The 113941-nt window shown below is 70.2% G+C and carries 101 protein-coding genes and 1 tRNA gene (1 of these 102 cut by a window edge); 43 read left to right on the forward strand and 59 right to left on the reverse strand.

From position 1 onward, the window contains the following. Positions 1-112: 112 nt before the first annotated feature. Positions 113-1306 carry an MFS transporter gene (locus ACZ4N5_RS16105; protein WP_467757711.1) on the forward strand — a complete coding sequence of 398 codons (1194 nt, stop codon included), beginning with the start codon at positions 113-115 and terminating at the stop codon, positions 1304-1306. Positions 1307-1465: 159 nt separating this feature from the next. Here ACZ4N5_RS16105 and ACZ4N5_RS16110 read toward each other — a convergent pair whose 3' ends face one another. Continuing rightward, complete coding sequence (locus tag ACZ4N5_RS16110; protein WP_467757712.1) at positions 1466-2641, reverse strand: hypothetical protein; 1176 nt, start codon at positions 2639-2641, stop codon at positions 1466-1468. After that, complete coding sequence (locus tag ACZ4N5_RS16115; protein WP_467757713.1) at positions 2638-3579, reverse strand: 5-dehydro-4-deoxyglucarate dehydratase; 942 nt, start codon at positions 3577-3579, stop codon at positions 2638-2640. Before ACZ4N5_RS16115 ends, ACZ4N5_RS16110 begins: the two co-directional genes overlap by 4 nt. Before the next feature lie 290 nt (positions 3580-3869). On the opposite strand from ACZ4N5_RS16115, the gene ACZ4N5_RS16120 reads away from it, so the two are divergent. The 8 genes from ACZ4N5_RS16120 (at position 3870) to ACZ4N5_RS16155 (ending at position 14325) form a co-directional block, all read left to right on the forward strand. Further along, positions 3870-4679 (forward strand): NAD-dependent epimerase/dehydratase family protein, encoded by an 810-nt coding sequence (locus tag ACZ4N5_RS16120; RefSeq protein ID WP_467757714.1) that lies wholly within the window; start codon positions 3870-3872, stop codon positions 4677-4679. Between the two features lie 271 nt (positions 4680-4950). Further along, positions 4951-5721 carry a DeoR/GlpR family DNA-binding transcription regulator gene (locus ACZ4N5_RS16125; RefSeq protein WP_467757715.1) on the forward strand — a complete coding sequence of 257 codons (771 nt, stop codon included), beginning with the start codon at positions 4951-4953 and terminating at the stop codon, positions 5719-5721. Positions 5722-5852: 131 nt separating this feature from the next. Then, positions 5853-7223 carry an ABC transporter substrate-binding protein gene (locus tag ACZ4N5_RS16130; RefSeq protein WP_467757716.1) on the forward strand — a complete coding sequence of 457 codons (1371 nt, stop codon included), beginning with the start codon at positions 5853-5855 and terminating at the stop codon, positions 7221-7223. Then, on the forward strand, positions 7220-8155 hold the full coding sequence (locus ACZ4N5_RS16135) for a carbohydrate ABC transporter permease (RefSeq protein WP_467757717.1): 936 nt from the start codon (positions 7220-7222) through the stop codon (positions 8153-8155). Before ACZ4N5_RS16130 ends, ACZ4N5_RS16135 begins: the two co-directional genes overlap by 4 nt. Further along, on the forward strand, positions 8155-9006 hold the full coding sequence (locus tag ACZ4N5_RS16140; RefSeq protein WP_467757718.1) for a carbohydrate ABC transporter permease: 852 nt from the start codon (positions 8155-8157) through the stop codon (positions 9004-9006). The genes ACZ4N5_RS16135 and ACZ4N5_RS16140 overlap by 1 nt, the downstream gene beginning before the upstream one ends. Then, positions 9003-9992, forward strand: a complete 990-nt coding sequence (locus ACZ4N5_RS16145; RefSeq protein WP_467757719.1) for a zinc-dependent alcohol dehydrogenase family protein — start codon at positions 9003-9005, stop codon at positions 9990-9992. Before ACZ4N5_RS16140 ends, ACZ4N5_RS16145 begins: the two co-directional genes overlap by 4 nt. Positions 9993-10291: 299 nt before the next feature. After that, the gene (locus ACZ4N5_RS16150) at positions 10292-11488 is read left to right on the forward strand and encodes a TerD family protein (RefSeq protein WP_467757975.1); all 1197 of its coding nucleotides are present in this window, start codon (positions 10292-10294) and stop codon (positions 11486-11488) included. A gap of 221 nt (positions 11489-11709) precedes the next feature. Continuing rightward, positions 11710-14325 (forward strand): NACHT domain-containing protein, encoded by a 2616-nt coding sequence (locus ACZ4N5_RS16155; RefSeq protein ID WP_467757720.1) that lies wholly within the window; start codon positions 11710-11712, stop codon positions 14323-14325. 21 nt (positions 14326-14346) lie between these two features. Here the strand turns inward: ACZ4N5_RS16155 and ACZ4N5_RS16160 are convergent, their stop codons facing one another. Then, positions 14347-14913 (reverse strand): TetR/AcrR family transcriptional regulator, encoded by a 567-nt coding sequence (locus tag ACZ4N5_RS16160; RefSeq protein ID WP_467757721.1) that lies wholly within the window; start codon positions 14911-14913, stop codon positions 14347-14349. A gap of 136 nt (positions 14914-15049) precedes the next feature. Between ACZ4N5_RS16160 and ACZ4N5_RS16165 the strand changes: the two genes are divergently transcribed. Beyond that, a complete protein-coding gene (locus tag ACZ4N5_RS16165; RefSeq protein WP_467757722.1) occupies positions 15050-16516 on the forward strand; it encodes an MFS transporter in 1467 nt (488 codons plus the stop codon). A gap of 214 nt (positions 16517-16730) precedes the next feature. Here ACZ4N5_RS16165 and ACZ4N5_RS16170 read toward each other — a convergent pair whose 3' ends face one another. The 4 genes from ACZ4N5_RS16170 to ACZ4N5_RS16185 form a co-directional block, all read right to left on the reverse strand. Further along, positions 16731-18311, reverse strand: coding sequence for a TROVE domain-containing protein (locus tag ACZ4N5_RS16170; protein ID WP_467757723.1), 1581 nt, complete (start codon positions 18309-18311; stop codon positions 16731-16733). Positions 18312-18691: 380 nt separating this feature from the next. After that, positions 18692-18761 (reverse strand) — tRNA-Ile (locus tag ACZ4N5_RS16175). Positions 18762-18828: 67 nt separating this feature from the next. Further along, on the reverse strand, positions 18829-20286 hold the full coding sequence (locus tag ACZ4N5_RS16180) for an alkaline phosphatase PhoX (protein WP_467757724.1): 1458 nt from the start codon (positions 20284-20286) through the stop codon (positions 18829-18831). A 219-nt stretch (positions 20287-20505) separates the two neighbouring features. Beyond that, positions 20506-21930 carry a hypothetical protein gene (locus ACZ4N5_RS16185; RefSeq protein ID WP_467757725.1) on the reverse strand — a complete coding sequence of 475 codons (1425 nt, stop codon included), beginning with the start codon at positions 21928-21930 and terminating at the stop codon, positions 20506-20508. 419 nt (positions 21931-22349) lie between these two features. On the opposite strand from ACZ4N5_RS16185, the gene ACZ4N5_RS16190 reads away from it, so the two are divergent. After that, a complete protein-coding gene (locus ACZ4N5_RS16190; protein WP_467757726.1) occupies positions 22350-24176 on the forward strand; it encodes an endonuclease/exonuclease/phosphatase family protein in 1827 nt (608 codons plus the stop codon). Positions 24177-24312: 136 nt separating this feature from the next. Here ACZ4N5_RS16190 and ACZ4N5_RS16195 read toward each other — a convergent pair whose 3' ends face one another. Both ACZ4N5_RS16195 and ACZ4N5_RS16200 read right to left on the reverse strand, forming a co-directional pair. After that, positions 24313-25044, reverse strand: a complete 732-nt coding sequence (locus ACZ4N5_RS16195; RefSeq protein ID WP_467757727.1) for an SRPBCC family protein — start codon at positions 25042-25044, stop codon at positions 24313-24315. A gap of 19 nt (positions 25045-25063) precedes the next feature. Next, positions 25064-25888 (reverse strand): ArsR/SmtB family transcription factor, encoded by an 825-nt coding sequence (locus ACZ4N5_RS16200; RefSeq protein WP_467757728.1) that lies wholly within the window; start codon positions 25886-25888, stop codon positions 25064-25066. A gap of 258 nt (positions 25889-26146) precedes the next feature. Between ACZ4N5_RS16200 and ACZ4N5_RS16205 the strand changes: the two genes are divergently transcribed. Beyond that, on the forward strand, positions 26147-27301 hold the full coding sequence (locus ACZ4N5_RS16205; protein ID WP_467757729.1) for a YihY/virulence factor BrkB family protein: 1155 nt from the start codon (positions 26147-26149) through the stop codon (positions 27299-27301). Positions 27302-27808: 507 nt separating this feature from the next. Here ACZ4N5_RS16205 and ACZ4N5_RS16210 read toward each other — a convergent pair. Then, entirely contained in the window at positions 27809-28465 is a 657-nt protein-coding gene (locus tag ACZ4N5_RS16210) for a hypothetical protein (protein WP_467757730.1), read from the reverse strand. Next, complete coding sequence (locus ACZ4N5_RS16215; protein ID WP_467757731.1) at positions 28462-28596, reverse strand: hypothetical protein; 135 nt, start codon at positions 28594-28596, stop codon at positions 28462-28464. The genes ACZ4N5_RS16210 and ACZ4N5_RS16215 overlap by 4 nt, the downstream gene beginning before the upstream one ends. A 174-nt stretch (positions 28597-28770) precedes the next feature. Between ACZ4N5_RS16215 and dapA the strand changes: the two genes are divergently transcribed. Next, a complete protein-coding gene (gene dapA, locus ACZ4N5_RS16220) occupies positions 28771-29685 on the forward strand; it encodes a 4-hydroxy-tetrahydrodipicolinate synthase (protein ID WP_467757732.1) in 915 nt (304 codons plus the stop codon). Positions 29686-29706: 21 nt separating this feature from the next. Here the strand turns inward: dapA and ACZ4N5_RS16225 are convergent, their stop codons facing one another. Together ACZ4N5_RS16225 and ACZ4N5_RS16230 are read right to left on the reverse strand one after the other, a co-directional pair. Then, positions 29707-30912 carry a WD40 repeat domain-containing protein gene (locus ACZ4N5_RS16225; RefSeq protein ID WP_467757733.1) on the reverse strand — a complete coding sequence of 402 codons (1206 nt, stop codon included), beginning with the start codon at positions 30910-30912 and terminating at the stop codon, positions 29707-29709. Then, complete coding sequence (locus ACZ4N5_RS16230; RefSeq protein ID WP_467757734.1) at positions 30909-31469, reverse strand: SigE family RNA polymerase sigma factor; 561 nt, start codon at positions 31467-31469, stop codon at positions 30909-30911. Before ACZ4N5_RS16230 ends, ACZ4N5_RS16225 begins: the two co-directional genes overlap by 4 nt. A gap of 232 nt (positions 31470-31701) precedes the next feature. Between ACZ4N5_RS16230 and ACZ4N5_RS16235 the strand changes: the two genes are divergently transcribed. The 4 genes from ACZ4N5_RS16235 (at position 31702) to ACZ4N5_RS16250 (ending at position 34902) form a co-directional block, all read left to right on the forward strand. Continuing rightward, the gene (locus ACZ4N5_RS16235) at positions 31702-32310 is read left to right on the forward strand and encodes an ArsR/SmtB family transcription factor (protein ID WP_467757735.1); all 609 of its coding nucleotides are present in this window, start codon (positions 31702-31704) and stop codon (positions 32308-32310) included. Then, positions 32307-33605 (forward strand): MFS transporter, encoded by a 1299-nt coding sequence (locus tag ACZ4N5_RS16240; RefSeq protein ID WP_467757736.1) that lies wholly within the window; start codon positions 32307-32309, stop codon positions 33603-33605. Before ACZ4N5_RS16235 ends, ACZ4N5_RS16240 begins: the two co-directional genes overlap by 4 nt. Positions 33606-33701: 96 nt before the next feature. Continuing rightward, positions 33702-34205: an HAD domain-containing protein gene (locus ACZ4N5_RS16245; protein WP_467757737.1), complete on the forward strand. Its 504-nt coding sequence runs from the start codon at positions 33702-33704 to the stop codon at positions 34203-34205. 199 nt (positions 34206-34404) lie between these two features. Next, entirely contained in the window at positions 34405-34902 is a 498-nt protein-coding gene (locus ACZ4N5_RS16250) for a GNAT family N-acetyltransferase (protein ID WP_467757738.1), read from the forward strand. A gap of 189 nt (positions 34903-35091) precedes the next feature. Here ACZ4N5_RS16250 and dapD read toward each other — a convergent pair whose 3' ends face one another. From dapD to ACZ4N5_RS16265, 3 genes are all read right to left on the reverse strand, one after another. Continuing rightward, entirely contained in the window at positions 35092-36081 is a 990-nt protein-coding gene (gene dapD, locus ACZ4N5_RS16255; protein WP_261703350.1) for a 2,3,4,5-tetrahydropyridine-2,6-dicarboxylate N-succinyltransferase, read from the reverse strand. 331 nt (positions 36082-36412) lie between these two features. Then, entirely contained in the window at positions 36413-36982 is a 570-nt protein-coding gene (locus tag ACZ4N5_RS16260; protein WP_467757739.1) for a TetR/AcrR family transcriptional regulator, read from the reverse strand. Positions 36983-37016: 34 nt separating this feature from the next. Then, positions 37017-37337 carry a DMT family transporter gene (locus ACZ4N5_RS16265; protein ID WP_266757393.1) on the reverse strand — a complete coding sequence of 107 codons (321 nt, stop codon included), beginning with the start codon at positions 37335-37337 and terminating at the stop codon, positions 37017-37019. 152 nt (positions 37338-37489) lie between these two features. On the opposite strand from ACZ4N5_RS16265, the gene ACZ4N5_RS16270 reads away from it, so the two are divergent. Continuing rightward, a complete protein-coding gene (locus tag ACZ4N5_RS16270) occupies positions 37490-37633 on the forward strand; it encodes a hypothetical protein (RefSeq protein ID WP_467757740.1) in 144 nt (47 codons plus the stop codon). Positions 37634-37700: 67 nt separating this feature from the next. Here ACZ4N5_RS16270 and ACZ4N5_RS16275 read toward each other — a convergent pair whose 3' ends face one another. After that, the gene (locus tag ACZ4N5_RS16275) at positions 37701-38066 is read right to left on the reverse strand and encodes a VOC family protein (protein ID WP_467757741.1); all 366 of its coding nucleotides are present in this window, start codon (positions 38064-38066) and stop codon (positions 37701-37703) included. Here ACZ4N5_RS16275 and ACZ4N5_RS16280 point away from each other — a divergent pair. Next, a complete protein-coding gene (locus ACZ4N5_RS16280; RefSeq protein WP_467757742.1) occupies positions 38065-38379 on the forward strand; it encodes a hypothetical protein in 315 nt (104 codons plus the stop codon). The two genes, ACZ4N5_RS16275 and ACZ4N5_RS16280, sit on opposite strands and share 2 nt — an antisense overlap. A gap of 185 nt (positions 38380-38564) precedes the next feature. Continuing rightward, positions 38565-39530 (forward strand): AbfB domain-containing protein, encoded by a 966-nt coding sequence (locus ACZ4N5_RS16285; protein ID WP_467757743.1) that lies wholly within the window; start codon positions 38565-38567, stop codon positions 39528-39530. 193 nt (positions 39531-39723) lie between these two features. Here ACZ4N5_RS16285 and ACZ4N5_RS16290 read toward each other — a convergent pair whose 3' ends face one another. The 8 genes from ACZ4N5_RS16290 to ACZ4N5_RS16325 all read right to left on the reverse strand — a co-directional run bounded on the left by ACZ4N5_RS16290 (position 39724) and on the right by ACZ4N5_RS16325 (position 46386). Beyond that, a complete protein-coding gene (locus ACZ4N5_RS16290; protein ID WP_467757976.1) occupies positions 39724-40107 on the reverse strand; it encodes a metal-sulfur cluster assembly factor in 384 nt (127 codons plus the stop codon). A gap of 35 nt (positions 40108-40142) precedes the next feature. After that, the gene (gene sufU, locus ACZ4N5_RS16295; protein WP_151470345.1) at positions 40143-40607 is read right to left on the reverse strand and encodes a Fe-S cluster assembly sulfur transfer protein SufU; all 465 of its coding nucleotides are present in this window, start codon (positions 40605-40607) and stop codon (positions 40143-40145) included. A gap of 16 nt (positions 40608-40623) precedes the next feature. Further along, entirely contained in the window at positions 40624-41880 is a 1257-nt protein-coding gene (locus ACZ4N5_RS16300; RefSeq protein ID WP_362407226.1) for a cysteine desulfurase, read from the reverse strand. Beyond that, the gene (gene sufC, locus ACZ4N5_RS16305; protein ID WP_467757744.1) at positions 41877-42650 is read right to left on the reverse strand and encodes a Fe-S cluster assembly ATPase SufC; all 774 of its coding nucleotides are present in this window, start codon (positions 42648-42650) and stop codon (positions 41877-41879) included. The genes ACZ4N5_RS16300 and sufC overlap by 4 nt, the downstream gene beginning before the upstream one ends. A gap of 7 nt (positions 42651-42657) precedes the next feature. Next, on the reverse strand, positions 42658-42981 hold the full coding sequence (locus tag ACZ4N5_RS16310) for a bifunctional 3-phenylpropionate/cinnamic acid dioxygenase ferredoxin subunit (protein WP_261703358.1): 324 nt from the start codon (positions 42979-42981) through the stop codon (positions 42658-42660). Then, entirely contained in the window at positions 42981-44162 is a 1182-nt protein-coding gene (gene sufD / locus ACZ4N5_RS16315; RefSeq protein WP_467757745.1) for a Fe-S cluster assembly protein SufD, read from the reverse strand. Before sufD ends, ACZ4N5_RS16310 begins: the two co-directional genes overlap by 1 nt. Positions 44163-44224: 62 nt before the next feature. Then, positions 44225-45646: a Fe-S cluster assembly protein SufB gene (gene sufB / locus ACZ4N5_RS16320; RefSeq protein WP_467757746.1), complete on the reverse strand. Its 1422-nt coding sequence runs from the start codon at positions 45644-45646 to the stop codon at positions 44225-44227. Further along, positions 45643-46386 (reverse strand): helix-turn-helix transcriptional regulator, encoded by a 744-nt coding sequence (locus tag ACZ4N5_RS16325; protein ID WP_467757747.1) that lies wholly within the window; start codon positions 46384-46386, stop codon positions 45643-45645. The genes sufB and ACZ4N5_RS16325 overlap by 4 nt, the downstream gene beginning before the upstream one ends. A gap of 161 nt (positions 46387-46547) precedes the next feature. Here ACZ4N5_RS16325 and ACZ4N5_RS16330 point away from each other — a divergent pair, with 161 nt between their 5' ends. Genes ACZ4N5_RS16330 through ACZ4N5_RS16345 form a run of 4 tightly spaced genes read left to right on the forward strand, consistent with a single transcriptional unit; the run spans position 46548 to position 50198 of the window. Next, positions 46548-47384: an AAC(3) family N-acetyltransferase gene (locus ACZ4N5_RS16330; protein WP_467757748.1), complete on the forward strand. Its 837-nt coding sequence runs from the start codon at positions 46548-46550 to the stop codon at positions 47382-47384. Positions 47385-47395: 11 nt separating this feature from the next. Continuing rightward, positions 47396-48319 carry an ABC transporter ATP-binding protein gene (locus tag ACZ4N5_RS16335; protein ID WP_467757749.1) on the forward strand — a complete coding sequence of 308 codons (924 nt, stop codon included), beginning with the start codon at positions 47396-47398 and terminating at the stop codon, positions 48317-48319. After that, positions 48316-49131, forward strand: coding sequence for an ABC transporter permease (locus ACZ4N5_RS16340; RefSeq protein ID WP_467757750.1), 816 nt, complete (start codon positions 48316-48318; stop codon positions 49129-49131). Before ACZ4N5_RS16335 ends, ACZ4N5_RS16340 begins: the two co-directional genes overlap by 4 nt. A 59-nt stretch (positions 49132-49190) precedes the next feature. After that, positions 49191-50198, forward strand: a complete 1008-nt coding sequence (locus ACZ4N5_RS16345) for a COX15/CtaA family protein (RefSeq protein ID WP_467757751.1) — start codon at positions 49191-49193, stop codon at positions 50196-50198. A gap of 75 nt (positions 50199-50273) precedes the next feature. Here ACZ4N5_RS16345 and ACZ4N5_RS16350 read toward each other — a convergent pair whose 3' ends face one another. The 4 genes from ACZ4N5_RS16350 to ACZ4N5_RS16365 all read right to left on the reverse strand — a co-directional run bounded on the left by ACZ4N5_RS16350 (position 50274) and on the right by ACZ4N5_RS16365 (position 53784). Beyond that, complete coding sequence (locus tag ACZ4N5_RS16350) at positions 50274-51047, reverse strand: nucleotidyltransferase domain-containing protein (protein WP_467757752.1); 774 nt, start codon at positions 51045-51047, stop codon at positions 50274-50276. A gap of 72 nt (positions 51048-51119) precedes the next feature. Further along, positions 51120-52226, reverse strand: a complete 1107-nt coding sequence (locus tag ACZ4N5_RS16355; RefSeq protein WP_467757753.1) for an amidohydrolase family protein — start codon at positions 52224-52226, stop codon at positions 51120-51122. 127 nt (positions 52227-52353) lie between these two features. Then, complete coding sequence (locus ACZ4N5_RS16360; protein ID WP_467757754.1) at positions 52354-52710, reverse strand: hypothetical protein; 357 nt, start codon at positions 52708-52710, stop codon at positions 52354-52356. A 120-nt stretch (positions 52711-52830) separates the two neighbouring features. Continuing rightward, the gene (locus ACZ4N5_RS16365) at positions 52831-53784 is read right to left on the reverse strand and encodes a heme o synthase (protein ID WP_467757977.1); all 954 of its coding nucleotides are present in this window, start codon (positions 53782-53784) and stop codon (positions 52831-52833) included. A gap of 354 nt (positions 53785-54138) precedes the next feature. Here ACZ4N5_RS16365 and tkt point away from each other — a divergent pair, with 354 nt between their 5' ends. Genes tkt through pgl form a run of 5 tightly spaced genes read left to right on the forward strand, consistent with a single transcriptional unit; the run spans position 54139 to position 60750 of the window. Continuing rightward, positions 54139-56226: a transketolase gene (tkt, locus tag ACZ4N5_RS16370; RefSeq protein WP_467757755.1), complete on the forward strand. Its 2088-nt coding sequence runs from the start codon at positions 54139-54141 to the stop codon at positions 56224-56226. Between the two features lie 34 nt (positions 56227-56260). Next, positions 56261-57379, forward strand: a complete 1119-nt coding sequence (gene tal, locus ACZ4N5_RS16375; RefSeq protein ID WP_467757756.1) for a transaldolase — start codon at positions 56261-56263, stop codon at positions 57377-57379. Position 57380: 1 nt separating this feature from the next. Beyond that, on the forward strand, positions 57381-58907 hold the full coding sequence (zwf, locus tag ACZ4N5_RS16380) for a glucose-6-phosphate dehydrogenase (protein ID WP_467757978.1): 1527 nt from the start codon (positions 57381-57383) through the stop codon (positions 58905-58907). Continuing rightward, positions 58904-59971, forward strand: coding sequence for a glucose-6-phosphate dehydrogenase assembly protein OpcA (opcA, locus tag ACZ4N5_RS16385; RefSeq protein WP_467757757.1), 1068 nt, complete (start codon positions 58904-58906; stop codon positions 59969-59971). Before zwf ends, opcA begins: the two co-directional genes overlap by 4 nt. Further along, positions 59968-60750: a 6-phosphogluconolactonase gene (pgl, locus tag ACZ4N5_RS16390; RefSeq protein WP_467757758.1), complete on the forward strand. Its 783-nt coding sequence runs from the start codon at positions 59968-59970 to the stop codon at positions 60748-60750. Before opcA ends, pgl begins: the two co-directional genes overlap by 4 nt. Positions 60751-60867: 117 nt before the next feature. Here the strand turns inward: pgl and ACZ4N5_RS16395 are convergent, their stop codons facing one another. The 5 genes from ACZ4N5_RS16395 to ACZ4N5_RS16415 form a co-directional block, all read right to left on the reverse strand. Continuing rightward, positions 60868-61707 carry a carbohydrate ABC transporter permease gene (locus ACZ4N5_RS16395; protein ID WP_467757759.1) on the reverse strand — a complete coding sequence of 280 codons (840 nt, stop codon included), beginning with the start codon at positions 61705-61707 and terminating at the stop codon, positions 60868-60870. Beyond that, complete coding sequence (locus tag ACZ4N5_RS16400; protein ID WP_467757760.1) at positions 61704-63062, reverse strand: ABC transporter permease subunit; 1359 nt, start codon at positions 63060-63062, stop codon at positions 61704-61706. Before ACZ4N5_RS16400 ends, ACZ4N5_RS16395 begins: the two co-directional genes overlap by 4 nt. 6 nt (positions 63063-63068) lie before the next feature. After that, positions 63069-64394: an ABC transporter substrate-binding protein gene (locus ACZ4N5_RS16405; RefSeq protein ID WP_467757761.1), complete on the reverse strand. Its 1326-nt coding sequence runs from the start codon at positions 64392-64394 to the stop codon at positions 63069-63071. A gap of 106 nt (positions 64395-64500) precedes the next feature. Further along, positions 64501-66174, reverse strand: coding sequence for a glycoside hydrolase family 13 protein (locus tag ACZ4N5_RS16410; protein ID WP_467757762.1), 1674 nt, complete (start codon positions 66172-66174; stop codon positions 64501-64503). Positions 66175-66339: 165 nt separating this feature from the next. Beyond that, positions 66340-67614: an ABC transporter substrate-binding protein gene (locus tag ACZ4N5_RS16415; RefSeq protein ID WP_467757763.1), complete on the reverse strand. Its 1275-nt coding sequence runs from the start codon at positions 67612-67614 to the stop codon at positions 66340-66342. Positions 67615-67835: 221 nt separating this feature from the next. On the opposite strand from ACZ4N5_RS16415, the gene ACZ4N5_RS16420 reads away from it, so the two are divergent. The 3 genes from ACZ4N5_RS16420 to ACZ4N5_RS16430 all read left to right on the forward strand — a co-directional run bounded on the left by ACZ4N5_RS16420 (position 67836) and on the right by ACZ4N5_RS16430 (position 71808). Further along, positions 67836-68351, forward strand: a complete 516-nt coding sequence (locus ACZ4N5_RS16420) for a PadR family transcriptional regulator (RefSeq protein WP_467757764.1) — start codon at positions 67836-67838, stop codon at positions 68349-68351. Then, positions 68348-69163, forward strand: a complete 816-nt coding sequence (locus tag ACZ4N5_RS16425) for an ABC transporter ATP-binding protein (RefSeq protein WP_467757765.1) — start codon at positions 68348-68350, stop codon at positions 69161-69163. Before ACZ4N5_RS16420 ends, ACZ4N5_RS16425 begins: the two co-directional genes overlap by 4 nt. Before the next feature lie 353 nt (positions 69164-69516). Then, positions 69517-71808 carry an ABC transporter permease gene (locus ACZ4N5_RS16430; protein ID WP_467757766.1) on the forward strand — a complete coding sequence of 764 codons (2292 nt, stop codon included), beginning with the start codon at positions 69517-69519 and terminating at the stop codon, positions 71806-71808. 6 nt (positions 71809-71814) lie between these two features. Here the strand turns inward: ACZ4N5_RS16430 and ACZ4N5_RS16435 are convergent, their stop codons facing one another. The 13 genes from ACZ4N5_RS16435 to ACZ4N5_RS16495 form a co-directional block, all read right to left on the reverse strand. Further along, positions 71815-72126, reverse strand: coding sequence for a hypothetical protein (locus ACZ4N5_RS16435; RefSeq protein ID WP_467757767.1), 312 nt, complete (start codon positions 72124-72126; stop codon positions 71815-71817). A gap of 208 nt (positions 72127-72334) precedes the next feature. Beyond that, positions 72335-73987, reverse strand: coding sequence for a glucose-6-phosphate isomerase (pgi, locus tag ACZ4N5_RS16440; RefSeq protein ID WP_467757768.1), 1653 nt, complete (start codon positions 73985-73987; stop codon positions 72335-72337). Between the two features lie 661 nt (positions 73988-74648). After that, positions 74649-74984 carry an RNA polymerase-binding protein RbpA gene (locus ACZ4N5_RS16445; RefSeq protein ID WP_078615979.1) on the reverse strand — a complete coding sequence of 112 codons (336 nt, stop codon included), beginning with the start codon at positions 74982-74984 and terminating at the stop codon, positions 74649-74651. 236 nt (positions 74985-75220) lie between these two features. After that, a complete protein-coding gene (gene secG, locus ACZ4N5_RS16450; protein WP_261703385.1) occupies positions 75221-75457 on the reverse strand; it encodes a preprotein translocase subunit SecG in 237 nt (78 codons plus the stop codon). A gap of 98 nt (positions 75458-75555) precedes the next feature. Further along, the gene (tpiA, locus tag ACZ4N5_RS16455; protein WP_467757769.1) at positions 75556-76332 is read right to left on the reverse strand and encodes a triose-phosphate isomerase; all 777 of its coding nucleotides are present in this window, start codon (positions 76330-76332) and stop codon (positions 75556-75558) included. A 5-nt stretch (positions 76333-76337) separates the two neighbouring features. After that, positions 76338-77549: a phosphoglycerate kinase gene (locus ACZ4N5_RS16460; RefSeq protein WP_467757770.1), complete on the reverse strand. Its 1212-nt coding sequence runs from the start codon at positions 77547-77549 to the stop codon at positions 76338-76340. Between the two features lie 128 nt (positions 77550-77677). Then, positions 77678-78688, reverse strand: coding sequence for a type I glyceraldehyde-3-phosphate dehydrogenase (gap, locus tag ACZ4N5_RS16465; RefSeq protein WP_467757771.1), 1011 nt, complete (start codon positions 78686-78688; stop codon positions 77678-77680). A 191-nt stretch (positions 78689-78879) separates the two neighbouring features. Continuing rightward, positions 78880-81837, reverse strand: coding sequence for a M14 family metallopeptidase (locus tag ACZ4N5_RS16470; protein WP_467757772.1), 2958 nt, complete (start codon positions 81835-81837; stop codon positions 78880-78882). Between the two features lie 190 nt (positions 81838-82027). Beyond that, a complete protein-coding gene (gene whiA, locus ACZ4N5_RS16475) occupies positions 82028-83017 on the reverse strand; it encodes a DNA-binding protein WhiA (protein ID WP_037624822.1) in 990 nt (329 codons plus the stop codon). Beyond that, positions 83008-84078 (reverse strand): gluconeogenesis factor YvcK family protein, encoded by a 1071-nt coding sequence (locus tag ACZ4N5_RS16480; RefSeq protein ID WP_467757773.1) that lies wholly within the window; start codon positions 84076-84078, stop codon positions 83008-83010. Before ACZ4N5_RS16480 ends, whiA begins: the two co-directional genes overlap by 10 nt. Next, positions 84075-85094: an RNase adapter RapZ gene (rapZ, locus tag ACZ4N5_RS16485; protein ID WP_467757774.1), complete on the reverse strand. Its 1020-nt coding sequence runs from the start codon at positions 85092-85094 to the stop codon at positions 84075-84077. Before rapZ ends, ACZ4N5_RS16480 begins: the two co-directional genes overlap by 4 nt. Continuing rightward, positions 85091-87376 carry an excinuclease ABC subunit UvrC gene (gene uvrC, locus ACZ4N5_RS16490; RefSeq protein WP_467757775.1) on the reverse strand — a complete coding sequence of 762 codons (2286 nt, stop codon included), beginning with the start codon at positions 87374-87376 and terminating at the stop codon, positions 85091-85093. Before uvrC ends, rapZ begins: the two co-directional genes overlap by 4 nt. Positions 87377-87593: 217 nt before the next feature. Beyond that, positions 87594-87989, reverse strand: coding sequence for a hypothetical protein (locus ACZ4N5_RS16495; protein WP_467757776.1), 396 nt, complete (start codon positions 87987-87989; stop codon positions 87594-87596). A gap of 238 nt (positions 87990-88227) precedes the next feature. Between ACZ4N5_RS16495 and ACZ4N5_RS16500 the strand changes: the two genes are divergently transcribed. Further along, complete coding sequence (locus ACZ4N5_RS16500) at positions 88228-89175, forward strand: hypothetical protein (protein ID WP_356781951.1); 948 nt, start codon at positions 88228-88230, stop codon at positions 89173-89175. 97 nt (positions 89176-89272) lie between these two features. Here ACZ4N5_RS16500 and ACZ4N5_RS16505 read toward each other — a convergent pair whose 3' ends face one another. Then, entirely contained in the window at positions 89273-89698 is a 426-nt protein-coding gene (locus tag ACZ4N5_RS16505; RefSeq protein WP_467757777.1) for a Rieske (2Fe-2S) protein, read from the reverse strand. A 336-nt stretch (positions 89699-90034) separates the two neighbouring features. Here ACZ4N5_RS16505 and ACZ4N5_RS16510 point away from each other — a divergent pair, with 336 nt between their 5' ends. Next, positions 90035-91102, forward strand: coding sequence for a LacI family DNA-binding transcriptional regulator (locus tag ACZ4N5_RS16510; RefSeq protein WP_467757778.1), 1068 nt, complete (start codon positions 90035-90037; stop codon positions 91100-91102). After that, positions 91099-92010, forward strand: a complete 912-nt coding sequence (locus ACZ4N5_RS16515; RefSeq protein WP_467757779.1) for a carbohydrate kinase family protein — start codon at positions 91099-91101, stop codon at positions 92008-92010. The genes ACZ4N5_RS16510 and ACZ4N5_RS16515 overlap by 4 nt, the downstream gene beginning before the upstream one ends. Positions 92011-92151: 141 nt before the next feature. On the opposite strand, the gene uvrA is transcribed toward ACZ4N5_RS16515, so the two are convergent. Further along, entirely contained in the window at positions 92152-95205 is a 3054-nt protein-coding gene (gene uvrA / locus ACZ4N5_RS16520; protein ID WP_467757780.1) for an excinuclease ABC subunit UvrA, read from the reverse strand. Between the two features lie 223 nt (positions 95206-95428). Here uvrA and ACZ4N5_RS16525 point away from each other — a divergent pair, with 223 nt between their 5' ends. Next, entirely contained in the window at positions 95429-96118 is a 690-nt protein-coding gene (locus tag ACZ4N5_RS16525) for a maleylpyruvate isomerase family mycothiol-dependent enzyme (protein WP_467757781.1), read from the forward strand. 9 nt (positions 96119-96127) lie between these two features. Beyond that, on the forward strand, positions 96128-96784 hold the full coding sequence (locus ACZ4N5_RS16530) for an MBL fold metallo-hydrolase (RefSeq protein ID WP_467757782.1): 657 nt from the start codon (positions 96128-96130) through the stop codon (positions 96782-96784). 199 nt (positions 96785-96983) lie between these two features. On the opposite strand, the gene aroQ is transcribed toward ACZ4N5_RS16530, so the two are convergent. Continuing rightward, complete coding sequence (gene aroQ, locus ACZ4N5_RS16535) at positions 96984-97457, reverse strand: type II 3-dehydroquinate dehydratase (protein WP_351131801.1); 474 nt, start codon at positions 97455-97457, stop codon at positions 96984-96986. A 101-nt stretch (positions 97458-97558) separates the two neighbouring features. Between aroQ and ACZ4N5_RS16540 the strand changes: the two genes are divergently transcribed. Next, a complete protein-coding gene (locus ACZ4N5_RS16540) occupies positions 97559-98605 on the forward strand; it encodes a S66 family peptidase (RefSeq protein ID WP_467757783.1) in 1047 nt (348 codons plus the stop codon). A 60-nt stretch (positions 98606-98665) separates the two neighbouring features. Next, positions 98666-99967, forward strand: coding sequence for an MFS transporter (locus ACZ4N5_RS16545; protein WP_467757784.1), 1302 nt, complete (start codon positions 98666-98668; stop codon positions 99965-99967). Between the two features lie 7 nt (positions 99968-99974). Here ACZ4N5_RS16545 and ACZ4N5_RS16550 read toward each other — a convergent pair whose 3' ends face one another. From ACZ4N5_RS16550 to ACZ4N5_RS16580, 7 genes are all read right to left on the reverse strand, one after another. Next, the gene (locus ACZ4N5_RS16550) at positions 99975-101075 is read right to left on the reverse strand and encodes a calcium:cation antiporter (protein WP_467757785.1); all 1101 of its coding nucleotides are present in this window, start codon (positions 101073-101075) and stop codon (positions 99975-99977) included. A 107-nt stretch (positions 101076-101182) separates the two neighbouring features. Further along, the gene (locus ACZ4N5_RS16555) at positions 101183-101485 is read right to left on the reverse strand and encodes a DUF1330 domain-containing protein (protein ID WP_467757786.1); all 303 of its coding nucleotides are present in this window, start codon (positions 101483-101485) and stop codon (positions 101183-101185) included. A 129-nt stretch (positions 101486-101614) separates the two neighbouring features. Then, positions 101615-102604 (reverse strand): TerC family protein, encoded by a 990-nt coding sequence (locus ACZ4N5_RS16560; protein ID WP_467757787.1) that lies wholly within the window; start codon positions 102602-102604, stop codon positions 101615-101617. A gap of 320 nt (positions 102605-102924) precedes the next feature. After that, positions 102925-104955, reverse strand: coding sequence for a TerD family protein (locus ACZ4N5_RS16565; protein WP_467757788.1), 2031 nt, complete (start codon positions 104953-104955; stop codon positions 102925-102927). A 43-nt stretch (positions 104956-104998) separates the two neighbouring features. Then, positions 104999-105577 carry a TerD family protein gene (locus tag ACZ4N5_RS16570; RefSeq protein WP_351131810.1) on the reverse strand — a complete coding sequence of 193 codons (579 nt, stop codon included), beginning with the start codon at positions 105575-105577 and terminating at the stop codon, positions 104999-105001. Positions 105578-105737: 160 nt separating this feature from the next. Continuing rightward, complete coding sequence (gene uvrB / locus ACZ4N5_RS16575) at positions 105738-107870, reverse strand: excinuclease ABC subunit UvrB (RefSeq protein ID WP_467757789.1); 2133 nt, start codon at positions 107868-107870, stop codon at positions 105738-105740. A gap of 40 nt (positions 107871-107910) precedes the next feature. Beyond that, positions 107911-108783: an MHYT domain-containing protein gene (locus tag ACZ4N5_RS16580; RefSeq protein WP_467757790.1), complete on the reverse strand. Its 873-nt coding sequence runs from the start codon at positions 108781-108783 to the stop codon at positions 107911-107913. A gap of 278 nt (positions 108784-109061) precedes the next feature. On the opposite strand from ACZ4N5_RS16580, the gene ACZ4N5_RS16585 reads away from it, so the two are divergent. Together ACZ4N5_RS16585 and ACZ4N5_RS16590 are read left to right on the forward strand one after the other, a co-directional pair. Continuing rightward, the gene (locus ACZ4N5_RS16585) at positions 109062-109928 is read left to right on the forward strand and encodes a glycerophosphodiester phosphodiesterase (protein WP_467757791.1); all 867 of its coding nucleotides are present in this window, start codon (positions 109062-109064) and stop codon (positions 109926-109928) included. Positions 109929-110006: 78 nt separating this feature from the next. Further along, a complete protein-coding gene (locus ACZ4N5_RS16590) occupies positions 110007-110561 on the forward strand; it encodes a methylated-DNA--[protein]-cysteine S-methyltransferase (RefSeq protein ID WP_467757792.1) in 555 nt (184 codons plus the stop codon). A gap of 311 nt (positions 110562-110872) precedes the next feature. Here the strand turns inward: ACZ4N5_RS16590 and ACZ4N5_RS16595 are convergent, their stop codons facing one another. Beyond that, positions 110873-111235 carry a cupin domain-containing protein gene (locus tag ACZ4N5_RS16595; RefSeq protein WP_266757515.1) on the reverse strand — a complete coding sequence of 121 codons (363 nt, stop codon included), beginning with the start codon at positions 111233-111235 and terminating at the stop codon, positions 110873-110875. A gap of 189 nt (positions 111236-111424) precedes the next feature. Here ACZ4N5_RS16595 and fdhA point away from each other — a divergent pair, with 189 nt between their 5' ends. Then, the gene (fdhA, locus tag ACZ4N5_RS16600; protein ID WP_467757793.1) at positions 111425-112657 is read left to right on the forward strand and encodes a formaldehyde dehydrogenase, glutathione-independent; all 1233 of its coding nucleotides are present in this window, start codon (positions 111425-111427) and stop codon (positions 112655-112657) included. Positions 112658-112739: 82 nt separating this feature from the next. Here the strand turns inward: fdhA and ACZ4N5_RS16605 are convergent, their stop codons facing one another. Beyond that, positions 112740-113168 (reverse strand): VOC family protein, encoded by a 429-nt coding sequence (locus ACZ4N5_RS16605; RefSeq protein ID WP_467757794.1) that lies wholly within the window; start codon positions 113166-113168, stop codon positions 112740-112742. A 108-nt stretch (positions 113169-113276) separates the two neighbouring features. On the opposite strand from ACZ4N5_RS16605, the gene ACZ4N5_RS16610 reads away from it, so the two are divergent. Continuing rightward, positions 113277-113941 carry the 5' portion of a pseudouridine-5'-phosphate glycosidase gene (locus ACZ4N5_RS16610; protein WP_467757795.1) on the forward strand. It continues 241 nt past the right edge of the window, so only the first 665 of its 906 coding nucleotides appear in the window; the start codon lies at positions 113277-113279; the stop codon falls past the right edge of the window.

Consider the following 113941-nt stretch of genomic DNA (forward strand, 5'->3'; position numbering starts at 1 on the left):
TACAGAGTCATCCCCCCCCAGAGCCCGTGACTGAAGGGATTGTTCCATGGGCCGCCAGCGTCTCCGCAGGACGGCATTCTGAAACGATCAGTTAGAACCACGATCACCTGCCATGACATGGACGGTGGCGAGGGTTCTGGGCGATCGCGACGCCGGTCTGTATCTGACCGGAGTGGTCGTCTCCGGCTTCGGGTCGTCGGCGATGTGGCTGGCGTCGGGCATCTGGGTCAAGGATCTGACGGGTTCGGACGGTCTGGCGGCGCTCTGCGTCTTCGCCCTCTGGGCCCCCACTCTGATCGGCCCCGCCCTGGGCACCCTCGCAGACCGGACCCGCCGCCCCCTGCTCATCGGGACGAATCTGGTCCTGGCCGCGCTCCTGCCCGTCCTGTTCACCGTGGACGGGCAGGGCCGCCTGTGGATCCTGTTCGCGGTGCTCCTGGTCTACGGCGCAGTGGGCGTCGTCCAGGACGCCGCCGAGTCGGCCCTGCTGGCCACCGCGATCGGCAAGGACCTCCTCGGTGACCTCAACGGTCTGCGCATGACGGCCAACGAGGGCATGAAGCTGCTGGCGCCGCTCGCCGGGGCGGGGCTCTACGCGGCGTACGGCGGCGCGCGGGTGGCACTCCTGGACGCGGTGACCTTCACGCTGGCGGCGGGGGTGTACACGCTGCTGAGAGTCCGCGAGACCCCGCCGGTCCGGACATCCGCCGGGAGCCTGCGCACCCGCACCGCGGAAGGCGTACGCCACCTCCGGCGGAACCCCCGGCTCCGGGTCCTGGTCCTCGCCGGCGGTACGACCATGCTCTTCGGGGGGATCAACGGCGCGACGGTCTACGCCGTGGCCGAGGGGCTGGGCCGGTCCCCCACGTACGTGGGCGTCCTGTACGTCGCCCAGGGCGCCGGTTCGGTCGCCGTCGGGCTGGTGGCCGGGACGCTGCTGCGGTGGCTCGGCGAACAGCGCTTCGCCGCCTGCGGGATCGCGCTGACCGCCGTCGCGGTCGCCCTCCGGGCGGTTCCCCTCGCTCCCGTGGCCCTGGTCTCCAGTGCGGCCGTGGGGGCCGGGCTGCCCTGTGTGCTCATCGCCACGTACACCGCGGTCCAGCGCGAGACCCCGGCCGACCTGCTGGGCCGCGCCTCCGCCACCGTGAACACGCTGCTGTACGCCCCGAACGCCGTCGGGCTGGCCCTCGGGGCGGGGCTCGTCGAACTGGTCGACTACCGGGTCCTGTTGCCCGCGCTGGGCCTGATCCGGCTGGTGACCCTGAGCCCGCTGTTCCGGAGCGCCCCCGCGCCGGTGGCGGACTGAGGGCTCACCGGTTCTCGCCCCCTCCGCGCGTACCCGTCCCGTACCCGGGGCTCCGCCCCGGACCCCGCTCCCCGAACGCCGGAGGGGCTGGACTCCTCGCGTCCCGGGACTGGGCTTTCACGCCGGCGGGACTGGGCATTTCACGTCGGCGGGCCTGGACTACAGCCCCGCCAACACCCCCCGTACAGCCTCCAGATCGGCGTCCGAGGCCAACCCCGCGTGATACAGCCGGAGTTCCGTCGCGCCCAGCTCGACCGCGCGGGCCGCGTCCGCCGCCAGGGTGTCCGGCCGGCCTCCCATCCCGGACACCACGGTGAAGTTGGCGGCCAGGACCCGCCCTCTCGCGCCCGCCCGCACCGCCTCCGCGAACGGCGTCAGCAGGTCCGCGCCTCCGGTGCACGGCACGACCACGCCGTCCGCGACGGACAGGATGTGCCGGGGGTCGACCCCGGCGTTGGCGCCGCAGTGGAAGGAGACGGGGTCGGCGTGCAGCAGTACCCGGAACCCCGCCGGCGCGGCGGAGCGCACGGCCGAGACGGTCTCCTCCTGGAGCGAGCAGGCCACCCCGTCGCGCCATCGCCGGGTGGCCGCCGCGGTCTCCGCCCCGAGCAGCTTCTCCACCCCGGGCCAGCCCCCGTCGGACGGCGCCCCCCTCCACACCGGCTCCAGCGCACCGCGCACGAAGGACGCCAACTCCTCGGCGTCGAGGCCCTGTCCGTCGTATCCGTCCGCGCACGCGGCGCAGAAGCAGAGCGACATCAGGTACTGCCCGGCGTCCCCGAGCGCCACCCCGCCGATCTTGTCGTGGGCGTGCAGATGGGCGAGCCCGTACCAGCCGAGCGACTCCAGTTCCGTACCGGCCGCGCCGGGCCGGACCGCGGCCTCCACCGCGAGATCAGCCAGGTAGGCGCGGGTACCCGGCTGGGCGACACAGGGCGCCCAGGGGTACCGGTCCCCGTAGGCGTTGACGACGGAGGTCGTCGGATGTTCTTCCCCCATGCGGGAGTTGTGCGCGAGCACGACCCAGGTGTGGACCTCGAGCCCGGCCCCGGCGAGCGCGGCGGCGGCCTCGCCGTACGCGTCACCGGGCGCCCAGTCGCCCGCCGGGTACGGGCGAAGGGCGCGCCCCCGCCATCGCGCCTCGTCCACCGGATAGAGCACGGCGGCGTGCGAGGCCGTGACGATCCGGTGGCGGGGGTGGCGGGGCGTCGACGCGCGCGTGGAGTGGTAGGCGGACGCGAGCGTCACCTGGCGGACGCCGAGACCGGCGGTCCTGGCCGCGGCCTCCGGGTCCCCGTTGACGTCCCAGGGGTAAAGGAACGCGGACGTCGTCACATGTCCTCCTCAAGGAGCGCGTACCCGCGGTCGATCAGCTGCGCGAGCTGTTTGACATGGTCCTCGGCCGGCTCGTTCAGCGGAGGGCGCACCTCACCGACGTCCAGTCCGCGCAGCCGGACGCCCGCCTTGACGAGGGCGACCGCGTAACCGCGTCCCTGCTCGCGCAGGTCGACGAAGGGCCGGTAGAAGCCGTCCAGCAGCCGGTTCACCGTCGTGTCGTCCCCGGTGTTCAGGGCCCGGTGGAAGGCCAGCGCGATCTCGGGGGCGAAGCAGAAGACCGCCGAGGAGTAGAGCGTGATCCCCAGTCCCCGGTAGGCGAGTCCGGTCAGTTCGGCGGTCGGCAGTCCGTTGAAGTAGAGGAAGTCGCCGGGTGCCTCGCTGCGTACGGCGCTGACGATCCGCTGCATCAGGTCCAGGTCGCCGAGCCCGTCCTTGAAGCCGATGATCCCCTCGGTGCGGGCGAGTTCGACCACGCTCCCGGGGGTGAAGACGGCGTTGTCGCGCTGGTAGACGATCACGTCCAGGGAGGTGGCAGCGGCGATCTCCCGGTAGTGCCGCAGCAGCCCCTCCTGCCCGGCCGTCACGAGATACGGCGGCATGGCGAGCAGCCCGTCGGCGCCGGCGGCCTCCGCGAGGCGTGCGTAGCGCACGGCGAGGGCGGTCCCGTATCCGGCGCCCGCGACCACCGGCACGCGTCCGGCGGTGGCCTCCACGGCCGCCCGTACGCAGGCCTCGAACTCCTCGGGCACGAGCGCGTGGAACTCGCCGGTGCCGCAGCACGCGAAGACCGCCGCGGCTCCGGCCTCGACGCCGCGCCGCACATGCTCCCGGTAGACGTCGAGATCGACGGAGCCATCGGGTCCGTACGCGGTGACAGGGAAGAACAGCGGCCCGCTGGGGATGCTCAGCCGAGCGGCAAGAGGGGCTGACGTCACGGACTCTCCCTTAAAAGGTGCCCACCGAGTGCACGTTTCTGATCCATGTCCATATCTCTGAACGCGCCCACGCTAAGCCGCCACCTCGGGGCCGGTCAAGCACGCAAACCCGCAACACGGAGGCGGATTTCCCCCCTCCGCGCGACACTTGACGCAGCACGTCAGCGCTCCATAGCGTGTCCATGGATGTGAATGTCATACACGAATACGGCCGCTTGGCAGAGCCCCCGCCGACCGTCCGGCGGAGCCTCCGCCCTGACACACCGGCCCGCACCGAGGAGATCCACCGCATGCCCGCTCCCCGCACCGTTCTGCTCACCGGCGCCGCCGGCGGACTCGGCACCCTGCTGCGCGGGCTGCTGCCGGAGTACGGCTACGAGCTGCGCCTGCTCGACGTGCTCCCGATCGAGGGCGAGCCGGACGCGATCACCGCGGACCTCGCCGACCGGGCGGCGCTGCGCGAGGCCGTCCGGGGCGTCGACGCGATCATCCACCTCGCGGGCATCTCCCTGGAAGCCTCCTTCGACAAGATCCTCAAGGCGAACATCGAGGGGACGTACAACCTGTACGAGGCGGCGCGCGAGGAGGGCGTACGCCGTGTCGTCTTCGCCTCCTCCAACCACACGGTGGGCTTCACCCCGCGCCCGCGGGGCGACGACCCCCTGATCCCGATCGACACCCCGCGCCGCCCGGACACCTTCTACGGTCTCTCCAAGTCGTTCGGCGAGGACCTGGCGCAGTTCTACTGGGACAAGCACGGCCTCGAGACCGTCTCGGTGCGCATCGGGTCCTGCTTCGCCGAGCCCACCAGCGTGCGCATGCTCTCGGTGTGGATGAGCCCCGAGGACGGCGCCCGCCTCTTCCACGCGGCCCTGACCGCCGAGGACGTGGGGCACACGGTCGTCTACGGCTCGTCCGCCAACACCCGCCTGTGGTGGGACCTTTCGACCGCGCGGGCCCTCGGCTACGAACCGCGTGACGACTCCGAGCCGTACGCCGAGAAGCTCATCGCCGAACAGGGCGACCTCGACCCCGGAAACCCGGACCACGCCCACCTGGGCGGCCACTTCACGACGCACCCGCCGATCTGGCCGTACTGACGCGGCGCACGGAAGAGAAACGGCGGGCGGGCACCGAACGGGCCCGCCCGCTCCCCTGTTCGGGCACGGACCCTGCCCGATCCCACCTCCTCGCCCGCTCCGCCCCAGGTCCGCCGCGGGCGGCCACGGCACCGAACGGGCACAGCCGGGCAGCATCGGGCCCGCAACAGGCCTGGTCAGTGGCCGACACCCGCTGTAGAACTTCCCTCAAGGGCTCCACCGGGCCCGAACGGGCAGTGCGCGACGGAGCGCGAGGAAGCGGGTGACGGCCATGACGGCGATGACGGCGGAAGAACGGCAGCGCGAGATCGTCCGGACCGCGCGCCGCACGGGCTCGGTCGACGTGACCGAACTAGCCGGCGAACTGGGTGTCGCCAAGGAGACCGTACGGCGCGATCTGCGCACCCTGGAGGACCACGGCCTGGTGCGCCGCACCCACGGCGGCGCCTACCCCGTGGAGAGCGCCGGTTTCGAGACGACGCTCGCCTTCCGCACCACGAGCCATGTGCCCGAGAAGCGCCGGATCGCCGCCGCCGCGGCCGAGTTGCTCGGGGACGCCGAGACCGTCTTCGTCGACGAGGGGTTCACCCCGCAGCTCATCGCCGAAGCACTGCCCAGGGACCGGCCGTTGACCGTGGTCACCGCCTCCCTCGCCGCGGCCGGAGCACTCGCCGGGGCCGACAACACGAGCGTCCTGCTGCTCGGCGGCCGAGTCCGCCCCGGGACGCTCGCGACCGTCGACCACTGGACGACGAAGATGCTCGCCGGCTTCGTCATCGACCTCGCGTTCATCGGCGCCAACGGCATCTCCCGCGAACACGGCCTCACCACCCCGGACCCGGCGGTCAGCGAGGTCAAGGCACAGGCGATCAGGGCCTCCCGGCGCACGGTCTTCGCCGGTGTGCACACCAAGTTCGGCGCCGTCAGCTTCTGCCGGTTCGCCGGCATCGGCGCCCTGGAGGCGATCGTCACGAGCACGCTGCTCCCGGCCTCCGAGGCGCACCGCTACTCGCTGCAGGGCCCGCAGGTCATCCGCGTCTGACACCCCGACAACCCTGGCAACCCGACCCACCACCTCCCTCCCCACCGCACATGACGGCCCACCTCACCCACTCCGGGGCGCCCTTACGCCTCGCTCCACCCCTTATCTCCCCATTCCTCCAGGAGTGATCCATGCGAACCCCGAGCCGACGGAGGCCGCGCGCACTGCTCGCCGCGGCCGCCGCAGGGACGCTGCTCTCCCCGCTCCTCTCCGGCTGCTGGACCGGAGCGGGCGGGTCGGGCTCCGGCGGGAACTCCATCAACGTCCTGATGGTCAACAACCCGCAGATGGTCGAGCTGCAGAAGCTCACCAAGACCCACTTCACCCAAGAGACCGGCATCAAGGTGAACTTCACCGTCCTGCCGGAGAACGACGTCCGCGACAAGATCAGCCAGGACTTCGCCAACCAGGCGGGCCAGTACGACGTCGCCACGCTGTCCAACTACGAGATACCGATCTACGCCCGCAACGGCTGGCTGCACGAGATGGACTCCTACGTCCGCCACGACAGCGCGTACGACGAGCGGGACATCCTGAAGCCCATGCGGCAGTCGCTGACCGCCGCCGACGGAAAGCTCTACGGACAGCCGTTCTACGGCGAGTCGTCCTTCCTGATGTACCGCAAGGACGTGTTCGCCGCGAAGGGCCTGACGATGCCCGCGCATCCCACCTGGGAGCAGGTGGGCAGGCTGGCCGCCGCGGCCGACGGCGCCGAACCCGGCATGAAGGGCATCTGCCTGCGCGGCCTGCCCGGCTGGGGCGAACTCATGGCACCGCTCACCACCGTGGTGAACACCTTCGGCGGCACCTGGTTCGACAAGGACTGGAAGGCGCACCTGGACTCCCCCGAGTTCAAGAAGGCCACCAACTTCTACGTGGACCTGGTACGCCGGCACGGCGAGTCCGGCGCGGCCCAGTCCGGCTTCGCCGAATGCCTCAACAACATGACGCAGGGCAAGACGGCCATGTGGTACGACGCCACCTCCGCCGCCGGCCTGCTGGAGGCCAAGGACTCCCCGGTCAGGGGCAAGCTCGGCTACGTCCCGGCGCCGGTCGAGAAGACCGAGTCCTCCGGCTGGCTCTACACCTGGGCCTGGGGCCTCCAGAAGGCCTCGCACAACTCGGACAAGGCCTGGAAGTTCATCTCCTGGGCCTCCAGCAAGCAGTACGAGCAACTCGTCGGGGACACCGCCGGCTGGTCCGACGTGCCGGCGGGCAAACGCGCCTCGACGTACGCGAACGCCGCCTACCGCAAGGAGGCCGCGGCCTTCCAGGACATGACCCGCGAGGCCATCGAGGGCGCCCGGCCGCGAGACCCCGGTGTGCAGCCCCGCCCCGCGCCCGGCATCCAGTTCGTCGGCATCCCCGAGTTCACCGACCTCGGCACCAAGGTCTCGCAGGAGATCAGCGCCGCCATCGCCGGACGCCAGTCCGTCGACTCGGCGCTGAACAAGTCCCAGAAACTCGCCGAGAAGATCTCCAAGGAGTACGAGGGACGATGACCGCCACGACGACGGCCCGCGTGGCCGCTCCTCCCGTACGCACCCTTCGGCAGCCGTCCGCCCGGCTGCGTGCCTGGGCCACCCGCGGCCCGCTGCTCCCGGCCCTGATCTTCATGATCGCGGTGACCCAACTGCCCTTCGTGGCCACGCTGGTGATCTCGTTCTTCGACTGGAACGCCCTCTACCCGAAGGCCCGCCGCTTCACCGGCTTCGGCAACTACTCGGACGTCCTGACCGACGCCGATCTGCGCCACTCCGTCTGGACGACGATCCTGCTGACCGCCACCGTCGTCCTCGTCAGCCTGGTCCTCGGCCTGGCCCTGGCCCTGCTCCTGGACCGGAGGTTCCGCGGGCGCGGCATCGTCCGCACCCTGCTCATCGCACCGTTCCTGGTGGTCCCGGTCGCCGCGGCCCTTCTCTGGAAGCATGTGCTCTACAACCCTGAATACGGCCTACTCAATGGGTTGTTGCACTATGTGGGCGGCCCTCAGCCCGACTGGATCTCCAACACCCCGCTGCTCGCGGTCGAGGCATCCCTGGTCTGGCAGTGGACGCCGTTCATGATGCTGATCCTGCTCGCCGGGCTGCAGAGTCGCGACCACCAGCAGATCGAGGCGGCGCGGGTGGACGGCGCGAACGACTGGCAGGTCTTCCGTCACCTCACCCTCCCCCACCTGCGCCGCTACCTCGAACTGGGCGCCCTGCTGGGCTCGATCTACATCGTCCAGAACTTCGACGCGGTCTTCACCCTCACCTCCGGGGGCCTCGGCACCGCGAACCTGCCCTACACCGTCTACCAGAGCTTCTACCAGGCCCACGAGAACGGCCTCGCCTCCGCCGCCGGCGTCCTGGTGGTCATCGGCTCGATCGTCATCGCGACCTTCGCACTGCGCGTGGTGTCGTCCCTGTTCCGCGAGGAGGGATCCCGCTGATGAGCGCCACCGCGACACCCGTCCGCCCCCGCCGCGCCAGGGGAACCGGCCTCGGCCCGGCGGCCTGGGCACTGGGCGTCGTGTTCTTCCTGCCCATCGCCTGGATGGCACTGACGTCCTTCCACTCCGAACCGGACGCGGCGAAGAACCCGCCGTCCTTCGGCGCGGCCCTGACCCTCGACGGCTACCGGGAGTTCTTCGGCACGGGCGGCGGCGCGAGCCCCTGGCCCGCGCTCATCAACTCCACCGTGGCGTCGGTGGTGTCCACCCTCTGCGTCCTGCTGCTTGCCCTCCCGGCGGCGTACGCGCTCTCCGTCCGCCCGGTGAAGAAGTGGACGGACGTCCTGTTCTTCTTCCTGTCGACCAAGATGCTGCCGGTGGTGGCGGGCCTCCTGCCGATCTACCTCTTCGCCAAGAACACCGGCATGCTCGACAACATCTGGCTGCTGGTCATCCTCTACACCTCCATGAACCTGCCGATCGCGGTCTGGATGATGCAGTCGTTCCTCGCCGAGGTCCCCATCGCGGTGATCGAGGCCGCGCAGATCGACGGCGCCCGCCTGCCCACCGTCCTCACGCGCGTCGTAGCCCCCATCGCCCTCCCCGGCATCGCGGCAACGGCCCTGATCTGCTTCATCTTCAGCTGGAACGAACTGCTCTTCGCCCGGGTGCTCACGGGCGTGGTCGCGGAGACCGCCCCCGTCTTCCTGACCGGATTCATCACCAGCCAGGGCCTGTTCCTGGCGAAGGTGTGCGCCGCGTCGCTCGTCGTGTCCCTGCCGGTGCTCGCCGCGGGGTTCGCCGCCCAGGACAAACTGGTCCAGGGCCTGTCGTTGGGAGCCGTGAAATGAAGGCCGCAGTCATCGAGTCCGTGGGCCGTGCCGTCGTGGCCGAGGTCCCGGACCCGACGCCGGGCCCCCGTGAGGTCGTGGTCGAGGTCGCCGCCTGCGGCCTGTGCGGCACCGATCTGCACATCCTCCAGGGCGAGTTCGCGCCCAAGCTGCCGATCGTGCCGGGCCACGAGTTCGCCGGCGAGGTGGTCGGCGTGGGAAGCCGGGTCACGGAGCTCGCGGTCGGCGACCGGGTGGCCGTCGACCCGTCCCTGTACTGCTACGAGTGCCGGTACTGCCGTACGGGCCACAACAACCTCTGCGAACGGTGGGCCGCGATCGGCGTGACCACCGCGGGCGGCGCCGCCCAGTACGCGACCGCCCCCGTCGCCAACTGCGTGAAGCTCCCCGAACACGTCAGCACCCAGGACGCGGCCCTGGTCGAACCGCTCTCCTGCGCCGTCCGCGGCTACGACGTCCTGCGGTCCCGGCTCGGCGCCCACGTCCTGATCTACGGCTCCGGAACGATGGGCCTGATGATGCTGGAGCTCGCCAAGCGCACCGGCGCGGCGAGCGTGGACGTCGTCGACGTGAACCCCGAGCGGCTGGCCACCGCCCGGCTGCTGGGCGTCTCCGGGGCGGCGGCGAACCCCGACGAACTGGACCGCCCGCGGGGCTGGGACGTGGTCGTCGACGCGACGGGCAACGCTGCGGCGATCCAGGACGGCCTGGACCGGGTGGCGAAGGCGGGCATCTTCCTCCAGTTCGGCGTGGCCGACTACGCGACCCGCGTGACCATCGACCCGTACCGCATCTACAACCAGGAGATCACCGTCACCGGCTCCATGGCCGTCCTCCACAGCTTCGAACGCGCGGCGGAACTCTTCGCCGCCGGCGTCCTCGACCCGTCGGTCTTCATCAGCGACCGCCTCCCCCTGACGAGCTATCCCGAGGCACTGGAACAGTTCGCGTCGGGCGTGGGACGCAAGATCGTCGTCGTGCCCTAAGGCCGGTCCGACCATTCGCGTCGGATCAGGCCGCGGCGTCCGGTGCCGTGCATCGCAAGGCGGAGTCTCGCCCTCGTACCGGGCGTACTCGGGCGTGCCCGACACCTCGGCGTGGGGGTCCCCCTGCTCGAAGAGCTTGGGGGAGTGCGGCGCCAGGCGTCGCGGGCCCGGCGGGAACGGTCGGACAGGCCGTAGGGCCTGTCCGGGCGGCGGGGGCGAAGCAGGATATGCCCCCGCAACTCACTCTTGGGTAAGGGAACGGTAAAGCGTCTCCGCTCGTTACCCCAGTCATGACAGCTATGACCCCCGGCTCGAACATCCCTCTCCCCGTCTCCCGCGTGACGGTGGACGTCACCGCCCCGGTGCGGCTCGACGTGTCGAGCCTGCTGCTCACCGCCGACGGCAAGGTGCGCTCCGACGCCGACTTCATCTTCTACAACCAGCCCACCGGCCCGGGCGTGACCTACCGCTCGGGCGGCGGCACGGCGCCCGACGCGATCACGGTCGACACGGCCGCGGTCCCCCCGGGCATCGAGAAGATCGTCGTCACGGCGAGCCCCGACGCGGCGGGACAGTCGTTCCAGGGCATCGAACCCACCGCGACGATCCGCAACGCGGACGACAACACGGTCCTGGCCACCTTTACCCCGCCCAGGCTGGGCACGGAGACGGCCCTGGTGATCGTCGAGGTCTACCTCCGCAACGGCGCCTGGAAGGCCCGTGCGGTCGGCCAGGGCTACGCGAACGGCCTGGCGGGCATCGCCACCGACTTCGGCGTGAGCGTCGAGGAACCCGCCCCGGCCGCCCAGCCCGCGCCCGTCCCGCAGCCCCCGGTGACACCCCCGGCCCCGCCCGTGGACCCCCGCCTCACCGCCCCGCCGGCCCCGGCCGCTCCCCCGGCACCCCCCGCCGCCACCGGCAAGATCAACCTCGACAAGGGCCGGGTCAGCCTCCAGAAGAACCAGACGGTCTCCCTGGTCAAGGGCGGCAGCCCGTTCCTCGCCAAGGTCCAGATGGGCCTCGGCTGGGAGCCCGCGTTCCTCGGCAAGGACATCGACCTGGACGCGTCGGTCATCGCGTACGGCCCGCAGCGCAACCACATCGACAGCTGCTACTTCGGCAAGCTCTCCATCGTGAACGGCGCGATCAAGCACTCCGGCGACAACCTCACGGGTGAGGGCGGCGGAGACGACGAGGTGATCACCGTCGACCTCGGCCGCCTCCCCCAGGAGGTCACCGGCCTCGTCTTCACGGTCAACTCCTTCTCCGGCCAGAAGTTCACCGAGGTGGCCAAGGCCTACTGCCGCCTCCTGGACGCCGCCACCGGCGAGGAACTCGTCCGCTTCGACCTCACCAACGCCGAGGCACAGACGGGCGTCATGATGGCCAAGCTGATCAAGCAGTTCTCCGGCGAATGGGAGATGACGGCGATGGGCGACTTCGTCAAGTCCCGCACGGTCCGCGGCATGGTGAAACCGGCAGCCCAGTCCCTCTAGCGCTGCTCGCCGACGACCGGCGCACGGAAGCGCGCAAGGGCGCGTAAGAGGCATACGGCGATGGGGACTTGAGGTCACCATCGCCGTGCTTCATGTCCGGTGACATCCCGCGCCGTTCCTCCTCCGCGCTACCCGCCTTTGTCTTAGTCTGCTCACTCCGGGCACCCGACGGCGGGCCACACCGAAATGGCCGCCGTCCGCACACATCCGACGGGGGGTAGATGGATCCCGCTGCCATTGGCGCTCGGCTCGCGTCGAGCGTGGTCGCGCCGCTGATCAAGAAGCTGTTCGTGGCCGATGGCCCCGGAGCGGGGCTGGTCGACAAGCCCGTACGCATCTCCGGCCTGGTTTCCTTCACGGGTGAGAAACGCGTTCTGTCCGACCTCGACCTGCACAAGATAGCCAAGGAGCTGGTCAGCCGCGCCGCTCAGTCGACAGGCGTGGAGGAACGCCTCCCGCCGTACGAACTGGCCGCCGTGGCCCACTCGGTCGCCGACACCCTGCGCGCCATGGACAGCATCGACATGGACGACGTACAGGCCGTCCAACTCGGCCACATGGCCCTGGCGCAACATCTGCGGGCGCAGAGCCCGTCCGCCACCCTCGGACTGTCCGGCGACGCGGTCTATCTCTATGTGAGCGTGCTCGACACCGCCTGTCTGCACATCGTGCACTTCTTCACCCAGCGGTCGGCCTTCGTCGCCCGCACGCTGGTGGAGCAGAGTCACCGGATCGAGGAACTGTCGAAGAAGATCGACGGGCTGATCGCGCGAACGCCGTCGCCCGCCGACGCCCCGTTCGAGGAGCGCTACGCCCGCTACATCGCCTCCAAGCACGGCAAGCTGACGATCTTCGGACTCGATCTGTCCGAGTCTCCGGGCACCTGGCCCCTCGACACCGCGTATCTGAGCCTGGACGCGGTGGGCGACACCACGAACCCGATGCTGCTCCCCGCCGACCAGGTGCTGGCGGGGCGTAATCGCGTGCTGCTGCGCGGGGTGGCCGGTTCCGGGAAGACGACGCTGGTGCAGTGGCTGGCGGTGTCCACCGCGCAGAAGGCGCTCGACGAGCGGCTGCTGTACCTGTACGGCCTTGTTCCGTTCGTCCTTCCGCTGCGCACGCTGACGCGGGGCGGTGCCAAGCTCCCCACGCCCGACGAGTTCCTGTCCGAGGTGGGCTGTCCGATCGCCGCCCTTCAGCCGACGGGCTGGTTCGACCGGGTGTTGCGGTCGGGGCGCGGGCTCATGCTGGTCGACGGCATCGACGAGATCCCGGAGAACGAGCGCGAGCAGGCGCGGCGCTGGCTGCAGGAATTGGTCGACTCCTATCCGCGCAACCGGTGGCTGGTCACCTCACGGCCGTCCGCCGTACGGGAGGACTGGCTGGTCGGTGACGACTTCGCGGAGCTCGACCTGGCCCCGATGAGCCGGGACAACGTGGCCGAGTTCGTCCGGCGGTGGCACAAGGCCGCCGGTATGGGCGACCAGTACGCGCAGGATCTGCTGCGGGCGATCCGCGCCAAGCAGGATCTGGGGCGGCTGGCCACCAACCCCCTGATGTGCGCGCTGATCTGCGCACTCCACCAGGACCGCCGCAGCTATCTCCCCGACGGCCGCAAGGAGATCTACGACGCCGCCCTCTCCATGCTGCTGGCCCGGCGCGACCGCGAGCGGGGCATCTACAAGCCGGGCACGATCCGCATCGGCGAGGACCATCACGTCCAGCTGCTCCAGAAGCTCGCGTACTGGATGATCCGAAATGGCCGTTCGGAGATGGACCGGGCCGACGCGGTCGACCTCCTGGCCCATGCTCTTCCGGCGATGCCGCGCATCGCCGAGCAGGGAACCGCCGAGGAGATCTACCGCCATCTACTGGTCCGCAGCGGCCTGTTGCGCGAACCGACCCAGGGCTCGATGGATTTCATCCACCGCACCTTCCAGGACTACCTGGGTGCCAAGGCGGCGGTGGAGGGTCTCGACTTCGACTTCCTCATCGCGCACGCTCATCTCGACCAGTGGGAGGACGTCATCCGGATGTCCGTCGCCCATGCCCGGACGACGGAACGTACGAGGCTGCTCACCGGGCTCATCGAGCGCGGCGACTGCTCGGAGAAGGAGGGCCGTCGGCTCCATCTCCTGGCGGCCGCCTGCCTGGAGCACGCGACGGAGCTGGACCCCGAGGTCAGAACCGAGGTCGAGCGGCGGGCCGCGGCCCTGATTCCGCCCCAGTCGGCGCAGCAGGCCCGGGCGCTGGCCGATGTCGGACCGGTCGTCCTGGATCTGCTTCCGGGACCGGAGGGTCTCTCGACAGACGAGGCCTATTTCACCGTGGTGACCGCGACACGCATCGCGACCGACGCGGCGATTCCGGTACTGGCCGCGTACCGGGAGCTGGCCGACATCCGGGTGCGGGGTGAACTGGCCCGGGTGTGGAGCCGGTTCGACTGCGACCGCTACGCCGAGGAGGTCGTCGCGCACCTGGCCGACGACTATTTCTACTTCCCGGTCTCCAGCCCCGCGGAACTGCGGGTGCTGCGCGGCTTCGGCGGCCGGTCCCGCATCAAGATCTCGGGCCCGTTCACCCCGGAGGAGTTCCGGAGCGCGTGTGACCGGGACAGCCTCTACGACCTCTGGGTGGAGGTCGACCTCGACTGCACCTGGGAGTGGCTGAGCGCCTTCCCCTATCTCCGTACCGTCTTCTTCGAGATGCCGGAGGCCCGCGTGGAGACGCTTCCTCCTTCCGTACGGGTCCTCCGGGAGCCCATCGGCCCGCCCTCGGTCCCGCCGGAAGCAGCCACGGACAGCGCCACGGACCTCTTGGGCGACCTGTCACCGTAGAGCCCGTCGTCGCGTTCCCGCCTAGGGACGCAACCCTTCTGTCAACAGCGACAGATACCGGCGGATATGCGCCCCGTCCCCGTTCCCGAGTTCCGACGCGCTGACCACCCCGTGCACCAGCCGCAACACCTCGATCGGCTCCACGTCGGCCCGCAGCGTCCCCTCGCGCTGAGCCGCCTCGACCAGCCGCCCCGCCGCCCCCTTCACGGAGGCCCCGCAGCGCGCCAGCACCTCGGAGCTCCCGTCCGCGACAGCCGACCCGAGCAGCGCCTTCAGGCCGCGGACCTGGATCATCCCCTCGCCGAGCTCGTTCAGCCATTCCACGAGGGCCTCACCCGGCGGCAGCTCCGCCGCGATCTCGTCCGCGCGCACGGCGATCGCCTCGATGGCGTCCACATAAACGGCCTCCAAGAGCGCCTGCCGCGTAGGAAAGTGCCGGTACAGCGTCCCGGATCCCACGCCGGCCCGCTTGGCGATGTCGTCCAAAGACGCACCTTCCCCGTGTTCGGCGAACGCGACCGCCGCCTCCTCCAGGAGCCGCTCATAGTTCCGCCGCGCATCCGCCCGCATCGGCTTGACCTGGGCCATTCAGATACTCCTTGCGAACCGGGGACCCTCTCCATATCTTGGCGAGAGTCAAACGGAGACAGTCCCCGCTTATCTCGACGGGCAGTCCGCGCTGCCCACCCGCACCGTACCGGGGGCGTCAGACCAGGAGAACTCCATGTCCACCCCGTCCGCACCGTCCACGGGCAACCCCACCCCCGAAACACCGTCAGCCGGCTTACCCCCGCAGCCGCTTCACCCCGCCGGGGCAACCACCGCCCTCCTCGTCATCGTGACCTCCTACCTGATGGTCGGAGTCGACTCCACCGTCGTCAACGTCGCCCTGCCCGACGTCCAGCGGGACCTCGACTTCACTCCCACCGGACTGTCCTGGGTCCTCAACACGTACACGCTCGCCTTCGGCGGCCTGCTCCTCCTGGGTGGCCGGGTCGGCGACATCGCGGGCCGGCGCCGCACCCTCACAGCAGGCGCCCTCCTCTTCGCCGCCGCCTCCCTGCTCGGCGGCCTCGCCACCGAAAGCTCCTGGCTGCTCGCGGCCCGCGCGCTCCAGGGCGTGGGCGCCGCGCTCATCGCCCCCAGCACCCTCGCCCTCATCACCACGAACTTCCCCGAGGGTCCACGCCGCCACCACGCCCTCGGCATCTACTCCTCGATGGCCGGTATCGGCGCGTCGGTCGGCCTGGTCCTCGGCGGCATGCTCACCTCGTGGGCGTCCTGGCGCTGGTCCCTGCTGATCAACGTGCCGATCGGCATCGGGGTCGCCGCCACCCTCCCGCGCTTCGTCACCGAGACCCCGCGCCACGCGGGCCGGTTCGACGCGGCGGGGGCGCTCACCGGCACGGCGGGCATGACTTCGCTGGTCTACGGGTTCATCCGAGTCTCGGAGGAGGGCTGGAGCGACACCCGGGCGATGCTGGGATTCAGCACGGCGGCGGCCCTGCTCGTCGGCTTCGCCCTGGTGGAGGCGCGCGCGGAACAGCCGATCATGCCGCTGCGCCTCTTTGCGAGCCGCAACCGCGCGGGCGCCTACGCCGGTGTCCTGCTGCTGCCCGCGGGCATGTTCGGCGCTTTCTACTTCCTCACTCTGATCAGTCAACAGGCCCTGGGCTACAGCCCGTTGCGCGCCGGCTTCGCCTTCCTGCCGATGACCCTGATGATGTTCACGACCGTGCGCTTCGTCCCGCGGCTGCTCCAGCGCTTCGGCGCGAAGGCGGTCCTGCTCACCGGCATGTCCCTGATCGCCGTCGCGGCCGGCTGGCTGTGGCTGCTGGAACCCGCCGACGGCTATCTGTCCGGCCTGCTCGGCCCGCTGCTGGTGATGGGGCTGGGCGTCGGCCTGAGTTTCCTGCCGCTGAACGCCACCATTCTCGCGGGCATCGGGCCGCGCGAGGCGGGCGCCGCCTCCGGGCTTCTCCAGACCCTCCAGTGGCTCGGCGGCACCCTCGGACTCTCCGTTCTGGTGACGGTCTTCGGCACGGCGACCCGGCACGCCCACGGCTCGCCGTCGGAAATCCTCACCGAGGGCTCGGCCCGCGCGTTCGGCGTCGGCTCGCTGATCGCCCTGACCGCCCTGCTGCTGTCGGCGTTCGTGATCACAGGAATTGGACGTGAACACGGCGCTTAGAAGAGCGCGTTGCCCGGTGCGGGCCTGCGACCCGCGACACTCCAGGGCTCACCGTCCCGGCACGCACAAGGGCGCGGCCCGCACCGAAGTACGGGCCGCGCCCGTCTCGCCGACCCAAGGGACCTGACAGTCAGCCCTCAGGCCCAAGAGCCTCACTCATTCCTCAAGCCCAGGGACCTCAGCCGGCCCCGCGCCCAGGGGCCGCACTCACCCCTCAGGCCCACGGCCAGTCCGCGTCCCGCGCCGACTCCAGAAGCGGCACCATCCGGAAAGCCGCGTCCGAGAGCCCGCCGAAGGTGTGCCTGTTCCCCTTTCCGGACGGGCCGTGGCCCGGGCGGTAGCCGGCGAGGTTCCAGGTGTAGACCGGTACGTGCGCCGGGACCTGCTCGGTCGGGTCGCCGTAGTGGCTGTACGTGGCCTGCTCGTCGGTGACGATGAGGACCCGGTCGTGCTTCTTGTAGTGCGCGCGGACCGCCTCGCTCGTGTTGGTGCCGCCGAGGTCGCCGAACCGCCCGATGACCTTGAGCACCGACTCGCCCGCGCCGAACTCCACCCGCTTGCTGGTGGTGCCGAACTCGACGAGATCCGCGTCCGCCGCCCGCAGCGCGAGCGCCGTGCCGAAGATCGCCGCCGCGTCGGCCCGGTTGAGCTCGGAGCGCTCCGACAGCCGCGAGTAGAACATCGAGCCCGAGCGGTCCACGAGCGCCAGGGTCCGGCCGGGCAGCGCGGGCACGTTGGCCAGCGAGTGACCGAGTGCCTGCTCCAGCGCGTACGACCAGCGCAGCGACGGCGCGTGCTGGTAGGCCGCGAGGTAGCGGAACGGGAACTGCCGCGAGCGCGCGACCTCCGCCGGGTCGCTGATCTTCGCGGCGACCCGCGCCGCCACTTCGTCGCTGACGCCCGCCTCGTCGAAGTTGCGCAGGTTACGGACGAGCGCCATCGCTCCCATGGACGGAATGACGGCCTCCCAGGCCGCCTTGTCCATCGGTCCCTGCAGCCAGCCGGCCAGCGCCTCCCAGGTCATGCCCGCGTCCGCCAGGCGCTGCGCGCCCTGCGCGCCGGTGACGACCTTGCGCCGCTTGGCGGGCCGCAGCGCCATGAGGTCGCGGTGCGCGACGACCATGGGCAGCGACTTGGGGACGACGGCCGTGTCCGGGTTGTGGCGCCGGTCCAGCGCGTACTGGAACAGGTCGCCCTGCCACGGCTTGGCGGGGTCCGGCGCCGCGTGCACGAGGTTGAGGATGTCGCCGAAGCGGTAGCCCTTGGACGCGGTGTCGTACTTCAGCAGCGACTTGCCGCTGTAGAGACGTCGTACGGCGTCGGCGACGCCCCGCTTGACGGGCTTGGGCACGTTGCGGCCGTACTGGGAGGTCCAGTAGGCGAGCAGCTCGCCCGGCTCGTCCGGACGGCGCAGCACGGAGGCGATGACCTGCCGGTTGGCGGGGCCGTCGGTGGCGCCCGCGTCCAGGCGTGCCTTCACGTACTCGGCGGCGCCCACGAGCGAGGCGGTGCGCAGGTTGCCCTCGCCACGCAGCCAGCCGAGCAGGCCGGCGGTCCAGGACGGGTCGGTGACGGCGAGCTCGCGCACCAGCGCGGCGAACCGGTCGTCGCGGTCCGCGCCGGTCTCGTAGAAGGTCTGCTGCGACACGAAGTTGGCGATCGCCAGAAGGAAGAGCTCGGAGCGCGCGTCTCTCTCCTGTCCCCGGCCGCCCTGGTGCGTCCGCAGCACGCGGCCGGTGGACGTCACGCGCGAGGTCGGCTGGGCCTTTGCCGTACGGGTGTTGAAGCGTGCCATGGTGAATTCCCCCGAATTCGTTCTACGACGGTGAAGTCGTGTTTCGGAGGGAGGCACAGCAAATGGAGGGTGCCCGAGATCAGGAGTCGGCGACGGAACTATTCAGATGCTCTACCGACTGAGCTACACCGACCCGAAGTCGATGACGGGACTCGAACCCGCGACCTTTCGATCCCAATGAAGTAACCGTTGCCTGCGCACCGGGCACCCACCATGAGCTGCGCCTCCCGAGATCAAGTCGGCTGCGGCGTGGATTCTTTGAGAGAGAAGTAGCCGCGGCCCGCGCACCGGGAGGTGCATGAAGTTGTGGTGTCCAGAGTTCAGATTCGGCGGAACCGACGTAGGTGCTCCAACCCCTGAGCTACACCGGCGCGTTGTACCGATGGCGGGACTCGAACCCGCGGCCGCCCCATTATCAGTGGAAGTAGGTCCTGCCTTCGCACCTGGACATGCATCACTTTAGGAGCGCGGCCGCGCGTCGGGCGAGCGAATTAATTCCGGTGGAACCGGCGGGAGTTCAGCCGCGCTTCTGGCGCTTCCAGGGGCCGGTGATGGCGAGCATGATGCCCGGTTCCTGGATGTTGGCGAAGAGGGTCCGGCCGTCGGGCGAGAAGGTGACGCCGGTGAACTCGCTGTACTCCGGGGCCTCGGCGGTGCCGATGTTGAGCTCGTTGCGGGCGATCGGGTACGTACGGCCGCTCTCGGTGGCGCCGAACAGGTGCTGGATTCCCTCGCCGTCCTCGGCGATGACGAGGCCGCCGTACGGGGAGACGGTGATGTTGTCGGGGCCGTCGAAGGCGCCGTCGACGGACGGATTCGGGTTCACGCCGATGAGGACCTTCAGCGTCAGGGTGCGGCGCTTGGGGTCGTAGAACCAGACGGCTCCGTCGTGCGCCTGGCCGGGACTCTCCGTGCGGGCGTAGGAGGAGACGATGTAGACACCGCCGTCGCCCCACCACATGCCTTCGAGCTTGCGGGCGCGGGTGACCTGGACGTCCGTGAACTGCTTGCGGACGGACACGGTCTTGGCGTCACGGTCCTGGACGTCGACCCAGTCCACGCCGTACACGGTGCCGGTCCTGGTGGCGCGGGAGAGGTCGTCGACGAACTTGCCGCCGGAGTCGAAGCACTTGAAGGCCTGGAGCGCCCCGGCGTCGTCGGCGAGGGTGGCGAGCTGTCCGTGGCCGTGCTCGAAGCCCTGCGGAGGCGTCCAGCGGTACAGCAGACCGTTGGGGCCCGAGGCGTCCTCGGTGAGGTAGAGCCGGCCGCGCTTGGGGTCGACGACGACGGCCTCGTGGGCGTACCGGCCCAGTGCCTTGATGGGCTTGGGGTTCCGGTTGCGGCGGCGGTCCTGGGGGTCGACCTCGAAGACGTAGCCGTGGTCCTTGGTCATGCCGTTCTGGCCGGCCTTGTCCTCGGTCTCCTCGCAGGTGAGCCAGGTGCCCCAAGGGGTGTTGCCGCCGGCGCAGTTGGTGGAGGTGCCCGCGATGCCGACCCACTCGGCGACCTTGTCGTGGCGCACCTCGACGACCGTGCAGCCGCCGGACGCGGCCGGGTCGTAGACCAGGCCCTCGGTGAGCGGCACGGGGTACGTCCAGCCGGAGCGGGGGCCCTTGAGCTCGTGGTTGTTGACGAGGAGGGTGGCGCCGCGCGGGCCGTCGAAGGTGGAGGTGCCGTCGTGGTTGGACGGCGTGAACTCACCCGAGTCCAGCTTGGTACGGCCGCTGTAGGTGATGACCCGGTAGGAGAACCCGGCGGGCAGCGAGAGGAGGCCCTTCGGGTCGGTGACGAGCGGACCGTAGCCGACGCCACCGTGCCGGGCCTCCGCCGAGTCCTCGCCCGCGCCGTCGGTTTCCGTCTCGGTGGCGGCGAGCGCGTTGGGGGCGGTGGCGAGAGCGCCTACGCTGCCGACCAGGACCACGCCTGCACCGGTGATCGCGGACTGCCTGGCGAAGTCCCTGCGAGTGAGCGACATGTGATGTCTCCTGTGACGGTGGACTCGGACCGCCGTGTGGGGCGGGTGGCGACCTCGGCTTGCGGCCACACCGTCCCGCCCCCGCTTGAACGCGAGTTGAACGCGCGCCGACTTCAAAGGTCCCGCTTCCGTGAATCCACCCGACCGGCGCAGGGGAAGGGGCGGCTCCGCGGAACGGCCCGCCCGGCACCCGGCGCCCGAGTCAGCTCACCGGCCCGCTCACCCTCCCTGCTGCGACCGGGCCTTGAACGCCGCCTTGCGGGCTTCCTTGGCGACCTTCTTGTCGGGGTGGAGACGGCCCATGGCCTCCAGGACGTCCGGGGCGGCGGGGTGCTCGACCCGCCAGGCCGTGTCGAAGAAGCCGCTGTGCTGCTGGGCCAGGCCCTCGACCAGGGCCTGGAGTTCGTCGGAGTTCCCTTCGGCGGCGAGCTGTGCCGCCACCGTGTCGATGGTGAGCCAGAAGACCATCGCCTCGGACGGCGGGGGCACGTCGGGCGCGCCGTGCTCGGAGAGCCAGACCCGGGCGAGACCGCCCAACTCGGCGTCGTCGAGCACCTCGCGCAGCGCGGGCTCGGCCTCCGTGCCGACCAGCGCGAGAGCCTGCTGGCAGTGCAGACGGCGCAGCGGGGCGCCCGTGTCGGCGCCGCGCGCCGCGGAGAGCAGTTCCTGGGCGGCGGACAGCGGTTCACGCCGGGCGAGCCACTGCTCGATCTCCGCCTGCGCGGCGGTCGGGGGGAATCCGGCCGTGCCGTCGAGCAGCGTGTCCGCGCCCTTGTCCGTCAGCTCGCCCACCGCGGGGGCGGAGAAGCCCGCCTCGATCAGCCGGGCGCGCAGTCCGTACAGACCGAGCGGTGTAAGGCGCACCACGCCGTACCGGGACACGTCCATGTCGTCGGCGGCGGGCGGCTCCTCGGCGGCGTCCCCCATCAGGGTCTCGTCGACGGGCTGGAAGTCGACGAGCCCGATGGGCTGCAGCAGCCGGAACTGGTCGTCGAGCCGCATCATGGCGTTCGAGACCTGTTCCAGGACGTCGTTGGTGGGCTCGCCCATGTCGTCGGGCAGGATCATCGAGGCGGCGAGCGCGGGCAGCGGCACCGGCACCTCGCCGAGCGCGTCCTCGCCGACGGTGAGCAGATACAAGTTGCCGAGCACCCCGTCGAGGAACTCGGACTCCGCCTCCGGGTCCCAGTCGAGGGAGGAGAGGTCGATCTCGCCTTCCTCGTCCATGGCGTCGACGAGATCGCCGAGGTCGGGCACGCTCGCGTCGGCCAGCACGGTGTCGAGCGCGCCGAGCCAGACACCGAGGACGTCCTGCGGGGCGCCGGAGGTGAGCAGGGCGAGGTCCTCGCCCGCGGTGACGGTGCCCTCCTCGTCGTCCACGATCTCGACGAGCCCGGTGTCGACGGCAACCCGCCAGGCCTCACTGGCGAGGGCGGCCGCCTCGTCGCCGGGCAGGCCGAGGACGCCGGCCGCCTCGGGGAGCTGTTCCTCGACGAGTTCGCCCCCCGCGCCGACACGGGTGCCGGGGCCCGCCCAGCGGGCCAGCCGCGCGGCGCGGGAGAGCAGCGGCGCGGCGAGCGCGTCCCGCGCCAGCTGCGCCTCGGAGTGCAGCCGCACGGGCGGCATGGAAGAGCTGTCTGACATCGGCTGAGTTCTCCTCCGAACAACCACGACGAGCAGGGCTAGCAGGACAAGCGGTTCACGCGGGGCTTTCGCCCGGAGCCGCGCCGAACGGTGGCGGGCGCCGTCGGCCGCGGCGGGCGCCGGACCCCGCCGGGCGCCGGCGGACTCGGGAATCCGAAGGCGGCCCGGGAAATCCGTGCCAACTGCTCAGCCTAGACGGATTTCCACCCATGCCGCCCGGTTCATGTCTCCGACAGGTCTCGTACACCGTCGAAACCTTGACAACTCCCCTCGCTACACACGAGATTGACGCGCGTAGAAGTTCAACGGCCCTGTGGTCCGGTGGCTTCTACGCGCGTCACTGGCCCGCACGCAGGTCGCGCTCCCCCCACCAGTCCACCCTCGTCCCGGCGCTCATGAACGTCCCCGGAGGGATTCCCTTGCCGAGCAAGAGAACCGCGCGCATCGGCGCGCTGACCGTCGCCGCGGTCTGTTCCACCGTCTCCGCCGTGGTGCTCACCACACCGGCCCAGGCGGACACCGTCCACATCCACGACATCCAGGGCACCACCCGGACCTCCCCTCTCGCGGGCACGAAGGTCACGGACGTGGCCGGCATCGTCACCGGCGTGCGGACCTACGGTTCGTCCAAGGGCTTCTGGTTCCAGGACCCCACCCCGGATGCCGACCCCGCCACCAGTGAGGGCGTCTTCGTCTTCACCAGCTCCGCCCCCAAGGTCGCCGTCGGCGACTCGGTCACAGTCACGGGCACGGTCTCGGAGTACGTCCCGGGCGGCGTCTCCACCGGCAACCAGTCGGTGACGGAGATCGGCAAGCCGACCGTCACGGTCGTCTCCAGCGGCAACGCCGTCCCGGCCGCGACGGTCGTCGACGCGGAGTCCGTGCCGGACGTCTACGCCCCCGCGGGCGACACCGCCGCGAGCGGTTCGGTCAACGCGCTCACCCTGGAGCCGACGCGGTACGCCCTGGACTACTACGAGTCCCTCGAGGGCATGAACGTCCAGGTCGCCGACACCCGTGTGGTCACCGCCACCGACCCGTACACCGAGCTGTGGGTCACGGTGAAGCCGCACGAGCACGCCACCCGCCGCGGCGGCACGGTGTACGGCTCGTACACCTCGCAGAACACGGGACGGATACAGATCCAGTCCCTCGGCGCGACCGCCGACTTCCCGACCGCGAACGTCGGCGACAAGCTCACCGGCACCACCGCGGGTCCGCTCGACTACAACCAGTTCGGCGGCTACACGCTCGTCGCCAACCAGCTGGGCACCCTGGAGAAGGGCGGCCTGGAGCGCGAGACGACGCGGAAGCAGTCACGCGGCGAGCTCGCGGTGGCGACGTACAACGTCGAGAACCTCGACCCGGGCGACGCCACGTTCGACGCCCACGCGTCCGCGATCGTGAACAACCTGAACTCGCCCGACATCGTGTCCTTGGAGGAGATCCAGGACAACAACGGCGCGAAGGACGACGGCACGGTCGCCGCCGACCAGACGGTCGACAAGCTGATCGACGCGATCGTGGCGGCGGGCGGCCCGAAGTACGACTGGCGCTCCATCGACCCCGTCAACGACCAGGACGGCGGCGAGCCCGGCGGCAACATCCGCCAGGTCTTCCTCTTCAACCCCGAGCGGGTCTCCTTCACCGACCGCGCGGGCGGCGACTCGACGACCGCCGTCGGCGTCACGAAGGTGCACGGCAAGGCGCAGCTCACCGCGTCCCCGGGCCGCGTCGACCCGGCCAACACGGCCTGGAACAGCAGCCGCAAGCCGCTCGCGGGCGAGTTCGTCTTCCGCGGCCACACAGTGTTCGTGATCGCCAACCACCTCAACTCCAAGGGTGGCGACCAGGGGCTGACCGCGCAGTACCAGCCCCCGACGCGCAGCTCGGAGGTCCAGCGGCACACCCAGGCGACCGCGGTGAACGCCTTCGTCAACGAGATCCTGAAGACGCAGAAGAACGCCGACGTCATCGCGCTCGGCGACATGAACGACTTCGAGTTCTCGGACACCGCCAAGATCCTCGAGGGTGACGGCGAGCTCTGGTCGGCGATCAAGTCGCTGCCGAAGAGGGAGCGTTACACGTACGACTACCAGGGCAACGAGCAGGTTCTGGACCAGATCCTGGTCAGCCCGTCGATTCGCGGGGACTGCGACCTCGACTACGACAGCGTGCACATCAACTCGGAGTTCTCCGACCAGATCAGCGACCACGACCCGCAGGTGCTGCGGTTCCGTCCGTAGTCGCTCAGGTACGCGAGAGCCCGGCCCTTTCGTCCGGGGGGCCGGGCTCTTCGCCTGCGCGGGCCTCCCACCGGGCCGGGCCCTCTCCGCTCGCGGGGGACTCCCGTGGCACCGGGCTCGTGGCCCCGCGCGCGGGTCAGCCGGTGAAGACCCCGTCGAGCCAGCCCTTCCAGGCGGTCTCGTTGACCTTGGCGTCGGCGTCGGGCGCGAAGTCGTGGACGCTCATGCCGACCGGCGCACCCCAGCGGCCGCGCCCGAAGAAGCGGATGAGCGCGTTGTCGGTGCGCAGCCCGATGAAGTACGGGTTGCGGTAGTCGACCACGGCGTCGAAGGCCTCGCCGCCGGGCCCCTCGGCCCGGACCCGCGCACCCTCGGCGGTGTCGTCCGCGAGACCGAGCGCCCGTCCGACGGCGGCGAAGGCGTCGGTGGCCGCGGACGCGCCGGGTCCCTGGAACGTCGCGAAGGCGACCGGGCGGCCCGCGAAGTGGGTCACGTACTCACGCAGGGTGTGCAGATAGAAGTCGGTGTGCTTGTCGGCTCCGTCGTACTGGTTGTCCCAGTCGTCGGTGAAGATGCCGCTGTGCACGTACCGCACCCAGGAGTGCCGTCCGTCGTCGCGGGCCTCGATGGTGTGGTCGATCTGATTGAGGCTCTGCGTCGGCATCCCGACGTCCTCGCTGCGCACGGTCAGCCGGTGCGGTGGGTTCCAGGCGGTGATGGTGCTGCCGAAGGGGCCGGCCCCGCCCTCGCGGGGCTCGTACTCCATGGGCCACAGCCAGCCGCCGCTGCCGCTGGTGATCGCGTCCCACACCTGACCGGGCGGCACGTCGACCTCGTACTCGCGGGCGATCTCGAATTCCTTGGACATGATGACGACTCCTGAATGATCAGTGGGCAACTTCGCGGCCCGCGGGGGGTTCCACGGCTTCGGGTCCGGCCGTGGTTTCGGGTCCAGCCGTTGTTCCGGGTCCCGTTGTGGTTCCGCGTCCGGCCGTGGTTCTGGGTCCCGTTGTGGTTTCCGGTCCTGCGCCGGCTTCGAATCCGGCTATGGCTGCTCTTTCTGCCACGGCCTCGGATCCGGGCGCGGCCTCGATGTCCGCCACGGCCTCCTCGGGTGCGGATGCGGTCTCGGGTTTGACCGTGGGGTGGACGGCGACGACGATCCGGTGCGGGCGCCCGTCCTCCGCGTCCCCGTCGTGGTATTTGCGGATGAGCGCACTGACCCCCACCGTCAGCTCCTCGATGAACGCGGCCCGGTCGGCGGCCGATGCGAAGGTCACCTCGCCGTCGAGCGCGTACGTCGCCAGTCGTTTACGGGCCTTCGCGGCGCCGGTGACGAGCGAGCCGACGTCCCGGACGAGCCGGGCACCGAGCGCGAGCAGCCAGCGGGCTGACAGCTGGTCCCGGAAGCGGTCCGGATCGGGCTGTACGGCGGCCAGCGCGAGCGGCGAGATGACGTACGACGCCGCGGTCGCGCGCATCAGCCGCTCGGTGACATTGCCCTTGCGGCGCTCGCCCGCCAGCTCGACCAGGCCGTGCCGCTCCAGCGTCTTGAGGTGATAGTTCACCTTCTGCCGGGGCAGGCCGACCTTGCCGGCCAGCATGGCGGCCGACGCGGGTCCTGCGGCCAGCTCGGCCAGCAACCGGGCCCTTATGGGGTCCAGCGACACGGCGGCGGCCTCGGCGTCCTCGATCACGGTCACGTCCAACATGACTCCACGGTCCCACCGAAAACTTTTTTTGTCCAGACGGTTCGAATCGTCGGCGAGTCGTGCTGTCAGGGGGCTGGGGTTCCTGTTCCGGGACGGCCGATGGTCTGGGGAGGCGGGTGATCCGGGGAGGCGGGTGGTCCGGGAGGCTCTGGGGAGGCCGTGGTCCGGGGAGGCAGGTGAGCCCGGGTGGCCGGTGGTCCGTGCTCACCGGGACGCCCCGGCGGGCTTCAGCGGCGCGATACGGGCAACACGGCGGTCATGGACGAGAAGCGACCGGAATCGAAGCAGCGAGCTCTTCCGGACACGGACGCGGACACGGAGACCGGCACCGGCACTGGCACTGGCACTGGCACTGGCACCGAGGCGGACACGGGCACGGTGTCGGCGGGGCCCGCCGAGAAGGACGGCCCCGTCAGACTGCCCGTGCGAGCTTGGTGGGCCGTGTCGTGGCGCACGGCGAAAGAGTTCCGGGACGACGAACTCGCCGACCGTGCGGCCGCGTTGACCTACTACGGCGTGCTGTCCCTGTTCCCCGCGCTCCTGGTGGCGGTGTCCCTGCTGGGCGTCATGGGACAGCGCGTCACGGACAAACTCCTCGCCAACGTGGGGGACTTGGCGCCTGGCCCGGCACGCGAGATCCTGCGTGACGCGGTGGCACAACTGGGCGACAGCGGCGGTACGGGCGGGGTGCTGGCGATCGTCGGACTGCTCACGGCGCTGTGGTCCGCGTCCGGGTACGTCGGCGCGTTCATCCGCGCGTCCAACGCGGTGTACGACCTGCCGGAGGGCCGTCCGGTCTGGAAGGTCACACCGCTGAGGCTGGCTCTCACCGTCATGCTGATGCTGCTTCTCACCGGGAGCGCGATCATCGTGGTGTTCACCGGACCGCTGGCCGAGCGGGCGGGCACGGCGATCGGGCTCGGCGACGCGGCGATCGCGGCGTGGTCGATCGCCAAGTGGCCTGTCCTGCTCGTGTTCGTCGAGCTGATGATCGCGCTGCTGTACTGGGCCGCTCCCAACGTCTCCGGCCGCGGCTTCCGTTGGTTCAGCCCGGGCAGCGTCGTCGCCACCCTGATCTGGCTGACCGCGTCCGCGGGATTCGCCGTCTACGCCGCCGGCTACGGCTCGTACAACAAGACGTACGGCACGCTCGCGGGCGCCATCATCTTCCTCGTGTGGCTCTGGCTCACCAACCTGGCCATCCTCCTGGGCCTGGAGTTCGACGCCGAGCTCGCCCGCCAGCGCGCCATCGCCCACGGTCGGCTCCCGACCGAGGAGCCCTACGTCGAACCGCGCGACACCCGCAAGTGGCCCCCACGTCTGCAGGCGCTGCGCGCGGCCCGGGCGAAGGCGGAGACGGGAGTCGGGCCGACGCGCAGGGGAACCGAGCGAGACACCGCCGAGCGGATGTGATGCCAGGACTGCGGTGGCAGACCCGCGGACTCAGGCTTGCGCCGTCAGGACTGCGGCATCGCAACTGCGGTGCCAGGCCCGCGGATTCAGGCCCGCGCCGTCAGGAGGGCGGCTTCACAACTGCGGTGCCAGACCCACGGATTCAGGCCCGCGCCGTCAGGACTGCGGCATCAAAACTGTGGCATCAAAACTGCGGTGCCAGGACTGCGGCCCCGTAACCGCCTTGCCAGAGCGGGGCGTCGAAGCGGGGACGGCGGCACACGATGCGGCGGCGAACCGGAGTCCGGTTCGCCGCCGCATCGCTCCCCTCCGGCTCCTCCGACGGGCCTCAAGGGTGCCGTCGACGACCGTTGCGCCGCCGTCGGAGCGGGCTCACCGCGAGCACCGGGCAGGGTACGGCTTCCGGTCCACGGACACCCCGGGTCCACGGTCCACACCCCGTGGTCCCGACGCCCCGCCCTTTCTCGCTCGCGGAGGGTCGGGTACCCGGACCGGCTCGGGCCATCCCTACGATCCCGGGTCGCGCAGACGGGCCAACTGACCCTGGAACCAGTCGAGTCGGGCTTGGAGCAGCGCCGCCTCCGCGACCAGCTCGGACACCCCGAGACCGGCAGTGGCCACCACGGAACCGCCGGTGGCCCGGACCCGCAGGCCCTCCCCGGCCAGCCGCGCGAAGGAGGCGAGCGAGAGCGACGTACGACCGCGTACGCATCCCGCGCAGGTGGCGGTCAGGGCGCGCCAGCCAGGACGCCCCCATCCGGCGTCGGCCAGCGCCCCGGCCACGGCCCCGCACCCGCAGGGGCCGACGGTGGCGCAGCGCACCCGCTGACGGGCGTAACGGAAACCCCGCTCGAAGCGGATGTAGGCACCGAGGACGGAGACTTCGAGGAGAACGGCGGCCCGGTGTTCGGCGGTGCACAGCATCGCCTCGGCGACGGCGGACTCGTGCACGCAGTGGAAGCCGCAGTCGCAGCGGCGGTGCGGCGCGCGGTGCCGCCGTCCGTAGACACAGCGCGCCTCGTCCAGCACTCCGTACGGCAGCGCCCCGCCCAGCGATACGCCGGTGAACCCGGCCCGGGTACCGTCCGGGGACAGCACCGGGTGGGCGATCTTGTATCCGGTCGGCGGCTCCGTCGGGCGTTCCTCGGGGAGCCGCAGCCTCATCGTCCGGCCGGAACCTCTTCGGGCGCGGACGCCTCCGACTCCTCGATGATCTCGGGGAGTTCGAACGCGTCCTCGGGTACGTGAGCCTGCTCCTCCGCGACTCCGGTGGCGAGTGCCTTGCCGAGCCTCATGACGCCTCCCATGACCTGCGGTCGGTGACCTTCCGGTCCATGGTGGCCCATGAAGGGCGGACCGGTACATAGGGCCTCGGACCGAGGGACCGGCGGCACATCTCAGCAACGCTTATCGATATGCCGTAGAAGATTTAAGTGGAGCTGTACGGTCATCGCGCCGAGACTGCTCGTATGACGAACTCCGACCGGACTCCGGCACCCTTCGGCCGGGCGCTCTGCGCGATGATCACACCGTTCACCGAGGCGGGCGCGCTCGACCTCGACGGCGCCCGGCGCCTCGCCGACCGTCTGGTGCGCGAGGGCTGCGACGGCCTGGTACTGAACGGCACCACGGGCGAATCGCCGACCACCTCGGACGCGGAGAAGTCCGCGCTGGTCCGCGCGGTCCGCGAGGCGGTCGGCGGCCGGGCCCGCCTGGTCACGGGCGTCGGCTCGTCCGACACCCGGCACACGGTCGATCTCGCTCTGGCGGCCGGGGAGGCGGGCGCGGACGGCGCACTCGTCGTCACCCCGTACTACTCGAAGCCGCCGCAGGACGCGCTGGAGGCACACTTCACCGAGGTCGCGGACGCGTCCGAACTGCCGCTCATGCTCTACGACATCCCCGGCCGCACCGGCACCCGCATCGAACCCGACACGATGATCCGGCTCGCCGCGCACCCCCGGATCGTGGCCGTGAAGGACTGCGCGTACGACCTGCTCGGCACACAAAGGGTGCTGGCCCGAACGGAGTTGGCGTACTACGCGGGCTGCGACGAGCACGTGCTCGCCCTGTACGCGGTGGGCGGCGCCGGGTACGTCAGCACGGTGGCGAACGTCGCGCCGGGCCTGCTGCGGGCCGTGCTCGACGCGTTCGACGGCGGCGACACGGCGGGGGCGGCCCGGCTGATGCGGCGGGCCCTGCCGCTGATCGAGGCGACGACGGGGGCGGGACTGCCCGGCACGGTCACCGCGAAGGCACTGCTGGCCGCGCTCGGGCTGCCGGCAGGCCCGGTACGGGCACCGCTGCGGCCCGCCGACCGGGAGACGGCCGACGGGCTGCGGGCAGTGCTCGCCGAGGTCACGGACGAGTTCGCTGTGCTCTAGCGAGCAGCGGGCGAGGGAGGCTCAGCGCTCGGCGAAGACGGGCTCCCAGCGCCCCACCGAGCCGTCGGTGCCGCGGAGGAAGCCGCTGAGCGGCACCTCCTTGTCGCTGCCGATGGTGACCAGCACCAACCGGTTGTGGAACTCGTTCTTGTCGCCCTTGCCGATGTCCCAGGCGATCAGGGATTTGTCGTCGGCCCAGGCGAGCAGCACCTGGCCGTGGACCTCGGCCAGGTGCTTGCCGGTACGCGGGTCGAGGATCCACGAGGATGTGTGCCACTTCTCGCCCGCGAACTCCCCGGCGAGCCGGGTGCCGTCGGGCGACAGGCCGGCCGTGACGAACCAGGTGCGGTACCGCTCCTCGTCGGGCACGCCCACCTCTCGGCCGGACATGTCGTAGAAGCGATCAGTGGGCGTGCTCGACTGCCTGCCCGTGACGGTCCTCCCGTCGCGGCAGAACCCGAAGTCCTGGCGAAGGTTGATCTCGTGGCCCTGGTTGTCCCGTTTCACCCCCACCGCGGCCCAGGAGCCCTTCCCCGACGCCACGTCGAAGACGTAGAAACCGGTGCGGGAGGACATCACCGGCACAGGGATACCATCGGCGCCCGTTCTGGTCATGATGTCAGGATTATCCTCGTACGTCGTCGCGACGAGTTTCGTGCCGTTGCGCGAGAACTCCAGCCCGCCCACCGGGTGGTCGACCGGGATCCACCTCTCGACCTTGCCGCTCGCGAGGTCGAGCAGGCCGATCCGGCGCCCGGGCAGGTGCTGCTCCAGTACGGCGGCGGTCCGCAGGCCGCGGGCCACCGCGACCCACGACCACCGGGTGTCCTTCTCGTAGTGGCCGGACTTCGGGTCGAGCAGCCAGTAGGTGCGCGTCCTGAGGCCCTTGTGGGCGGTCCGCCAGTCGGTCTTCTGGGTGTAGTACGCGGCCAGCGCCGTGCTCCCGGCCGCGACCAGCGAGCGCACCGGCGACTGCGCCGGGTGCGCGGCGGTCGGTTTGGGGTCCACCCTTCCCAAGGGCCGTACATCGTGTCCCCCGGACTCCAGCCGCGGCACCCCGATCGCGGCGGTGATCGCCGCGGCGACGGCGACCGCGACGGACGCGATGCGCCGGGTCCGGCGGCGCCTGCGCACGGTCAGGACCCGGTCGGCGAGGCCGGGGCCGGGTGGCGGCTGCTCGGCGGCCTGCTCGCGCAGCGCCTCGCTCATCAGTTCCTCGATGTTCACGGGCGTACCTCCACGGGCGAGTAGTCACGGGACGACGACCGTTCACCGGCGGCGGGGGCGAGCGCGGCGAGTTCGGGCGCGAGGGCGCGCAGCCGGGCCAGGGAGCGGTGGGCGGTGGACCGCACGGTACCCACGGAGCAGCCCAGCAGCCGGGCCACGTCGGCCTCCGGCAGGTCCTCGAAGTAGCGCAGCACCAGGACGGTGCGCTGGCGCGCGGTGAGCCGGGACAGCGCCTCGCGCATCACTAGGCGCAGGTCGGTGGCGGCCGCCGTGTCGGTGCCCGGTGGGCCGGTCTCGGGCAGATGAGCGACGCTGAACTCGCGTCGCCGCCACTTCAGCCGCCAGCGGCTGATCTGCTGACGGTAGAGCACCTGCCGTACGTACGCCTCGGGTTCGTCGATCCGGTGCCATCGTCCGGCGGCCTTGATCAGCGCGTTCTGCAGCAGGTCCTCGGCGGCGTGCCGGTCCCCGCCACTGAGGAGCACGGCCGTCTTCAGCAGCGCGGACGACCGGTTCGCCACGAACTCCCGGAAACTCTCCTGGCCTTCGGCATCCATCGTCACCTTCTCTTCCCCGGCGGCCCCTTGCGACCCACCCCTGTGCCCCAGGTGACGCGCGCCGCCACCCCCTGCTATGCCTCCCGCGACGAACCGGGCCGAAAGAAGCGCTCCCGCCCCGGGCCGGTACCCTCCGCCCCGACCGGGTGAGCCGGCCGCGGGACCCGGCGCTCCCGGAGGCGGTAGACGTGAGACTTGCCTCTCATGAAATATGAGAGGAGACTCTCACGTCATGGACTCCGGTAATCGTCTGGGCGATATCGAGATCACTGATCCGCAGGCGATGCGGGCGCTGGCGCATCCGGTGCGGCTGGCGATCCTCGAACGCCTGCAGCGGCACGGGCCGGCGACGGCCACGCAACTCGCGCCCCACGTGGGAGCGACCCCGTCGGTGACCAGCTGGCATCTGCGGCATCTGGCGGGCTTCGGGCTGATCCGCGACGCCGAGCCGGGCCCGGATCGCCGGCAGCGGCGGTGGGAAGCGGTGGCGCGGGGCTTCCGGTTCGAAGCGCCGGAGGATCCGGACGACGAGGAGGGCAGGTCGGCCGCGCGGGTCCTGTCCCGGGAGATGTTCCTGCGATACGGGGATCTGCCGAACCGGTGGGCCGCGGAGGTCGAGCCCGGGCTCGATTCCGTGTGGCGGCGGCTCGCGGGTCTGGCCAACACCCGCGTCGTCGTCTCCGCCCATGAACTCGCCGCCATCGAGGACGCGATCGAGCGCGTTCTCGCGCCCTACGTGACACGTGACGAGGCCGCGCGTCCGGCCGACGGCCGCGGCGTCCGGCTGCTGCGTTACGTCCTGCCGGAAAGTACCGAGGAGCAGACCGGCGGGACCCGATGAGCGCCGCGCACCAGGAATTACCCGTGCCGCTGTGGCGTGATCGGCGGTTCCGTCGTTTCTGGGCGGGCCAGTCGGTCTCGCAGTTCGGCGACCGGATCACCGAACTGGCGCTGCCACTGATCGCGGTGGGGGCGCTGCGCGCCTCGGCCAATCAGGTGGCCTGGCTGACCGCGCTGATCTGGACCCCGAACCTGCTCGGGATCGTCCTCGGCGCCTGGGTCGACCGCCGCGTCCACAAGCGGCGCCTGATGGTGCTCGCCGACCTGGTGCGCGCCGCGGTACTGCTCTCCCTTCCGGCCGCCCATCTGCTGGGGGTGGTGACGCTGGGTCAGTTGTATGCCGTCGCGTTGCTGACCGGTGCGGCAGGGGTGCTGTTCAACACCGCCTATCCGCCGTTCTTCGTCCACCTGGTGCCCCGGTCGTCCTACCTCGACGCGAACAGCAAGCTCAGTGCCAGCCGTTCCGCGTCATACGTCGTCGGCCCGGCGATCGGTGGTGTGCTGGTCCAGGCGTTGACCGCTCCCGTCACCGTCGTCGTCGACGCCCTGACGTTCCTGGCGTCCGCGGTTCTGGTCGGTCGGATTCCGGTCGACGAACCGCCGGCCGCCCATGACCAAGGGGCACCCTTGCTGCTACGACGCGCCAAGGAGGGACTGGTGTTCGTCATCCGTCACCCGGTGCTGAGGGCGAGCCTCGGGTGCGCGGCGACCGTCAACTTCTTCACCTTCGTCGCGGGCAGTGGGCTGATCGTGCTGTTCGCCAGCAGGAACCTCGGACTGACCGCGGGGGTCATCGGCCTGGCGTTCGGAATCGGCGCCACGGGCTCGCTCCTTGGCGCGGTGCTCGCCCCGAAGATCTCACGAAGGTTCGGCGTGGGCCGCAGCATCGTCGTGGGAGCTGTGCTGTTCCCGGCGCCGATCGCCCTCGCCGCCGCTGCGGGCGGCCCGCTCTGGGTTCGCGCCGGAGCCTTGGCCGCAGTCGAGTTCCTCTCCGGCGTCGGCGTCATGCTGTTCGACGTCAACCTCAACTCCCTTCAGGCGGACGTGATCCCCGATGGCATGCGCAGTCGAGTGGCCGGCGCGTACAGCACGATCAATTACGGCTTACGCCCTGTGGGCGCCGTCCTCGGTGGCCTTCTCGCCACCCTCGTCGGCCTCCGGGTGACCCTCCTGATCGGTGCCGTCGGCGGAGCGCTGTCGCTGCTGTGGCTGCTGCCCTCGCCGATACCACGCATCCGCTCCCTGACTCCCGACCGTCCGACAGCTCACGCCAACGACCTGCGCGCCGACGCGTGACCACCGCCCCGCCGCCCCTCGCCGTGCCTGCCGGGACGTTGGGGAGCCGGAAGAAATTTCCCGCTCCCCCGGCCCGGTGTCCTCTACCGTGACCCGATGAGCCGACCCTTGCTGTTCCTCGACGTCGACGGCCCGCTCAACCCGTACGCGGCCCAGAAGGAGCGTCGGCCCCCGGGATACACGACGATCCGGGTGGCCCTGGAGCCCGGTCGGCCCCTGCGCGTCTGGCTGCACCCCGACCACGGCCGCGCTCTCCTCGCCCTCGGCTACGACCTGTGCTGGGCCACCACCTGGATGGACGCCGCCAATCGCTGGATCGCCCCCGTGATCGGCCTGCCGGAACTCCCCTACGTCGACTTCACCGGCGCCCTCTTCGCCGAGCGCCCGGACGGTGTCCACTGGAAGACGGAACGCATCGTGGCCTACGCCGAGGGCCGCCCCTTCGCCTGGGTGGACGACGAACAGAGCCCGGCCGACGAGGTGTTCGTCTCCGCGCGCCATCCCGCACCCGCGCTCCTGCGGCACGTCAACCCCCGACTCGGCCTGCGCGACGCCGACTTCGAGGCCCTGACGGAATTCGCCACGCGCCTCGACACCTAGCGAATGCCCTCCTGCGACAACGCGCAAGGCTGCGAACCGCAGGCGCGGCCGCAGGTGATCACCTCGCTGCGGGCCGTCCTCGGCTCGCGGCCGATGTCCGATGGGAACGCGCGTACTTGACGGCCCTCGGCCGGTGCGGTTCTTGGGTCCGGCTCGTGGACGTCGTGGCTCACTCGATCAGCCGCCTTAGGGTTTTCGCATGGCAAGCACACTCCGTCTGGAGAAGATCACTCCGGACAACATCGACGCCGCGATCAGCGTGCGGGTCCGTCCGGAGCAAGAACACTTGGTCGCGCCGGTCGTGAAGTCGCTGGCCGAGGCGTATGTCCATACTCGAACAGCCTGGCCCCGTCTCATCCTTGACAACGGCAGACCTGTCGGCTTCCTCATGGCCTTCTTCGACATCGACTGGCTGGGCGACGGGTCGGGCAAGGACATCCGCTCCGGGCTCTGGCGTCTCAACATCGCAGCCGGCGTACAGGGGCGGGGTTATGGCCGCTTCGCGGTCGAGTCCGTGGCTGCCGAGATCCGCAGTCGCGGCGGCACCCGACTGACAACTACTTGGCATCCGGGCAAGGACGGTCCGGAAGATTTCTACTTGGGGCTCGGCTTCCGTCCGACCGGCGAGACGAGCGGGAGTCAGGCAGTCGGCGAGCTGGACTTGCTAGCCCGGCTGGTGCCTCCGGAACCCTCCTGAAGCGGCACTCACGCACGAGCGCCCTCCCGGGCAGCCTTCGGGCTACGGAAGGGCGCTCGACGTGACCAGCGTCGACAACTGCCGGCAACTCAGCAGCAGTTCAGAGCGATGATCGCGCAGGCGGCCGCGACTCGCGTCCGCCGATGATCAGTTGCGACTGACCAGTCGTCACCGATCAGTTCTGGCTGATCAGTTGTGGCTGTGCAGGACCTCGTTCAGGCCGCCCCACACCGCGTTGTTCGGGCGGGCCTCGACGGTTCCGGTGACCGAGTTGCGGCGAAAGAGGATGTTCGAAGCCCCGGACAGCTCGCGGGCCTTGACGATGTCGCCGTCGGGCATCGTCACGCGCGTGCCGGCGGTGACGTACAGCCCGGCCTCGACCACGCACTCGTCGCCGAGGGCGATGCCGACGCCCGCCTCCGCGCCGACGAGGCAGCGCTCGCCGATGGTGATACGGACGTTGCCGCCACCCGAGAGGGTGCCCATGGTGGACGCGCCGCCGCCGATGTCCGAACCGTTGCCGACGACGACACCGGCGGAGATGCGGCCCTCGACCATGGAGGTGCCGAGCGTGCCCGCGTTGAAGTTCACGAAGCCCTCGTGCATGACGGTCGTGCCCTCGGCGAGGTGCGCGCCGAGGCGGACCCGGTCGGCGTCGGCGATGCGGACGCCCTTGGGCGCGACATAGTCCGTCATGCGCGGGAACTTGTCGATGGAGGTCACCTGGAGGTGCAGGCCGGCGGCGCGGGCGTTCAGCCGGACCTTCTCGATGTCGTCGACGGCGACCGGGCCGAGCGAGGTCCAGGCGACGTTGGCGAGCAGGCCGAACACGCCGTCCAGGTTCTGGCCGTGCGGCTTGACCAGGCGGTGCGAGAGGAGGTGCAGGCGCAGGTATGCGTCGTGCGCGTCGAGCGGCTTGTCGTCCAGCGACGCGATGACCGTACGGACCGCGACCACTTCGACGCCCCGGCGGGCGTCCGGACCGATGGCCTGCGCGGCGCCTTCGCCGAGCAGTTCCACGGCCCGCTCGGCGGACAGCCGCTCGGTGCCGGCCGGGCCGGGCTCGGCGGACAGTTCGGGCGCGGGGAACCAGGTGTCGAGAACAGTGCCGTCCGCGGTGAGGGTGGCGAGCCCGGCGGCGACGGCGCCGGTGGTACGAGAAGCAGTCGTGTCGGTCATGGATGCAACCTAACTTGACGGGGGCCGCGCGGGCGAACCGGTACGCGGGGCGTCTCGGCCACCGGGCGCCCACTCACCTCCCGGGCCGTCCCCGGTCACCGCCCCCGGCCGTCCCCGGCCGTCCCCAGTCACCATCCCCGGCCTTCCCCGGTCACCGTCCCGGGGCGTACCCGGTCACCATCCCCGGCCGTCCCCAGCCACCGTCCCGGGCCGTACCCGGTCACCATCCCCGGCCGTCCCCAGCCACCGTCCCGGGCCGTCCCCAGCCACCGTCCCGGGCCGTACCCGGTCACCATCCCGGGCCGTCCCCGGCCGTCCCGGCCGTACCCGGTCACCCGTCCCCGGCGTCTCCGCTCGCCTCGCCGTGCGGCAGGACCCGCGCCAGCACCTCCCGCGCGTACCCCTCGTCGTACGACGTCCCCGTCAGCAGCACCTGGAGACAGATCCCGTCCAGCAGGGCGACGAGCGCCCGCGCGGTGACCGGATCCGTGCGGCGTGCCAGCGGTTCGACGAGGCTGTCGATCCATTCGGCGGCAACCGGGCGCAGGGCGGGTCTGCGGAGGGCGGCGAGGTAGAGCTCGTACTCCAGCTCCACGCCCGTGCGGTCGCCTGCGAGCCATTCGCCGATCAGCCCGGCGAGTTCGGCGGCCAGGTCGGCACGGGTGTCCTCCAGGGTGCCGCGCGCCGCGAGGACCTTGGCGAAGCCCTCGTTCGCCTGGCGCAGGGCGGCGACCATGAGTTCGTCGAGGGTCTTGAAGTGGTACGTCGTGGAGCCGAGCGGCACATCGGCCTCGGCGGCGACGGAGCGATGGCTGAGCCCGGCGATGCCCTTGGCGCCGACGACACGGATCGCTGCGTCGATGATCCGCTGCCGCCGCTCCGGGTCGTACCGGCGCGCCATCACGGGCCGCCGTCCGCCGCGCCGGGCGCGGCCATCAGTGCGCCCCGCCCAGATTCAGCAGCACGACCCCACCGATGATCAGCGCGATCCCGGCGGCCTTCGCCGCCGTGAGTCCCTCGCCGAGGAACAGCATGCCGATCGCCGCGATGGCGGCGGTGCCGACGCCGGCCCAGATCGCGTAGGCCGTGCCGACCGAGACGGTCTTCAGGGTCTGCGCGAGCAGCGCGAAGGCGACGACATATCCGAGGACGGTCAGCAGGGACGGCCACAGCCTGCTGAAACCCTCCGTGTACTTCATCGCGGTGGTCGCGCCGACCTCCGCCGCGATGGCTCCGGCGAGCAGTACGTATCCCATGCGTACGACTGTACACATGGAGGCATTGAGTGCGTACAGGTGTACATATCGATGCCGCACCGCCCGAGGCGACCCCGCAAATCCCGTGGGCACCATGCGCCCCAACGGATGTCGTTCGCGATCTCAGGGGGCCGGAGTCGCACAGACTGCCCATGCCCCAGCTGGGGCCTTCCCTGGTGCTCTCGGTGATCTCGGGTGTCGTCGTCCAGCCGCTCTCCATGGTGTTCATGCCGCTGGTGACGAACCTGCTGTACATCGACCAGCGCATCCGCAGGGAGTGCCTGCGGACGTGCTGATACGCGCGGCCGCCGTTCCGGGGACGCCCGGCGGGCCGAGGAGCCCGGCGTTCCGGGGACGCCCGGCTCAGTCCACCAGCGACTTCTTCGGCCGCAGCACACAGAACTCGTTGCCCTCCGGATCGGCGAGGACGACCCAGCTGACGTCCGGGCCCTGCCCCACGTCGGCACGGCGCGCCCCGAGGGCGAGGATCCGCTCGACCTCGGCGGCCTGGTCGTCCGGCGTGAGATCGATGTGGAGCCGGTTCTTGACGGTCTTGCGCTCGGCAACCGGCACGAAGCAGAGTCCGGGCAGCGTGTGCACGTCGGAGCCGATGACGATCTCGTCCTCGGCCTCGAACAGCACACGCCAGTCGAGGACTTGACACCAGAAGCGGGCCAGCACGGGCAGGTCGTGGGCGTCGACGACGAGGTGGTAGAAGGAGACAGCCATGAACGGCAGTCTCCCCCGCCGCGAGGAGGTCCGCCACCGCCGCCGGACACGCCTGCCGGCGGACCTCCCCGGAAGGACACCTGCCGGCGGACCCTCCCCAGGAAGGCGCGTCACCCAAGCGCTCCAGGACGGCTCCGGAACCGCTCCCCCGGACCGCTCCCGCACCGCCACCGTCCCTCGCCACCGTCCCTCGCCACCACCACCCGGCACCGGCACCCACCACCTGGCACCCGGCGCCGCCCTCCATCACCCGGCACCCGGCACCCGGCACCCGGCACCCGGCACGGCCCAACTCCCGCAGCTCTGTGAGTGATTGCCCGAAAACACTGCAGGCAATTCCCGGTATCGCTGCGGGAAACGAGTGCTCAGAAGTCACCGGTTCCACTACTGTTTCACCAGCCGCACACCGGGTCTCCATGACCGCCCGCTCCGTGTGCCGCACCCTCCGCCCCTCGCTTCCCCCCTCGCGCGCTCGCCCTCCCCTGTTTAGGAACGCGTATGCCAGAAGTGGCGCCCGGATCCGGGCCCGACCGACCCACCCCCTCCAGGGAGATCGTGCCCTGGCGCCCCACCCCGCACGGCGCGCCCTACCCGGCGTCGACCGACCTCGTTCCCTTGCCCCCGGCGCCCTGGGAGGCGGTCGGGGTGGGTGACGAGGGCAGACTGCCCGGGACGCGGCGGCTCTGGCTGGCCGGCGGGCTCGCGGTGGCCGTGTCCATCGCCGTCGTGGCCGTGATCTCCGTACAGGCGAACCGTTCTGACGATCCATCACAGGACTTCGCGGGCAACAGGACCACGGCCGACACGACGAACCCCTTCCTCCTCGGCGCCCCCGCCATGTCCACCGGAGCGACCACGCCCCCGGCGGGCAAGAACGCACTGGCCTCGCCCGGCAGTTCACGCTCGGCCTCACCTGATTCCGCGTCGCGGGGTTCCGTGTCGCCCCGACCGTCGGACCGGGGTTCCGCCGGCCGAACCGTTCCCGGAGCGTCGAAGCCCACCGCGTCCGGCACCGCTTCGTCGCCCAGGCCGGCCTCTTCGTGGAAGTCGGTCCAGGCGGTCAACTACCCCGACCGCTTCTGGCATCTGAGCGACGGACAGGTCCGGCTCGACCCGGTGAATTCGAGCAGCTCGGCGGCGACCCGGCGGGCCGCCAGCTTCAAGGTGGTCCCCGGACTGGCGAAGTCCTCCTGCTACTCCTTCGCCACCGCCGACGGCTCCTACCTGCGCCACCAGAACTTCCTGCTGCGCGCCGACCGCGACGACGGCTCCGCCCTCTTCCGGAAGGACGCCACCTTCTGCCCCCGCGCGTCCTCCTACTCCGGCGCGGTCATGCTGGAGGCGGTCAACTACCCGGGCCGCTTCCTGCGCCACCGCAACTTCCAGCTCCGCCTGGGGCGGTCCGAGCGCGGCAGGCTCTACCGGGCGGACTCGGCGTTCCGCGTGGTGCGGGGCTGGGCCTGAGACCCGGGCATCCCCCGGGGGAAACGCGATGGGGCGGCACCCGAAGGCGCCGCCCCATGCGAGGTACTGAGGGCCGAGGCCCCGAAGTACCGGGACACTTCAGCACCGAGGCACCGAAGTACCGACGTGCTGAAGTCCCGACGTGCTGAAGTCCCGACCTACCGAAGTCTCGACGTACCGAAGTACCGAAGACTCAGACGTTGAAGCCGAGCGCCCGAAGCTGCTCGCGGCCGTCGTCCGTGATCTTGTCCGGGCCCCACGGCGGCATCCAGACCCAGTTGATGCGCAGCTCGTTGACGAGGCCGTCCGTGGCGGACTTGGCCTGGTCCTCGATGACATCGGTGAGCGGACAGGCCGCGGACGTCAGGGTCATGTCGATCGTCGCGATGTTCGCGTCGTCGATGTGAATGCCGTAGATGAGGCCGAGGTTGACGACGTCGATGCCCAACTCGGGGTCGACGACGTCGTAGAGCGCCTCGCGGACCTCTTCCTCCGAGGCCGGCTTCGTCGTCAGGTTCTCGCCCGACGCCACAGCGGTCTCGCCCGATGCCACGACGGACTCGTCCGACGCCGGCATCACGGCGGTCTCGTCCGATGTCACAGTGTTCTCGCTCATGCCGTCTTCCTCTCGGCGCTCTCGCCCAGAGCCTGGGCCGTCGCGTCCTTCCACGCCATCCAGCTGAGGAGGGCGCACTTGACCCGGGCCGGGTACTTGGAGACACCGGCGAACGCGACCGCGTCCTCCAGCACCTCCTCCATCGCGTCGTCGGGCTCGATCCGGCCCTTGGACTGCATCAGTTCCAGGAAGGTCTCCTGGATCTTCTGCGCGTCGGACACGTCCTTGCCGACCAGCAGGTCATTCAGTACGGAGGCCGAGGCCTGGCTGATCGAGCAGCCCTGACCCTCGTACGAGATGTCCTCGATCCGCTCGCCGTCGTACTTCACGCGCAGGGTGATCTCGTCACCGCACGTGGGATTGACGTGGTGCACCTCGGCGTCGCCGTCCCGGAGACCGCGCCCGTGCGGGTGCTTGTAGTGGTCCAGGATGACTTCCTGGTACATCGAATCCAGCTTCACGTTCCCAGCCAGCCCCTCAGCCGAAGAAGTTCCGTACGTGCTCCAGGCCGTCGACCAGAGCGTCGATCTCGGACGGCGTGGAGTACAGATAGAACGACGCCCGTGTGGTCGCAGGAATTCCGTACCGCAGGCAGACGGGACGGGCGCAGTGGTGACCGACCCGGACCGCGATGCCCTGCTCGTCGAGAACCTGGCCCACGTCGTGCGGGTGGATGTCGCCCAGCGTGAACGAGATCGCGGCGCCGCGGTCCTCGGCCGTGGTGGGGCCGATGATCCGGAGGTCGGGGACCTCCGCGAGCCGCTTCACCGCGTACTCGGTGAGCGCGTGCTCGTGGGCGAGGATCTTGTCCATGCCGATCGCGGAGAGATAGTCGATGGCAGCGCCCAGACCGACTGCCTGTGCGATCGGCGGGGTGCCCGCCTCGAACTTGTGCGGCGCCGGCGCGTACGTCGACGAGTGCATCGACACGGTCTCGATCATCTCGCCGCCGCCGAGGAACGGCGGAAGGTCCTCGAGGAGCTCCTGGCGGCCCCAGAGGATGCCGATGCCGGTCGGACCGCACATCTTGTGACCGGTGAAGGCCACGAAGTCGGCCTGGAGGGCCTGGACGTCGAGCGGCATGTGCGGCGCGGCCTGCGACGCGTCGATCAGGACCAGGGCGCCGACCTCCTGGGCGCGGCGCACTATCGCCTCGACCGGGTTCACGGTGCCCAGGATGTTCGACACCAGCACGAAGGAGACGATCTTCGTCTTCTCCGTGATGATCTCGTCGATGTTCGACAGGTCGAGACGGCCGTCGTCGGTGAGGCCGAACCACTTCAGCTTCGCGCCGGTGCGCTGCGACAGCAGCTGCCACGGAACGATGTTGGAGTGGTGCTCCATCTCCGTGATGACGATCTCGGTCTCGTGGTCGACCCGGTAGGGCTCGTCGGCCCAGCCCAGCATGTTGGCCACGAGGTTGAGCGACTCGGAGGCGTTCTTGGTGAAGATCACCTCGTCGCGGCTCGGCGCGTTGATGAACGCGGCGACCTTGTCGCGCGCGCCCTCGTACAGCGCCGTGGCCTCCTCGGCGAGCACATGCACACCGCGGTGGACGTTGGCGTTGTAGCGCTCGTAGTACTCGTTCAGGGCGTCCAGGACCTGGCGCGGCTTCTGCGAAGTCGCCGCGTTGTCCAGGTACACCAGCTTCTTACCGTCGTGGACCTGGCGGTCCAGGATGGGGAAGTCCTTGCGGATCGCCTCGGTGTCGAGGAGGCCCGGCAGCTGTGTCACGCGGATACGCCACCCTTCACGTCGACTGCGTACGACTCGTAGCCCTCGTTCTCCAGCTTGTCGGCGAGCTCGGCGCCGCCGGACTCGACGATGCGGCCGCCGGAGAAGACGTGGACGAAGTCGGGCTTGATGTAGCGCAGGATGCGCGTGTAGTGGGTGATGAGCAGGGTGCCCACCTCACCGGTCTCGCGGACGCGGTTGACGCCCTCGGAGACGATGCGCAGGGCGTCGACGTCCAGGCCGGAGTCGGTCTCGTCGAGGATCGCGATCTTCGGCTTGAGCAGCTCCAGCTGAAGGATCTCGTGGCGCTTCTTCTCACCGCCGGAGAAGCCCTCGTTGACGTTGCGCTCGGCGAAGGCCGGGTCCATGGAGAGGCGCTCCATGGTCTCCTTGACCTCCTTCACCCACGTACGCAGCTTGGGGGCCTCACCGCGGACGGCGGTGGCGGAGGTGCGCAGGAAGTTGGAGACCGAGACGCCGGGGATCTCGACCGGGTACTGCATCGCCAGGAACAGGCCCGCGCGGGCGCGCTCGTCGACGGACATCTCCAGGACGTTCTCGCCGTCGAGGGTGACGGTGCCGCTGGTGATCGTGTACTTCGGGTGGCCCGCGAGCGAGTAGGCGAGGGTCGACTTGCCCGAGCCGTTGGGGCCCATGATGGCGTGTGTCTCGCCCTGCTTCACGGTCAGGTCGACGCCCTTGAGGATCTCCTTCGTGGCGTTGTCGGCCTCGACGGTGACGTGCAGGTCGTGGATTTCAAGCGTTGCCATGGGTTCCTCAGGACTCCTGGTTGAGGGAGACGAGCACGTCGTCCCCTTCGATCTGTACGGGGTATACGGGGACGGGGCGCGTCGCGGGAAGGCCGGACGGCTTGCCGGTGCGGAGGTCGAACGCGGAGCCGTGCAGCCAGCATTCGATCTGACAGTCCTCCACCTCGCCCTCGGAGAGCGAGACGTTCGCGTGCGAGCAGATGTCGTTGATCGCGAACACCTCCCCCTCGGTCTTCACGACCGAGACCGGCGTGCCGTCGAGTTCCACCCTTTTCGGGGTGTTCTCCTCCAGCTCGCTCAGCCCACAGACGCGCACGAAGGTGCCGGGCATCAGAGCGACGCCTCCAGCTCCTCGTCGATCTTCGCGAGAAGGCGCTCTTCGATGTCGTCGACGCCGATCTGCTGGACCAGCTCGGCGAAGAAGCCGCGGACCACCAGACGGCGGGCCTCGCCGGCCGGGATGCCGCGGGCCATCAGGTAGAAGAGCTGCTCGTCGTCGAAGCGGCCGGTCGCGGAGGCGTGGCCGGCGCCGACGATCTCGCCGGTCTCGATCTCCAGGTTCGGCACGGAGTCGACGCGGGCGCCGTCGGTCAGAACCAGGTTGCGGTTCATCTCGTAGGTGTCCGTGCCCTCGGCCCTGGCCTCGATGAGGACGTCGCCGATCCAGACCGCGTGCGCTCCCTCGCCCTGGAGCGCGCCCTTGTAGGCGACGTTCGACTTGCAGTGCGGGGTGTTGTGGTCGACCAGGAGGCGGTGCTCCTGGTGCTGGCCCGCGTCCGTGAAGTACAGGCCGAAGAGCTCGGCCTCGCCACCGGTGCCCGCGTACTGGACGCGCGGGTGGAGGCGTACGAGGTCGCCGCCGAAGGTGACCACGAACGACTTGAAGGTGGCGTCGCGGCCGATCAGCGCGTTGTGCTGGCCGACGTGGACCGCCTTGTCGTCCCAGTCCTGGACGGAGACGACGGTCAGCTTGGCGCCGTCGCCGAGGACGTAGTCGACGTTGGCGGCGAGGACCGCGTCACCGCTGTGGTCGATGACGACGACGGCCTCGGCGAAGGCTCCCAGTTCGACGACCTGGTGGCCGTAGGCGACCCCGCCCTGCCCGTGCACGGCGATCCGGATGGGCTCGGTGAGCACCGTCTCCTTGGGGACGGTGACGACACCGGCCTTCTCGAAGGCCGAGTACGCCTGGGCGGCGACGCGGTCCACCGGGGTGCCGGCCTTTCCGATCCGCGCGTCGTCGCGGGTGACCGTCTCGACGGTGACGCCCTCGGGGGCCTCCACGTCGATCCGTACGCCTTCGCCGGTGGCGACGGCGGTGCCGTCGTGCAGCCCGCGCAGGCGCTCCAGCGGGGTGAAGCGCCATTCCTCCTCGCGGCCGTGGGGGACCGGGAAGTCCGCCACGTCGAAGGACGGGGGCGCGCTCATGCGCGTGGCGACGGTCGACTCGGCGGCCACCGCGATCTGGCCCGCGGTGGTGGAGCCCACGGGGATATTTTGAGCCTCAGCCATGGCTGTCGGTCTGCTCTCTTCCTACGTCAGAATTCGCTGGCTGCTGGTGCGGAGGGCGGTTGTCAGCCGACCGCGCCTTCCATCTGCAGCTCGATCAGCCGGTTGAGTTCAAGGGCGTACTCCATGGGCAGCTCCTTGGCGATCGGCTCGACGAAGCCGCGCACGATCATCGCCATCGCCTCGAACTCCGTCAGACCGCGGCTCATCAGGTAGAAGAGCTGGTCGTCGGAGACCTTGGAGACGGTCGCCTCGTGGCCCATGGACACGTCGTCCTCGCGGACGTCCACGTACGGGTACGTGTCCGAGCGGGAGATGGTGTCGACGAGCAGCGCGTCGCACAGCACGTTCGACTTGGAGCCGTGGGCGCCCTCGCCGATCTCGACGAGACCGCGGTAGGACGTACGGCCGCCACCGCGCGCCACGGACTTCGACACGATGTTCGAGGAGGTGTTCGGCGCCATGTGGACCATCTTGGAGCCGGCGTCCTGGTGCTGCCCCTCGCCCGCGAAGGCGATGGACAGGGTCTCGCCCTTGGCGTGCTCGCCCATCAGGTAGACGGCCGGGTACTTCATGGTGACCTTGGAGCCGATGTTGCCGTCGATCCACTCCATGGTCGCGCCCTCGTACGCCACGGCGCGCTTGGTGACCAGGTTGTAGACGTTGTTCGACCAGTTCTGGATCGTCGTGTAGCGGCAGCGGCCGCCCTTCTTCACGATGATCTCGACCACCGCGGAGTGCAGGGAGTCCGAGGAGTAGATCGGCGCCGTGCAACCCTCGACGTAGTGCACGTAGGCACCCTCGTCGACGATGATCAGGGTCCGCTCGAACTGGCCCATGTTCTCCGTGTTGATACGGAAGTAGGCCTGGAGCGGAATCTCGACGTGCACACCCTTCGGCACGTAGATGAAGGAGCCGCCGGACCACACCGCGGAGTTCAGCGACGCGAACTTGTTGTCGCCCACCGGGATGACGGTGCCGAAGTACTCCTTGAAGAGCTCCGGGTGCTCCTTGAGCGCCGTGTCGGTGTCCATGAAGATGACACCCTGCGCCTCGAGCTCTTCGTTGATCTGGTGGTAGACGACCTCGGACTCGTACTGGGCCGCGACACCGGCGACGAGGCGCTGCTTCTCCGCCTCGGGGATGCCGAGCTTGTCGTACGTGTTCTTGATGTCCTCGGGCAGGTCCTCCCAGGACTCCGCCTGCTTCTCCGTGGAGCGCACGAAGTACTTGATGTTGTCGAAGTCGATGCCCGACAGGTCGGAACCCCAGTTGGGCATGGGCTTCTTCTCGAAGAGGCGCAGCCCCTTGAGACGGAGCTTGGTCATCCACTCCGGCTCGCTCTTCTTCGAGGAGATGTCGCGGACGACGTCCTCGTTGATGCCGCGCTTGGCAGAGGCGCCGGCCGTGTCGGAGTCGGCCCAGCCGTATTCGTACTTGCCCAGGCCCTCGAGTTCGGGGTGGGCAGTCTCCGTGGGGAGCGTCATGCGGGGTTCCTCCCGGCCGTGCTTGCAGATGCGTTATGAGTGGTTTGCGAAATCTTGGGGATGAAAGTCGTGCACACCCCGTCGCCGTGGGCGATGGTGGCCAGCCGCTGGACATGCGTGCCGAGCAGCTGGGAGAAGAACTCCGTCTCCGCCTCGCACAGCTGCGGGAACCGCTCGGCGACATGCGCGACCGGGCAGTGGTGCTGGCAGAGCTGCTCGCCGACCGGTGCGCTGCGCGCCGTGGCAGCGTACCCGTCGGCACTCAGAGCCTTGGCCAGCGCTTCCGTGCGCTCCTCGGGGGTCGCGGCTTCTATGGCCTCGCGATACGCCCCGGCCTGCGCGGCGATCCGGGCGCGGGCGAAGGAGAGGATCGCCTCGTCCCCGCCCTCGCGCTCGGCGATCCAGCGCAGGGCGTCCTCGGCGAGCTTGTCGTAGGACTGGTCGAAGGCGTCCCGGCCGCAGTCGGTCAGGGCGAACACCTTGGCGGGACGTCCGCGCGTACGCGCTCCGTAGACCCGCTGCTCACGTGCTTCCACGATGTCGTCGGCGGCCAGCGCGTCGAGATGACGGCGTACGGCGGCGTGGGTCAGGCCCAGTCGGCCCGCCAGGTCGGCGACGGTCGACGGGCCGTGGTCCAGGACGGACCGCACGACCCGGTTGCGCGTCGAGCGCTCACCGGTCGCGAGTTCCTCCTGCGGGGCCCCCGCGGGGGTCTCCCGAGCCTCGCCAACGTTTTTCACAACACCATTGTTGCGTAATTCCTCAGGGCCTGACAAGCCGCACCCTCCGGGGCGGGCGGTGCGCTGCATCACTTAGGTATACCTAACGTGACCTGGGCAAACGATCTTTGATCGATCAATTCGCTGGCGAAGGGACCGTCTCTCGGGGAGACTGCCGGACCATGCCGACACCCCCTCCGACCGGCCCACTCGTCACTCGGGACACCCTCGCCGGGGACCTGCGCGCCCTGGGCGTACGACCGGGCGAAACGCTTCTTGTGCACTCCTCGCTCAGCGCCCTCGGCTGGGTCAACGGCGGCCCCGTGACCGTCGTAAAAGGACTGCTCGACGCCCTCGGTCCGGACGGCACCCTGGTGGTCCCGACGCAGTCCGGCGACCTCTCCGACCCGGCGCTGTGGAGCCGTCCGCCGGTTCCCGAGGAGTGGTGGCCGACCATTCGGGCGACCATGCCCGCCTACGACCCCCGCGTGACGCCCTCCCGCGGGGTCGGCGTGATACCCGAGACCGTCCGCAACTGGCCCGGCGCCCTGCGCAGCGCGCACCCGGAGACGTCGTTCGCGGCGCTGGGCCCGGGCGCGGCGGCAGTCGTCGACGGGCACGCGCCCGACTGCCGGCTCGGCGAGCGAAGCCCGCTGGCCCGCCTGGAGGCCGGCGGCGCCCGCGTCCTGCTGCTCGGCGCGGGCTACGGCACCTGCACCAGCTTCCACCTGGCCGAATACCGCATCCCCTCGCCCGTCGTGGAGGTCGGACGGCCGTCCCCGACGGGCTGGGAGAAGGTGCGGGAGGTGTCGATCACCTCCGAACTGTTCGAGGAACTGGGCTCCGACTTCGAACGGGACCGTCCCGTCGTACGGGGCACCGTGGGCGCTGCCGGGGCGCGGCTCTTCCCGGTGGCCGACGCGGTGGCGTACGCGGAGCGGTGGCTGCCGCTGCACCGGCCACGGGACCTGTACGTGGATGCGGCCCCCGGCGGTTCCGGGCCGCGCGGACGTCCCTAGACTTGCTCCTCATGCGAAGCGAGCCCGTGGTCCAGGTCCAGGCCCTGGTGAAGCGGTACGGCACGAAGACCGCGGTGGACGGTCTCGACCTGGTGGCCACGGCGGGCATCACCGCCGTACTCGGACCCAACGGCGCGGGCAAGACGACCACGGTCGAGACCTGCGAGGGATACCGGAAGCCGGACTCCGGCACGGTGCGCGTCCTGGGCCTCGACCCGGCGAGACAGTCCGGCGAGCTGCACGCCCGTATCGGCGTGATGCTCCAGTCCGGCGGCGTCTACTCGGGCGCCCGCGCGGACGAGATGCTCCGGCACGTCGCGAAACTGCACGCCCACCCCCTGGACGTCGACGCGCTCATCGAGCGGCTCGGCCTGGAGGGCTGCGGCCGGACGACGTACCGGCGGCTGTCGGGCGGCCAGCAGCAGCGCCTCGCGCTCGCCATGGCGGTCGTCGGCCGCCCCGAGCTGGTCTTCCTCGACGAGCCGACCGCCGGCCTCGACCCGCAGGCCCGCCGCGCCACCTGGGACCTGGTCCGCGACCTGCGGTCCGACGGCGTCTCGGTGATCCTCACCACGCACTACATGGACGAGGCCGAACAGCTCGCCGACGACGTCGCGATCATCGACGCGGGCCGGGTCGTCGCCCAGGGCTCCCCCGAGGAGTTGTGCCGCGGCGGCGCCGAGAACACCCTGCGCTTCACCGGCCGCCCCGGGCTCGACGTGGCCTCCCTGCTGAAGGCCCTCCCCACGGACTGCACGGCGGCCGAGCTGACACCGGGCGCCTACCGGGTCGGCGGCAAGGTCGACCCGCAACTACTGGCGACCGTGACGTCCTGGTGCGCCCAGCACGGCGTGATGCCGGAGAAGATCTCGGTCGAACGCCACACCCTGGAAGACGTCTTCTTGGAACTGACCGGCAAGGAACTGCGCTCATGAGCCAGGCACAGCTTGGAACAGACCGGCGAGGAGCCGCGTTCGTGACCACCGCCGGTACGTACACCCCGAAGCCGGGCGCCGCCCCGCTCCCGCGCATGATCGGCGCGCAGGCCGCGCTGGAGACGAGGATGCTGCTCCGCAACGGCGAGCAGCTCCTCCTGACCGTCGTGATCCCGACGCTGCTGCTCGTCCTGTTCAGCTCGGTCGACATCATCGACACCGGTGCGGGCAAGGCGGTCGACTTCCTGGCGCCGGGCATCCTGGCGCTCGCCGTGATGTCGACGGCGTTCACCGGCCAGGCCATCGCCACGGGCTTCGAGCGCCGGTACGGCGTCCTGAAGCGACTGGCCGCCTCGCCGCTCCCCCGCTGGGGCCTGATGACGGCGAAGACGGCATCGGTCCTGGTCACGGAGATCCTTCAGGTGGTCCTGCTCACCGTGATCGCCTTCGCGCTGGGCTGGTCACCGCACGGCAACCCGCTCGCCGTCCTGCTCCTGCTGGTCCTCGGCACGGCGGCCTTCTCCGGGCTCGGCCTGCTCATGGCGGGCACGCTCAAGGCCGAGGCCACGCTGGCCGCCGCCAACCTCGTCTTCCTGTTGTTCCTGGTGGGCGGCGGGGTGATCGTGCCGATGGACAAGTTCCCCGCGGGCGCCCAGGACGTGCTCGGTCTGCTGCCCATCTCGGCGCTCTCCGACGGGCTGCGCGACGTGCTCCAGCACGGCGCCGGGATGCCCTGGGCCGACCTGGGGATCCTGGCGGTCTGGGCGGTCGTGGGGCTCGGCGCGGCCGGCCGGTTCTTCCGCTGGGAGTGACCGGGAGCACCCGTCCCGAGGCGGACCCTCGTGAAAGCGTGCACAAGCGGCCCCCTACGATGGTGCGCGTGCCGAACCTGACCCGAGCCGACGCCCTCAGCGCGGTGCGCAACCCGCTCGCCTTCATCGCCGAACGCTGGACCCCGACATCCCGGACGGTTCAGCGCGCGGCCCTCGCCGCGCTCGTCATGGCGGTCGTCATCGTGGTCACCGGCGGTGCCGTGCGGCTCACCGGCTCCGGCCTCGGCTGCCCGACCTGGCCCAAGTGCACCGACGACTCGCTCACGGCGACGAGCGCGATGGGCCTGCACGGTGCCATCGAGTTCGGCAACCGCATGCTGACGTACGTGCTGTGCGCCGCCGTCGGATGGGCGATCATCGCCGCCCGCTCGCGGAAGCCGTGGCGGCGGAGCCTCACCCGGCTCGGCTGGGCCCAGTTCTGGATCGTCATGAGCAACGCGATCCTCGGTGGCATCGTCGTCCTGGTCGGCCTCAACCCCTACACGGTCGCCGCCCACTTCCTGCTCTCCACCGCGCTCATCACCGTCGCCGCGTTCATGTGGCAGCGCACCCGCGAGGGCGACGCGGCGGCGCGTCCGCTCGTCGGCAAGTCGGTCCAGCAGCTCGTGTGGTTCCTGGTCGTCGCCGCCGTGCTGCTGATCGCGGCCGGCACGGTCGTCACCGGTGCCGGCCCGCACGCGGGTGACTCGAGCAAGGTCGACCGGATCCCCGTCAGCTGGGAGAACGTCGCCAAGCTGCACGCCGTGCTGGCCTGGATCGTCGTCACCCTGACCTTCGCCCTGTGGTTCGTCCTCAAGGCGGTCGACGCCCCCCAGGGTCCCCTGCGGCGCACCCGCGACCTGTTCCTGATCCTCCTGTCCCAGGGCGTCATCGGCTACGTCCAGTACTTCACCAACCTGCCCGAGGCCCTGGTCGCCCTGCACATGCTCGGCTCCTGCCTGGTGTGGATCGGGGTGCTGCGCGTCCTGCTGGCCCTGCGCGAACGTCCGGAGATCGTGGCGGATCTGCCGGGTCCCGCGACCCGATCGGCCCTCACCAGCGCGTAGCCCCTCCGCGGGCACCCTCACGCGCGCAGCTCCGTACACCGGCACCCGCGCGCGTGAAGCCGTCGCAGACCTTCCTCACGCGCGCGTGGACCCCTCGTACGCGTCGTACGCGGTCACCAGGCCGTCGATCGCGGGGCCGAGGAAGTCTCTCGTCAACCCGGCACGACGCCGCGCCCACTCGCGGGTGGGCGACGCGGCATCCCCGTAACGCCGGCCCCTGATGTCGTCGACGACCTCCACCGGAGCCCCGAGCCCGGGGAGCAGGCCGAGGGCCTCCCCCTTGGAGATCAGCCGCCCGTCCCGCAGTGTCACCGTCGCCCGCGCGAAGGTCACCGTGCCCAGGTCGACCCACGCGTCCCGGGTCCACAGCCTGGCGTTGTTCACCGCGGGGCGCCAGAACTCCTTCTGGTCCCGGACGACGAAGGCGCGCAGCTCCGCTTCCGGGACGGGTGGCAGCAGGTCTGCCGGGGGTACGCCGTGCAGGACACGTCCGAAGGCGTGCAGCTCACGGCGGGTGACCGGGGTGACCGGCCGTCGCATCGGACCGTTGTGGGCCCAGGTGAGGTACGACCGCTCGGCGCCGGCCGCCGTCCCGGGCGTGAGATAGCTGCAGTGCAGCCGCGCGGCCGACGGCTCCTCGGCACGCAGCCGCCGGTGCAGCCGGATCAGCGCGCGTACGGTGCCGAACCGGACGGGGTCCTCCAGCACCGCGATCAGATCGAGGTCGCTGCGCCCCTCCTGGTAGTCGCCGCCGGCCAGTGAACCGTGCGCCCACACGGCGACCGGGTCGAGGGCGCGCAGATCGGCGAGGAAGCGGTCGAGCAGCCGGGCGGTGGCTTCGTCGGTCATCGGGACAGTCTGGAGCCGCCCGGCCCTCCGGTGAAGGCAGATGACCGTATCCGGCGACCGCACCCGCCGGGTTCACTCCACCGCGTACACCCGCCGGGCGTTCCCCGCCGCGATCAGGGCAGCCACCCGCTGGGCGTCGGCCGGCGACCAGGCTCCCTCGGCGACCCAGTTGCCGAGCACCCGTGCGAGTGCCTCGCGGAAGAGGCGCGCTCCGATCACATGGAGTTCGGGCAGGCCGTGTGCTCCGCTGGAGAAGAGGAGTTTGCCGAAGGGGGCGAGTTCCAGGATCTCGGCGAGGACGGCCGCCGCCCGTGCGCCGGTGCGGACGAGGGCGGCACCCAGGTCGGCGTACACATGCGGGAAGACCCCTGCGAGGTGGGCCGCGTGCCGGTGGTACGGGTAGCCGTGCAGCAGGACCAGGTCGGTGCCGAGGCCGGCCGTGGCGCGGGCGAAGTCGGTGAGCAGGACGGGGTCGGTGCGGTCGATGCGCTGTCCGGGCTCGCCGATTCCGGCGTGCAGTTGCAGGGGCAGCCCCGACGCGACCGCGATCCACAGCAGATGGCGGAGCAGGACGGGGTCGGTGAGCGTGCCGCCCACCCGGCGGCCGGCGAGCCAGCGGCCCGCCGCGCCCCGTACCTCCCCGGGTCCCGGTGGTTCGGGCGCCAGTGCCAGGCCGTGCCGCACGCCCGCCACCGAGGTGAAGGCAACGGCGTTCGCGGCGGCTCCGTGGACGGACTCGGCGAGATTGGCGAGAAAGGACTCGACGGTTCCCGAGGTGTCGGCGACCTGTTCGGCGAGCAGTTCCAGACGGACGATCTCGTGCGCCCTGGCGGCTCCCGCGGAGGCCATCTCGCCGGGCCCGGTCAGGTCGCCGGGCAGCCCGGTGTCGACGAGATACGTGGTGATGCCGCTGCCGCGCAGCAGTCTGCGGCCCGATTCCAGTACGCCGAGTTCGCGGCGCCGGGCCAGATAGCTGGCGGGCGTGCAGTGCGGTTCGAGCCCGAGCAGGGGTGGACACCAGCGTCGTACGGCGAACCCGGTCTGGGTGTCGAAGAACGTGGTGCCCGCGGCCGGTGGCCCCTCGGTCCTGGCGAGGTGGGCCTCGAACGTGCCGAGGCCCAGCTCCGTCCGCAGTACGCCGTGGCAGTACTGGTCCACGAGGGACGGCGTTTCGATCATCCGGACTCCCCGCGAATGGACCGTTGCTTTTCAGGTCCTAACGGCTGAGCCGGGTGTCAGGTGTTGGTCGCACACACCCCGTGCGAACCGCCGATGATTGTCGGCCGTCCGTGCGACGGGTGCCCCGTCAGTCGTTGGCGCGGCCACCGAGCTGGATGCCAGCCATGCGCTTCCACTCGTACGGTCCGGTCTTCACCTTGGCCGCGAACTCTCCGTCGAATGCCTCGTGGACCGTGATCCCGGCCTTCTTCACGGCGTCCTCGGCGATCTCGTAGCTCGTCGCCACGAGGTCGCCCCAGCCGCCGTCCTCGCCGACGAGCACGATGCGGGCGCCGCGCTGTCCGATGTAGGCGACCTGCGCCTCGGCCCCGCCGTGTGCCTTGGAGAAGGCCGTGATCCGCTGGGCGAGCTTGGCGGCGGCACGTTCGGCCTTGGGGTCCTGGACGGTGCCGGGGGTCTCGTCGATCTGCTGGGTGTCTGCCATGGCCAGGATGCTACCGACGGGTAGATCGAACGGCGACGGGAGGGGTGCGTGGCCTTGGCCACGCACCCGAGGGCTGTCGGCTCCGAAGCCCTCGGTTTCGTCCGGGCAGGGGCGGGCGGTCTAGCGGAGGAAGGGGTCCACCGCGACGGCCACGAAGAGGATCGACACGTAGGTGATCGACCAGTGGAACAGCCGCATCTCCTTGAGCTTGCCGCCGGTCACCTCGGCCTTGGCCCGGTTCTGCAGGCCGTGTGCCTCCCACAGCCAGAACCCGCCCGCGCCGAGCGCGACCACGGTGTAGAACCAGCCCGTGTACCCGAGGGGGGTGAGCAGCAGCGAGACCGCGACCATCACCCAGCTGTAGATGACGATCTGGCGGGCGACCACCTTGTTGCTCGCGACGACGGGCAGCATCGGCACGCCCACACGCGCGTAGTCGTCCCGCACCTTCATGGACAGCGGCCAGTAGTGCGGCGGCGTCCAGAAGAACATGACGAGGAAGAGGATGACGGGGGCCCACGACATGGAGTTCGTGACGGACGACCAGCCGATGAGCACGGGCAGGCAGCCGGCGATGCCGCCCCACACGATGTTCTGCGACGTACGGCGTTTGAGGATCATCGTGTAGACGACGACGTAGAAGAGGAGCGCTCCGAGCGACAGCCAGGCGGACAGCCAGTTGACGGCCAGACCGAACAGCAGCGTCGACACGACGGCCAGGGTGATGCCGAACGCGAGGCACTCGCGGGGGCTGACCATGCCGGTGACGAGCGGACGCTGCGAGGTGCGCTCCATGAGCGCGTCGATGTCGCGGTCGATGTACATGTTCAGCGCGTTGGCGCCGCCCGCGGACAGGTAGCCGCCGAGGCAGGTGAGGAGGACCAGCTTCAGGTCGGGCACGCCCTGCTGGGCCAGGAACATCACCGGAACGGTGGTGATCAGCAGCAGTTCGATGATCCGCGGCTTGGTCAGCGCCACGAACGCCTTCAGACGGGCCCCGAACGGCCGCTGGCCCCGGCTGCTGCTCGTCCCGAGCACACCGGCTGGACGGGATTCGACGGCCGTCACGCACACCCCTGACAGAGACATCCCAGCAAGCCTCGGGAGTGAATTCCCCGTAAAGGCTCACGCGTACCACGCCACTGTAGACGTTGCCCAGACCCCGGCATTCGCGGGGGTGGGCTCGTGTTGAGCAGTGCCGCCGGAAGAGCTGATCGACACTCGATTGAGCACTCGGACGAGCGGCTCCGTATTCACGTGTCGAACACGGAACAGCCCAGTCGGGAGGCGGATCCCGATGAGTCCCGGCAGTCTGGAATGACTCGAAAAAACGCACGTACTCACGGGGGTAGGCTCGACAACGGCCGGGGCGCCCAGTGCACCGGCATATCGACATGTGTGACATGTGGAGAGGAGCCCTGACCCAGGGTGAGCACCAAGCCGACCACCACAGACCTCGAGTGGACCGAGCTGGACCAGCGGGCCGTCGACACCGCCCGCGTCCTGGCCGCCGATGCCGTACAGAAGGTCGGCAACGGCCATCCCGGTACGGCCATGAGCCTGGCGCCCGCCGCCTACACCCTCTTCCAGAAGGTGATGCGGCACGACCCGGCGGACACCGACTGGGTTGGACGCGACCGCTTCGTGCTGTCCGCCGGCCATTCGTCCCTGACCCTCTACACCCAGCTCTACCTGGCCGGGTTCGGCCTGGAGCTGGAGGACCTGGAGTCCTTCCGGACCTGGGGCAGCAGGACCCCCGGGCACCCCGAGTACGGTCACACGCCGGGCGTGGAGACCACGACCGGCCCGCTCGGCCAGGGTGTCGCCAACGCTGTGGGCATGGCGATGGCCGCCCGCTACGAGCGCGGTCTGTTCGACCCGGACGCGCCGCAGGGCGAGTCCCCGTTCGACCACTTCATCTACGCGATCGCCGGTGACGGCTGTCTCCAGGAGGGCATCTCCGCGGAGGCCTCCTCCATGGCGGGACACCAGAAGCTCGGCAACCTCGTCCTGCTGTGGGACGACAACCACATCTCGATCGAGGGCGACACCGAGACCGCGGTCTCCGAGGACACCGTCAAGCGCTACGAGGCGTACGGCTGGCATGTGCAGCGCGTCGCCCCGAAGCCGGACGGCGACCTCGACCCGCACGCCATCTACAACGCCATCGAGGCCGCGAAGAAGGTGACGGACAAGCCGTCGTTCATCGCGATGCGCTCGATCATCGCGTGGCCCGCCCCGAACGCGCAGAACACCGAGGCCGCGCACGGCTCGGCGCTCGGCGACGACGAGGTCGCGGCCACCAAGCGCATCCTCGGCTTCGACCCGGAGAAGTCCTTCGACGTCGCCGCCGAGGTGCTCGCCCACACCCGCCAGGCCCTGGACCGGGGCGCCCAGGCCAAGGCCGAGTGGGAGAAGGGCTACGCCGCCTGGCGCACCGCCAACCCGGAGCGCGCCGCGGAGTACGACCGCATCGCCGCGACCGAGCTGCCGACCGGCTGGGAGGAGAAGCTCCCCGTCTTCGAGGCGGGCACGGGTGTCGCCACGCGTGCCGCGTCCGGCAAGGTGCTGCAGGCCCTCGGCGCGGTCATCCCCGAGCTGTGGGGCGGCTCCGCCGACCTGGCCGGCTCGAACAACACCACCATCGACAAGAGCAGCTCGTTCCTCCCGGCGGACAACCCGCTGCCGGAGGCCGACCCGTACGGCCGCACGATCCACTTCGGCATCCGCGAGCACTCGATGGCCGCGGAGATGAACGGCATCGCGCTGCACGGCAACACGCGCATCTACGGCGGCACCTTCCTGGTGTTCTCCGACTACATGCGCAACTCGGTCCGCCTGTCGGCCCTGATGCACCTGCCGGTGACGTACGTCTGGACGCACGACTCGATCGGCCTCGGCGAGGACGGCCCGACGCACCAGCCGGTCGAGCACCTCGCCTCGCTGCGCGCCATCCCCGGCCTCAACGTCGTCCGTCCCGCGGACGCCAACGAGACGGCGATCGCCTGGCGCGAGATCCTTAAGCGCTACACCAAGGTGTACGGCAAGGGCGCCCCGCACGGTCTCGCGCTGACCCGCCAGGGCGTGCCGACGTACGAGGCCGACGAGAACGCGGCCAAGGGCGGTTACGTGCTGTTCGAGGCCGAGGGCGGCGCGCCCGAGGTCATCCTGATCGGCACCGGCTCCGAGGTGCACGTGGCTGTCGAGGCGCGCGAGCAGCTCCAGGCCGCGGGCATCCCCACCCGGGTCGTGTCCATGCCGTGCGTGGAGTGGTTCGACGAGCAGGACCAGGGGTACCGGGACAGCGTCCTGCCGCCCTCGGTGAAGGCGCGTGTCTCGGTCGAGGCCGGAATCGGTCTCACCTGGCACCGATTCGTCGGGGACGCCGGACGCATTGTTTCGCTGGAGCACTTCGGTGCTTCGGCCGACGGCAAGGTGCTCTTCCGCGAATTCGGTTTCACTGCCGAGAACGTCGCCGAAGTCGCCCGGGAATCGATCGCCGCAGCCCAGCGCTGACGCTGACATACGACACGTAGGAGATGCAATTTCCATGACAGACGCACTCAAGCGCCTCTCCGAGGAAGGCGTCGCGATCTGGCTGGACGACCTGTCGCGCAAGCGGATCACGTCCGGCAACCTTGCCGAACTGATCGACCAGCAGCACGTCGTGGGCGTCACCACCAATCCGTCGATCTTCCAGAAGGCGATCAGCAGCGGAGACGGTTACGAGCAGCAGGTTTCCGAACTCGCCGCCCGCAAGGTCACCGTCGAGGAAGCCATCCGCATGATCACGACGGCGGACGTCCGCGACGCCGCCGACATCCTGCGCCCCGTCTTCGACGCGACCGGCGGCCAGGACGGCCGGGTCTCGATCGAGGTCGACCCGCGTCTGGCGCACAACACCCCCGCGACCATCGCCGAGGCCAAGCAGCTGGCCTGGCTGGTGGACCGCCCGAACACCCTCATCAAGATCCCGGCCACCAAGGCGGGTCTGCCGGCGATCACCGAGGTCATCGGTCTCGGTATCAGCGTCAACGTCACGCTGATCTTCTCGCTGGAGCGCTACCGCGAGGTCATGGAGGCGTTCCTCGCCGGCCTGGAGAAGGCCAAGGAGCGCGGCCTGGACCTCTCGAAGATCCACTCCGTGGCGTCCTTCTTCGTGTCCCGCGTGGACACCGAGATCGACAAGCGGCTCGACGCCCTGGGCACCCCCGAGGCCAAGGCCGCCCGCGGCAAGGCGGGCGTCGCCAACGCCCGGCTCGCCTACGAGGCGTACGAGGAGGTCTTCTCCACCGACCGCTGGGCGGTCCTCGACCGTGCGCAGGCCAACAAGCAGCGACCGCTGTGGGCCTCGACCGGCGTCAAGGACCCGGCGTACAAGGACACCCTGTACGTCGACGAGCTGGTCGCGCCGAACACCGTGAACACCATGCCGGAGGCCACTTTGGAGGCCACCGAGGACCACGGTCAGATCACCGGCAACACCATCGCCGGTACGTACGAGCAGTCCCGCGCCGAACTCGACGCCGTCGAGAAGCTCGGGATCGCGTACGACGACGTGGTCCAGCTGCTGGAGGACGAGGGCGTCGAGAAGTTCGAGTCCGCCTGGAACGACCTGCTCAAGTCGACCGAGGCGGAACTCCAGCGCCTCGCCCCTTCGGAGGGCTGAAATCTTGTCGAGCAGCAACCCGCTGCGTGACCCCGCAGACCGACGGCTCCCGCGTATCGCGGGGCCGTCGGGCCTGGTCATCTTCGGCGTCACGGGCGATTTGTCACGTAAAAAGCTGATGCCCGCGGTGTATGACCTCGCCAACCGGGGACTGCTGCCGCCGGGCTTCTCCCTCGTCGGGTTCGCCCGTCGCGAGTGGGCCCACGAGGACTTCGCCCAGGAGGTCCACGACGCGGTCAAGGAGCATGCTCGTACGCCCTTCCGCGAGGAGGTCTGGCAGCAGCTCGTCCAGGGCATGCGCTTCGTCCAGGGCACCTTCGACGACGACGACTCCTTCGAGCGGCTGCGCTCCACCATCGACGAGCTGGACAAGGCGCAGGGCACGGGCGGCAACTTCGCCTTCTACCTGTCCGTGCCGCCGTCCGCCTTCCCGGTGGTCATCCAGCAGCTGAAGAAGCACCGGCTGGCGGACCAGTCGAACGGCTCCTGGCGCCGCGCGGTCATCGAGAAGCCCTTCGGCCACGACCTCAAGTCGGCCGAGGAACTCAACTCGATCGTGCACGAGGTCTTCGCCCCGGACCAGGTCTTCCGCATCGACCACTACCTGGGCAAGGAGACCGTCCAGAACATTCTGGCGCTCCGCTTCGCCAACACGATGTTCGAGCCGATCTGGAACCGGTCCTTCGTCGACCACGTACAGATCACCATGGCCGAGGACATCGGCATCGGCGGCCGGGCCGGCTACTACGACGGCATCGGCGCCGCCCGTGACGTCATCCAGAACCACCTGCTCCAGCTGATGGCGCTGACCGCCATGGAGGAACCCTCCTCCTTCGACGCGGACGCGCTCGCCGCGGAGAAGACCAAGGTGCTCGGCGCGACCAGGCTGCCCAAGGACCTGGGCAAGAGCACGGTCCGCGGCCAGTACGCGACGGGGTGGCAGGGCGGCGAGAAGGTCGTCGGCTACCTCCAGGAAGACGGCATCGACCCCAAGTCGAAGACCGACACGTTCGCCGCGATCAAGGTGGAGGTGGACAACCGCCGCTGGGCGGGAGTCCCGTTCTACCTGCGCACGGGCAAGCGTCTGGGCCGCCGTGTCACCGAGATCGCGGTCGTCTTCCAGCGCGCCCCGCACTCCCCCTTCGACCACACGGCGACGGAGGAGCTGGGCCAGAACGCGATCGTCTTCCGCGTCCAGCCCGACGAGGGCGTCACGGTCCGCTTCGGCTCCAAGGTTCCCGGCACCTCCATGGAGATCCGGGACGTCTCGATGGACTTCGCGTACGGCGAGTCCTTCACGGAGTCGAGCCCGGAGGCGTACGAGCGTCTGATCCTCGACGTGCTGCTCGGTGACTCGAACCTCTTCCCGCGCACCGAGGAGGTCGAGCTGTCCTGGAAGATCCTCGACCCGATCGAGCAGTACTGGGACAAGCACGGCAAGCCCGCGCAGTACCCCTCGGGCACCTGGGGTCCCGTCGAGGCGGACGAAATGCTCGAGCGAGACGGACGGAGCTGGCGTCGCCCATGAAGACCGATCTCACGGACACCACGGCCAGCAAGGTCAACAAGGCGCTCGTACAGGGCCGCCGCGCCATCGGCACCCCCGCCGTCGGCATGGTGCTCACCCTCGTCATCGTCACCGACGAGGAGAACGCCTACGACGCCCTGAAGGCCGCCAACGAGGCCTCGCGCGAGCACCCCTCGCGCACCCTCGTGGTCATCAAGCGCGTCTCCCGCTCGCCCCGCGACCGCACGAAGTCGCGCCTCGACGCCGAGGTGCGGCTCGGAGCGGAGGCGGGCACCGGCGAGACGGTGGTGCTGCGCCTGTACGGCGAGGTGATCAACCACGCCCAGTCGGTGGTCCTGCCGCTGCTGCTGCCGGACGCGCCCGTCGTCGTCTGGTGGCCGGTGAACGCGCCGCTCGACCCGGCGAAGGACCCGCTCGGCTCGCTCGCCCAGCGCCGGGTGACCGACACCTACGCCGCCGAGGCTCCGGTACGGGAGCTCAACGCCCGCGCCGACGCGTACACCCCGGGCGACACGGACCTGTCGTGGACCCGCATCACGCCCTGGCGTTCGATGCTGGCCGCGGCCCTGGACCAGGTCACCTGTGACGTGGACGCGGTCGAGGTGGAGGGCGAGGAGTTCAACCCGAGCTGCGAGCTGCTCGCGATGTGGCTCGCGGACCGGCTGGAGGTCCCCGTCAAGCGGTCGCTGTCCTCGGGCCCCGGCCTGACCGCGGTGCGGCTGGAGACGAGCTGCGGCCCGATCGTCCTGGACCGCGCCGACGGCACGCTCGCCACGCTGTCCATCCAGGGGCAGCCCGACCGTGCGGTGGCGCTCAAGCGGCGCGACACGGCCGAGCTGATGGCGGAGGAGCTGCGCCGCCTCGACCCGGACGACACCTACGCCTCGGCGCTGCGCTACGGGGTGAGCCGGCTGAACACGGCGGCGGACACCGCCGAGGCCGGGTCCTCGGGCGGTACCGCGACCGCCACGAAGGCGGCCCCGGCCGCCAAGGAGTCCCCCGCCGGGGTGGCCGAGAAGGCGCTCGCCAAGAAGGCCGCTGCGGACCGGGCGGCCGCCGAGTGAACACTCCGCAGCTCGTCGTCCACCGCGACAAGGAACTGATGGCCCAGGCCGCGGCGGCGCGGCTGATCACGAAGGTCGTGGACGCGCAGGCCTCGCGCGGCTACGCCTCGGTCGTGCTCACCGGCGGGCGCAACGGCAACGGGCTCCTCGCGGCGCTCGCGTCGGCGCCCGCCCGGGACGCCGTCGACTGGGCGCACCTCGACCTGTGGTGGGGCGACGAGCGGTACCTCCCCGAGGGCGACCCCGACCGCAATGACACGCAGGCCCGCGCGGCCCTGCTCGACGCGGTGCCGCTGGACCCGGCGCGGGTGCACCCGATGCCCGCGTCCGACGGTCCGCACGGCGCCGACGTGGAGGCGGCGGCGGCGGCGTACGCGGCGGAGCTCGCGAAGGCCGCCGGGCCGGAGAACCACGGCTCGGTCCCGGCCTTCGACGTCCTGATGCTGGGCGTCGGCCCGGACACCCACGTGGCCTCGCTCTTCCCGGAGCTGCCCGCGGTGCGGGAGACGGAGCGGACGGTGGTCGGCGTGCACGGAGCGCCCAAGCCGCCGCCGACCCGGATCTCGCTGACCCTTCCCGCGATCCGCTCCGCCCGCGAGGTGTGGCTGCTCGCGGCCGGCGAGGACAAGGCGCAGGCGGCCGCCATCGCGCTGTCCGGCGCGGGTGAGATCCAGGCACCGGCGGCGGGCGCGTACGGCCGCTCACGCACCCTGTGGCTCCTGGACGCGGCGGCGGCCTCCCAACTGCCGCGCTCGCTCTATCCGCCGGCTTCCGCCTGAGCGGACCCGCTCCGTCGAACGCCGGGGAAGCTGATCCTCAGCTTCCCCGGCGTTCGCCGTGCGGGGCCCGGGAGCGGAAGTCCAGAAACGGACAAGGCGAAGCGGCGGGACCCGCCGTCACTTCACCGACCCCGCCATCACCCCCTGGACGAAGTGCCGCTGGAAGGCGAAGAAGACCGCCACCGGGACCACCAGGGACAGGAACGCCCCCGGGGCCAGCACGTCGATGTTGCTTCCGAACTGCCGCACCTGTGACTGGAGTTCGACCGTGAGCGGCTGTGCGGAGCTGTCGGCGAAGAGCAGGGCGACCAGCATGTCGTTCCAGACCCAGAGAAATTGGAAGATGGCGAGGCTGGCGATGGCCGGCCGCCCCACCGGGAGTACCAGCCGCGTGAAGATGCGCCACTCGCTCCCTCCGTCCATGCGCGCGGCCTCCAGCATCTCCTTCGGCATCTCCGCGAAGTAGTTGCGCAGCAGGAAGATCGCGAACGGCAGACCGTACGAGACGTGGAACAGGACGACGCCGGGGATCGTGCCGAACAGCCCCAGCTGCCCGAAGAGTTTGGCCACCGGCAGCAGGCCGATCTGCACCGGCACCACCAACAGCGCGACCACCAGCAGGAAGACGGCATCGCGCCCCGGGAAGTCCAGCCAGGCGAAGGCGTATCCGGCGAGCGCCGCGATGACGACGACGAGGACGGTCGCCGGAACGGAGATCAGGACGGTGTTCCAGAACGCCTGTGTCATCCCCGCGTTGCCCAGCAGGGCGGAGTAGTTGTCGAAGGACAGCTGCCCAGGGCTCTTCAGCGCGGTCCACCAGCCGCCCTGCGCGGTGTCCTTGGCCGACCGCAGCGAGGACAGGAACAGACCCGCGAGCGGGGTGAGCCACACCAGGCCCACGACGACGAGAAACGCCTGCACCAGGCTGCTGCCGAGTCCTCGCCTGAGCGCGTTCATCGTTGACTCCCTCGGAAACGGCGGACGTTGAAGACCATGGCGGGTATCACCAGGAGCAGGAGCAGGACACCGAGCGCGCTGCCGAGGCCCTGGTTGTTGCCGCCGCCGAAGGACACCAGCCACATCTGGGTGGCGAGTACGGTGGCGTCCTCCTGCACCGGGCCCGGCGCGATGATGTAGACGAGGTCGAAGACCTTCATCACGTTGATGACGAGGGTCACGAAGACGACGGTCAACACCGGGGCGAGCAGCGGGACCGTGATCCGGCGGAAGATCTGCCACTCGTTCGCCCCGTCCATCCGGGCCGCCTCCAGCGCGTCACGCGGCAGCGCAGCCAGCCCCGCGCCGATGAGCACCATGGCGAAGCCGGTCCAGATCCACAGGTAGGCGCCGATGACGGCCGGCGTGACGAGCGCGGGTCCCAGCCAGGACACGCCCTCGTACGGCGGGGCGAAGTTCGACGCGGGCAGCCGCACGGTGTACGGGCCCGGGCCGAGGTCCTCGAAGCGGAAGGAGCCGTCGGCCGCGGTGGTGGTGCTCGCGACCGCGTGACCGTCCCGTACCGCCTCGACCGTCATCTCGGGCAGTCCGCTCTCCTTCCGGTCGGCCTTGCCCTGCACCCCTCCCCCGCCACGGGTGAAGTCCAGGTAGACGGCACCGCGCAGCTCGCCGGACGCCGCCGGGCGCCGGGCGGCGGCGTAAGCGGGCCGCGCGCCCTGCGGCAGGTCCTCGGGGAGTACGCCGACCAGGCCGAGGGCGACGGTGTGGCCCGGCGAGGTCGAAGCGGTCGTGCCGTACGAGCCGTCGGCTCCCTTGGTGAGGCCCTGGCCCTCGCGGGCGCGGGCGGTCGGGTACGTCGAGGTTCCCGTGAAGGCGTCGTGCACGGAGACTGCGGCGGCGTTCAGCACGCCCTTGTCGGGGTCCTCGTCGTAGGCGAGCCGGAAGATGATGCCCGCGGCGAGGAAGGAGACCGCCATCGGCATGAACAGCAGCAGCTTGAACGCCGTCGCCCAGCGCACTTTCTCGACGAGGACGGCGAGGACGAGGCCGAGGCCCGTGAGCAGGGTCGGTGCGACGACGACCCAGATCGCCGTGTTGCGGACGGCCTTGATCGTGGCGGGGTCGCGGAACATCTCGGTGTAGTTGTCACCGCCCACGAACCGTGTGCCGGAGGCGTCGAAGAAGCTGCGGCCCACGGAGAACAGCACGGGGTAGACGACGAGCGCGCCGAGCAGGAGCAGGGCGGGGAGGACGAAGGCGAGGGCGACGACCCGGCCGCGGCGCCGGGCCCGCCGCCGGCGGTCGGCCGGCGTGACCGGCGGCGGGCTCGCCTCTTTCAGGAGCGTGGCGGTCATGCGCGATCAGCCCTTGTACGCCTTGGCCGCCGCGCTCTCCAGCTCGGCCGCGGTCCCCTTCGGGTCGGACGGGTCACGCAGGAAGTCCTGGAGGATCTTCCATTCACCGGCGCCCTTGGTGCCGCCGAACGCGGCCGGGGCCTGGTCGGACATGTCGAAGCGGACGGAATTCCCGGCCGTGACAAGGGACTTGGCGGTCTCACGGGTGACGTCGTCACCGTACGAGGAGAGGTCGAGCTTCTTGTTCGGGGACAGGAAGCCGCCCTCCTTGGCCCAGACCGCGGACGCCTCGGGGGTCGTCAGGTACTCCAGGAAGCGCATGGCGGCCTTCTGGTTCTTGCCGTCCTTGAGGACGACGGCCGCGTCGCCGCCGCTGACCACGGGGGCCTTGCCGCCGCCGACCGCCGGGAAGGGGAAGAAGTTCGCGTCCTCGCCGATCTTCCGGCCGAACTGGTCCTTGGCGACCCCGGCGACGAAGTCGCCCTCGAAGACCATGCCGGCCTGGGGCTTGGGCCCGAAGACCTTCTCGACGGAGCCCGGGAAGTCGGTGTTCAGGGCCCCATTCTGGCCCCCGGCGATCAGCTGCTTGTCCTTGAAGAGCTTGCCGAGGGTGGTGAGGGCCTCGACCACGGTCGGGTCGGTCCACTTGATCCTGTGGGTGGCCAGGGCGTCGTACTTCTCGGGCCCGGCCTGGGAGAGGTAGATGTTCTCGAACCAGTCGGTGAGCGTCCAGCCGTCCTGTCCGGCGACGGAGAAGGCGGCGAGACCCGAGTCGGCGACCGTGTGCCCGGCCTTCAGCATCGCGTCGTAGGTCGTCGGCGGCTCGACGCCCGCCTGGTCGAGGGCGTCGGGGCTGTACCAGACGGTGGACTTGTGCGCGGCCTTGAAGTAGAGGCCGTACAGCGTGCCGTCGACGCTGCCGTAGTTCTTCCACACGCTCGCGTAGTTGGCGTCGACCGCCGCTCCGGCGGTCTTGGAGAGCGGTTCGAGCCAGCCCTGCTTCGCGAACTGCTGGAGCACGCCGACCTGCGGGACCATCACCACGTCGGGGGCCTTGCCGCCCTCGATCTTGCTGCCGATGACGGTGGAGACGTTGTCGCCGGTGGAGACGAACTGCGTCTTGGCGCCGGTCTTCTCGGTGAAGGCGTCCAGCACCTTCTGGAAGTTCTTCTGCTCGCTGCCGGACCAGACACCGGCCACGGTGATCGTCTGGCCGTCGAGCGACTTGTCGCCGCCGCCCGCTGAGACGGGGCCGCCTCCGCAGGCGGTCGCGCCGAGCGCCAGGGCGAGGGCGGTGCAGCTCGCGAGCAGGGTCGTACGTCGTCGCATCATCGTTGATGTCCCTTCGGGGAAATGGGAGTTGACGGATCGTCAAGGAGTGGTGAGCTGAGAGTGGGGCTCGGGGGGAAGGTCGTGGACTCGAACGCGGTCGGAGGGCTCAGGGGTTGGTGGAGTCGCTGATCCACCAGGCGGCCGTCGAGCCGGGCAGGACACCGGGCGCGCAGGGGCCGCTGGAGAGCAGCGGGGTTCCGGAGACCGGCGCGGGCGTGGGTGCCGAGCCGAAGTTGACGGCGCACACCAGTCCGTCGCCCCGGACGAAGCCGAGGACGCCGGGCTGGGCGTCCAGCCAGCGCAGCTCGCCCTCCCCCAACTGGGGTAGTCCGGAGCGCAGTTGGAGTCCGTCGCGGTACAGGTGCCAGAAGGAGCGGGTGTCGGCGAGGGCGCGGTCGGTCGCGTACTCGGCGAAGTAGGCGGGCTGCGGCAGCCACGGCTTGGCGCTCTCCGCACCCGAGGTGAAGCCGAACGGCGACGCGTGCCCCGACCACGGCAGCGGCACCCGGCAGCCGTCGCGGATGCGTGCGCGGCTTCCGGTGCGGCGGTATATCGGATCGGTGAGCACGTCGTCGGGAAGGTCGACGACCTCGGGCAGGCCGAGCTCCTCGCCCTGGTAGATGTACGCGGCTCCGGGCAGCGCCAGCATCAGCAGCGCGGCGGCACGGGCGCGGGCGGCACCCAGACCGCTGCCCTCGGTGCCCAGTTCGCCGTAGCGGGTGACCGTGCGGACCTGGTCGTGGTTGTTGAGCACCCAGGTGACCGTCGAGCCGGTGCCGGCGATGTCCTGCATGGCCTCGGAGATGACCTTGCGGAAGGCGTCGGCGCTCCAGGGCGCGCTCAGCAGGTCGAAGAAGAAGGCCTGGTGCAGTTCGTCGTGGCGTACGTACCGGGCGTGTTCGCGGGCGGTCGGCACGGAGACCTCGCCGACGAGCAGCCGTTCCCGGCCGTCCTCGGCGGTGTACTCCTCGCACACCGACCGCCAGTGGCGCCAGACGTCGTGCACCTCCGGCTGGTTCCAGGCGAGCGGGTTGACCGAGTCGCGGGTGCGGGCGTCGGCCTCGGGGTCGGGCGAGTCCGGCAGGCCGGGGTGTTTGTAGAGCCCGGCGGCCACGTCGATGCGGAAGCCGTCGACGCCCCGGTCGAGCCAGAAGCGCAGTACGTGGTCGAAGTGGCTGCCGACCTCGGGGTTGCGCCAGTTCAGGTCGGGCTGCTCCGGCGTGAACATGTGCAGGTACCACTGTCCGGGGGTGCCGTCCCGCTCGGTGACCCTGGTCCAGGCGGGGCCGCCGAACATGGCGTGCCAGTTGTTGGGCGGTTCGGCGCCGTCCGGTCCCCGGCCGTCGGCGAAGTGGAAACGGGCGCGGGCGGTGCCGCCGGGCGCCGAGTCCAGCGCCTCACGGAACCACGGGTGCTCGCTGGAGCAGTGGTTGGGGACGATGTCCAGGAGCACTCGGACGCCGAGGCGCCGGGCGTCCGTCATCAGCAGGTCGAACTCGGCGAGGTCGCCGAAGAGCGGGTCCACATCGCAGTAGTCGGCGACGTCGTAGCCGTGGTCGTGCTGCGGCGAGGGGTAGAAGGGGCTCAGCCAGATGCCGTCGACCCCGAGCTTCTTGAGATACGGCAGTCCGGCCCGGACGCCGGCGAGATCGCCGATGCCGTCCCCGGTGCTGTCCAGAAAGCTCCGGACGTACACCTGGTAGATCACTGCGTCGCGCCACCAGCGGTGCGTGTTGAGCGTCACCCGTTGACCTGTCTGTGCGTGCCTTCGGTTATGCATGCATGTTATGTAGGCATGTCGAGGAGATGTCAACGAGTAGACAGGAGGTAGCGGGAAGCTGGCCCTTTAAATGCTCATTTTTTGGCCCACTCCGTTCGAGATGAGACGGCGGCGTTACCTAACATGTAACTAGGAAGGGGTCGCTGGATGCGACGAAGAAGGGGCTCAGCCCCGGCGCGAGATGTCGGCCAGTTCGCGCGCCAGCCGGCGCACGGCGGCCTCGGGCGTCTGATGCCCGGTCATCGCGTCGTGCACCACGGCCTGCACGACGAGGCTCACCTGGTCGTAGCGGGGGCTCTTGGGGCGCGGCGCCGCGGCGAGCACACCGGCGCGCAGCGTCGGCAGATACGGGAACTCCCGGACCAGTTCCGGATCCTGGTAGAGGTCGGCCCGTACGGGCGGCAGCGCGCCCTTGGTCAGGACCTGGCGCTGCACCCGTTCACTCGTGAGATACGCGATCAGGCGGGCGGCGGAATCGGGGTGCCTGGCCTGCGCGTTGACCGCAAGGTTGGAGCCGCCGAGCACGCTCGTCCCCGGCCCGTCGGGGCCGGGCAGCGGAACCGCGCCGATCTTCCCCGCGACGGCCGATCCCGGGGCGGAGGCGCTGACATAGGCGTAGGGCCAGTTGCGCAGGAAGAGGAGACGGCCGTCCTGGAAGGCCTGTTTGGACTCCTGCTCCTTGTACGTCAGCGCCTTCTTCGGTATCCAGCCGTCACGGACGCCGTCGGCGAGGAAGCCGATGCCCTCACGGGCCGCCGCGGAGTCCACCGTGACGCGCTCGCCCTCGTCACCGAGGATCGTGCCGCCCGCCGAATAGACCGCCTCGGCGGCGTTCACAGTGAGGCCCTCGTAGGGCAGGAACTGGCCCGCGTAGCCGTCGAGTCCGTACTTCGGCGCGATGGTCCTCGCCTGTTTCTCCAGCTCGGCCCAGGTGCGCGGCGGCGCGACACCCTCCTTGGCCAGGATGTCCTTGCGGTAGAGGAGCAGTCCGGCATTCGTAACGTACGGGACGGCGTACAGCTTCCCGTCGTACCTCGCCGTGTCGACCACCGGCGGCAGGAACCCGTCGAGCGGGAAGCGGTCGCGGGGCAGCGGGGAGATCCAGCCCGCCGCGGCGAACTCCGAGGTCCACGCGACATCGATGTTGAGGACGTCGAAGCGCCGCCGGTCACCGCCGCGCAGGTCGGTGGTCATCTGCGCGTGGGTCTCGTCCGCGGAGTCCGGGAGTTCGACGAGGGTGACCTTCTCGCCGGGGTGCGCGCGGTTCCAGCCGTCGAGCAGCGGCCCGAGATAGTTGGTGAGGTCACCGGCGGTGGCCAGCGTCAGCGGACCGCGTCCGCCCCCACGCGCCCCGTCGGCGGGCGGGCCCGAGGCGACGTAACCGGACAGGACGACCGCGACGACAAGGAGGCCCCTACCGGCGGCGCGTATCCACCGCATAGGTTCCTCCCTGTACACCGGCACCGGGCACCTTCGCCCGGAGTCAGAGGCCATGTATACCTGTTAGGTATGGGCGATACTAGGGCCTGCGGCACATTGGCCTCCGGTTCATGGGTGTTCGGCACATGGGCCCGCAACACATGACGAGCATGCCGTGAGCGGCCGGGACGCCCCGAGGGCGAACCGAGAAGAAGAGAGAGAAGAGGGGGAGGAGAGCACGAGTGCGGCTGCCCCTCCTGGCCCTGCTGGCGCGCGGCCCGGGCCATGGCTACGAGCTCAAGCAGGGCCTTGAGCAACTGCTGGGCTCCGCGTACCCTCAGCCGAACGTCGGCCAGATCTATGTGACGCTCGGCCGCCTCGAGAAGTCGGGACTGATCGAGGGCGAGGAAGTCGAGCAGTCGAGCCGGCCCAACAAGAAGATCTACCACCTCACCGACGCCGGGCGTGAGGCGCTGCGCGCCTGGTACGAGGAGACGGCGGACGAACCGCGGGTACGGGACGAGTTCTTCATGAAGCTCGCGCTCGCGCCGCAGACCGGTCTCGCCGACCAGATCGCCCTGATCAACAAGCAGCGGCGCCGGTATCTGAACACCATGCGCGAACTGTCGAAGCTCGCCACGACCGAGAACCGGGACAACCGGATCTCCCAGCTGCTCATCGAGGGCGCCATGCTGCATCTGCAGGCCGATCTCGACTGGCTGGAACGCTGCCAGGAGGAGTTGGAGGAGCAGGAATGAGCCGCACCCCTCCCGCGCCGCGCGCCGAGAACCCGTCGGCGCAGCCCGAGAGCCCTTCGCCGCGTGCCGCCGGGGAGACCGCTGTGCTGCGCGCGGAGAGCCTGGTCAAGACCCACCATGGCGAAGGGGCTCCCGCACATGCCGTGCGCGGCGTCGACCTCTCCGTACGGCGGGGCGAGTTCGTGGCCGTCACGGGCCCTTCCGGCGCGGGGAAGTCGACCCTGCTGCATCTGCTCGGCGGGCTCCAGAGGCCGGATTCCGGCAGCATCTGGCTGGACGGCGTCTGCACGGACGGATACGGCGAGGCCCGCTGGGCGATCGAGCGCCGGCGCCGCATCGGCATCGTGTTCCAGTTCTTCAACCTGGTGTCGAATCTGTCGGTGGCCGACAACGTCGAGCTGCCCGCCCTGCTCGCCGGGGTCTCCCCCAAGCAGGCGCGCGCCGAGCGCGAGCAGCTGCTCGCCGAGCTGGGACTTCAGGGCAAGGAGCGCAGCATGCCGGGCGAGCTGTCCGGCGGTGAGCAGCAGCGCGTCGCGCTGGCCAGGGCGCTGGTCAACCATCCGCCCCTGCTGCTCGCCGACGAGCCCGCAGGCAGCCTCGACAGCAAGGGCACCCGGGAGGTGACCCGGCTGTTGTCCCGTTTCCATCAGCGCGGGCAGACGATCGTGCTGGTCACCCACGACGCGCGGCTCGCGAGCGCCGCGGACCGGGTGATCAGCTTCTTCGACGGCCGTATCGCCGACGACGCGGAACTCGACGGCGCGCCGTCGCGGGGCCTGGGGATATCCGGCGTGCTGGAACTGAAGGACTGAGCGACATGCGCAACCTCTTGTTCGCCTCCCTCGCACCCGCGCCCCCGCTTGCCCGCGCCACGTCCCTGACACACGCGCCCTCGCCTGCGACACACGCGCCCTCGCCTGCCCGCGCCACCACCCCGACACCCCCAGCCCCCGTCGTCTCCCCCGCGCCCTCGACCTCCGTCGCCCCGTTCGCCTCCCCCGCACCCGCGATCCCCGTCGCCCCCTTCACGTGCCCTCCGCCCTCGACCCCCATCGCCCCTTCCCCCGGGCCCTCGATCTCCGTGCGCCCGGTCATTTCCCTCGCGCCCCGGGCCTGCGTCGCCCCCTCCGCCCCCTTCGCCCGCGAACCGAGAGGCTGAGCGGGAATGCGTGCCACGTTGCGCTGGGCGCACGCCGATCTGCGCACCCACCGGGGTGAGGCGCTGTTCATCGTGCTCGCCACCGCCGGGATCGTCGCCTCGTTGCTGCTGGCCACCGCGCTCTTCGGCTACGCGACCAACCCGTGGCAGCGGGTGTTCACCCAGTCGCACGGCGCGCACGTGTGGATCCACACCGGACCGTCCTCGGACGCGCGCAGACTCGCCGAAGTGGACGGAGTCGACTCCGTCGCGGGGCCCTACCCCACCGCCTCGACCGCCGTCGAGTCACGGGGAACCCGCGCCGTGGTCGAACTGCGCGGCGCCACCGAGCAGCCCGCCACGGGGCGCCCGCTGCTCGCCTCCGGACGCTGGCTCGACCCCGCCGAGGCGGACGGCGTGGTGCTGGAGAGCAGCCTGGCCCGGGCGCTGTGGGCCGAACCGGGCGACACCCTCACCGTTCCCGGCACCGCCCGGAAGCTGACCGTGCTGGGCGTGGCCGACAGCGCCGAGCCCCGGTACAGCCCGGGCGAGCGGCCGGGCCTGGTGTGGGCCCTCCCGTCGGCGGTGCGGGGCACCGCCGGGCGCGCCGGACAGGTGATCGGGCTGCGGCTGACCGATCCCGGCGACACCGACTACGCGGTCCAGCGGGCCGTCACCCTCCTCGGCGCCGGCGCGGTCACCGAGGTCTCCCCCTGGCAGCAGGCGCGTGCCGAGGCGCAGGGCGACAACCGTCTGCTCGGGCAGGTTCTCGGCCTGTTCGGCCTGGGCGCGCTCGTCGCCGCCGGGCTCGCCGTGCACGGTGCGATCGGCACCCGTATCCGTGGCCATCTGCGGGACATCTCGGTGCTGAAGGCGATCGGCTTCACGCCGGGCCAGGTGGTACGGATCTTCCTGTTGCAGCACGTGGCGTTCGCGCTGCTGGGCGCCGTGCTCGCGGGTGCGCTCACGCAGGCGCTGGGCAGCCGGGTCCCGGGGCGTCTCGGGGACGCGGTCGGTGTGTGGCAGGGACTGCCGGGACACACCGCGGCGCTCTTCTCGGTGCCCGCGGCCGCGGTGCTGTTCATCGCCGCGACGACCGTGCTCGCCGCGTGGCGGGCCGGACGGGTGTCACCCGTGCCGGGGCTGCGCGCCGCGGCACCGCTCGGCGGCGGGCTGCCGCGTCTGGCACGCGGGGCGCTGGGGCTGCGGCTGCCGTCCGCGCTGGTCCTGGGCTGGCACAAGGCGTTCACCCGTCGGCCGCGCTCGCTGGCCACGGTCGCCCGCCTCGCGCTGCCCCTGCTGCTGATCGTGGTGGCCATGAGCGCCTGGACGACCATCGACCGCTTCCACAGCAGGCCCGAGCAGCTCGGTCTCGCGTCCGCACTCACCGTCCGGCCGGACGGGAGTCTGAGCGATTCCGGCGTACGGGCCCTGCTCGACCGGAATCCGCAGGTCACCGGGGTCCACCCGGGCATCCAGGTGCCCGCTCTGGTCCCCGGCCAGACCGGCACGATCGCGCTGCGCGGGCTCGGCACACGCCAGGACCCCTACCCGTTCTCGCTGGCCGAGGGCCGCCCCGCGCGCGGCCCCGACGAGGCGGTGGCCGGTCAGGGCCTGCTCGACCTGCTGGACGTGCGGGTCGGCGACTGGGTGCGCATGACCGTGGGCGCTCAGCCGCAGATCCTGCACATCGTGGGGCGGAGCATCGAACCGGAGAACGGCGGCCGGGTCATCTCCACCTCGCTCGACACCCTCCGTGAGAACGACCCGGGACTCCGGCCGACCCTCTATCAGCTCCAGCTGCGCCCCGGCGCGGACCCGCACCGGGTGGCCACGGAGCTGGCCACGGCGGCGCACGGACACTTCGACGTGCACGCCGTGACCAACCCGGCCGACGGGCTCTCGCCGCTGCGCGGAGTCGTTGTGGGACTGATCGCCGTACTGGCCCTGATCGGGCTCATCGAGCTGCTCACCGCGATCGGCGGCACGGTCCGCGAGGGCGAGCGGGATCTGCTGGCGCTGAAGGCGATCGGACTGACGCCGCGGCAGATCACCGCGATCACCGTGACGGCCACGGGGTGCACGGCTTTCGCGGCGGTCCTCGTCGGTACGGCTCTGGGGCTGCCACTCGCGCACTGGCTGATCGATGCCCAGGGAAGGTCGAGCGGCATCGGCGCGGGCGTCGCGCGGGGACCGTCCGCGCTGCTTCTGCTGCTGTTCGGCGGCGCCGCCGTGCTGGGCGCCGCCGCGCTCGCCGCCCTGCCGGCCGCCCGAGCGGCCCGCCGCCGGCTGGCGGACACCCTCAGCGCGGCGGCCTGATCCCGGTCAGGTCCCGTACGGTCCTTGCCCGTAGAGGTTCTGCCGCGTGCCCGGCCCGGGCGGGTGCCCCTGGGGGTGGGGGGCGTACGGAGCGCTCTGCGGATACGGGCCCGACGGGCTGCCGTAGCGGTACGGGTTGTACCGGTTCCCGGGCGGGAAGGGCGTCCCCTGCGGAGGCACGAAACCGCCGTGCGGCGGGTACCCGGGCGGAGCCACGGGACGCGGGATCGGCAGGGCCGCGGGGTGCGCGCGCAGCCTGATCCCATAACGGCGGCGGAGCCTGTTCATCTCCAGGACGGAGATGGCGGTCACCGTCACCGGCGCGCCCAGGATGAAGACGATGCCCAGGGTGAGGCTGAGCCCGTGCAGATCACCGGTGACCAGGTCGGACCGTCAGTCTGTCGCTCGTCCATCTCCCACGTGAACCGGCCAACTTCCGCTCCCCCGAACGATCGCCATCGTGATCGCCGGGGATTGCACGGGAAGCGGGCGGACTCCCGCCGCCCGCTTCCCCGCATTCGGGGACCTAACGGCCGCGCAGCGTCCGGTACTTGGCGACCAGGGCCTTGGTCGACTCGTCCAGTCCCGGCACGTCCGCGCCGTCGGTGAGGGCGGGCTCGACGCGCTTGGCGAGCACCTTGCCGAGCTCGACGCCCCACTGGTCGAAGGAGTCGATGTTCCAGATCGCGCCCTGGACGAACACCTTGTGTTCGTAGAGGGCGATCAGCTGGCCGAGGACCGAGGGGGTCAGCTCCCTCGCCAGGATCGTGGTCGTCGGGTGATTGCCCTCGAACGTCTTGTGCGGCACCAGCTCCTCGGGCACCCCCTCGGCGCGTACCTCGGCGGGGGTCTTGCCGAAGGCCAGCGCCTGCGTCTGCGCGAAGAAGTTCGCCATCAACAGGTCGTGCTGGGCGACCAGGCCCGGCAGCAGGTCGGCCACGGGCTCGGCGAATCCGATGAAGTCGGCGGGGATCAGCTTCGTGCCCTGGTGGATCAACTGGTAGTAGGCGTGCTGGCCGTTGGTGCCGGGCGTGCCCCACACCACCGGGCCGGTCTGCCACTCGACCGGACGGCCGTCACGGTCCACGGACTTGCCGTTGGACTCCATGTCGAGTTGCTGGAGATAGGCGGTGAACTTGGACAGGTAGTGCGAGTAGGGCAGCACGGCGTGCGACTGCGCGTCGTGGAAGTTGCCGTACCAGACACCCAACAGACCGAGCAGCAACGGGACGTTGGCCTCAGTGGGAGCGGTACGGAAGTGCTCGTCGACGAGGTGGAAGCCGTTGAGCATCTCGCGGAAGCGGTCCGGGCCGATCGCGATCATCAGCGAGAGGCCGATCGCCGAGTCGTAGGAGTAGCGTCCGCCGACCCAGTCCCAGAACTCGAACATGTTGGCCGTGTCGATCCCGAAGTCGGAGACCTTCTCGGCGTTCGTCGACAGCGCCACGAAGTGCCGCGCCACCGCCTCCTGCCCGGCCTTCAGACCGCCCAGCAGCCAGTCACGCGCCGAGGTGGCGTTCGTGATCGTCTCGATCGTGGTGAACGTCTTGGAGGCGATGATGAACAGCGTCTCCGCCGGGTCCAGGTCCCGCACGGCCTCGTGCAGGTCCGCGCCGTCCACGTTCGACACGAACCGGAGCGTGAGGTCGCGGTCCGTGAACGAGCGCAGCACCTCGTACGCCATCGCGGGACCGAGGTCGGAACCGCCGATGCCGATGTTGACGACGTTCTTGATGCGCTTGCCGGTGTGCCCGGTCCACTCGCCCGAGCGGACCCGCTCCGCGAAGCCCGCCATCCTGTCGAGGACCGCGTGCACGGCCGGCACCACGTTCTCCCCGTCGACCTCGACGACCGCGTCCCGCGGCGCCCGCAGCGCGGTGTGCAGCACCGCCCGGTCCTCGGTCACATTGATCTTCTCGCCCCGGAACATCGCGTCCCGCAGCCCGAAGACGTCGGTCGCCGCGGCCAGCTCGCGCAGCAGTCGCAGCGTCTCGTCGGTGACCAGGTGCTTGGAGTAGTCGACGTGCAGATCGCCGACCTGGAGCGAGTAGCCGGAGCCGCGCGCGGGATCGGCCGCGAACAGGTCGCGCAGATGGGCGTCCGCGAGCTCCTCTCGGTGCTTGGCCAGAGCGGTCCACTCGGGTGTCTGGTTGAGCCGGGTACGGCTTTCTGCGTTCATCTCGGACTTCCGCCTTCTTTCCTGCCTGTGCTGCTGCGTACCTTGCCCCGCTGCCGGTCCCAACCTAATTGATCAGGGCTGGACACGAGCTGTCGTAGTGCGTCCGCCGGCTCAACAACAGATACGTCCCTCTTGACCACAGGTGTCAGCGCGATGACGGCGGAAGTGACGCGACGACGTCGGGAGTGAGGATCGCGGCCGCGAACAGTGCCGGTCCGTTCGGCCCCGTGGCTGCCGTGCCCGTGCCGCCCGGCAGGGGCTCCCAGGGGTGTCCGGGGCCGAGATCGTGCGGAATGCCGAGCCGACGCGCCCGGCATGAATTCCGGGCCGCGCTGCTGCATCAGCGTGACCTGGCCGGCGCTCCCCGTGATGTTCGTCGGGCCGGGCAGCGGCGAGGCCGCCCGACGAGTGCGCCGTCATCCCGCGCCGCTGGTCGCCCCGGGCGCCCGGAACAGCACCGGGACTCGGGCGCGGCACAGGAATCCGTCCACGGTACGAAGCCCCGTCGACGGTACGAGGATCCGGGCGCGGCGGAACAAACGACCCGCGGCACGGGCGTCCAGGCGCGGCGGACCCGGCGACCGGGCGGTGTCCTGGCCGCGAAGCCGCCGCGAAACGGTTCCGGCCAGACACCTGTGGGTGCCCGGCCGGCTCTCAACTCCTAGATTTCGCCCCGCAGTTTGGCGAGCGCCTCGGCGAGGATCGCCTCGCCGTCCGCGTCGCTGCGCCGCTCCCGCACGTACGCGAGGTGCGTCTTGTACGGCTCGGTGCGCGGCGGGTCCGGCGGGTTGTCCCGGTCCTGTCCTGCGGGGAAGCCGCAGCGCGGACAGTCCCAGGTCTCGGGAACCTGCGCGTCGCTGGCGAAGCTGGGGACCGTCTCGTGCCCGTTGGAGCACCAGAAGGAGATGCGCAGCCGGGGTGCGGACTCGCCGCGCTCGGCCTCGCCCATCGGCCCCGCCCCGACCCGGCTTCCTCGGATCGCGTTGCCACTTGCCACGGTCGTAACTCCCTGCGTGATGGTGCCGCGAAGCGAGTCGGCGTGACGCTTCGCTGCGAGCGCCTCAGTCTACGTAAGGCCCAACGCGCGTCCAGTGATTGGAGTTACATCCCCACCCCTAGACGCAAGCCCCATGATAGGCGGCGCCTGGAGGCGCGTACCGGACATGGGGCCTTACGTGCGGAATGTGCTTGCGTAATGTGCAGTTGTGCTTCCGTACCGATGTCGATCGGTGATCAGTTGTTGATCTTCATCAGGACACCGAGCACGACGATGCACGCGAACCAGAGCAGACCGATCATCAGCGTGATGCGGTCGAGGTTGCGCTCGGCGACCGAGGAGCCGCCGACGGACGACTGCATGCCGCCACCGAACATGTCGGACAGGCCGCCGCCCTTTCCCTTGTGCATCAGCACCAGCAGCATCAGCAGCAGGCTGAAGACGATCAGGGCGATCGAGAACCCCAAAACCACGGCTGGACCAACTTCCTAGGAACTGGATGGACGACGGGGGCCCGGTGCAACGGCACCAGACCCCCGCAAGGGTACGACGAATCGCCGCTACCGCATACTTACTGGTCGCGGAACCGGACGATCTTGACGAACTCGTCGGCGTCGAGGGACGCGCCACCGACCAGAGCGCCGTCGATGTCGGGCTTCGCCATGATCTCGGCGACGTTTCCGGACTTCACCGAGCCGCCGTACTGGATGCGGACCTGGTCGGCCAGCTCCTGGGAGTACAGCTCGGCGAGCTTGGCACGGATCGCGGCGCAGACCTCCTGCGCGTCGTCGGCGCCGCAGACCTTGCCGGTGCCGATGGCCCAGACGGGCTCGTACGCGATCACGACGGACTCGGCCTGCTCGGCCGGGAGGTCCTTCAGACCGCCCTCGACCTGCGCGAGCGTGTGCGCGACGTGGTTGCCCGCCTCGCGGACGTCCAGCTCCTCGCCCACGCACAGGATCGGGGTCAGACCGTGCCTGTAGGCGGCCTTGACCTTGGCGTTCACGATCTCGTCGGTCTCGTTGTGGTACTGGCGGCGCTCGGAGTGGCCGATGGCCACGTACGTGCACTTCAGCTTGGCCAGCATCGAGCCGGAGATCTCGCCGGTGTAGGCACCGGAGTCCTGCGCCGAGAGGTCCTGGGCACCGTACTTGATCTTGAGCTTGTCGCCGTCGACCAGGGTCTGCACGGAGCGCAGGTCGGTGAAGGGCGGCAGGACGGCGACCTCGCAGGCCTCGTAATCCTTGTCCGCCAGGGCGAAGGCGAGTTTCTGGACGTGCGCGATGGCCTCGAGGTGGTTGAGGTTCATCTTCCAGTTGCCCGCCATCAGCGGCGTGCGCGTGCTCATCTAGGTCAGTCCTCCAGTGCGGCGAGGCCGGGGAGCGTCTTGCCCTCGAGGTATTCGAGGGAGGCGCCGCCACCGGTCGAGATGTGGCCGAATGCCGTCTCGTCGAAGCCCAGGATGCGGACGGCCGCGGCGGAGTCGCCACCGCCGACGACCGTGAAGGCCTGGGAATCGAGAAGGGCCTGGGCGACCGCCTTGGTGCCCTCGGCGTAGTCGGGGTGCTCGAAGACGCCCATCGGGCCGTTCCAGAAGACGGTGGCGGCGTCGGCGAGCTTCGAGGCGTACAGCTTGCGGGACTCCGGACCGATGTCCAGGCCCAGCTGGTCGGCCGGGATCGCGTCCGCGGCGACAGTCGTGGAGTTCGACGGGGCCTTGGTCTTCAGGTCCGGGAACTCGTGGGCTACCAGCACGTCGACGGGGAGAACCAGCTCGACGCCGTTCTTCTCCGCGCGCTCGATGTACTCCTTGACCGCCGGGAGCTGGTCCTCCTGAAGGAGGGAGGTGCCGACCTCGTAGCCCTTGGCCTTGAGGAAGGTGAACACCATGCCGCCGCCGATGAGCAGCTTGTCGGCCTTGCCGAGCAGCTGGTCGATGACGGCGAGCTTGTCGGAGACCTTGGAGCCGCCGAGCGCGACGACGTAGGGCCGCCGGACGTCCTCGGTGAGCTTCTTCAGGACGCCGACCTCGGTGGCGATGAGGTAGCCGGCGTAGTGCGGCAGGCGGGCCGGGAGGTCGTACACGGAGGCGTGCTTGCGGTGCACGGCGCCGAAGCCGTCGCCCACGTAGACGTCGGCCAGGGCGGCCAGCCGGTCGGCGAACTCGCCGCGCTCGGTGTCGTCCTTGGACGTCTCGCCGGCGTTGAAGCGGAGGTTCTCGATGACCGCGACCTGGCCGGGCTGCAGGCCGTTCACCGCGTCGTGGGCCGCGGGGCCGACCGTGTCCTGCGCGAACGCGACCGGCGCGCCGAGCAGTTCACCGAGTCGCTCGGCGGGCTGGAGGAGGGAGAACGCCGGGTCCGGGGCGCCCTTGGGGCGGCCCAGGTGCGAGGCGACGATGACCTTGGCGCCCGCCTCGGCCAGGGCCTTGACGGTGGGAAGGACGGCGCGGATACGGCCGTCGTCGGTGATGAGGCCATTGGCCAGCGGCACGTTGAGGTCGGCGCGGACGAAGACCCGCTTGCCGGCCACGCCTTCGGCGAGAAGCTCGTCGATCGTCTTCATAAAGGGACTCCTAGGGAAGGCTCTTCAGATCCGAGAGGGCTGGTCGATCACTACGTAGCGCAGGGCCCGGACAGCGCGGCGTCGCGCTGCCCGAGCCCTGGCTCACATCGAGGTGCCTGCTCTGGGAGTTAGAGCCGGCCGCCGACGAAGACCGTGAGGTCGACGAGGCGGTTGGAGTAGCCCCACTCGTTGTCGTACCAGCCGAGGATCTTCACCGTGTTGCCCTCCTGGACCATGGTCAGGGAGGAGTCGAAGGTGCAGGAGGCCGGGTCGCCGACGATGTCCGAGGAGACGATCTGGTCCTCGGTGTACGCCAGGTAGCCGTTGAGGTCGCCGTCCTCGGAGGCCTTCTTGAACGCGGCGTTGACCTCGTCCTTGGTGACCTCGCGCTGCAGCGTCACGACCAGGTCGGTGGCCGAACCGGTCGGGACCGGGACGCGCATGGCGATGCCGTCCAGCTTGCCCTTGAGCTGCGGGAGGACCAGGGCGGTGGCCTTGGCGGCACCGGTCGTGGTCGGGATGATGTTCTCGGCGGCGGCACGGGCGCGGCGCAGGTCCGAGTGCGGGAAGTCCAGGATGCGCTGGTCGTTCGTGTACGCGTGAACCGTCGTCATCAGGCCCTTGACGATGCCGAAGTTCTCGTCGAGAACCTTGGCCATCGGCGCCACACAGTTGGTGGTGCAGGAGGCGTTGGAGATGATGTTGTGGTTCGCCGGGTCGTACTGGTCCTGGTTGACGCCCATCACGATGGTGATGTCCTCGTCCTTGGCCGGAGCCGAGATGAGGACCTTCTTGGCGCCGCCGGCGATGTGCTTCTCGGCGTCGGCCTTCTTCGTGAAGATGCCGGTCGACTCGATGACGATGTCGACACCGAGCTCGCCCCACGGGATGTCGGCGGGGTTGCGCTCGGACAGGACCTTGATCGTGTGCCCGTCGACGGTGATCGTGTCGGCGGTGTGCGACACCTCGGCCTTGAGGCGGCCAAGGATGGTGTCGTACTTGAGCAGGTGGGCGGTGGTCGCGGTGTCACCCAGGTCGTTGACAGCCACGATCTCGATGTCAGCACCCTGCTCCAGCAGCGCGCGGAAGTAGTTACGACCGATGCGGCCAAAGCCGTTGATGCCTACGCGGATCGTCACGAACCGATCTCCTCGTTAGGTACGCCGACTCAGATGTCGGCGAGTTGTATGGGATGTCCCCGACCGAGTCCGACCCTACCTCCCTGGAGCCCCCGGAGTGACATCGAGTAGGGCCATACACGGCAGGGCGATCCGTACCCGTCAGTAGGGGTACGGATCACCCGCGCTGTTCATGCGATTGTCACGCACAGTCAGCTCTTCAGTGCCGAGAGCGCCTTTCCGATCAGGGCCGCGCGGTCGGCCGCCGAACTGACGTGTTCCAGGCCGAAGCCCAGCAGTACGGAGTCGTCCGTGGTGACCGCTCCATATGTCTTGAACAGTTCTCCGGTGCGCGCCCAGTCCCGCAGGACGGCCGGGCTGCCCGCGGGCGGGCCGGCGACGCTCCAGGGACCGAGGGAGGACTCGAAGCCCTCCGTGTCGGTGGCGGTGCCGCCGACCACGAGGGAGGCGTTGTCGACGAGGAGACCGTGGCCGCCCGAGCTCGGGTCGGTGATGTAACTGAACGAGACCTCGATCGACTTGCCGACGTACGCGCTCAGGTCGAAGGCGACCTGCTGCCAGCCGCTGGAGGCGCCGGTGAAGCTGTTCCACGCACCGCTGGTGCCCGTGGCGGTGCAGCCGGCCGCGCTCACGGTCAGGTAGTGCTTGATCCAGGGGTGTTCCCGGGCGAGGAAGCCGGCCTCGCACTCGGTCGGGACCGTGGCCGAGGTGGCACCGCCCGCCTCGGGAAGCGTGGTCCAGTCGTCGGCCCCGGTCGTGTGGACCTCGACGATCGCATGGTCGTAGCCGGGCTCGGTGTCCCAGAGCAGCTGGGAACGGAGCGTCGGCTTGTCGGCGGCGCCGACCCCGGTGAGGTCGATGGTGCGGGTGAGGCGCTTGTAGGCGTCGTCGGTGTGGACCGCGGCGGCCATGTACGAGCCCGCGTACGGCCCGTACGGGTTGACGGTGCCGCTGAACTGGCCCGCTCCCGCGCCGGAGGCGAACTGCGGGTACTGCGCGGCGGCGAGCGAGTCCGAGGTGACGCCATAGGTGCCCGCCGCGTTCAGCGGGTTGCCGGGCGCGTCGCCGAGCGCTCCTGTGACGCCGCCGAGCTTCCCCGAGCCGGTGAAGCCGCTCGCGCCGGGAGTGGACGTACGGGAGTAGGCGCCCAGGTAGTACTGGCTGAAGTCGTTCGAGAGGGTGCCGCCGCCGAGGTCGACGCTGCCACCGGCCAGCTCGCCCGCCTCGACCAGCTTGCCGCCCTCGTTGAGGAAGGCCCGCAGCTGGAGCTGGGTGGCGTTGCCGGGCCGCAGTGCGCCGGTGTAGTGGACGACGGTCCCGAAGTGGCCGAGGACGCCGAGCGCGTCCGGCGCGCCCTGGGTGGCGACGTCCCAGACGAGGGCCTTCCTGCCGTTCGCCTTCAGCGCGTCGACGTAGGTCTGCGCCTGTGTGGCGGTCGCGCCCTCCTCGGCGACCACGAGCACGTCGGCCCGCGGCCGCTGGGCCACGGTGTACGTGAAGTGCGTGCTGGAGGTGGGCTTTCCGCTCCGGGTCTCACCGGTGAACCAGACCTCGACCTTGTCGCCCGGGTCGCCGTCCTTGACCTTGGCGCGGTACTCGTCGAAGTAGAGGTTGTCCGTGCCGCCGTAGGTGTCGCCGCCCTGCCAGGGCCTGAGCGCCATGTCGAGCGTATGGCCGCCGTTGACGCGGTACTTGAGCTCCTTGTCGCGTACCGACTTGCGGACGACGACGGAGACCTCCTGGTCGGCGCCCCGGGAGTACGACGTGGAGAAGGCGGCGGGGGTGAAGTCGGGGGCCTCGAGGCCGACCGAGGAGGACGGCTGGTCGGGGTGGGCGGCGGTCTCGGCGACGGAGAGCGCGAACGGGACGTTCTTCTCGAACTCCTGCTCGATCAGCTTCTCGTCGTCCGGGAAGGTGAAGACGGAGGCGCAGTCCGCCGCGTTCCAGGCGTCGTTCGGGTCGAGGTCGGACGCCGTCTCGCAGGTCGACATCTCGGGGGTGAACATCGCCATGCCGTTGACGTTGCCCGCGTGGCCGTCCGCCTCGCCGTTGGTCGTGTACAGCTCCGAGGAGACCTGCGGGTGATAGCCCGGGATCGCGGAGTGCTCGGGGGTTCCGGCGAGTGCCTTGTAGAGCACGTCGTCAGGAGTGGGTGTCGCCACCTGCCAGCCCACTCCGTAGAGGAGCAGTTCGGCGGCCGAGTGGTAGTTGATGCCGTACGTGAAGCCGATCCGCTTCTCGAAGGCGTCCAGCGCCCTGGTCTCGGGCTCGGAACCGGGGCTCGCGCCGCGGTAGGTCTCACTGGTGGGGTTGGGCGACGAACCCTCGTCGTCGTAGCCCCACTTGTAGGCGAAGTTGCGGTTGAGGTCGACGCCGTCGCCCGTGGAGATGACGCCGTCGCCGTTCACGTCCCGCAGGTTCTTGCGCCACTGGCGGGCGTCGGCGTCCTTGAACGTGTAGTCGTAGCCGTCGGGGTTGGCCGACAGGACGAACCACAGCTCGGTGGAGTCGACGATCTTCCTGATGCGTTTGTCCGTGGCGTAGTTGTCCAGGTAGTAGTGCATCAGCCGCCGCGTCATCTCGGGCGTGATCCACTCGCGCGCGTGCTGGTTGGACATATACAGCACCGACGGCTTGGCGCCGTCCCTGGTCGTCTTCGCGCCCTTGGTCAGTTTGAGCGCGAGGATGTCCTGGCCGTTCAGGGTCTTGCCGATGGAGACGACCTTGGTCAGGCCGGGGTTGGCCTCACCCGTCCTGATGATCTCCTCCTGGAGGTTGCCCTTCCCGCTGTACGGGCGGAACACTCCCTGGGCGGCACCCTCGACCCGGTTCTCGGCCTTGGCGGAGAGCGTGTGCTCCGTGAGGTCGACGCCCTGCTTCTCCAGCTTCTTGGCCTGCTGGTCGGTGACGTAGACCTCGACCGTGCTCCTGCCGTTCTTCCAGGTCGTGTCGCCGAGCTCGTGACCGTCCTGGCCGGCCGCGAGCAGCAGGGGTACCTGCTGCTTCGTGACCTCGGCTCGGAACACCTTCACGGCGTTCGCGTCGGGCTTGGGTGAACTGCCGTTCTGCGCCTGGGCGATCGGCGCCACGGCCGCACCGCCCAGCAGGAGCGCGCCGGTAGCGAGGATCGCGCTCGCTCTTCGTCTCATGAGCCCCCCTTGCACTGGTCCGCCACAGCAGCGAACAGATGCCAGGCTCATGACACTTCAAGGTCAAGTCAAGGGCGCCTCGCGGGCGAAGGACCACCGGTGCCGACCTCCCAATCGGGCGTCGGCACCGGCATATTGAGCTTCTGTCAGATAATCCCGCACGTTTTTCACATCGCCCCGCGGGTCCGGTTCAGCCCGCGAGGTTGTCCGCCATCTCCTCGGACAGACTCGATTCCGTCCCGGGGATCCCGAGGTCCTGCGCCCGCTTGTCCGCCATCGCCAGCAGCCTGCGGATACGGCCGGCGACGGCATCCTTGGTCAGCGGCGGGTCGGCGAGGGCGCCCAGCTCCTCCAGGGAGGCCTGCTTGTGCTCCATGCGCAGCCGTCCCGCGGCGGCCAGATGCTCCGGCACCTCGTCCGCGAGGATCTCCAGGGCGCGCTGGACGCGGGCCCCGGCGGCGACGGCGGCGCGCGCCGAGCGGCGCAGATTGGCGTCGTCGAAGTTGGCGAGCCGGTTCGCCGTGGCCCGGACCTCGCGGCGCATCCGCCGCTCCTCCCAGGCCAGCACCGACTCGTGCGCGCCGAGACGGGTCAGCAGCGCGCCGATCGCGTCGCCGTCGCGAACGACCACGCGGTCCACTCCCCGCACCTCACGGGCCTTCGCCGCGATCGACAGCCGGCGGGCGGCGCCGACCAGCGCGAGCGCGGCCTCCGGCCCCGGGCAGGTCACCTCGAGGGACGAGGAGCGGCCGGGCTCGGTGAGCGAGCCGTGGGCCAGGAAGGCCCCGCGCCAGGCCGCCTCGGCGTCGCAGGTGGCCCCCGAGACCACCTGCGGCGGCAGCCCTCGGATCGGGCGGCCCCGCCCGTCCACGAGCCCGGTCTGGCGGGCCAGCTGGTCACCGCCCGCGACGACGCGCACCACGTAGCGCGATCCGCGGCGCAGCCCTCCGGGCGCCATCACGATCAGTTCGGAACTGTGGCCGAAGATCTCCAGAATGTCCCGCTTCAGGCGGCGCGCCGCCATGGCGGTGTCCAGCTCCGCCTCGATCACGATCCGGCCGCTCACCAGGTGAAGGCCGCCGGCGAACCGCAGGATGGCGGATACCTCCGCCTTCCTGCAGCAGGTCCGGGTGACGGGGAGCCGGGAAATCTCATCCTTCACCGCTGCCGTCATCGCCATGGGCCGATCCTTCCATGCATCCGAAAAATACGGTCGTACGCGGCGGCCAACAGCTCCGGGTCGTGCCGCGGAGATCCGTCGGTCCGGGCCACCGGCGCCAGCTCGACCGCGGCACCGAACCGCTGGGCGGCGTCGGCTAGAGAGTCGCGGTCGGGCACGGCGGCCTCGTCGGCCAGCACCACGTCCAGGGCGAGTTTAGGGGCGTGTCGTCCCAAAACCTCCAAATGACGCTGCGGGGAGAAGCCTTCGGTTTCTCCGGGCTGCGGGGCGAGGTTCAGGGAGAGTACCCGGCGCGCCCTCGTCCGGCTGAGGGCGTCCAGAAGTTCGGGCACCAGAAGATGCGGGATCACGGACGAGAACCAGGAGCCGGGGCCGAGCACCACCCAGTCCGCGTCGAGGACCGCGGCCACGGCCTCGGGCACGGCCGGCGGATCGTGCGGTACGACGTGCACGGACTGGACCTCGCCGGGCGTGAGCGCCACATTCGCCTGGCCCCGCACCGTCCCGACCTCGTCGGGCCGGTCGGGGTCGTGCCCCTTGACCAGGGCCTGGAGCTCCAGGGGCACGGCGGACATGGGCAGCACCCGGCCGTGCGCGCCCAGCAGCTTGCCGACCAGGTCCAGGGCCTGGACATGGTCCCCGAGCTGCTCCCACAGGGCGACGATCAGCAGATTGCCGACCGCGTGTTCGTGCAGGTCGCCCTTGGACTGGAAGCGGTGCTGGATGACGCGGGCCCAGGTCTGGCCCCAGGCGTCGTCGCCGCACAGCGCTGCCAGCGCCTTGCGCAGATCACCGGGCGGGAGGACGCCCAGCTCGTCGCGCAGGCGGCCGCTGGAGCCGCCGTCGTCGGCCACGGTGACGACGGCGGTGAGGTCGCCGGTGATCCGGCGCAGCGCGGCGAGCGAGGCGGACAGCCCCCGGCCGCCGCCGAGGGCGACGACCTTGGGCTGGGCGCCGCGGCGGCGCGGCTTGGCACCGCGCGCCACGACCGGCTGGTTGGCGCGGTCCCCGGGGATCTCCCGGCGCAGCCGACTCAGCCGCAGGGCAGTACGTCCGGTCACTCGCGCCCCATGTCCCGGTGCACGAGCACGGTCTCCACGCCCTGGGAGGCGAGGCGGGCGGCGAGCTTCTCGGCGGTCGCCACCGAGCGGTGCTTGCCGCCCGTGCAGCCGACCGCGATGGTCACATAGCGCTTGCCCTCGCGCCGGTAACCGGCGGCGATGAGCTGGAGCAGCTCGGCGTAGCGGTCGAGGAACTCCTTGGCGCCGGGCTGGTTGAAGACGTACGCCGAGACCTCTTCGTTCAGGCCGGTGAACGGGCGCAGCTCGGGGACCCAGTGCGGGTTGGGCAGGAACCGCATGTCCACGACCAGGTCGGCGTCGACCGGGAGGCCGTACTTGAAGCCGAAGGACATGACGGTGGCCCGCAGCTCGGGCTCCTCGTCGCCCGCGAACTGGGCGTCCATCTTGGCGCGCAGCTCGTGCACGTTCAGGCTGGAGGTGTCGATGACCAGGTCGGCGTCGCCGCGCAGCTCGCGCAGCAGCTCGCGCTCGGCGTCGATCCCGTCCACGATGCGGCCGTCGCCCTGGAGGGGGTGCGGCCGGCGCACGGACTCGAAGCGGCGCACCAGTGCCTCGTCGGAGGACTCCAGGAAGACGATCCGCCGGGTGACGTTCTTGGACTCCAGGTCGGCGAGGGATTCGCGGAGGTTGTCGAAGAACCGCCGGCCGCGTACGTCGACGACGACCGCGATCCGTGCCACATTGCCCTGGGAGCGGGCGCCGAGTTCCACCATCGTGGGGATCAGGGCGGGCGGCAGGTTGTCGACGACGAACCAGCCGAGGTCCTCCAGACACTTGGCGGCCGTGGACCGGCCGGCTCCGGACATACCGGAGATGATCACCAGCTCGGGAATGACGGCGTCCGGAACTCCCGTTCCGGCCGTCTCGCTGCCCGTACCCACCTGTTCTCCGTCTTCCCGTGGTGCTTCCTGCTCCGCGTGATCTTCGCTTGTTTCCTTGTGTGCTTCCTGGCCCTGCGCCGGGCGTTCCTCTTCACGCGCGTCGTTCTCGGTCATGTCTCCTGCCCCCGTCGCTCGTCCGAGGCGCCCGCGGTCACGGGCTCCTCCGCGGGGCCCGCCGTCGTTTCGGGCGCCGCGCCTTCGTCGTCTTCCATGATCTCTCCAGTCGCCGTGTTCACGGCGGGTGCGGCCGGAGCCGCCTCGGCGAGGGCCACGGCGATGGTCTCCGCCGTCTTTCGTCCTATGCCGGGAACCTCGCAGATCTGGTCGATCGTCGCGGACCGGAGCTTCTTCACGGAACCGAAGTGTTTGATCAGTGCCTGCTTGCGCGACTCGCCCAGGCCCGGCACGTCGTCCAGGGGGCCCGCCCTGAAGCGCTTGGCCCGCTTGGCGCGCTGGTAGGTGATCGCGAAGCGGTGGGCCTCGTCCCGGACCCGCTGGAGCAGATACAGCCCCTCACTGGTGCGCGGCAGGACCACCGGGTCGTCCTCGTCCGGCAGCCACACCTCCTCCAGGCGCTTGGCGAGTCCGCATACGGCGATGTCGTCGATGCCGAGCTCGTCGAGGGCCCGCTGGGCGGCGGCCACCTGCGGCCGGCCACCGTCGACGACGACGAGCTGCGGGGGGTAGGCGAAGCGCTTGGGCCGGCCGTCGTCGTCGGAGAAGGCGCTCACGGAGAGGGGGGTCTCGGAGAGCGGGCTCCCGGGGGCCGAGGCGGCGGTCTCGGAGAGCGGGGTCCCGGAAGCGACGGACCCGGAGGCGGCGGTCTCGGACAGCGGGGTCCCGGAAGCGACCGTCCCGGAGGCGGAGGTCTCAGGCAGCGGGGTCCCGGAAGCGACGGTCTCCGCTATCGCGGTCCCGGGAGCGAGGGTCGCCGAGGCAACGCTCTCCGAAGCCCCTGAAACGGCGTCCTCGCCGTCCGTCCACTCCCCCGTCCTCTCCTTCTCGACGAGGTAGCGCTTGAAGCGGCGGGTGATCACCTCGTGCATGGAGCGGACGTCGTCCTGGCCGGCGAAGCCCTTGATCTGGAAGCGCCGGTACTCGCCCTTGCGCTGGAGCCCGTCCTCGAAGACGACCATCGAGGCCACCACGTCGTCGCCCTGGAGGTGCGAGATGTCGTAGCACTCGATCCGCAGCGGCGCGCTGTCCAGGTCGAGCGCCTGGGCGATCTCCTCCAGGGCCCGCGAGCGCGTGGTCAGGTCGGAGGCGCGCCTGGTCTTGTGCAGAGCGAGCGCCTGGAGCGCGTTGCGCTGCACGGTCTCCATGAGCGCCTTCTTGTCGCCGCGCTGCGGGATGCGGAGCGACACGTTCGATCCGCGGCGCGCGGTCAGCCACTCCTGAACGGGCTCCACCGGCTCGGGCAGCGCCGGGACCAGCACCTCCTTGGGGACGGAGTCGCCCGTCTCCTCCCCGTAGAGCTGCTGGAGCGCGTGCTCGACGAGGTCACCCGTGGTGACCGCCTCCACCTTGTCCGTGACCCAGCCCCGCTGGCCGCGCACGCGTCCGCCGCGCACATGGAAGATCTGTACCGCGGCTTCCAGCTCGTCCTCGGCGACGGCCATGAGGTCGGCGTCGGTCGCGTCGGCGAGGACGACCGCGCTCTTCTCCATGGCCTTCTTCAGGGCCTCGATGTCGTCGCGCAGCCGGGCCGCGCGCTCGTACTCCATCTCCTCGGCCGCGTCCATCATCTGCTGTTCCTGGCGGCGGATGTACGTCCCCGTACGACCCGCCATGAAGTCGCAGAACTCCTCGGCCAGGTCGCGGTGCTCCTCGGGCGAGACCCGTCCGACGCAGGGCGCGGAGCATTTGCCGATGTAGCCGAGGAGGCAGGGCCTGCCGGTGCGGGAGGCGTTCTTGAAGACGCCGGCGGAGCAGGTGCGGACCGGGAAGACACGCAGCAACAGGTCGACGGTGTCGCGGATGGCCCACGCGTGCCCGTACGGACCGAAGTAGCGAACGCCCTTCTTCTTGTGGCCGCGCATCACCTGCACGCGCGGGAACTCCTCGTTCATCGTCACGGCGAGGTAGGGGTAACTCTTGTCGTCGCGGTACTTGACGTTGAACCGGGGGTCGTACTCCTTGATCCAGGAGTACTCCAGCTGAAGGGCCTCGACCTCTGTGGACACGACCGTCCACTCCACCGACGCGGCCGTGGTGACCATCGTGCGCGTGCGCGGGTGGAGATTCGCCAGGTCCTGGAAGTAGCTCGCCAGGCGCTGGCGCAGGCTCTTCGCCTTTCCGACGTAGATCACCCGGCGGTGCTCGTCGCGGAATTTGTACACCCCGGGAGAGTCCGGGATCTGTCCCGGCTTGGGGCGGTAGCTGGAGGGGTCGGCCATGTCACACACCCTACTGGCGTGGGCCGACAGCGCGGTCGGCTACCGGCCTGCCTGTGGACAGAACACAGGGAGCGCGCGGGTGCGACTCCAGGAACGTCGGCTCGCCGTGAACAGCCGCGATCGTCCGGGCCACGCGACGGTGATCATCACGGCGCCCGGGGAGGCGTACTCCGCCCGGAACGCTCCGGCCGGGCTTCTCTACGGTCCCCGCGCGGTGTCAGCCGCGGCGTCTGCGCAGGGCCCGCGAGACGCTCAGGACGAGCGCGACGAGGGCGCCCACCCCGGCCGTCGCCGACGCCACCACGACGAAGGGGTCGGTCGGGTCTTCACCACCGGTACGGACACCTTCGCGGCTGGGTCCTCTGTCCCCGCCAGGGCCTCGCTCGTCCCCGTGCCCTCCGCGGTCCACCCGCGGTACGCCGAGTCCGGCCGCACGGGGTGCGTCGTGTCCGGCCGCCCCGCCGAGCCGCGTCGCCGCGGAGCCCGGAAGCACGCCCGCGTGCACGGACGTACCGGAGTGGCCGGCCGCGCGCCCGGCGGCCGCGGTCGCCGGGGTGGCGCCCAGGGCGGCCAGAACCGCGGCGAGAACGACGAGTCGTCGTCTGTGGCGCATCGTGTTTGCTCCCGAGTGGGGGTCGAGGAGGGAAGGAGCGCGTCCGGGGGGCTGTGGTGAGCCATGTTGAGCATCAGGTGTTGTCGGGACTTGGTCAACACGCTTCAATGCGGGGGAACTCGGGGCGTGAACGGCGAAACCTGCCTGTGAACGGCCCCCGCGCGCCCATTGGGCGGCGCCGACGAACCGCTCGAACGGCCTGACCAGCCGGAGTGAACATCCACAGAAAGGCCCCTGCATGCGGCACGGCACACAGCACGCGTACGTCGCCACGGCTGAACTGGAAACGGCCCTGCGGGGCGGCCCCTTCCATGTCGCACTGCGCGCCGCGATCACCGCCCGCGGGCTGCCGCTCCAACGCGTCCAGCACCATCTGTCGCGGTACGGCGTCAAGGTCGGGGTGACGAGCCTGAGTTACTGGCAGCAGGGTGCCCGGCGTCCCCAGCGCCCCGAGTCGCTGCGGGCCGTCCGCGCCCTGGAGGAGATACTCCAGCTGCCCGACGAGTCCCTGATCAGGCTGTTGGCCGAGGCCGAGGAGCGCTCGGATCCGGAGCGCCCCACAGGGCGTTCGTACCGCTCGCTGGTGGAGGCCTCCGGTGTCCTGGAACGGCTGCTGGCCGAACTGGAGTCCCCGCTCGACGGCGGTCTGCACACTATCGGCCATCACGAACGGGTCCGCATAGGCTCCCATCGCGAACTACTGGGTCGCGAATCGCACCACATAGTGCGCGCCCACAAGGACGGCGTGGACCGCTATGTGGCCATCCACCACGGCGACCCCGGATGCGCACCGGAACGGACGGCGGTCCGGGCTCTGGAGAACTGCCGTACGGGCCGGGTGCGCTGGCACCGCGACACCGGCGTGCTCGTCGCCGAACTGCTCTTCGACACCCGGCTGCGGGCAGGCGATACGTTCCTCTTCCGCTACGCCTTCGAGGACGGCACCGCCGGGGCGTCGAGCGAGTACGTCCGCGGGTTCGGCTTCGCGGGCGGACAGTACGCGCTCCAGGTGCACTTCACCGAGAACGCGCTGCCCGTGCGCTGCCACCGGTTCACCCAGCACTCGGCGGCCGCGCCGCGCAGCGGCCGCCAGGAACTGACGCTGAGCGGCCACCACCGCTCGGTGCACCTGGTCGAGCCGCGTGTGCGGTCGGGGATCGTGGGGATCGGATGGGACTGGGAGTGACCCCCTCCCCGGGTGCGGTCCCCGGCCGGTCCGGCCCGCGATCGGGCTCACGCGATCGGACCGCACCTGAGCTCACGCGCCCGGACCGCGCTTGAGCTCAGGCACCCGGCCCGGCGACGATCTTCCCGTTCTTCTCCTCGACGGACAGCTCGTGGAGCGGCACGGTGGCCGGTGCCCGCAGCACCTTGCCGTTCATGGCGTCGAACTCGCTGCCATGGCACGGGCATACGAGCGTCGTGCCCTGCAGCTTGTTGATGGCGCACCCGGCATGGGTGCAGATCGAGCTGAACGCCTTGAGGGAACCGTTCTCGGCGCGGCTGACCACGACATTCTGCTCCAGGTACAGCTGAGCACCGCCCTTGGCGACCTCGCCCTCCGCGCCCAGGACGACAGGAGCGGTCGGCGTCGCGGGGGTTCCGCCACCGCTGCCGCCGGAACACGCCGCGAGGCCGAGCCCGGCGACCGGGGTGAGCGCCGCTCCCCGCAGGACGGTACGACGGCTCGCGGACGGACGGCCGGACATGGCATCTCCACTGGTCGAGGGTGCTTGCGGACACTCCGCCGAGCATGACGAGGCCGAACACGGCAACGGGTGTCGCGCACCGACGATACCGGTGCAGATCGTTCCGCTCGGTGCGGGGTGGGCCGGCGCCATTACGGGCGTAAACGCTTACGCAAACGCATGCGTAAGCGTTTACGTCGGCCGTCGACTGGGATACCTTCACCCTCGGGCGACCAGGTTCCGTTCGCGGGCCGCCGCCCGGGTTCTGGTCACGGGCGAGCACCCGGGTTCTGTTCACGGGCCCGCACCCAGGTTCCGTTCGCGGGCGAGGGCCCGAGTGCCGAGGGAGGGAGCGCCATGGCGACGATGGTCGATGTGGCCCGGCGGGCGGGCGTGTCCATCGCGACCGTCTCGCACGTCCTCAACGACACCCGTCCGGTCCTGCCCGGGACCCGCCAGGCCGTTCTCGACGCGATCGACGAGCTGGGCTACACGCCCAACACCCTCGCCCGTTCACTCGTCACCTCACGTACGCGTTCCATCGGGCTCGCGGTGTCGGCGATCAGCAACCCGTACTTCACGGAGATCCTCCAGGGTGTCGAGGCCGGAGCCCTGGAACACCGCTACGGCCTGCTGATCGCCGATCCGCACGACGACCCCGAGCACGAGCGCAAAGTCGTCCAACTGCTGCACGAACGACGCGTGGACGGAATGATCATCGCGCCGTCGGCGACCCCGGAGGCGCTCCTGAGCTACCTCGGGCAGCACGACGTACCCACCGTCTTCCTGGACCGGCTCGTGGACCCTCCCGGCGGGAGCGGCCTCCGCCACGACCAGGTCTGCGCCGAGAACACCGCACCCATGGCGAGCCTGGTCGCGCACCTCGCCGAGCGCGGACACTGGCGTATCGGACTGGTCGCGGGCCTGCCCGGACTCAGCACCACGGCCGAGCGGATCACCGGCTACCGGCACGGTCTCGCGCACGCCGGACTCCCCTACGACGAACGGCTCGTGGCGCACGGCGACTCCCGGACGGAGACGGCCGAGGAGGCCACCCACCGGCTGTTGTCCCTCGGGGCGCCGCCCGGCGCGCTCGTCACCGCCAACAACGCCATGACCATCGGCGTGCTGCGGGCTCTGCGTGACCGGGGCCTGTCCGTGCCCGACGACCTGGCGCTGTGCTGCTTCGACGACTTCTCCTGGGCGGATCTGTTCACGCCCCGGCTCACCGTGATCGCCCAGCCCAGCAAGGAGATCGGCGCCACGGCCGTCCGGCTGCTCCTGGAACGGCTGGCGTCGCCGCACCTGGAGAGCCGGACCGTCCGGCTTCCCTCCGCCTTCGTCCACCGCACCTCGTGCGGCTGCTCCGAGAGCGCCGTACACCCCGAGAGCCCCGAGATACCGACGAAAGGACCCGAGTCGTGATCGTCGTCGCCGGTGAGGCCCTGATCGATCTGGTGCCGCAGGACGCGGGCGCCCTGGCGGGCCTGCTGCCTCGTCTCGGCGGCGGCCCCTACAACACGGCCGTGGCACTCGGTCGCCTCGGCTCCCCCACCGCCTTCTGCTCCCGCGTCTCACGCGACGCGTTCGGCGAGGCCCTCCTGGCCGGGCTGGGCGACGCGGGCGTCGACGTCTCGTCCGTGCAGCGTGGCGGCGAACCGACGACCCTGGCCGTCGCCACGATCGACACGGACGGCTCGGCCGCGTACTCCTTCTACGTCGAGGGCACGGCGGACCGTCTCTTCACCGCCCCGGACCGACTCCCCGACGCCGTGCGGGCGGTGTCCTTCGGCACCTGTTCACTCGTTCTGGAACCGGGCGCGAGCGCGTACGAGGAGCTGATGCGGGCGGCCGCCGCGCAGGGCGTCTTCACGGCCCTCGACCCGAACATCCGCGCCGGTCTGATCCCCGACCCGGACGCCTACCGCGCCCGGTTCAAGAGCTGGCTGCCGTCGGTCTGCCTGCTCAAGCTGTCCGAGGAGGACGCCCAGTGGCTCGGCGGCACCCCGCGCGAGTGGCTGGCCGCCGGACCCGCCGCCGTGGTGATCACCCAGGGCGGCAACGGTCTCACCGCGTTCACCCGGGACGGCTCGGTCCACTCCGTGCCCGGCGAACCGGTCGACGTCGTGGACACCATCGGCGCCGGCGACACCGTGAACGCGGCCCTGCTGCACGGCCTGGCCGCCCGGAACTCCCTGTCCCCGGCCGCAGTCGCGGAACTGGGCCCCCAGGGCTGGACCGAACTCCTGCGCTTCGCGGCCCGCGCGGCGGCCGTCACCTGCTCCCGCGCGGGAGCCGAACCGCCGTACGCCAACGAACTCGGCAACCTGTAGGAACGCCCGGCCGTCACCCCTCGGTTACTCGAACCGTGCTGACGGGAGCCCGACTTCACAACGGACGGCGCCCCGCGGGGGAGTCCCCACGGGGCGCCGTGTGGTGGCGAGTCGCCGGACCGACGCGTCGGTCCGGTCGGATCAGGCCTTGCGGGCCCGCGTGGTCTTCTTCGCGGGGGTCACCTTCTTGGCGACCGACTTCGTGACGGTCTTCTTCGCCGCGGCCGCCTTCTTGGTGGCCGTGCTGTTGACGGTCTTCGTGGCCGTCTTCTTCGCCGCCGTCCCGGCCGCCGCGACCGTCTTCTTGGCGGCCGTCCTGCGCGGTGCCTTCACGGGAACGGCGTCGCTGATCCGGTCGGCGCCGAGGATCTCGCGCAAGAACTTGCCGGTGTGGCTGGCCGGAACGCCGGCGACCTCCTCGGGCGTGCCCTCGGCGATCACGAGACCGCCGCCGTTGCCACCCTCGGGGCCCATGTCGATGACCCAGTCCGCGGTCTTGATGACATCGAGGTTGTGCTCGATGACGATGACCGTGTTGCCCTTGTCGACCAGACCGGACAGCACCGTGATGAGCTTGCTGATGTCCTCGAAGTGCAGACCGGTGGTCGGCTCGTCGAGCACGTACACGGTGCGGCCGGTGGAACGCTTCTGAAGCTCGCTGGCGAGCTTGACGCGCTGCGCCTCACCGCCGGACAGCGTCGGCGCGGACTGGCCGAGCCGGACGTAGCCGAGGCCGACGTCGTTGAGCGTCCGAAGGTGGCGGGCGATCGCCGGCACCGCCTCGAAGAAGCCGAGCGCCTCCTCGATCGGCATGTCCAGGACCTCGGAGATGGACTTGCCCTTGTAGTGGACCTCAAGGGTCTCCCGGTTGTAGCGCGCCCCGTGGCAGACCTCGCAGGGGACGTACACGTCCGGCAGGAAGTTCATCTCGATCTTGATGGTGCCGTCGCCGGAGCAGTTCTCGCAGCGGCCGCCCTTGACGTTGAAGGAGAAGCGGCCGGGCAGATAGCCCCGCACCTTCGCCTCGGTGGTCTCGGCGAACAGTCGGCGGACGTGGTCGAAGACTCCGGTGTACGTCGCCGGGTTGGAGCGGGGCGTACGGCCGATGGGCGACTGGTCGACGTGCACGACCTTGTCGACGAGGTCGTCGCCCTCCACGCGCGTGTGCCGCCCCGGCACGTTCCTCGCACCGTTCAGCTCGCGGGCCAGGTGCGTGTACAGGATGTCGTTGACCAGCGTCGACTTGCCGGAACCCGATACGCCGGTGACGGCCGTCAGGACGCCCAGCGGGAAGGACACGTCGATGTCCTGGAGGTTGTTCTCGCGGGCGCCGTGCACCGTGAGCCTGCGGCCCGGGTCGGCGGGGCGGCGGATGTCCGGGGTCGGGATCTGCCTCTTGCGCGACAGGTACTGGCCGGTGATCGACTCGGGGTTGGCGAGGAGTTCCTTCAAGGGTCCGCTGTGCACGACCTTGCCGCCGTGCTCGCCCGCGCCGGGGCCGATGTCGACGACCCAGTCGGCGACCTTGATGGTGTCCTCGTCGTGCTCGACGACGATGAGCGTGTTGCCCATGTCGCGGAGGCGGACGAGGGTCTCGATCAGCCGGTGGTTGTCACGCTGATGCAGACCGATGGAGGGCTCGTCGAGCACGTAGAGGACACCGACGAGTCCGGAGCCGATCTGGGTGGCCAGGCGGATGCGCTGGGCCTCACCGCCGGAGAGGGTGCCGGCCGCGCGGTTCAGCGACAGGTAGTCGAGGCCGACGTCGACCAGGAAGCGCAGCCGTTCGTTGACCTCCTTCAGGACGCGCTCGGCGATCTTCTTGTCGCGCGCGTTGAGCTTCAGCTGCCCCAGGAAGTCCGCGCAGTCGCTGATGGACATGGCGGCGACCTCGGCGATCGACTTCTCCATGACGGTGACCGCGAGGACGAGCGGCTTGAGGCGCGTGCCCTGACAGGTGGGGCAGGGCACCTCCCGCATGTAGCCCTCGAAGCGCTCACGACTGGCGTCGCTCTCGGACTCGCTGTGCCGCCGCTTGACGAAGGGGACGGCCCCTTCGAAGGGCGTGGTGTACACGCGCTCGCGTCCGTACCGGTTGCGGTAGCGGACCTCGATCTGCGTCTTGTGACCGTAGAGCAGGGCCTTCTTGGCGCGCTGCGGCAGCCCGGCGAAGGGGATGTCGGTCCGGAAGCCCAACGCGTCAGCGAGGGCGCCGATCAGCCGGCCGAAGTAGTCCTTGGTGTGCCCGTGCGACCAGGCGTGGATGGCGCCCTCGTCGAGGGACTTCTCCTCGTCCGGGACGATCAGCTCGGGGTCGACCTCCATGCGCGTGCCGATACCCGTGCACTCGGGGCAGGCGCCGAACGGCGAGTTGAAGGAGAAGGAGCGGGGCTCCAGCTCTTCGAAGGACAGGTCGTCGTACGGGCAGTACAGGTGCTCCGAGTACATGCGCTCGCGCTCGGGGTCGTCCTCGGGGAGGTCGACGAAGTCGAGCACGACCATGCCGCCGGAGAGGCCGAGGGCGGTCTCCACGGAGTCGGTGAGACGGCGCTTGGCGGAGTCCTTCACCGTGAGGCGGTCGATGACCACCTCGATGGTGTGCTTCTCCTGCTTCTTCAGTGTCGGCGGCTCGGTGAGCTGGATCGTCTCCCCGTCGACCCGGGCACGGCTGTACCCCTTGGTCTGGAGGTCGGCGAACAGGTCGACGAACTCTCCCTTGCGCTCGCGCACCAGCGGCGACAGGACCTGGAAGCGGCTCCCCTCCGGGAGTTCCAGAACCTTGTCGACGATGGCCTGCGGCGACTGGCGCGAGATGGGCCGGCGGCACTCGGGACAGTGCGGCTTGCCGATGCGCGCGAAGAGCAGCCGGAGGTAGTCGTAGACCTCGGTGATGGTGCCGACCGTCGAGCGCGGGTTGCGCGAGGTCGACTTCTGGTCGATGGAGACAGCCGGGGAGAGACCTTCGATGAAGTCCACGTCCGGCTTGTCCATCTGGCCGAGGAACTGCCGGGCGTACGAGGACAGGGACTCCACGTAGCGCCGCTGGCCCTCGGCGAAGATCGTGTCGAAGGCGAGGGAGGACTTGCCCGACCCCGACAAGCCCGTGAAGACGATGAGCGAGTCGCGCGGGAGGTCGAGCGAGACATTCTTCAGGTTGTGCTCGCGCGCTCCACGGACGATGAGACGGTCGGCCACGCCGGTCCGTACCTTTCTTGAGAGAAGTGACAGGGGCCGCAGGCCCCCGTCTTCTCAGACTAGGGCGAGCCACTGACAGCGCCGGTTGCTTTCGCTGGTTCACAACAATCCCGGACCATCCAGCATGCCCGACGCCACCGACGAGCGTATAGCACGTGCATTCGATTTACGGGGGCGGCCGACCAGCTTCACCCGAACGTGTGGCGGGGCTAGGGTCGACCCCATGATGGATCATGTGCGCGACCTGGCGTCTGTACGTGACGCGACGGAACGACTGCTCACCGCAGTCACCAAATTGGACAACGCCGCCGTGGCCGAGCCGTCACGGCTTCCCGGCTGGAGCCGCGGGCACGTGCTCGCCCACCTGTCCCGCAACGCGGACGCTCTGGTGAACGTTCTGGAGGGGCGCCCCATGTACGCCTCGGCGAGCGCCCGGGACGCCGACATCGAGCGGGACGCCCCGCGCCCCCTGGAGGTGCAGCTGGCGGACCTGCGGGAGAGCGGGGCCCGCTTCGAAGAGACGGGAGCCGCTCCCGCGGACTGGTCCCGCACGGTGGAGCTGCGCAACGGGGTCACGGACTCCGCGGCCCGGGTGCCGTTCCGGCGCTGGGTCGAGGTCGACCTGCACCATGTGGATCTGGGGATCGGGTACGAGCTGGAGGATCTGCCGGCGGAATTCGTGACCCGGGAGATCGACTTCCTCGCGGAGCGGTTCGCCGGCCACAAGGACGTGCCCTCCACGGCGCTGGACGCCGGCGACGGCCGGACATGGACCACGGGCGGCGGCGCCGAGGGCGGACCGGTCGAGGTCCACGGCCCGGCGGCCGATCTGCTCGGCTGGCTCTGCGGCCGACGCGACGGCACCGGCCTGACGGTGAGCGGCGGCCCGCTTCCCGCCCTCCCTCCGCTATAGGCTGCCGTCATGACGTACAGCGGAGCGGTGACGGTCGGCGGACCCGCCGACGTGCACGAGCTGCAGAACCTGATGATCTCCAAGGTCGCGGTCGGCCCGATGGACAACAACGCGTATCTGCTGCGCTGCCGGGCCACCGACGCGCAGCTCCTGATCGACGCGGCGAACGACGCCTCGACGCTGCTCACCCTGATCGGTGACGACGGCATCGCGTCCGTCGTCACCACGCATCAGCACGGCGACCACTGGCAGGCGCTCGCCGAGGTCGTGGCCGCAACGGGCGCGCGCACCTACGCGGGCCGCGACGACGCCGACGGCATCCCGGTGCCGACCGACGTCCCCCTCCAGGACGGCGACACGGTCAAGGTGGGGAACGTGGAGCTCACCGCGCGCCACCTGGTCGGGCACACGCCGGGCTCGATCGCCCTCGTCTACGACGACCCGCACGGTCACCCTCACGTGTTCACGGGCGACTGCCTCTTCCCCGGCGGGGTGGGCAACACGCGCAAGGACCCGGAAGCCTTCGCCAGCCTCATCCACGACGTCGAGACGAAGATCTTCGACGTGCTGCCGGACGAGACGTGGGTGTACCCCGGCCACGGCGACGACACGACGCTGGGCGCCGAGCGCCCGCACCTGCCGGAGTGGCACGCGCGAGGGTGGTGAACGCGAGCGCGGGGCGCGACGCCTCGCGTGCGCGCCCGGTGTGAACCGAGCGCACGCGCCGGTGTCCCGCGCGCGCTCCCCGGTCCTTCACCGGTGCAGTCCACTGGAGACGGTCCCGCGCAGGATGACGGCTCCTGGGCGGCAGGGCCGCCGGCCCCCCGATCCCCGCCCTCGGCCGGCGGCCCCGGCCGAGCCGTGTTCAGGCGTCGGTCCGCCCGGTGCCCGCGAGCGCCGCCACGCGCTCCACCGCGAACGCGTACCCCTGCACGCCACAGCCCGCGATGACCCCGTCGGCACGCAGCGAGACATATGAGTGGTGCCGGAACTCCTCGCGCTGGTGGATGTTGGAGATGTGGACCTCCACCACCGGAAGTCCGTCACAGGTGTTGAGCGCATCCAGGATGGCGACGGAAGTGTGCGAGTAGGCGGCCGGGTTGATCACGATCCCGGCGTGGTTGAGGCGGGCCTCGTGGATCCAGTCCACCAGCTCGCCCTCGTGGTTGGACTGCCGGAAGTCCACCGTGCCACCGTGTGCGGCCGCCGCCTTGGCGCACAGCGCCTCGACGTCCGCGAGCGTGTCGGAGCCGTAGATCTCCGGCTGCCGCTGCCCGAGGAGGTTCAGGTTGGGTCCGTTGAGAATCATGATCGGGGCGTTGGCGAGGGTGCGGGGCACGTTTCCTCCGGTCCTTCAGGTCTGCCGGCCCGTCAAGGACCGCTGCTCGGACCCGGTTTATCACGATGCACCGAAAGGGTGACGGCTCGTACCCTCTCGCCATGACGACGCCCGCGTACCCTCCCAAGCCCGTGTCCGGCGACCGGATCGCCGTGATCTCGCCGTCCAGTGGGCTGCCCGGCCGCTTCCCGCTCCCGTACGAACTGGGCCTGGAGCGGCTGCGCAAGGAGTTCGGCCTGGAACCGGTCGAGTACCCGACGACCCGGAAGACGGGTTCGACTCCGCGGGAACGGGCCGACGACATCCACGCGGCGTTCGCCGATCCGACCGTCAAGGCGGTCATCGCGTCCATCGGGGGCGACGACCAGATCACCGTGCTGCCGCTGCTGGACCGCGAGTTGATCCGGACGAACCCGAAGCCGTTCTTCGGGTACAGCGACAACACGAACCTGCTCCTCCACCTCTGGAACGCCGGGATCGTCGGCTATCACGGCGCGACGGTGATGTGCGAGCTCGGCCGACCGGGCGCCATGGACCCGCTGACCGCGGAGTCGCTGCGGGCCGCCCTGTTCACTTCCGGGCCGTACGAGCTGCGTCCCGCCGACCGGTTCCGCAATGTCGACCTGCCCTGGGACGCTCCGGAGAGCTTCGACGCCGAGCCGCGGACCGAGCCGGGCACCGGCTGGACCTGGCTCCGCCCGGACCGGGTGGTCGAGGGCCGCTCCTGGGGCGGCAACATCGAGATCCTGTCGTGGTTGCTGATGGCCGACCGCGAGATCGCCCGCGATCCTTCCGTGTACGACGGTCATGTGCTGTTCCTGGAGACCTCTGAGGACATGCCGGGAGCCGACGACGTCTTCTGGATCCTGCGCAGCATGGGCGAGCGCGGCCTGCTGGAACGCTTTCCGGCACTCCTCATGGGCCGCCCGAAGGCCTGGTCGTTCGAACGGCCCCTCGATCCGGACGCCAGGGCCCGCTACGCGCACGACCAGCGCGAAGCAGTCCTCCGCGCCATCGACGCATACGCCCCGGACATGATGGCCGTCTTCGACGTGGACCTCGGTCACACCGATCCGCAGATCGTCATCCCCTATGGAGGGGCTGTCCGCGTCGACGGCCCGGCCCGGCGCATCACCGTCACCTACTGACGCACGCCGCACTCCCGCGCGCCCCCGTAACTGCCGATCACTGTGGGTAGTTGATCCGGCATGCACGACGTACGCACCGTAAGGGCACCCTCCATGCTGCGGCTCGCGGCCGCCTCGCTCGCCGGGACGGCCATCGAGTTCTACGACTTCTTCGTCTACGGGACCGCGGCCGCGCTCGTTCTCGGGCCGCTGTTCTTCCCGACGTTCTCGCCGCTGGCGGGGACACTGGCGGCCTTCGGGACGTTCGGCGTCGGTTTCCTCGCCCGTCCGCTGGGCTCGGTGCTCTTCGGGCACATCGGGGACCGGCGCGGGCGGCGGCCGGTTCTGCTCGCCTCGCTGCTGCTGACCGGCGCGGCGACCGTCGCCGTCGGCTGTGTTCCGACGTACGACCGCATCGGTGCCGCCGCTCCCGTGCTTCTGCTGGTGCTGCGTTTTCTGCAGGGCCTCGGACTCGGCGGCGAGTGGGGCGGTGCCGTGCTGCTGACGGTCGAGCACGCGCCCGCCGAACGACGCGGGCTGTGGTCGAGTTTCCCCCAGATCGGTCCGTCCCTCGGGTTCGTGCTGGCCAACGGCGTGATGCTGGCGCTCTCGGCGACGCTGTCCGACGCGCAGTTCGCGCAGTGGGGGTGGCGGGTGCCGTTCTGGGCGGCGGGGGTGCTCGCGGCGGCAGGGCTGTGGCTGCGCGGTTCGCTCGAGGAGAGCCCGCGGTTCCTGGAATTGGGGGACCACGCGCGCGTGCCGCTCGCCGAGGTGGTGCGCGACCACTGGCGGCTCGTGCTGCTGACGGCCGGCGGACTCGCCGTCGGATACGCCGTGTTCTACGCGGTGACGACCTGGGCGCTCGCCTACGGCGTCGAACGGCTCGACGTGAGCCGCACCGTCATGCTGACCTGCATCATGGCCGCCGTGGTGGTGCAGGGAGCCCTGACACCCCTGGTGGCCCTGCTGGGAGATCGCTACGGACGGCGGCCCCTGTGCATGGCGGGCTGCGCGGGCGCCGCGCTGTGGATGTTCCCGATGATCGGGCTGCTGTCGACCGGCGAACCCCTGCTGATGTTCCTCGGCTTCCTGGTGGCGCTCATCGCGTTCGTCACCATGTTCGCGGTGATCGCCGCGTATCTGCCGGAGTTGTACGAGCCGCGGGTGCGCTGCACGGGCGCGGCCGTCGGATACAACCTGGGCGGGGTTCTCGGGGGCGCGCTCACCCCGGTCGTGGCGACTGCGGTGGCGAGCGGGGAGCGCGTGCCGTGGGGCGTGGCCGCCTATCTGACGGGGATCGCGCTGCTGAGCCTCGGGTGCTTCGCGATGCTGCCGGAGACCCGGCCGGTGCCCCGGCTGACGGTCGTACCCGTCGCCGAGTGACGGTCGGTCAGGGATTGACGGCCAGTTCCAGGTAGGCGGCGAACACGACCAGATGGACGCCTCCCTGGAGCGGGGTGGCCCGCCCTGGAACGACCGTCAGGGAACTCACGACCACGGTCAGCGCGAGCAGAACCATCTCGGTGGCGCCCAGGCCGAGAACGAGCGGTCCCGAGAGCCAGAGTGACGCCAGGGCGACGGCGGGGATGGTCAGTCCGATACTGGCCATCGCGGAGCCGAGAGCGAGATTCAGGCTGGTCTGCACCCGGTCCCGGCGGGCGGACCGCAGCGCCGCGATGGTCTCGGGGAGCAGCACGAGCAGCGCGATGATCACACCGACCACGGAGTTCGGCATACCGGCCGCCTCGACCCCGGACTCGATGGTGGGCGACACACCCTTGGCGAGGCCGACCACGCCGACCAGGGCCAGGCCGAGCAGTCCCAGGCTGATTCCGGCTTCACGGGCGGACGGGGCGTCGGCGTGGTCGTCCACGTCGATGACCTCGCCCTGTCGGGTGATCGGCAGGAAGTAGTCGCGGTGTCGCACGGTCTGGGTCGTCACGAACAGGGCGTACAGGACCAGGGAGGCAACCGCGGCGAAGGTGAGCTGCGCGGTGGAGAACTCCGCGCCCGGCTTGCTGGTGGTGAAGGTCGGGAAGACGAGGCTGAGCGTGGCCAGCGTGGCGACGGTCGCCAGGGCTGCTCCGGTGCCTTCCGCGTTGAAGACGGCCAGCCCGTGGCGCAGTGAGGCGACGAGCAGACACAGGCCGACGATCCCGTTGCAGGTGATCATCACAGCCGCGAACACCGTGTCGCGGGCCAGTGTCGAGCTCTTGGCACCGCCGTCCGCCATCAGGGTGACGATGAGGGCGACTTCGATGATCGTGACCGCGACGGCGAGGACGAGGGATCCGAAGGGTTCACCCACCCGGTGGGCGACCACCTCCGCGTGATGCACCGCGGCCAGCACGGATCCCGCGAGGACCAGTGTGACCAGTGCGACAACCGCGGCAGGCAGGTCGCGCCCCCAGGTGAACGCGAGCAGCACCACCGCGATCGCGGGCACCACGGCGGTCCATCGTGTCGCAAGTGACCTGAGCCGAACGATCATGCCGCTGATGGTCGCAGTCGGAGGAGTGCCCCGCACTCCGGTGGCGCGGGGCATGCTCCGGGACCGCGGCGGACGACCCTGTCCCCGCGAGTGGACCGCTGCTTCAGCTACTTCAGCTCTGTCATCTCCAGTACGTCGCAGTCCGTGAAGGTCGGCGGCCTGGTACACAGCGCGGCCAGTTGCGCCGCCATCTTTCCCGTCTCCGGGTCGCTGCTGTTGCGCATGGCGTCCTCGTACGACTCGAACTCGATCAGTACGAGGTGGCGGTTGGGCGTGTTGCGGTCCTTCAGGACGAGCCGGTGGGTGGGGCCGCCCTCGCGGCCGGCGTTGCGCTGCTCCGCTTCCTGGACGAGCTGACGCATCTCGTCCATCCGCTCGGACTCGATGTCGATGATCTGCACGAACTTCATGGATTCCTCCACCCGTCCCGGGCGCTCCCGGTGCGGGAGACGCTCGGGATCCAAGCAAGCACCGGGAGCGGTGGTCGGCAATTCGCCACGCACCGCTCCCGGGGGTGGTTGTTGCTACGTTCGACGTGGTCAGACGTCGATGCTTTCCTTCGGAGCGCTCTCGGTCCGCTCGCGCGCCGCCTGCCTCCTGGTGGCGGTCAGGCTGGTGATCGTGGTGACCACGAGGACCGCGCAGATCACGCCGAGCGAGACCGGGATGGATATCTCGGGAACATGGACGCCGGACTCGTGCAGCGCGTGCAGGACGAGCTTGACGCCGATGAAGCCGAGGATGACCGAGAGGCCGTAGCTGAGGTGGACCAGCTTCTTGAGCAGGCCGCCGATGAGGAAGTACAGCTGCCGCAGGCCCATCAGCGCGAACGCGTTGGCCGTGAAGACGATGTACGGATCCTGGGTCAGGCCGAAGATCGCGGGGATCGAGTCGAGCGCGAAGAGCACGTCGGTGGTGCCGATCGCCAGCATCACGACCAGCATCGGTGTCATGACGCGCTTGCCGTTCTGCCGGATCCACAGCTTGGTGCCGTGGTAGCGGTCGGCCACACCGAACCGCTGCTCAGCGGCCTTGAGCAGCTTGTTCTCCTCGAACTCCTCGTCGTCCCCGTCGGCACGGGCCTCCTGGATCAGCTTCCAGGCGGTGTAGATGAGGAACGCGCCGAAGATGTAGAAGACCCACGCGAAGTTCGCGATGATCGCGGCGCCGGCGGCGATGAATATCGCGCGCAGGACGAGGGCTATCAGGACGCCCACGAGGAGCACCCGCTGCTGGTACTTCGAGGGCACCGCGAACTTCGACATGATCAGGACGAAGACGAAGAGGTTGTCGACGCTCAGCGACTTCTCGGTGATGAAGCCGGCGAAGAACTCTCCGGCCGGCTTTCCGCCGGCGAACAGGAGCAGTCCGAGTCCGAACGACCCGGCGAGGGCGATCCAGACGACGGTCCAGATTCCGGCTTCCTTGATCGATACGTCGTGCGGCTTGCGGCCGATGAAGAAGTCGACCGCGATCAGTGCGGCCAGCCCCACGATGGTCAGGACCCACAGGGTCAGGGAAACATCCACTGCGCCTCCGGCAGTACGTAACGGCAGATTTCAGCGTCGTTCGCCACCGGAGGTCTCTTCCACCCGAGGCCACCGGGGCGCTGGGTGCGCCCGGGAGCCTGCGGGCCGACGTCCCGGGATCCGACTCGATCCGTATTGACGGGTGCGTCGCAGCAGGTAGGGAGTACTCCCCTCCGTATGGAAAAAGAGTACCCGAATCACCAAGGAAAGGTAAAGGGGTTAGTAAAAGAAAGGCCAAGTTGCCTGGCCAGGGCATCTTTACGGATGCTTGGCAAAGCGGCTTGACCTCTGAGGTCCGCCGGTCCGAAGGAGCCGGGGTGTCATCGGTTCCACGACCGGCGGGCCGCCGCCACCTGTGCGAGGACCTGCTGGAGCACCTGGCTGTTCGCGGGAACGAGCGAGGGCTCATACGTCCACGCATGTCCGACCCATGGGTCGGCGAGATGGTCGTCGGGAACCGGCGTGATCCGCAGCAGCGACCGCCAGAGGGGGTCGAGCAGCGGTCCGTACGCGGCCGCGTCCTCCCGGTCGGCCACCATCATCAGATGGACGCCGACGGCCGGCCCCTCGTCCGCCAGATAGCGGAGCTGGGTCACGGCTCGATCGTCGAAGCCGTGCGGGAAGTCGTTGACGATCAGCAGCTGCTCGGCGGTGTCGAGACCCGGCGGCAGCGAGTCGGCCGCTCCCCCGCGCAACGCCATCTGCACCAGGTCGACGCGCTGGGTGAGACGGGTCAGTACGTCCGCCACGCCCGCCGCACCCGCGGCCGGAGGGCTGCCGAGCACCCCGGACTGCGTCAGGGGTGCCAGGGCCGAGGCTCCGGCGCCGGCCGGGTCGATGACGTGCACGGTGAATTCGCCCGCGGGATGGACGGCGAGCAGCCGGGCGGCGTGCGCCACGGCGGTGTCCATGGCGAGGCGGCGCACCTGGTCGGAGTCGGCGAGCGTGCCCTCCAGGGAGGCGCGACCGCTGTCGATCCACAGTCCGCGCTCCAGCGGCAGGCGCACCAGCATCGGGATGCTCAGGTTCTCGCTCTCGGGCAGACGGAGGTCACCGAGCCGTAGTGCCATGGGGATTTCCATGGGTGCCTGGTAACCGTGCCAGACCGGGTTGTCCCAGCGTGCGTAGGCCATCGGCAGGGCCGGCTCCACGACCTCGGCCTCCGCGGTGAGCTGGGCGAGGTCCCGGTCGAGAACGGCTCGGGCCTGGTCGACCAGGTGCGCGTGTTTGGCGTGGGCGGCTTCGCGCGCGGCGTCGCCCTGCCCGCCGATCCGGCTGCGCGGGTCGGACAGGACGTGGTCGAGCTCCTTCTCCATGCGGGAGTCGGCGAAGTCGACGGCGCTGCGGTACGCGGCGACGGTCCGGGCCAGGTCCTCGAACATTCCCCACACCTGGTTGTACAGGCGCTCCTCCATGGACCAGCCGGTCGCGTCTCCCGCGACGGGCTGGACGGGCTGTCCGGGCTGGGCCGGCGGAGCGGTCGGCGGGGGCGGTGGCGGAGCGGCGGTCTGCCGGCCGGGGTGGCTGTAGTTGATCGGGCCACCTGCGTTGGGCGACGGCGGCTGGGCGGCCGAGGAGGGGTCGGGTTGCGCTGAACCTCCCGGACGGCCGGTCTGCGGCGCCGTGGCTCCCTGCGGACCGGGCGTGTCGTACGGGGACTGCTGCGGCGTCACGGTCCCGGGGGTGCCCTGCGGTCCAGGTCCGGCGTACGGCTGGTCGGGTCCCGGCGCCGAGGCGGCCGCCTGTCGTGACCGGTCCGCGTCCGGGGTGCGGGGCGGGGGCGCCGCCACCGACCGCGCGAGACCCTGGGCCACCGCTTCGTTGATGCTGCCCGCGAGCTGCCGGGCCTCGGGGAGTCCCTGGTCGGTGAGGAGTTCGGCGAGGCCGCCCGCGTAGCCCTGGCCGACCGCGCGCACCTTCCAGGCGCCCTGCCTGCGGTAGAGCTCCAGGGCAACGACGGCGGACTCGGCGTCCAGGCCGGTGAGGGTGTAACTGGCGACCTCGGAACCGTCGAGTCCGGTGACCGCGACGAAGGGGGCGGCCACGGCGCCGAACCGGACCGGGCCGCCGACCCCGGTGGGCAGCGCGAGCAGCACGCTGACCCGGTGCACGGTCGGCGACAGGGCGTCAAGGTCGAAGGCGAGGCGATGGTCAGCCGCCGCCTGCTTGGAGACCTCGAGCCCGGGAAGCGTGGGCGCGCCCGGGTGGGCCACCCATTCCACGCCCCGGACCCTGCCCTGCTCGTCGCTGAGCGTGGCCCCTGCCACGATCGGCTTCCCGGCCGAGACACGGACCTCGAGACGGACCTGGGAGAGCGGGTGGTTCTGCCCCCTGACCAGCTCGGCCGTCATCGTCTTGTCCCCCTACGTCGCTGCGTGCGTGTGCGCCGGCCGCCTACAGGTGCGGCAGGATCGCGGGCATCAGGTCCTGGAACGTGCGGCCGTTGGCCGGCGTACCGAGGGCCGTCATCTGCCAGCCGGTTCCGGCGCGGTGCACCTTCGCCATGATCTGGGCCGTGTACTGGCCGCCGCCGGCCAGCGTGTAGCGGGCGAGTTCCTGGCCGTTGGTCTCGTCGACCAGACGGCAGAACGCGTTCTGCACTTCCTGGAAGGTCTGGCCCGTGAAGGAGTTCACGGTGAAGACGATCTGGTCGATGTGGACCGGGATGCGCTGCAGGTCGACGAGGATGGCCTCGTCGTCGCCGCCCTGGCCCACGCCGCCGACCAGGTTGTCACCGGTGTGCCGCACCGAGCCGTCGTCACTGACGAGGTGACGGAAGAACACCACGTCGACGGGCTGCTTGTCCGCGAACAGCACGGCGGAGGCGTCGAGGTCGATCTCGCGGGTGCGCGAGCCGAAGAGGCCGCGCCGGGGGGCCGCCTGCCAGCCGAGTCCCATACGGACCGCGGTCAGCGTGCCCCCGTCGTTCTTCTGCAGACTGATGGCCTGACCCTTGGTCATGTTGACCGTCACGCGCTGTTCCCCTCTCGAACTGTCCCCTGTTGCCGCGGAGTCCGCGGATGAGCAGAACCCTACGCAGCGGCACTGACAGCGCCGAACCCTGGGGCAGACTTTGTGTCGGTCTTGCAACACACCGCGCATCAACCGAGGTCCGGCGCCACCGGCGTGACCGTCAGGCGATTCCCGCCTCCTTCATCTGCCGCAGCTCCTTCTTCATCTCGGACACCTCGTCGCGCAGCCGGGCCGCGATCTCGAACTGGAGGTCGGCCGCCGCGGCGCGCATCCGCTCCGTCATCTCCTCGATCTGCTGGGCGAGTTCGGCCGCGGGGCGGTCGGTGGGCACGGCGTCCTTGTTCTTGGCGGACTTGGCGGCCCGGGTCGCCTTGCCACCCAGCGCGGGGACGGGGGCCTTGGCGCCCTTGCCGTCCTTCGTCTTGCGGTAGCCGGAGCCGAGCAGCTGCTCGGTGTCGACGTCCTCGCGGGCGATCTGCGCCACGATGTCATTGATCTTCTTGCGGAGGGGCTGCGGGTCGATGCCCCTCTCCGTGTTGTAGGCGATCTGCTTCTCCCGGCGGCGGTTGGTCTCCTCGATGGCCTTCTCCATCGCCGGGGTGATCTTGTCGGCGTACATGTGGACCTGGCCGGAGACATTGCGCGCCGCGCGGCCGATGGTCTGGATCAGGGAGGTTCCCGAGCGCAGGAAGCCCTCCTTGTCGGCGTCGAGGATCGCCACCAGGGAGACCTCGGGAAGGTCGAGGCCTTCGCGCAGCAGGTTGATGCCGACCAGGACGTCGAACTCGCCGGCGCGCAGTTCGCGCAGCAGCTCGACGCGGCGCAGGGTGTCGACGTCGCTGTGCAGGTAGCGGACCTGGATGCCCAGTTCGAGGAAGTAGTCGGTGAGGTCCTCGGCCATCTTCTTGGTGAGCGTGGTGACCAGAACGCGCTCGTCCTTCTCGGTGCGCTGCCGGATCTCGTGCACCAGGTCGTCGATCTGGCCCTCGGTGGACTTGACGACGACCTGGGGGTCGATGAGGCCGGTGGGGCGGATGATCTGCTCGACAAAGCCGTCCGAACGGGAGAGTTCGTACTTCCCCGGGGTCGCCGAGAGATAGACGGTCTGGCCGATGCGCTTCTGGAACTCCTCCCACTTCAGGGGGCGGTTGTCCAGGGCGGAGGGGAGCCGGAAGCCGTGGTCGACGAGAGTGCGCTTGCGGGAGGCGTCACCCTCGTACATCGCGCCGATCTGCGGAACGGTGACATGCGACTCGTCGATGACGAGCAGGAAGTCGTCCGGGAAGTAGTCGATCAGTGTGTTCGGCGGGGAACCGGGTTCACGGCCGTCGAAGTGCATCGAGTAGTTCTCGACGCCGGAGCAGGAGCCGATCTGGCGGAGCATCTCGATGTCGTACGTCGTCCGCATGCGCAGACGCTGGGCCTCCAGGAGCTTGCTCTGCTTCTCCAGCTCGGCGAGGCGCTCCCCCAGCTCCTTCTCGATGTCGTTGACCGCGCGCTCCATGCGTTCGGGGCCCGCCACGTAGTGGGACGCCGGGAAGACGTAGATCTGGTTGTCGTCGCTGATCACCTCACCGGTGAGCGGGTGCAGCGTGGACAGCGCCTCGATCTCGTCGCCGAACATCTCGATGCGGACGGCGAGCTCCTCGTAGACCGGGAAGATCTCGATGGTGTCGCCGCGGACCCGGAAGGTGCCGCGCGCGAAGGCCACGTCGTTGCGCGTGTACTGGATGTCGACGAAGCGGCGCAGCAGGTCGTCGCGGTCGATCTCGTCGCCGACCTTGAGGCTGACCATCCGGTCCACGTACTCCTGCGGAGTACCGAGGCCGTAGATGCAGGAGACCGAGGCGACCACGACGACGTCGCGGCGGGTCAGCAGCGAGTTGGTCGCGGAGTGGCGCAGGCGCTCCACCTCCTCGTTGATCGAGGAGTCCTTCTCGATGTAGGTGTCCGACTGCGGGACGTAGGCCTCGGGCTGGTAGTAGTCGTAGTACGAGACGAAGTATTCGACCGCGTTGTTCGGCAGCAGCTCGCGGAACTCGTTGGCCAGCTGGGCGGCCAGCGTCTTGTTCGGGGCCATGACGAGCGTGGGGCGCTGGAGCTTCTCGATCATCCACGCGGTGGTGGCGGACTTGCCGGTGCCGGTGGCGCCCAGCAGGACGACATCCTTCTCACCTGCGCGGATGCGCTTCGCCAGGTCGGCGATGGCCGTGGGCTGGTCACCGCCGGGCTGGAAGGAGCTGACGACCTCGAAGGGCGCCACCGAACGTTCGATCTTGGATACGGGCCGCATGGAATCCACCGTACGACCCCGCACTGACAACCGGGCCCGATCACCTGCTCTGCGGGGTGCGGGAGCGGCGGTACGCACTCTCCCGCACGGGGCGGACGGCCGGACGACGACCGGCGTGCACGGCGACGGGATGGGCCGGGATGCCCGGTCGCCTGATCTCCACCGGGCGCCGGGCGGGCCGGCCCAGGACCATCTGCGGATCGAACATCACGACGACGCCCGCCAGACACAGGAAGGCGAGGGGGCCGATCATCATGGGCGCGAGCAGCGCGGCCGCCGAGTCCCCGGCGGGGGCGCCGCCGGTCGAGCCGTGCAGATGGACACTGAGCGCGGCCATGCCCACGTAGTGCATACCGCTGACGGCCAGCCCCATGACGAGGCTCGCACCCACGCTCCAGAGGAACCCTCGCACCTGTCCCGCGGCCCAGAGGGCTGCGGTGGCGGCCACGACGGCTATGACGACCGAGGCGGAGACCGTGAGGGTGTTGTAGGCGAGCTTTCCGTTGAACCGCATCCCGGCCATGCCCAGGTAGTGCATCGAGGCGATGCCCAGGCCGGTGACGGTTCCTCCGGTGAAGAGCGCCGTCCCCGTGGCCCCCTGGTAGCCGACGATGAAGATCCCGGCTCCGACCATCAGGACGGCGACGCCCAGACTCGCGAACGTCGTCGGCTTGTCGTAGTGGACGGGGGTCTCCTCGACCGTGAATCCCATCATCGCGATGAAGTGCATCGTCCATATGCCGGACGCGATGGCGACCGAGCCGAGCGCGAGCCAGCCGGCGCGCCAGGAGCCGGCGCCGAGCAGGGATCTGGTGGTGCAGCGAAGCCCCAGCGCTCCGCCCAGGCAGGCCATGAAATAGGCCACCAGCGGTGTGACGAGTCCGTAAGTGAAGCCGTCGACCGTGCCTTGCATACGCGGCTGCCTTTCCCGCCCTGTTACTCCTGGAACCGTCCGAAATGCCCCCGCCTTCCGGACCGCCGGAGCGGACCGGGTTGAGGCGAGAGTATGACCCCCACCGGAATGGTCGAACGATAATCCGGCAAAGAATCACGACCTCTCCTCACTTGTGCGGCGCCAGTAAGCGGACTTGGACAACTCCATTCAATCCGCGGCCATCTCGCTCCACCCCTCCGTCGACTCTCTGCTGTCAATCTTGTGCTGTAAGTGATCGTCCGACGCGAGGAGAACGCATGCACGCGCGCGTTGCCGCCGCCACGACCGCCGCGCTTCTTGGGGGAGCTGTTTTGATACTGCCCAGCCCGCACGCCAAGGCCGGCGGCCGGATCGGGGCACCGCTGGTCGTCGCCCACCGCGGTGCCTCGGCCTATGCGCCCGAGAACACTCTGGCCGCCATCGACCGCGCGGCCGAGCTGGGGTTCGACTGGGTCGAGAACGACGTCCAGCGCACCAGCGACGGTCAGCTGGTCGTCCTCCACGACGCCTCGCTGGCACGCACGACCGACGTCGAGAAGGTCTATCCGGGCCGAAGCCCCTGGAAGGTCAAGGATTTCACCGCGGCCGAGATCGCCCGACTGGACGCCGGGAGCTGGTTCGACCCCCGGTTCGCGGGCGCCAAGGTGCCGACGCTGCGGGAGTACATGGAACGTGTCGAGCGCAACCACCAGAAGCTCGTCCTGGAGATCAAGAACCCTGATCTCTATCCGGGCATCGAACGACAGACGCTCAAGCTCCTGAACAACGAGGGCTGGCTCGACCCGCTGCACCTCAGGGACAGGCTGATCGTCCAGAGCTTCAGCGCGGACTGTGTCCGGACGGTGCACCAGCTGCGGCCCGGCATCACGACGGCCTTCCTGGCGACGCCTCCGGTCTCACGGCTGCCCCAGTACGCGGAGTTCGCCGACCAGATCAACTCGGATCACCGGTCGCTGTCGTCCGACTACGTCTCCGCGGTCCACGCACTGCACGGTCCGCACGGCCCGATGAAGGTCTTCGCCTGGACCGTGGACGACGCGGCCACCGCGCGGCGCCTGGCTGGCCTCGGCACGGACGGCGTCATCACGAACGTGCCCGACGCGATCCGCGAGGCTCTGCACTAGCGGGCCATCGCCCGGGGCGCGGACGGGTACCGGTGTGCGCCCCGGGCGTTGTCGGTGGCGGGCCGTACGGTGGATCGCATGAACAGCCACGGGCGGTACGAGCAGCAGGTCGTGTGGACCGTCGTCGGCACGGACATCGGTCCGCTGCTCCTCGCGGCGACGGCCCACGGCCTGGTCAATGTCGTCTTTCACGCGTCGGACGCGGTACGCGACAAGGCGCTCGACCGGCTCGCGTCCCGTCTGCGCGGCGAGCCCGTCGAGGCGCCCGAGTCCCCTGTGCTGGCCGAGGCGATACGCCAGGTCGAGGCCTACTTCGCGGGCGAGCGGCACGCATTCGATCTGCCGCTCGACTGGTCGCTGATCTCGGGGTTCAACCGCAAGGTGCTGCGGGAGTTGAACTCGGGCGTTCCGTTCGGTTCCGTCGTGGCCTACGGCGATCTGGCCGGGCGGGTCGGGGAGCCCCGGGCGGCGCAGGCCGTGGGGGTGGCCATGGGCTCGAATCCGCTGCCGGTCGTGGTGCCCTGCCACCGGGTGGTCGAGAGCGACGGCGGGATCGGCGGTTTCGGGGGCGGGCTGGAGACCAAGCGAAAGCTGCTGGCGCTCGAAGGAGTCCTCCCGGAGCCGCTCTTCTGAGGTCACGGCCCGGGCTCAAGGGGCATCGCGCATCGCGGCCTCCCCGGTCGCAGCATCGCGCGGGAGAACGGCCGAGCAGGAGGGCAACCGCGCGGGCGGGCGACCGCTTGCTGATCGTCGACTGCGGAGTGCTCTACGGGCGGGAAGGCGACCACGCGGGAGAGCGGCCCGCGCGAGGACGCTCCGATGCGATGAAGGTTCACGGCACACCTCTCCGGTCTCCGGGTGCCCGTCTTCGGTCTCCGGGTGCCTTCGAGCGGAGGGTGGGCAGGTGTGCCGTGCGTGCGGTGGAGCGTCCGCTCCGGAGATCCTCAGAGACTGATGTGGTACGCCTTGCGCAGCGTCTCGTGGACGGTCCACGTCGTGCGGTCGCCCTCGCGCAGGAACGCCGCGTCGCCGGGGCCCACTTCGATGACGTCGCCGCCCTCCACCTCGATGGTGGCGCGGCCACTGACGACGACGAAGAGCTCGTTCGCCTCGGTGTCGGTCACCACGCCGGGCGTGATCTGCCAGATGCCGCGCAGCTGCTTGCCGTCGGCGGACTCCCACAGCACCTTGCCCGTCACGGCGGGGTCGCCGGAGACGATCTGGGCCGGGTCCAGCGGCTCGGGTTCGAGTTCGGCGTCGGGAATGTGCACGGCGAAGGACGGTGTGGCCTGGGAGTTCATGGTCATGAGCGGACACCCTAAGGGCTTGCCCGCCACCCGGGGCGACGAGGGTCTCCCTGCCGGGCCCGGCGACGCACGGCACTTCGAGAAAGTCCTGACGCGGAGGGTGGCCGTACCGCGCGGCCGGTAGCAGAACCCGCCCTGCGAACAGCCGCTGGCGTCCGAATCACGGAGCCGAAGGGACGGCGATCACGCATGAGCGGAAGCGGAAACAGGGCAGTCGCATATCTCAAGCCGGGTGCTGTGGAGGTCAGGACCATCGACCACCCGACGCTTGAACTGCAGGACGGGCCGGGGGTGGCTCGCAAGAACGTCGGCCGCAAGTGCCGGCACGGAGTCATCCTCAAGGTGCTCGCCAGCAATATCTGTGGCAGTGACCAGCACATGGTGCGGGGCCGTACGACCGCACCCGAGGGGCTGATCCTCGGACACGAGATCACCGGAGAGGTACTGGAGCGCGGTCCGGACGTCGAGTTCATCGAGGTCGGGGACATGGTGTCGGTGCCGTTCAACATCGCCTGCGGACGGTGCCGCAACTGCAAGGAACGCAACACCGGCATCTGCCTGAACGTGAACCCGGCCCGTCCGGGCGCGGCGTACGGCTATGTCGACATGGGCGGCTGGGTCGGCGGTCAGGCCGAGTACGCCATGGTCCCGTACGCGGACTTCAACCTGTTGAAGTTCCCGGACCGCGACCAGGCGCGCGAGAAACTCCTGGATCTGACCATGCTGTCGGACATCTTCCCGACGGGATTCCACGGCGCGGTCACCGCCGGCGCCGGGGTCGGTTCGACGGTGTACGTCGCCGGAGCGGGCCCGGTCGGCCTGGCCGCGGCGGCTTCGGCGCAGTTGCTGGGCGCCGCGGTGGTCATCGTCGGGGACCTCAATCCCGAACGCCTCGCCCAGGCGAGGAGTTTCGGCTGCGAGACCGTCGACGTCTCCCAGGGCAGTGTGGAGGACCAGATCGCGCAGATCCTCGGCGAGCCCGAGGTCGACGCGGCCGTCGACGCGGTGGGCTTCGAGGCGCGGGCGCACGGCCGGGACGCTCAGGAGGCGCCCTCGACCGTCCTCAACTCGCTGATGGGGCTCACGCGCGCGGGCGGTGCCCTGGGCATCCCCGGCCTCTACGTCACGGACGACCCCGGAGGGATCGACCAGGACGCGAGGACCGGGACGCTGAAGGTGCGCCTGGGCCTGGGTTGGGCCAAGAGCCACCGGTTCACCACGGGCCAGTGCCCGGTGATGCGGTACCACCGGGGGCTGATGAAGGCGATCCTGCACGACCGGGTGCACATCGCCAAGGCGGTCAACGCGACCGTGATCGGCCTGGACGACGCACCGCGCGGCTACGCCGAATTCGACCAGGGCGCCAGCCGTAAGTACGTCCTCGATCCCCATGGAGCACTGACCGACGTACGGCCTGTCTGACCCGACCTGTGGAAGGGGTGCTCCCGCGCGCGTGGAGTACCCCTTCTCCCTGCGGAGGACGAGATCCCGCCCGCCGAAGGGGCTACGCGTAGTGCCGGGCCTCGAAGACGTTCCCGTCCGGGTCTCGGAAGTAGAAGCTGCGCCTGGCCGCTCCGCGGGCTCCGAAGGAGTCGTACGAGAAGTCCGACAGCGGGACCGACCGTTCCTCCAGGCGTGCCCGCAGCGCGTCGAACGCGTCTCTGGGGAGGGCCAGGCACACGTGGTTGACCGGATGGCCGGCGCTGTCGGCGGCCCCGGGAACCATGTTCATGCCCGGCGCCAGAGTGAGGGGAGCGAGGTCGAGGACGGTCTCCTCGTTGAGGCGTACGGAGGGGAACGAGACCGTTCCCGCAGCGAATTCGGTGACTCTCAGGGGCTCCAGGCCGACCGCCTTCTCGTAGAAGTCGGCCGAGGCGACCGGATCGCGTACCCAGAGGACGACATGGTCGAGACGTGGCGAGTTGTCCGTCATGCCCCCAGGCTGGTGTCGTACGCCGCAGGTCGCAAGGGTTTGGCCGGGCGCGCCGCTCGCCAGAGATCCAGGGACGGGGAACGTCGACCGACGACAGGAGGCAGGCGCGTGATCGTGGTGTCCGAAGAGGTGCGGGAGGCGCTCGACGCGCGCCGGCCGGTGGTGGCCCTGGAGTCGACGATCATCGCCCACGGGTTGCCCCGCCCGCGCAATCTGCAGGTCGCGCTCGAACTGGAGGAGGTCGTCCGGGCGGAGGGCGCCGTACCCGCGACGATCGCCGTGCTCGACGGCCGGCCTCACGTCGGTCTGGACAAGGATCAGCTGGAGCGGGTCGCGAACGAGGACGGCATCCGCAAGCTGGGCCACCGTGACCTGCCGCTCGCGGTGGCCGCGGGGGCCAGCGGGGCGACGACCGTGTCGGCGACGGCCCTGCTGGCGGCCCGCGCGGGGATACGGGTCTTCGCTACGGGAGGGCTCGGTGGTGTGCACCGCGAGTGGACGGTGACCCAGGACGAGTCCGCCGATCTGGGCCTGTTGGCACGTACCCGGATCACGGTGGTGTGCGCGGGCGTCAAGTCGATCCTGGACGTGCCCGCGACGCTGCAGCGCCTGGAGACACTGGGCGTGGCGGTGGCCGGGTACGGCACGGACCGGTTCCCCGGCTTCTACCTGTCCGACTCGGGGCACCCCGTGGACTGGACCCTGGAGTCTCCCGAGCAGGTGGCGGAAGTGATGCGCGCTCAGGACGCCCTGCACGCCCCCGACTCGTCACT

This window comes from Streptomyces sp. NPDC026500, from assembly GCF_055567635.1.

Coding starts and splice junctions, on each gene's coding strand:
- ACZ4N5_RS16105 (WP_467757711.1), top strand. CDS start 113: ATGACATGGACGGTGGCGAGGGTTCTGGGCGATCGCGACGCCGGTCTG.
- ACZ4N5_RS16120 (WP_467757714.1), top strand. CDS start 3,870: ATGCCCGCTCCCCGCACCGTTCTGCTCACCGGCGCCGCCGGCGGACTC.
- ACZ4N5_RS16125 (WP_467757715.1), top strand. CDS start 4,951: ATGACGGCGATGACGGCGGAAGAACGGCAGCGCGAGATCGTCCGGACC.
- ACZ4N5_RS16130 (WP_467757716.1), top strand. CDS start 5,853: ATGCGAACCCCGAGCCGACGGAGGCCGCGCGCACTGCTCGCCGCGGCC.
- ACZ4N5_RS16135 (WP_467757717.1), top strand. CDS start 7,220: ATGACCGCCACGACGACGGCCCGCGTGGCCGCTCCTCCCGTACGCACC.
- ACZ4N5_RS16140 (WP_467757718.1), top strand. CDS start 8,155: ATGAGCGCCACCGCGACACCCGTCCGCCCCCGCCGCGCCAGGGGAACC.
- ACZ4N5_RS16145 (WP_467757719.1), top strand. CDS start 9,003: ATGAAGGCCGCAGTCATCGAGTCCGTGGGCCGTGCCGTCGTGGCCGAG.
- ACZ4N5_RS16150 (WP_467757975.1), top strand. CDS start 10,292: ATGACCCCCGGCTCGAACATCCCTCTCCCCGTCTCCCGCGTGACGGTG.
- ACZ4N5_RS16155 (WP_467757720.1), top strand. CDS start 11,710: ATGGATCCCGCTGCCATTGGCGCTCGGCTCGCGTCGAGCGTGGTCGCG.
- ACZ4N5_RS16160 (WP_467757721.1), bottom strand. CDS start 14,913: ATGGCCCAGGTCAAGCCGATGCGGGCGGATGCGCGGCGGAACTATGAG.
- ACZ4N5_RS16165 (WP_467757722.1), top strand. CDS start 15,050: ATGTCCACCCCGTCCGCACCGTCCACGGGCAACCCCACCCCCGAAACA.
- ACZ4N5_RS16170 (WP_467757723.1), bottom strand. CDS start 18,311: ATGGCACGCTTCAACACCCGTACGGCAAAGGCCCAGCCGACCTCGCGC.
- ACZ4N5_RS16180 (WP_467757724.1), bottom strand. CDS start 20,286: ATGTCGCTCACTCGCAGGGACTTCGCCAGGCAGTCCGCGATCACCGGT.
- ACZ4N5_RS16185 (WP_467757725.1), bottom strand. CDS start 21,930: ATGTCAGACAGCTCTTCCATGCCGCCCGTGCGGCTGCACTCCGAGGCG.
- ACZ4N5_RS16195 (WP_467757727.1), bottom strand. CDS start 25,044: ATGTCCAAGGAATTCGAGATCGCCCGCGAGTACGAGGTCGACGTGCCG.
- ACZ4N5_RS16200 (WP_467757728.1), bottom strand. CDS start 25,888: ATGTTGGACGTGACCGTGATCGAGGACGCCGAGGCCGCCGCCGTGTCG.
- ACZ4N5_RS16205 (WP_467757729.1), top strand. CDS start 26,147: ATGGACGAGAAGCGACCGGAATCGAAGCAGCGAGCTCTTCCGGACACG.
- ACZ4N5_RS16210 (WP_467757730.1), bottom strand. CDS start 28,465: ATGAGGCTGCGGCTCCCCGAGGAACGCCCGACGGAGCCGCCGACCGGA.
- ACZ4N5_RS16215 (WP_467757731.1), bottom strand. CDS start 28,596: ATGAGGCTCGGCAAGGCACTCGCCACCGGAGTCGCGGAGGAGCAGGCT.
- dapA (WP_467757732.1), top strand. CDS start 28,771: ATGACGAACTCCGACCGGACTCCGGCACCCTTCGGCCGGGCGCTCTGC.
- ACZ4N5_RS16230 (WP_467757734.1), bottom strand. CDS start 31,469: ATGGATGCCGAAGGCCAGGAGAGTTTCCGGGAGTTCGTGGCGAACCGG.
- ACZ4N5_RS16235 (WP_467757735.1), top strand. CDS start 31,702: ATGGACTCCGGTAATCGTCTGGGCGATATCGAGATCACTGATCCGCAG.
- ACZ4N5_RS16240 (WP_467757736.1), top strand. CDS start 32,307: ATGAGCGCCGCGCACCAGGAATTACCCGTGCCGCTGTGGCGTGATCGG.
- ACZ4N5_RS16245 (WP_467757737.1), top strand. CDS start 33,702: ATGAGCCGACCCTTGCTGTTCCTCGACGTCGACGGCCCGCTCAACCCG.
- ACZ4N5_RS16250 (WP_467757738.1), top strand. CDS start 34,405: ATGGCAAGCACACTCCGTCTGGAGAAGATCACTCCGGACAACATCGAC.
- dapD (WP_261703350.1), bottom strand. CDS start 36,081: ATGACCGACACGACTGCTTCTCGTACCACCGGCGCCGTCGCCGCCGGG.
- ACZ4N5_RS16260 (WP_467757739.1), bottom strand. CDS start 36,982: ATGGCGCGCCGGTACGACCCGGAGCGGCGGCAGCGGATCATCGACGCA.
- ACZ4N5_RS16265 (WP_266757393.1), bottom strand. CDS start 37,337: ATGGGATACGTACTGCTCGCCGGAGCCATCGCGGCGGAGGTCGGCGCG.
- ACZ4N5_RS16270 (WP_467757740.1), top strand. CDS start 37,490: ATGCCCCAGCTGGGGCCTTCCCTGGTGCTCTCGGTGATCTCGGGTGTC.
- ACZ4N5_RS16280 (WP_467757742.1), top strand. CDS start 38,065: ATGAACGGCAGTCTCCCCCGCCGCGAGGAGGTCCGCCACCGCCGCCGG.
- ACZ4N5_RS16275 (WP_467757741.1), bottom strand. CDS start 38,066: ATGGCTGTCTCCTTCTACCACCTCGTCGTCGACGCCCACGACCTGCCC.
- ACZ4N5_RS16285 (WP_467757743.1), top strand. CDS start 38,565: ATGCCAGAAGTGGCGCCCGGATCCGGGCCCGACCGACCCACCCCCTCC.
- ACZ4N5_RS16290 (WP_467757976.1), bottom strand. CDS start 40,107: ATGCCGGCGTCGGACGAGTCCGTCGTGGCATCGGGCGAGACCGCTGTG.
- sufC (WP_467757744.1), bottom strand. CDS start 42,650: ATGGCAACGCTTGAAATCCACGACCTGCACGTCACCGTCGAGGCCGAC.
- ACZ4N5_RS16310 (WP_261703358.1), bottom strand. CDS start 42,981: ATGCCCGGCACCTTCGTGCGCGTCTGTGGGCTGAGCGAGCTGGAGGAG.
- sufD (WP_467757745.1), bottom strand. CDS start 44,162: ATGGCTGAGGCTCAAAATATCCCCGTGGGCTCCACCACCGCGGGCCAG.
- sufB (WP_467757746.1), bottom strand. CDS start 45,646: ATGACGCTCCCCACGGAGACTGCCCACCCCGAACTCGAGGGCCTGGGC.
- ACZ4N5_RS16330 (WP_467757748.1), top strand. CDS start 46,548: ATGCCGACACCCCCTCCGACCGGCCCACTCGTCACTCGGGACACCCTC.
- ACZ4N5_RS16335 (WP_467757749.1), top strand. CDS start 47,396: ATGCGAAGCGAGCCCGTGGTCCAGGTCCAGGCCCTGGTGAAGCGGTAC.
- ACZ4N5_RS16340 (WP_467757750.1), top strand. CDS start 48,316: ATGAGCCAGGCACAGCTTGGAACAGACCGGCGAGGAGCCGCGTTCGTG.
- ACZ4N5_RS16345 (WP_467757751.1), top strand. CDS start 49,191: ATGGTGCGCGTGCCGAACCTGACCCGAGCCGACGCCCTCAGCGCGGTG.
- ACZ4N5_RS16350 (WP_467757752.1), bottom strand. CDS start 51,047: ATGACCGACGAAGCCACCGCCCGGCTGCTCGACCGCTTCCTCGCCGAT.
- ACZ4N5_RS16355 (WP_467757753.1), bottom strand. CDS start 52,226: ATGATCGAAACGCCGTCCCTCGTGGACCAGTACTGCCACGGCGTACTG.
- ACZ4N5_RS16360 (WP_467757754.1), bottom strand. CDS start 52,710: ATGGCAGACACCCAGCAGATCGACGAGACCCCCGGCACCGTCCAGGAC.
- tal (WP_467757756.1), top strand. CDS start 56,261: ATGACAGACGCACTCAAGCGCCTCTCCGAGGAAGGCGTCGCGATCTGG.
- opcA (WP_467757757.1), top strand. CDS start 58,904: ATGAAGACCGATCTCACGGACACCACGGCCAGCAAGGTCAACAAGGCG.
- ACZ4N5_RS16395 (WP_467757759.1), bottom strand. CDS start 61,707: ATGAACGCGCTCAGGCGAGGACTCGGCAGCAGCCTGGTGCAGGCGTTT.
- ACZ4N5_RS16400 (WP_467757760.1), bottom strand. CDS start 63,062: ATGACCGCCACGCTCCTGAAAGAGGCGAGCCCGCCGCCGGTCACGCCG.
- ACZ4N5_RS16405 (WP_467757761.1), bottom strand. CDS start 64,394: ATGATGCGACGACGTACGACCCTGCTCGCGAGCTGCACCGCCCTCGCC.
- ACZ4N5_RS16410 (WP_467757762.1), bottom strand. CDS start 66,174: ATGCATAACCGAAGGCACGCACAGACAGGTCAACGGGTGACGCTCAAC.
- ACZ4N5_RS16415 (WP_467757763.1), bottom strand. CDS start 67,614: ATGCGGTGGATACGCGCCGCCGGTAGGGGCCTCCTTGTCGTCGCGGTC.
- ACZ4N5_RS16425 (WP_467757765.1), top strand. CDS start 68,348: ATGAGCCGCACCCCTCCCGCGCCGCGCGCCGAGAACCCGTCGGCGCAG.
- ACZ4N5_RS16430 (WP_467757766.1), top strand. CDS start 69,517: ATGCGTGCCACGTTGCGCTGGGCGCACGCCGATCTGCGCACCCACCGG.
- pgi (WP_467757768.1), bottom strand. CDS start 73,987: ATGAACGCAGAAAGCCGTACCCGGCTCAACCAGACACCCGAGTGGACC.
- tpiA (WP_467757769.1), bottom strand. CDS start 76,332: ATGAGCACGCGCACGCCGCTGATGGCGGGCAACTGGAAGATGAACCTC.
- ACZ4N5_RS16460 (WP_467757770.1), bottom strand. CDS start 77,549: ATGAAGACGATCGACGAGCTTCTCGCCGAAGGCGTGGCCGGCAAGCGG.
- ACZ4N5_RS16470 (WP_467757772.1), bottom strand. CDS start 81,837: ATGAGACGAAGAGCGAGCGCGATCCTCGCTACCGGCGCGCTCCTGCTG.
- whiA (WP_037624822.1), bottom strand. CDS start 83,017: ATGGCGATGACGGCAGCGGTGAAGGATGAGATTTCCCGGCTCCCCGTC.
- rapZ (WP_467757774.1), bottom strand. CDS start 85,094: ATGACCGAGAACGACGCGCGTGAAGAGGAACGCCCGGCGCAGGGCCAG.
- uvrC (WP_467757775.1), bottom strand. CDS start 87,376: ATGGCCGACCCCTCCAGCTACCGCCCCAAGCCGGGACAGATCCCGGAC.
- ACZ4N5_RS16495 (WP_467757776.1), bottom strand. CDS start 87,989: ATGCGCCACAGACGACGACTCGTCGTTCTCGCCGCGGTTCTGGCCGCC.
- ACZ4N5_RS16500 (WP_356781951.1), top strand. CDS start 88,228: ATGCGGCACGGCACACAGCACGCGTACGTCGCCACGGCTGAACTGGAA.
- ACZ4N5_RS16505 (WP_467757777.1), bottom strand. CDS start 89,698: ATGTCCGGCCGTCCGTCCGCGAGCCGTCGTACCGTCCTGCGGGGAGCG.
- ACZ4N5_RS16510 (WP_467757778.1), top strand. CDS start 90,035: ATGGCGACGATGGTCGATGTGGCCCGGCGGGCGGGCGTGTCCATCGCG.
- ACZ4N5_RS16525 (WP_467757781.1), top strand. CDS start 95,429: ATGATGGATCATGTGCGCGACCTGGCGTCTGTACGTGACGCGACGGAA.
- ACZ4N5_RS16530 (WP_467757782.1), top strand. CDS start 96,128: ATGACGTACAGCGGAGCGGTGACGGTCGGCGGACCCGCCGACGTGCAC.
- ACZ4N5_RS16540 (WP_467757783.1), top strand. CDS start 97,559: ATGACGACGCCCGCGTACCCTCCCAAGCCCGTGTCCGGCGACCGGATC.
- ACZ4N5_RS16545 (WP_467757784.1), top strand. CDS start 98,666: ATGCACGACGTACGCACCGTAAGGGCACCCTCCATGCTGCGGCTCGCG.
- ACZ4N5_RS16550 (WP_467757785.1), bottom strand. CDS start 101,075: ATGATCGTTCGGCTCAGGTCACTTGCGACACGATGGACCGCCGTGGTG.
- ACZ4N5_RS16555 (WP_467757786.1), bottom strand. CDS start 101,485: ATGAAGTTCGTGCAGATCATCGACATCGAGTCCGAGCGGATGGACGAG.
- ACZ4N5_RS16565 (WP_467757788.1), bottom strand. CDS start 104,955: ATGACGGCCGAGCTGGTCAGGGGGCAGAACCACCCGCTCTCCCAGGTC.
- uvrB (WP_467757789.1), bottom strand. CDS start 107,870: ATGCGGCCCGTATCCAAGATCGAACGTTCGGTGGCGCCCTTCGAGGTC.
- ACZ4N5_RS16580 (WP_467757790.1), bottom strand. CDS start 108,783: ATGCAAGGCACGGTCGACGGCTTCACTTACGGACTCGTCACACCGCTG.
- ACZ4N5_RS16585 (WP_467757791.1), top strand. CDS start 109,062: ATGCACGCGCGCGTTGCCGCCGCCACGACCGCCGCGCTTCTTGGGGGA.
- ACZ4N5_RS16590 (WP_467757792.1), top strand. CDS start 110,007: ATGAACAGCCACGGGCGGTACGAGCAGCAGGTCGTGTGGACCGTCGTC.
- ACZ4N5_RS16595 (WP_266757515.1), bottom strand. CDS start 111,235: ATGACCATGAACTCCCAGGCCACACCGTCCTTCGCCGTGCACATTCCC.
- fdhA (WP_467757793.1), top strand. CDS start 111,425: ATGAGCGGAAGCGGAAACAGGGCAGTCGCATATCTCAAGCCGGGTGCT.
- ACZ4N5_RS16605 (WP_467757794.1), bottom strand. CDS start 113,168: ATGACGGACAACTCGCCACGTCTCGACCATGTCGTCCTCTGGGTACGC.